The 115,343-nt window shown below is 51.4% G+C and carries 107 protein-coding genes, 1 pseudogene, 1 CRISPR repeat array and 1 other annotated feature (1 of these 110 only partly in view); of the genes and pseudogenes, 18 read left to right on the plus strand and 90 right to left on the minus strand.

The window, feature by feature from the left end:
* Positions 1–597: 597 nt before the first annotated feature.
* The 13 genes from ACI1P2_RS03865 to ACI1P2_RS03925 form a co-directional block, all read right to left on the minus strand.
* On the minus strand, positions 598–819 hold the full coding sequence (locus ACI1P2_RS03865) for a hypothetical protein (RefSeq protein WP_355317020.1): 222 nt from the start codon (positions 817–819) through the stop codon (positions 598–600).
* A 348-nt stretch (positions 820–1,167) separates the two neighbouring features.
* Positions 1,168–1,674, minus strand: coding sequence for a hypothetical protein (locus tag ACI1P2_RS03870; protein ID WP_355317022.1), 507 nt, complete (start codon positions 1,672–1,674; stop codon positions 1,168–1,170).
* A gap of 150 nt (positions 1,675–1,824) precedes the next feature.
* A complete protein-coding gene (locus tag ACI1P2_RS03875; protein WP_355317023.1) occupies positions 1,825–1,980 on the minus strand; it encodes a hypothetical protein in 156 nt (51 codons plus the stop codon).
* A gap of 139 nt (positions 1,981–2,119) precedes the next feature.
* Positions 2,120–3,955: a DUF2264 domain-containing protein gene (locus ACI1P2_RS03880; protein WP_355317025.1), complete on the minus strand. Its 1,836-nt coding sequence runs from the start codon at positions 3,953–3,955 to the stop codon at positions 2,120–2,122.
* Between the two features lie 51 nt (positions 3,956–4,006).
* Positions 4,007–5,143: a YyaL domain-containing protein gene (locus tag ACI1P2_RS03885; protein ID WP_355317027.1), complete on the minus strand. Its 1,137-nt coding sequence runs from the start codon at positions 5,141–5,143 to the stop codon at positions 4,007–4,009.
* Between the two features lie 11 nt (positions 5,144–5,154).
* Positions 5,155–6,996 carry a heparinase II/III family protein gene (locus ACI1P2_RS03890; protein WP_355317029.1) on the minus strand — a complete coding sequence of 614 codons (1,842 nt, stop codon included), beginning with the start codon at positions 6,994–6,996 and terminating at the stop codon, positions 5,155–5,157.
* 33 nt (positions 6,997–7,029) lie between these two features.
* Positions 7,030–8,634: a response regulator transcription factor gene (locus tag ACI1P2_RS03895; protein ID WP_355317030.1), complete on the minus strand. Its 1,605-nt coding sequence runs from the start codon at positions 8,632–8,634 to the stop codon at positions 7,030–7,032.
* Positions 8,627–10,453, minus strand: coding sequence for a cache domain-containing sensor histidine kinase (locus ACI1P2_RS03900; protein ID WP_355317032.1), 1,827 nt, complete (start codon positions 10,451–10,453; stop codon positions 8,627–8,629). Before ACI1P2_RS03900 ends, ACI1P2_RS03895 begins: the two co-directional genes overlap by 8 nt.
* A gap of 324 nt (positions 10,454–10,777) precedes the next feature.
* Complete coding sequence (locus ACI1P2_RS03905; RefSeq protein WP_355317034.1) at positions 10,778–12,136, minus strand: ABC transporter substrate-binding protein; 1,359 nt, start codon at positions 12,134–12,136, stop codon at positions 10,778–10,780.
* A gap of 124 nt (positions 12,137–12,260) precedes the next feature.
* Positions 12,261–13,103 carry a carbohydrate ABC transporter permease gene (locus ACI1P2_RS03910; RefSeq protein WP_355317036.1) on the minus strand — a complete coding sequence of 281 codons (843 nt, stop codon included), beginning with the start codon at positions 13,101–13,103 and terminating at the stop codon, positions 12,261–12,263.
* Positions 13,104–13,120: 17 nt separating this feature from the next.
* Positions 13,121–14,056 carry a carbohydrate ABC transporter permease gene (locus ACI1P2_RS03915; protein ID WP_355317038.1) on the minus strand — a complete coding sequence of 312 codons (936 nt, stop codon included), beginning with the start codon at positions 14,054–14,056 and terminating at the stop codon, positions 13,121–13,123.
* Between the two features lie 218 nt (positions 14,057–14,274).
* Positions 14,275–14,646: a MerR family transcriptional regulator gene (locus ACI1P2_RS03920; protein ID WP_355317040.1), complete on the minus strand. Its 372-nt coding sequence runs from the start codon at positions 14,644–14,646 to the stop codon at positions 14,275–14,277.
* Positions 14,647–14,756: 110 nt separating this feature from the next.
* Entirely contained in the window at positions 14,757–15,143 is a 387-nt protein-coding gene (locus tag ACI1P2_RS03925; protein WP_408976127.1) for a sensor histidine kinase, read from the minus strand.
* Positions 15,144–15,150: 7 nt separating this feature from the next.
* Between ACI1P2_RS03925 and ACI1P2_RS03930 the strand changes: the two genes are divergently transcribed.
* Positions 15,151–15,405, plus strand: coding sequence for a hypothetical protein (locus ACI1P2_RS03930; RefSeq protein WP_355317042.1), 255 nt, complete (start codon positions 15,151–15,153; stop codon positions 15,403–15,405).
* Positions 15,406–15,613: 208 nt separating this feature from the next.
* Here ACI1P2_RS03930 and ACI1P2_RS03935 read toward each other — a convergent pair whose 3' ends face one another.
* Positions 15,614–16,429 (minus strand): oxidoreductase, encoded by an 816-nt coding sequence (locus ACI1P2_RS03935; RefSeq protein WP_355317044.1) that lies wholly within the window; start codon positions 16,427–16,429, stop codon positions 15,614–15,616.
* Positions 16,430–16,596: 167 nt separating this feature from the next.
* Here ACI1P2_RS03935 and ACI1P2_RS03940 point away from each other — a divergent pair, with 167 nt between their 5' ends.
* Positions 16,597–17,256 carry a TetR/AcrR family transcriptional regulator gene (locus ACI1P2_RS03940; RefSeq protein WP_355317046.1) on the plus strand — a complete coding sequence of 220 codons (660 nt, stop codon included), beginning with the start codon at positions 16,597–16,599 and terminating at the stop codon, positions 17,254–17,256.
* 144 nt (positions 17,257–17,400) lie between these two features.
* Here the strand turns inward: ACI1P2_RS03940 and ACI1P2_RS03945 are convergent, their stop codons facing one another.
* The 6 genes from ACI1P2_RS03945 to zwf form a co-directional block, all read right to left on the minus strand.
* Positions 17,401–18,474 carry a lactonase family protein gene (locus ACI1P2_RS03945; protein ID WP_355317048.1) on the minus strand — a complete coding sequence of 358 codons (1,074 nt, stop codon included), beginning with the start codon at positions 18,472–18,474 and terminating at the stop codon, positions 17,401–17,403.
* A gap of 50 nt (positions 18,475–18,524) precedes the next feature.
* Positions 18,525–18,971: an OsmC family protein gene (locus tag ACI1P2_RS03950; protein ID WP_355317050.1), complete on the minus strand. Its 447-nt coding sequence runs from the start codon at positions 18,969–18,971 to the stop codon at positions 18,525–18,527.
* 15 nt (positions 18,972–18,986) lie between these two features.
* Positions 18,987–20,204, minus strand: a complete 1,218-nt coding sequence (locus ACI1P2_RS03955; protein ID WP_355317052.1) for an MFS transporter — start codon at positions 20,202–20,204, stop codon at positions 18,987–18,989.
* 589 nt (positions 20,205–20,793) lie between these two features.
* Complete coding sequence (locus tag ACI1P2_RS03960) at positions 20,794–21,468, minus strand: SOS response-associated peptidase (protein WP_355317054.1); 675 nt, start codon at positions 21,466–21,468, stop codon at positions 20,794–20,796.
* Positions 21,469–21,581: 113 nt separating this feature from the next.
* Positions 21,582–22,475 carry a phosphogluconate dehydrogenase (NAD(+)-dependent, decarboxylating) gene (gene gnd, locus ACI1P2_RS03965; RefSeq protein WP_355317056.1) on the minus strand — a complete coding sequence of 298 codons (894 nt, stop codon included), beginning with the start codon at positions 22,473–22,475 and terminating at the stop codon, positions 21,582–21,584.
* Positions 22,476–22,549: 74 nt separating this feature from the next.
* Positions 22,550–24,046: a glucose-6-phosphate dehydrogenase gene (gene zwf / locus ACI1P2_RS03970; RefSeq protein WP_355317058.1), complete on the minus strand. Its 1,497-nt coding sequence runs from the start codon at positions 24,044–24,046 to the stop codon at positions 22,550–22,552.
* Positions 24,047–24,322: 276 nt separating this feature from the next.
* Here zwf and ACI1P2_RS03975 point away from each other — a divergent pair, with 276 nt between their 5' ends.
* On the plus strand, positions 24,323–24,640 hold the full coding sequence (locus tag ACI1P2_RS03975; RefSeq protein ID WP_355317060.1) for a winged helix-turn-helix transcriptional regulator: 318 nt from the start codon (positions 24,323–24,325) through the stop codon (positions 24,638–24,640).
* 86 nt (positions 24,641–24,726) lie between these two features.
* On the opposite strand, the gene ACI1P2_RS03980 is transcribed toward ACI1P2_RS03975, so the two are convergent.
* From ACI1P2_RS03980 to ACI1P2_RS04010, 7 genes are all read right to left on the minus strand, one after another.
* The gene (locus ACI1P2_RS03980; protein WP_355317062.1) at positions 24,727–26,301 is read right to left on the minus strand and encodes a helix-turn-helix domain-containing protein; all 1,575 of its coding nucleotides are present in this window, start codon (positions 26,299–26,301) and stop codon (positions 24,727–24,729) included.
* Positions 26,282–28,063 carry a cache domain-containing sensor histidine kinase gene (locus ACI1P2_RS03985; protein WP_355317064.1) on the minus strand — a complete coding sequence of 594 codons (1,782 nt, stop codon included), beginning with the start codon at positions 28,061–28,063 and terminating at the stop codon, positions 26,282–26,284. The genes ACI1P2_RS03980 and ACI1P2_RS03985 overlap by 20 nt, the downstream gene beginning before the upstream one ends.
* 295 nt (positions 28,064–28,358) lie before the next feature.
* The gene (locus tag ACI1P2_RS03990; protein ID WP_355317066.1) at positions 28,359–29,240 is read right to left on the minus strand and encodes a carbohydrate ABC transporter permease; all 882 of its coding nucleotides are present in this window, start codon (positions 29,238–29,240) and stop codon (positions 28,359–28,361) included.
* Positions 29,241–29,263: 23 nt separating this feature from the next.
* On the minus strand, positions 29,264–30,145 hold the full coding sequence (locus tag ACI1P2_RS03995) for a carbohydrate ABC transporter permease (RefSeq protein ID WP_355317068.1): 882 nt from the start codon (positions 30,143–30,145) through the stop codon (positions 29,264–29,266).
* A 71-nt stretch (positions 30,146–30,216) separates the two neighbouring features.
* A complete protein-coding gene (locus tag ACI1P2_RS04000) occupies positions 30,217–31,542 on the minus strand; it encodes an extracellular solute-binding protein (RefSeq protein ID WP_355317070.1) in 1,326 nt (441 codons plus the stop codon).
* A 672-nt stretch (positions 31,543–32,214) separates the two neighbouring features.
* A complete protein-coding gene (locus ACI1P2_RS04005; protein WP_355317072.1) occupies positions 32,215–32,556 on the minus strand; it encodes a cupin domain-containing protein in 342 nt (113 codons plus the stop codon).
* A gap of 195 nt (positions 32,557–32,751) precedes the next feature.
* Positions 32,752–33,108, minus strand: a complete 357-nt coding sequence (locus ACI1P2_RS04010) for a hypothetical protein (protein WP_355317074.1) — start codon at positions 33,106–33,108, stop codon at positions 32,752–32,754.
* A gap of 121 nt (positions 33,109–33,229) precedes the next feature.
* On the opposite strand from ACI1P2_RS04010, the gene ACI1P2_RS04015 reads away from it, so the two are divergent.
* Both ACI1P2_RS04015 and ACI1P2_RS04020 read left to right on the plus strand, forming a co-directional pair.
* Positions 33,230–33,532, plus strand: a complete 303-nt coding sequence (locus tag ACI1P2_RS04015) for a hypothetical protein (protein ID WP_355317076.1) — start codon at positions 33,230–33,232, stop codon at positions 33,530–33,532.
* A 132-nt stretch (positions 33,533–33,664) separates the two neighbouring features.
* The gene (locus ACI1P2_RS04020) at positions 33,665–34,009 is read left to right on the plus strand and encodes a DUF3243 domain-containing protein (RefSeq protein WP_355317078.1); all 345 of its coding nucleotides are present in this window, start codon (positions 33,665–33,667) and stop codon (positions 34,007–34,009) included.
* A 55-nt stretch (positions 34,010–34,064) separates the two neighbouring features.
* Here the strand turns inward: ACI1P2_RS04020 and ACI1P2_RS04025 are convergent, their stop codons facing one another.
* On the minus strand, positions 34,065–34,997 hold the full coding sequence (locus tag ACI1P2_RS04025) for an NAD(P)/FAD-dependent oxidoreductase (protein WP_355317080.1): 933 nt from the start codon (positions 34,995–34,997) through the stop codon (positions 34,065–34,067).
* Between the two features lie 252 nt (positions 34,998–35,249).
* On the opposite strand from ACI1P2_RS04025, the gene metE reads away from it, so the two are divergent.
* Positions 35,250–37,541 carry a 5-methyltetrahydropteroyltriglutamate--homocysteine S-methyltransferase gene (metE, locus tag ACI1P2_RS04030; RefSeq protein WP_355317082.1) on the plus strand — a complete coding sequence of 764 codons (2,292 nt, stop codon included), beginning with the start codon at positions 35,250–35,252 and terminating at the stop codon, positions 37,539–37,541.
* Between the two features lie 94 nt (positions 37,542–37,635).
* Here the strand turns inward: metE and ACI1P2_RS04035 are convergent, their stop codons facing one another.
* From ACI1P2_RS04035 to ACI1P2_RS04050, 4 genes are all read right to left on the minus strand, one after another.
* Positions 37,636–37,854: a hypothetical protein gene (locus ACI1P2_RS04035; protein WP_355317084.1), complete on the minus strand. Its 219-nt coding sequence runs from the start codon at positions 37,852–37,854 to the stop codon at positions 37,636–37,638.
* Positions 37,855–37,941: 87 nt separating this feature from the next.
* Positions 37,942–38,412 carry a DUF6376 family protein gene (locus ACI1P2_RS04040; RefSeq protein WP_355317086.1) on the minus strand — a complete coding sequence of 157 codons (471 nt, stop codon included), beginning with the start codon at positions 38,410–38,412 and terminating at the stop codon, positions 37,942–37,944.
* Between the two features lie 121 nt (positions 38,413–38,533).
* Positions 38,534–39,034, minus strand: a complete 501-nt coding sequence (locus ACI1P2_RS04045; protein ID WP_355317088.1) for a metallophosphoesterase family protein — start codon at positions 39,032–39,034, stop codon at positions 38,534–38,536.
* A gap of 6 nt (positions 39,035–39,040) precedes the next feature.
* On the minus strand, positions 39,041–39,418 hold the full coding sequence (locus ACI1P2_RS04050) for a DivIVA domain-containing protein (protein WP_355317089.1): 378 nt from the start codon (positions 39,416–39,418) through the stop codon (positions 39,041–39,043).
* Positions 39,419–39,608: 190 nt separating this feature from the next.
* Here ACI1P2_RS04050 and ACI1P2_RS04055 point away from each other — a divergent pair, with 190 nt between their 5' ends.
* Entirely contained in the window at positions 39,609–40,175 is a 567-nt protein-coding gene (locus ACI1P2_RS04055) for a TraR/DksA C4-type zinc finger protein (RefSeq protein WP_355317090.1), read from the plus strand.
* 60 nt (positions 40,176–40,235) lie between these two features.
* Here ACI1P2_RS04055 and ACI1P2_RS04060 read toward each other — a convergent pair whose 3' ends face one another.
* The 7 genes from ACI1P2_RS04060 to hrpB form a co-directional block, all read right to left on the minus strand.
* On the minus strand, positions 40,236–40,415 hold the full coding sequence (locus ACI1P2_RS04060; RefSeq protein ID WP_355317092.1) for a hypothetical protein: 180 nt from the start codon (positions 40,413–40,415) through the stop codon (positions 40,236–40,238).
* Positions 40,416–40,442: 27 nt separating this feature from the next.
* Positions 40,443–41,447, minus strand: a complete 1,005-nt coding sequence (locus ACI1P2_RS04065) for a Gfo/Idh/MocA family protein (RefSeq protein WP_355317093.1) — start codon at positions 41,445–41,447, stop codon at positions 40,443–40,445.
* Positions 41,448–41,471: 24 nt separating this feature from the next.
* Entirely contained in the window at positions 41,472–41,831 is a 360-nt protein-coding gene (locus ACI1P2_RS04070; protein ID WP_355317095.1) for a Replication termination protein, read from the minus strand.
* A 303-nt stretch (positions 41,832–42,134) separates the two neighbouring features.
* A complete protein-coding gene (locus ACI1P2_RS04075) occupies positions 42,135–42,557 on the minus strand; it encodes a VOC family protein (RefSeq protein WP_355317096.1) in 423 nt (140 codons plus the stop codon).
* 175 nt (positions 42,558–42,732) lie between these two features.
* Positions 42,733–43,917: an acyltransferase gene (locus ACI1P2_RS04080; RefSeq protein ID WP_355317097.1), complete on the minus strand. Its 1,185-nt coding sequence runs from the start codon at positions 43,915–43,917 to the stop codon at positions 42,733–42,735.
* Between the two features lie 376 nt (positions 43,918–44,293).
* Complete coding sequence (locus ACI1P2_RS04085) at positions 44,294–44,845, minus strand: general stress protein (protein WP_355317099.1); 552 nt, start codon at positions 44,843–44,845, stop codon at positions 44,294–44,296.
* 122 nt (positions 44,846–44,967) lie between these two features.
* The gene (gene hrpB, locus ACI1P2_RS04090) at positions 44,968–47,472 is read right to left on the minus strand and encodes an ATP-dependent helicase HrpB (protein WP_355317100.1); all 2,505 of its coding nucleotides are present in this window, start codon (positions 47,470–47,472) and stop codon (positions 44,968–44,970) included.
* 209 nt (positions 47,473–47,681) lie between these two features.
* Here hrpB and gluQRS point away from each other — a divergent pair, with 209 nt between their 5' ends.
* Positions 47,682–48,677: a tRNA glutamyl-Q(34) synthetase GluQRS gene (gene gluQRS, locus ACI1P2_RS04095; RefSeq protein ID WP_355317102.1), complete on the plus strand. Its 996-nt coding sequence runs from the start codon at positions 47,682–47,684 to the stop codon at positions 48,675–48,677.
* Between the two features lie 13 nt (positions 48,678–48,690).
* On the opposite strand, the gene ACI1P2_RS04100 is transcribed toward gluQRS, so the two are convergent.
* The 11 genes from ACI1P2_RS04100 to ACI1P2_RS04150 all read right to left on the minus strand — a co-directional run bounded on the left by ACI1P2_RS04100 (position 48,691) and on the right by ACI1P2_RS04150 (position 60,730).
* Positions 48,691–49,059: a DnaJ family domain-containing protein gene (locus ACI1P2_RS04100; protein WP_355317103.1), complete on the minus strand. Its 369-nt coding sequence runs from the start codon at positions 49,057–49,059 to the stop codon at positions 48,691–48,693.
* Positions 49,060–49,085: 26 nt separating this feature from the next.
* Positions 49,086–49,895, minus strand: coding sequence for an SDR family oxidoreductase (locus ACI1P2_RS04105; protein WP_355317105.1), 810 nt, complete (start codon positions 49,893–49,895; stop codon positions 49,086–49,088).
* A gap of 293 nt (positions 49,896–50,188) precedes the next feature.
* Positions 50,189–50,557: a winged helix-turn-helix transcriptional regulator gene (locus ACI1P2_RS04110; protein WP_355317107.1), complete on the minus strand. Its 369-nt coding sequence runs from the start codon at positions 50,555–50,557 to the stop codon at positions 50,189–50,191.
* A 128-nt stretch (positions 50,558–50,685) separates the two neighbouring features.
* Positions 50,686–51,525 (minus strand): hypothetical protein, encoded by an 840-nt coding sequence (locus ACI1P2_RS04115; protein ID WP_355317108.1) that lies wholly within the window; start codon positions 51,523–51,525, stop codon positions 50,686–50,688.
* Positions 51,526–51,537: 12 nt separating this feature from the next.
* Positions 51,538–52,290 carry a vWA domain-containing protein gene (locus tag ACI1P2_RS04120; RefSeq protein ID WP_355317109.1) on the minus strand — a complete coding sequence of 251 codons (753 nt, stop codon included), beginning with the start codon at positions 52,288–52,290 and terminating at the stop codon, positions 51,538–51,540.
* Between the two features lie 29 nt (positions 52,291–52,319).
* Positions 52,320–54,323 (minus strand): serine/threonine-protein kinase, encoded by a 2,004-nt coding sequence (locus ACI1P2_RS04125; RefSeq protein WP_355317111.1) that lies wholly within the window; start codon positions 54,321–54,323, stop codon positions 52,320–52,322.
* A 177-nt stretch (positions 54,324–54,500) separates the two neighbouring features.
* Positions 54,501–54,776 (minus strand): WXG100 family type VII secretion target, encoded by a 276-nt coding sequence (locus ACI1P2_RS04130; RefSeq protein ID WP_355317112.1) that lies wholly within the window; start codon positions 54,774–54,776, stop codon positions 54,501–54,503.
* 181 nt (positions 54,777–54,957) lie between these two features.
* Positions 54,958–55,491: a WXG100 family type VII secretion target gene (locus ACI1P2_RS04135; protein WP_408976128.1), complete on the minus strand. Its 534-nt coding sequence runs from the start codon at positions 55,489–55,491 to the stop codon at positions 54,958–54,960.
* 5 nt (positions 55,492–55,496) lie between these two features.
* The gene (locus ACI1P2_RS04140) at positions 55,497–56,327 is read right to left on the minus strand and encodes a hypothetical protein (RefSeq protein ID WP_355317115.1); all 831 of its coding nucleotides are present in this window, start codon (positions 56,325–56,327) and stop codon (positions 55,497–55,499) included.
* A gap of 16 nt (positions 56,328–56,343) precedes the next feature.
* The gene (essC, locus tag ACI1P2_RS04145; protein ID WP_355317117.1) at positions 56,344–60,333 is read right to left on the minus strand and encodes a type VII secretion protein EssC; all 3,990 of its coding nucleotides are present in this window, start codon (positions 60,331–60,333) and stop codon (positions 56,344–56,346) included.
* Between the two features lie 76 nt (positions 60,334–60,409).
* Positions 60,410–60,730: a hypothetical protein gene (locus tag ACI1P2_RS04150; protein WP_355317119.1), complete on the minus strand. Its 321-nt coding sequence runs from the start codon at positions 60,728–60,730 to the stop codon at positions 60,410–60,412.
* 347 nt (positions 60,731–61,077) lie between these two features.
* Here ACI1P2_RS04150 and ACI1P2_RS04155 point away from each other — a divergent pair, with 347 nt between their 5' ends.
* Positions 61,078–61,317, plus strand: a complete 240-nt coding sequence (locus ACI1P2_RS04155) for a hypothetical protein (protein ID WP_355317121.1) — start codon at positions 61,078–61,080, stop codon at positions 61,315–61,317.
* 92 nt (positions 61,318–61,409) lie between these two features.
* On the opposite strand, the gene ACI1P2_RS04160 is transcribed toward ACI1P2_RS04155, so the two are convergent.
* From ACI1P2_RS04160 to ACI1P2_RS04175, 4 genes are all read right to left on the minus strand, one after another.
* Positions 61,410–61,562, minus strand: coding sequence for a hypothetical protein (locus tag ACI1P2_RS04160; protein WP_355317122.1), 153 nt, complete (start codon positions 61,560–61,562; stop codon positions 61,410–61,412).
* Between the two features lie 112 nt (positions 61,563–61,674).
* Entirely contained in the window at positions 61,675–62,013 is a 339-nt protein-coding gene (locus ACI1P2_RS04165; protein WP_355317124.1) for a L,D-transpeptidase, read from the minus strand.
* 49 nt (positions 62,014–62,062) lie between these two features.
* Positions 62,063–63,145, minus strand: coding sequence for a ribosome small subunit-dependent GTPase A (rsgA, locus tag ACI1P2_RS04170; protein WP_355317126.1), 1,083 nt, complete (start codon positions 63,143–63,145; stop codon positions 62,063–62,065).
* Positions 63,146–63,530: 385 nt separating this feature from the next.
* Positions 63,531–64,127, minus strand: coding sequence for a DUF2087 domain-containing protein (locus ACI1P2_RS04175; protein ID WP_355317128.1), 597 nt, complete (start codon positions 64,125–64,127; stop codon positions 63,531–63,533).
* 197 nt (positions 64,128–64,324) lie between these two features.
* Here ACI1P2_RS04175 and ACI1P2_RS04180 point away from each other — a divergent pair, with 197 nt between their 5' ends.
* From ACI1P2_RS04180 to ACI1P2_RS04190, 3 genes are all read left to right on the plus strand, one after another.
* On the plus strand, positions 64,325–65,320 hold the full coding sequence (locus ACI1P2_RS04180) for a YpdA family putative bacillithiol disulfide reductase (RefSeq protein ID WP_355317129.1): 996 nt from the start codon (positions 64,325–64,327) through the stop codon (positions 65,318–65,320).
* A 25-nt stretch (positions 65,321–65,345) separates the two neighbouring features.
* Positions 65,346–65,789, plus strand: coding sequence for a DUF441 domain-containing protein (locus ACI1P2_RS04185; RefSeq protein WP_355317131.1), 444 nt, complete (start codon positions 65,346–65,348; stop codon positions 65,787–65,789).
* Between the two features lie 245 nt (positions 65,790–66,034).
* The gene (locus tag ACI1P2_RS04190) at positions 66,035–66,541 is read left to right on the plus strand and encodes an ADP-heptose synthase (protein WP_355317133.1); all 507 of its coding nucleotides are present in this window, start codon (positions 66,035–66,037) and stop codon (positions 66,539–66,541) included.
* Positions 66,542–66,634: 93 nt separating this feature from the next.
* Here the strand turns inward: ACI1P2_RS04190 and ACI1P2_RS04195 are convergent, their stop codons facing one another.
* Positions 66,635–66,928, minus strand: coding sequence for a HesB/YadR/YfhF family protein (locus tag ACI1P2_RS04195; RefSeq protein WP_355317135.1), 294 nt, complete (start codon positions 66,926–66,928; stop codon positions 66,635–66,637).
* A 497-nt stretch (positions 66,929–67,425) separates the two neighbouring features.
* On the opposite strand from ACI1P2_RS04195, the gene ACI1P2_RS04200 reads away from it, so the two are divergent.
* The 4 genes from ACI1P2_RS04200 (at position 67,426) to ACI1P2_RS04215 (ending at position 73,985) form a co-directional block, all read left to right on the plus strand.
* Positions 67,426–69,183, plus strand: coding sequence for an ABC transporter ATP-binding protein (locus tag ACI1P2_RS04200; RefSeq protein WP_355317137.1), 1,758 nt, complete (start codon positions 67,426–67,428; stop codon positions 69,181–69,183).
* The gene (locus tag ACI1P2_RS04205; RefSeq protein WP_355317139.1) at positions 69,184–71,292 is read left to right on the plus strand and encodes an ABC transporter ATP-binding protein; all 2,109 of its coding nucleotides are present in this window, start codon (positions 69,184–69,186) and stop codon (positions 71,290–71,292) included.
* A 565-nt stretch (positions 71,293–71,857) separates the two neighbouring features.
* Positions 71,858–73,399, plus strand: coding sequence for a phytoene desaturase family protein (locus tag ACI1P2_RS04210; protein ID WP_355317141.1), 1,542 nt, complete (start codon positions 71,858–71,860; stop codon positions 73,397–73,399).
* Positions 73,371–73,985, plus strand: a complete 615-nt coding sequence (locus ACI1P2_RS04215) for a TetR/AcrR family transcriptional regulator (RefSeq protein ID WP_355317143.1) — start codon at positions 73,371–73,373, stop codon at positions 73,983–73,985. The genes ACI1P2_RS04210 and ACI1P2_RS04215 overlap by 29 nt, the downstream gene beginning before the upstream one ends.
* A 396-nt stretch (positions 73,986–74,381) precedes the next feature.
* Here the strand turns inward: ACI1P2_RS04215 and ACI1P2_RS04220 are convergent, their stop codons facing one another.
* From ACI1P2_RS04220 to ACI1P2_RS04255, 8 genes are all read right to left on the minus strand, one after another.
* Positions 74,382–75,371 carry a protease complex subunit PrcB family protein gene (locus ACI1P2_RS04220; protein WP_355317145.1) on the minus strand — a complete coding sequence of 330 codons (990 nt, stop codon included), beginning with the start codon at positions 75,369–75,371 and terminating at the stop codon, positions 74,382–74,384.
* A gap of 104 nt (positions 75,372–75,475) precedes the next feature.
* A complete protein-coding gene (gene argS / locus ACI1P2_RS04225) occupies positions 75,476–77,215 on the minus strand; it encodes an arginine--tRNA ligase (RefSeq protein WP_355317147.1) in 1,740 nt (579 codons plus the stop codon).
* Positions 77,216–77,276: 61 nt separating this feature from the next.
* Positions 77,277–77,508 (minus strand) — a binding site (T-box leader).
* Between the two features lie 435 nt (positions 77,509–77,943).
* Positions 77,944–78,300, minus strand: a complete 357-nt coding sequence (locus tag ACI1P2_RS04230) for a nucleotidyltransferase domain-containing protein (protein ID WP_355317149.1) — start codon at positions 78,298–78,300, stop codon at positions 77,944–77,946.
* Positions 78,301–78,939: 639 nt separating this feature from the next.
* The gene (locus tag ACI1P2_RS04235) at positions 78,940–80,355 is read right to left on the minus strand and encodes a glycoside hydrolase family 32 protein (protein WP_355317151.1); all 1,416 of its coding nucleotides are present in this window, start codon (positions 80,353–80,355) and stop codon (positions 78,940–78,942) included.
* An 84-nt stretch (positions 80,356–80,439) separates the two neighbouring features.
* Positions 80,440–81,267, minus strand: coding sequence for a carbohydrate ABC transporter permease (locus ACI1P2_RS04240; RefSeq protein ID WP_355317153.1), 828 nt, complete (start codon positions 81,265–81,267; stop codon positions 80,440–80,442).
* Complete coding sequence (locus ACI1P2_RS04245; RefSeq protein WP_355317155.1) at positions 81,267–82,151, minus strand: carbohydrate ABC transporter permease; 885 nt, start codon at positions 82,149–82,151, stop codon at positions 81,267–81,269. Before ACI1P2_RS04245 ends, ACI1P2_RS04240 begins: the two co-directional genes overlap by 1 nt.
* A gap of 58 nt (positions 82,152–82,209) precedes the next feature.
* On the minus strand, positions 82,210–83,538 hold the full coding sequence (locus tag ACI1P2_RS04250) for an ABC transporter substrate-binding protein (protein WP_355317156.1): 1,329 nt from the start codon (positions 83,536–83,538) through the stop codon (positions 82,210–82,212).
* A 395-nt stretch (positions 83,539–83,933) separates the two neighbouring features.
* On the minus strand, positions 83,934–84,911 hold the full coding sequence (locus ACI1P2_RS04255; protein ID WP_355317158.1) for a LacI family DNA-binding transcriptional regulator: 978 nt from the start codon (positions 84,909–84,911) through the stop codon (positions 83,934–83,936).
* Positions 84,912–85,160: 249 nt separating this feature from the next.
* Here ACI1P2_RS04255 and ACI1P2_RS04260 point away from each other — a divergent pair, with 249 nt between their 5' ends.
* Positions 85,161–86,072: an SDR family oxidoreductase gene (locus ACI1P2_RS04260; RefSeq protein WP_355317160.1), complete on the plus strand. Its 912-nt coding sequence runs from the start codon at positions 85,161–85,163 to the stop codon at positions 86,070–86,072.
* 173 nt (positions 86,073–86,245) lie between these two features.
* Positions 86,246–87,223: direct repeats of the CRISPR family, unit length 32 nt; unit sequence CTTTCAATCCATACTCCCGTGCAGGGAGTAAC.
* Between the two features lie 233 nt (positions 87,224–87,456).
* On the opposite strand, the gene ACI1P2_RS04265 is transcribed toward ACI1P2_RS04260, so the two are convergent.
* Positions 87,457–87,786: a four-helix bundle copper-binding protein gene (locus ACI1P2_RS04265; protein ID WP_355317162.1), complete on the minus strand. Its 330-nt coding sequence runs from the start codon at positions 87,784–87,786 to the stop codon at positions 87,457–87,459.
* 95 nt (positions 87,787–87,881) lie between these two features.
* On the minus strand, positions 87,882–88,916 hold the full coding sequence (locus ACI1P2_RS04270) for a CobW family GTP-binding protein (protein ID WP_355317164.1): 1,035 nt from the start codon (positions 88,914–88,916) through the stop codon (positions 87,882–87,884).
* A 197-nt stretch (positions 88,917–89,113) separates the two neighbouring features.
* On the opposite strand from ACI1P2_RS04270, the gene ACI1P2_RS04275 reads away from it, so the two are divergent.
* Positions 89,114–89,629, plus strand: a complete 516-nt coding sequence (locus ACI1P2_RS04275; RefSeq protein WP_355317166.1) for a MogA/MoaB family molybdenum cofactor biosynthesis protein — start codon at positions 89,114–89,116, stop codon at positions 89,627–89,629.
* 186 nt (positions 89,630–89,815) lie between these two features.
* Here ACI1P2_RS04275 and ACI1P2_RS04280 read toward each other — a convergent pair.
* The 25 genes and pseudogenes from ACI1P2_RS04280 to ACI1P2_RS04400 form a co-directional block, all read right to left on the minus strand.
* Positions 89,816–90,359, minus strand: a pseudogene (locus tag ACI1P2_RS04280) (AAA family ATPase).
* 171 nt (positions 90,360–90,530) lie between these two features.
* Entirely contained in the window at positions 90,531–91,991 is a 1,461-nt protein-coding gene (locus ACI1P2_RS04285) for a nicotinate phosphoribosyltransferase (protein WP_355317168.1), read from the minus strand.
* Positions 91,992–92,052: 61 nt separating this feature from the next.
* Complete coding sequence (locus ACI1P2_RS04290; protein WP_355317170.1) at positions 92,053–92,613, minus strand: cysteine hydrolase family protein; 561 nt, start codon at positions 92,611–92,613, stop codon at positions 92,053–92,055.
* 24 nt (positions 92,614–92,637) lie between these two features.
* Positions 92,638–93,429, minus strand: coding sequence for an NUDIX domain-containing protein (locus ACI1P2_RS04295; RefSeq protein ID WP_355317172.1), 792 nt, complete (start codon positions 93,427–93,429; stop codon positions 92,638–92,640).
* A gap of 67 nt (positions 93,430–93,496) precedes the next feature.
* A complete protein-coding gene (locus tag ACI1P2_RS04300; protein ID WP_355317174.1) occupies positions 93,497–93,907 on the minus strand; it encodes a PaaI family thioesterase in 411 nt (136 codons plus the stop codon).
* Between the two features lie 77 nt (positions 93,908–93,984).
* Positions 93,985–94,437, minus strand: coding sequence for a RicAFT regulatory complex protein RicA family protein (locus ACI1P2_RS04305; RefSeq protein WP_408976129.1), 453 nt, complete (start codon positions 94,435–94,437; stop codon positions 93,985–93,987).
* A 26-nt stretch (positions 94,438–94,463) separates the two neighbouring features.
* Positions 94,464–96,017 carry a tRNA (N6-isopentenyl adenosine(37)-C2)-methylthiotransferase MiaB gene (gene miaB / locus ACI1P2_RS04310; protein ID WP_355317176.1) on the minus strand — a complete coding sequence of 518 codons (1,554 nt, stop codon included), beginning with the start codon at positions 96,015–96,017 and terminating at the stop codon, positions 94,464–94,466.
* Between the two features lie 211 nt (positions 96,018–96,228).
* Positions 96,229–96,801: a phosphate propanoyltransferase gene (pduL, locus tag ACI1P2_RS04315; RefSeq protein WP_355317178.1), complete on the minus strand. Its 573-nt coding sequence runs from the start codon at positions 96,799–96,801 to the stop codon at positions 96,229–96,231.
* Between the two features lie 161 nt (positions 96,802–96,962).
* The gene (locus ACI1P2_RS04320; protein WP_355317180.1) at positions 96,963–97,934 is read right to left on the minus strand and encodes a dipeptidase; all 972 of its coding nucleotides are present in this window, start codon (positions 97,932–97,934) and stop codon (positions 96,963–96,965) included.
* A 99-nt stretch (positions 97,935–98,033) separates the two neighbouring features.
* Positions 98,034–98,294: a stage V sporulation protein S gene (locus ACI1P2_RS04325; protein ID WP_019005392.1), complete on the minus strand. Its 261-nt coding sequence runs from the start codon at positions 98,292–98,294 to the stop codon at positions 98,034–98,036.
* 119 nt (positions 98,295–98,413) lie between these two features.
* Complete coding sequence (locus ACI1P2_RS04330; RefSeq protein WP_355317455.1) at positions 98,414–99,208, minus strand: TIGR00282 family metallophosphoesterase; 795 nt, start codon at positions 99,206–99,208, stop codon at positions 98,414–98,416.
* An 89-nt stretch (positions 99,209–99,297) separates the two neighbouring features.
* Positions 99,298–100,839, minus strand: a complete 1,542-nt coding sequence (gene rny, locus ACI1P2_RS04335) for a ribonuclease Y (RefSeq protein ID WP_355317183.1) — start codon at positions 100,837–100,839, stop codon at positions 99,298–99,300.
* 299 nt (positions 100,840–101,138) lie between these two features.
* On the minus strand, positions 101,139–101,879 hold the full coding sequence (locus tag ACI1P2_RS04340) for a regulatory protein RecX (protein WP_355317185.1): 741 nt from the start codon (positions 101,877–101,879) through the stop codon (positions 101,139–101,141).
* 96 nt (positions 101,880–101,975) lie between these two features.
* Positions 101,976–103,037, minus strand: a complete 1,062-nt coding sequence (gene recA / locus ACI1P2_RS04345) for a recombinase RecA (protein WP_355317187.1) — start codon at positions 103,035–103,037, stop codon at positions 101,976–101,978.
* 237 nt (positions 103,038–103,274) lie between these two features.
* Complete coding sequence (locus ACI1P2_RS04350; protein WP_355317189.1) at positions 103,275–104,540, minus strand: competence/damage-inducible protein A; 1,266 nt, start codon at positions 104,538–104,540, stop codon at positions 103,275–103,277.
* A gap of 106 nt (positions 104,541–104,646) precedes the next feature.
* Positions 104,647–105,234, minus strand: coding sequence for a CDP-diacylglycerol--glycerol-3-phosphate 3-phosphatidyltransferase (gene pgsA, locus ACI1P2_RS04355; protein ID WP_355317191.1), 588 nt, complete (start codon positions 105,232–105,234; stop codon positions 104,647–104,649).
* Between the two features lie 195 nt (positions 105,235–105,429).
* Positions 105,430–105,921 carry a YajQ family cyclic di-GMP-binding protein gene (locus ACI1P2_RS04360; RefSeq protein ID WP_355317193.1) on the minus strand — a complete coding sequence of 164 codons (492 nt, stop codon included), beginning with the start codon at positions 105,919–105,921 and terminating at the stop codon, positions 105,430–105,432.
* 158 nt (positions 105,922–106,079) lie between these two features.
* Positions 106,080–107,132 (minus strand): RodZ family helix-turn-helix domain-containing protein, encoded by a 1,053-nt coding sequence (locus ACI1P2_RS04365; RefSeq protein ID WP_355317195.1) that lies wholly within the window; start codon positions 107,130–107,132, stop codon positions 106,080–106,082.
* Positions 107,133–107,162: 30 nt separating this feature from the next.
* On the minus strand, positions 107,163–107,909 hold the full coding sequence (locus ACI1P2_RS04370; protein ID WP_355317197.1) for a DUF3388 domain-containing protein: 747 nt from the start codon (positions 107,907–107,909) through the stop codon (positions 107,163–107,165).
* Between the two features lie 221 nt (positions 107,910–108,130).
* Positions 108,131–108,388: a DUF3243 domain-containing protein gene (locus ACI1P2_RS04375; RefSeq protein ID WP_355317199.1), complete on the minus strand. Its 258-nt coding sequence runs from the start codon at positions 108,386–108,388 to the stop codon at positions 108,131–108,133.
* A 112-nt stretch (positions 108,389–108,500) separates the two neighbouring features.
* Positions 108,501–109,271: an elongation factor P 5-aminopentanone reductase gene (gene ymfI / locus ACI1P2_RS04380; RefSeq protein ID WP_355317201.1), complete on the minus strand. Its 771-nt coding sequence runs from the start codon at positions 109,269–109,271 to the stop codon at positions 108,501–108,503.
* A 1-nt stretch (position 109,272) separates the two neighbouring features.
* Positions 109,273–110,553 (minus strand): EF-P 5-aminopentanol modification-associated protein YfmH, encoded by a 1,281-nt coding sequence (gene yfmH / locus ACI1P2_RS04385; RefSeq protein ID WP_355317203.1) that lies wholly within the window; start codon positions 110,551–110,553, stop codon positions 109,273–109,275.
* A gap of 2 nt (positions 110,554–110,555) precedes the next feature.
* Entirely contained in the window at positions 110,556–111,782 is a 1,227-nt protein-coding gene (gene yfmF, locus ACI1P2_RS04390; protein WP_408976130.1) for an EF-P 5-aminopentanol modification-associated protein YfmF, read from the minus strand.
* 294 nt (positions 111,783–112,076) lie between these two features.
* Positions 112,077–112,949, minus strand: coding sequence for a spore cortex-lytic enzyme (gene sleB / locus ACI1P2_RS04395; RefSeq protein ID WP_355317457.1), 873 nt, complete (start codon positions 112,947–112,949; stop codon positions 112,077–112,079).
* A gap of 157 nt (positions 112,950–113,106) precedes the next feature.
* On the minus strand, positions 113,107–115,343 hold the 3' portion of the coding sequence (locus ACI1P2_RS04400) for an FtsK/SpoIIIE family DNA translocase (RefSeq protein ID WP_355317207.1). The gene runs 382 nt beyond the window's last position; 2,237 of the gene's 2,619 nt are visible here — the last part of the coding sequence; its start codon lies off the right edge, out of view; it ends in the stop codon at positions 113,107–113,109.

The raw sequence follows: 115,343 nt of genomic DNA on the forward strand, positions 1-115,343 counted from the left end.
CTTTGATAAACCGGCTTCAATCAGGCGGCCACAAGCCAGCCACTCTTCAGCTAGAGACGCGTTGAAACAGTTTGTCAACTCATTTGATCGAAATCGACAAAAGCTTTAGAAGACTTTGATCATGAATTCAAAAACTGCTCATGCTACAATACCCGCATGAGCAGTTTTTATTACCCGAAGCGACCGTAACGGTCTATTGGCACAAGTGGTTTATGAAAGAAGTCCAAATTTCTGAAATTGACGGATCTTTTCCACTGAATTTCACTCAACTTGTCTTACCTGCGTGTTTGTTTCTCCTGCTAAAATAGCTCCATATCGTTTGTATTACTTCTTTGTCGAAAATTTATAACCCGTATCCCATACTCTTCACCAAATTGTAAATCCTGATCTGCTGTAACAAGTACTAAGTTATGTACTATAGCAGTTGCTTAAATTAAAGCATCGGGAGTCTTCAACCTACGACCGATTAACTCTTTTTGTTGACGTCTTACTCTTCCGGCTTTGGTCGCAATCTCAAAATCAACAGTTAAAGGAGTTTCTTGCAGGAATGGAATATCAAGCTCTTCTTCTAATCCTATACCAGCCAGAAGTTCAGTTTCAATCGGCCCTCCCCTCCTCTACACTTTCACGAAGCTTCTTAACCTGTTCAGAACTGAGAGAACCATAGGAAGCGAGTGCTGCCTTTAAACCGCTTGGTTTATCCTGAAACTCAATGGTTTCACTTATAGGATCAATGATAACCTTCTGGTGAATTCCAGCCTTCTTTAAGAGAGAGAATAAAGATTTATATTCCTCCGCGTTTAACAGATTCTTAGTCATTACCTAACCTCCTCGTATAAAATGTATCCAACGTGTCAGCTTAAACCTCTTATGGCTAAAGCACAAGATTCTTGGGTAATCCTTTCTACTGAACAGAATTGGTTTCTTCACATTCATCTTAGCAAAAACAATACAAACTATACACAATTAATTGCCCAACATGTCAGGACGCTCAAACACGAATGGAGTACAAAGCCCATCTGAAATTCTTACATGACAAAAAGGCCCTATCATAAATTAAAAAACTGCTCATGCTACAATACCCGCATGAGCAGTTTTTATTACCCGAAGCGACCCAACGCAGAAATAGGAAAGTTTAGGGCAACAAGTTGTACTCCAGCCTTCTATTTAAGGAATATACTGCTGCACGATTTTCACGATCTTGCCGTCCTTTATCGTAATATGATAAGGAAAGACCGTCATATCAAGGACATCCGAGCGGCTGAATGCTTTTTCCAGCGTCCCCAGTGAAACTTGCTCGTTCCAGTTAATCTCGGTGTCTTCCATCCGTCCGGTTTTATCATACAGTTGAAGAGCAACTTCGGCATTATCGGCAACTTGCACTTCTTCGGTATCTGTTTCATCGTTTACGATATAATAACCGTCCGGAGCCTCGGTCATTTCCGGATCACCTTCCCGTTCGCGGAAGATCTTGTTGGCCGCTTCTCCTTCATACCACTGAATGGGATCGATTTCCACATACACCGAATCGCCCACATCCATGCGGTTGATAAATACAGTTTCCTGGATTTCTGGAGAGGACACAGGTTCATATCCCTTGGCGATGGCTCCGCCTGCAGTTCCGGTTACCAAAATAAATGTGAGCAGAAAAAGTTTGGCAGCTGTTTTTATCATATCAGATCTCCCCTTGCAAACTGGGCTGTCGACAGTCCTTTATACGATTCATTACCCTTCTGCTCATATCTTAAACGATGTGCTGTCCAAAAAAGTATCAGATTGTCTATAAAACAGTTACATTTTTTTAAGACTTGGTACTAAATTTTATTATTTAAGCAAATTCAGCTTGTGCGCCTGCTCTTCAGTCAGAATAAATTCTTCATTTTCCCACAGCTCGTCATCCTTCGAGACACCAAACATCAGCATAATTTCATCCCAGATCTGCCGTTCCATGGCTTCCTTTTGTGTAATGATGACCTTCACGATGCCTTCCTCCTTTTGAGTTCCTGTAAGATAGATTACCCTATGTATACCCTGGAATACAAAAGAAATGCGCGGATAAAAGACCGCTATCGAATTTTTTTCGACAGCGGCCCCGCCTCCTATGAGAATACGGCAAATTTCACATAAATGGCAGCACAACGATCTCTCCTTCGCTTGTCTCGACGCAAATCGCATTGTTTTCAATCGTCACGCTGCAGACGTCATCCAAGTCCACAGGCAGGCCACCTGCCCCCGGTCGGCCGTAAATGGCCGAGGCCAGCAAGTGGGTTCCCGGTGTGAGCGATGCTCTTAATGTCGGAATGACCGTCCGGGGGTGAAGCAGATTGGTGTTTGCGTGAGGATAGACGATTTCAGCATGATCAAAACCGAGCTTTCCAATCACAGCCGCGCAGCCGTGTTCGCTGACAGCCGTGGCTGACAGCCCCTGCGCAGACGCCTCCGTTCCAGCCCCGATGCCCAGCGCAAAACCGCCCTCCGCCGCGTCAAGCGAACGGGCGGATGTTATGCGGTGAATTCGGATATGCCATGGAAGCCCGGCGACGACCCACGTTTGCACTTCAACATCGTGCCAAGGCCTCCATTTGGCAAGCAGCACATTGCCGCGGATTTCCGCTGCTTCGTTTTTCCTTCTTACCCGATACAGGTTATCCCCTTCGCTCAGCGCCAGCATGGAATCAAACGCCCCTTGGGACAAGCCCCATTCCGCCCGGGGAACACTGAAGGCAAATCCCGTGGAATAGACGAATTTCTCATACTTCGCCGACGTATGCGTATGTTCATTCGAGCCGGGATGTCCTGCATTAAAAGCGGCGACATGGCCCGCATCCGGATCGCGGCAGACCACCAGATGGGCAGGCTGCTGCACGGATACAACCGGCAAAGGCGGGAGCGGCTGTTCCTCCTCCGTCCAGAACGGATGCTCCTCGGGAAGAGCCAAGGGAAGAAACGCTTTAAGCGCCCAGTACGGGGAGCCCGGCGAATTATAATTTTCGGCCATAATCAGGTTAGGATAGGCGTAACCGACGGTTAGCAGACTGCTTGCATCAAAAATGGGCTTACTGAACCACCAGCGCAAATTGCGCATGATCAGCCCTTTCAGTACACCTGGCGGGAACGTATCGACACCGGCATAGGCCATCGCGCCCCAAAAAGCCGACTGCGCGAAACGGTAGGCAAGACTTCTTCCATAAGGAAGCGCTGCCCCATCGTCCGCGAACCAGCAGATGAACTGTCCCGCAAACTCAGCCGCTCTATCCTTATACAGGCGTGACCGCTCCGGATCTTCCTTTTCCATAACCTGCGCATAGATTAAGCCGTAAAAATGCAGGGCAAACGGGCCGTAATAATCGCTATGCCCGCCAATTCCGTCGGCGTACCACCCCTCTGCCAGATAAAAATCGTCAATTCTGCGCAGATTGGCCTCCACTTGCTCCCGTGCATAAGGCAGCCCGACCTTGCGGAAGCCGAGATTGACGAGCACCTGAAAAAAGAGCCAGTTGCAATCGTACAAGGGATGCCCGTTGATCTGGTTCAACCAATTGTACAAATTGCTGCGTGCGGTTTCGGACAGCGGCTCCCATACCCGTTCCGGTATAAGCAGCAGTGCGAAGCCCAATGCCGCCATCTCGACGAGCCGTTGGTCATAATCGCGGACCTCGCCCCAATATTCCTCATGATCGGGATTTGTTCCGCTCTCCAGCCCGCACAGACAGATATCCCACAGCTCCGATTCCCCGCCCCCGGCAAGCAGCGGCACCATGCCCCACAAGACACGGGAGAAGCCTTCCATCTCGGCTATGGCCGGATCATATGCAGCACCGGCCGCCCCGAGGCGCAGCCTTGCTGCGCCCTTGCTGTAAAATCGCTTGAGCGGAGCGGCAAGCTGTTCGAGCGCCCGCTGCAGATCTTGCCTCGTATCAAGCGGATTATCCGCGATATCGGCTGATTGGATCATGCCGATCTCCTCCTTACGTTGGTAGAATGAATAGCCGGTTCCTTCCAACGGCTATTCCCAGAATATCGTCCGCCCTCCACGCAGGCGGGCAAGGCCTTCCACAAAGAAATAATCGCCATAAATAAGCGGAACGTCTATGTTTTTACCTTCCGGATAATGGCTCGTGCCATGCCTGATCAGCCCTTCCTCCCCGGGATCATCCCAGGCCCCATAATTGCGGTAAAGGGATTTCAGGATGCTCACACCAGCCTCACGGTACGCACCGGCCTCAAGCTCGCCGACCTTATCCGCCAGCAGCAGCAGGCCGTTCGCCGCACATGCCCCGGCAGAGGAATCCCGGTACTTCGTTACCTCCAGCGGTATGCGGAAATCCCAATACGGCACGGAATCCTCCGGCAGCTGTGCGAGGAAGTAATGCGCCACACGTTTCGCTGCATCGATGTATTTGCGCTCTCCGGCATGATGATAGGCCAGCGTCAAGCCATACAGCGCCCAGGCCGTGCCCCGCGACCAGGCGGATTCCGGCGCATATCCCTGACCGCCGAGTTTGCCCGTACATTCTCCGGTGAAGGCGTCGAACTGCACAATATGATAGACCGACCCGTCAGGACGGATAAAATGCTCCAGCACCGTCTCCATATGAGCCTCGGCGATGTGCCTGTAACGCGGATCGCCGCTCGTGCTTGAAGCCCAATAGAGCAGCGGCAGATTCATGCAGCAGTCGATGATGGCTATGCCCGCGTTGTCTTCCCCTTCCCTCCACGGATTCCAGGCTCGGATATACCGTCCTTGCAGATTAAAGCGGGCTGCCAAATAATTGGCCGCTTGCAGCGCCCGCCGCCGCGATTCGGCGGATTGGGTCAGCTTATAGGAAGCGATGCTCGTCAGCGTCCACATAAACCCGAGATCATGATCCAGACGGGTATAGTCATGCAGCACCGGATCAAGCTGCGCCTCGCACTGCTCCGCCAATCCACGTAAATTCGCGTCACCGCTTTCCTCATACACCAGCCAGAGCAGCCCTGGCCAGAAGCCTGCCGTCCACCAGTGCGGCGCCTCCAGCACATAGGTGCCGCCCACACTTGCATGCGGAAAACCTGCGCCGATCCGCCCGCTGATTTGCACCGTTTTGCGGACGGTGTTCGCCCAGGCTTCGTCCAGCCACTCCGGCGTCTTTCTTTCCAACAATGTAATCACTCCTATTCCAAAGTTATCAATTCAATGTTCATTTCCACCCGGATAAACAGATCCAAACGCCGAAGTTCAAAATCCACCGTATACCAAGGCGTTTCTTTGCCAAAATGATTCCGGTATACCCGTTCCGTTACGATTGCTTTTACCTGCTCTGGATCGTATATGACTCTTGCCGCATGACGGCTATCGCTTCCCCGCAGCAGCAGACTTCCGGAAAGCTCTCTCCCCCCTGTTTCCTCCTCTTCCCGGATCTCTGGCGGGCACATGGTCACTATCCGTTCGACGACGCTTCCCGGCACAGACGCAAAAGTAAATTCGTCCGTCAGCTTCAGGGATGGAGGGCCGGACTTGTGCCATACAAGCTCGCGCACCAGCGAGGATAACCGTGGAGCGGAATAAGCCGCCGTGATGTCCAGACGAAAGCGGACTTCGCTGTCACAAACAGCTGCTTCCAGTACCCTCGCCTTGCTGCCTGGGCCGCTTTGTTGATAACAGCCGTCCACAATCGGAACGGAGTGTCCCTGGGATCCGTTGCAGTCGTAGCTGTAGCGTTTCTCTCCGAAGTAAGCCGACGTGTATTCTCCTGGCCCCAATTCGGCCGCAAGCGGAATTCCGTCGACATGAAGGATAAAGCCGCCAATGTCATTATGATTATGCGGCTCGTCATTTGATCCGCCCTTGGCGGCGAAGCCGAAGTTCCCGTGCTCCGTGGAATAACGTGAAATGATCCACTCTGCATCCGGCAAACGATAATCCGCATCCCGCCAGAAGCTGTCCCGCTTCTCCGGGTCGAACCAGACGATATTGCGGAAGGCAGGCGCCCACCTGCTGCAGTGATCATCCGTATAGGAAGCCCGTATCGAAGCAGGCGGCAGCTCCATTTCCGGGTAAAGACGCGCTAAATAATGCGTCAGCCCGATCTGCACCGGGACGCGACCAAGCGAGTCCGAGAAATTCACCGTGGAATCGGCATACAAATAGCATTTTTGCTGAAACAAAGCGATTTGACTGACCTTCGGATGCTCAAACAGGTTCATGCGGCCTTCGGTACGGTGCTTAAGGATATCCGCAAAATAAACAAAATAACCAAAGCCGTAATTCCAATAGCCAACGCCCTCCAGACAGGCGCCGTCATCCCCGAAGCCGTCCAAATAGCAGGACATCGAGCCGAGCGCTTTAGCAATGATAGTGGTCAGCCTCTCGGAGGGCTCGAGCAGCAGCAGCGCCGCGGCGCCGACTGATCCGGCGCAGACGGCCGCCCAATTATGGGTGGCTGTCTCCCATTCGAATGGACCGCCTTTCAAATAAGGCTCGATGAGGCGTGCCTCCACCTCCTCCCTGATCCGCACGCGCAGCAATACGGGCAGCCTGTCTCCCAAAAGCAGCAGCAGCTCACTCAGCGTAAAGCCGGTTTCCGCCGCAAACAGGTCGATGGCTCCGCGCACCTTCGTGCTCTGGACATGTGCAGGAAGACACCAGGTGTATTCATTGCATATGGACCAAACCGTATCATGCAGTTCGCGGGCAAAGATCTCGTTGTCCGGCTCCAGCAGGGATAGAAGCGCATATGTATTCAAGCGGCGCCGACGCTCGAAGTATACGCTTTCATATTCCAGCCGCGAGCCCTGTTTTTCGAATATGGTGAATAGGCCAAATGTTAGCTCCGGTATCGGCAAATCCGCAAGTCTCTTCCCTTCCCGGCGGATTTCAGCAGCAATCCCTTCGTATTCCTCCGCAACGCCGACCCTTTGCCAAAACTCCTCCCGGCTGCATCCCCCATAATAAAAATCTGGGCTTACCGGAGCCAACTGTTCCATAATCACACGAACTTCTTCAGTGCCGAGCATGATTGTCACTTCCTTTCCCTTAATACCCGCCTCTCATCCCCGGTACTCGGCGGGAGTCGCTCCGGAATGGGCCTTGAATGTCTTGATAAAATAGCTTTGATTGTCATAACCGAGCAGCTCGCAAATTTCCCCGACCGTATGCCCTGTATGGTCGAGCAGCTCTTTGGCCCGCTCCACCTTCAAACGCGTCACGTATTCGATAAAGGTCATGCCCATCTCCTTTTTGAACAGCCTGCTGAAATAGCTGGCATTCAGATGAAGATGTTCAGCCACCTCATCCAAGCAGATCCGGCGGCCGATATGCAGCGCCACGTACTTGCACGCCTCCGCAATCTCCGTCCGCTTGCTGGCTGAAGCGCTTCCCGTTCTGGCCGAGACGAATGCGCACAGATGGTCCGCCAGCCAGTCGCCGAGTTGGTCGAGCGAATCCAGTTCGGCAATCTCCCGGTGCAGCGTATCGGCCGTATGGCTGGAACGGACGGGCTGAAGCGTATGAAGCTTCAGCTTCAGATCCAGCAGCAGCTTGAGCGTCCAATCCTTCACCATTTCGGACGGATATTTCCGAACGCGGATGAATTCAATCCATTGCTGTGAGGCATGTCTGGCTTCCTGCACGCTCTTCCCCAACAGCACCGCCCGCAGCTGCTGGTTCACTGCATCGTAGTGCTCAAACAAATCCTGATTTGACTGGAGGGCGGCAGAGGAACGTTTGGCACAATCGCCTTCTCCCAAATAAAACCGCTGCTCTTCGCTGCCCAGAAGCTCAGCCAGGCTTACCTTCATCAGCTCCGGCGTGCCCGCGGAGGAACCGATGAGAAAAGACATGCGGATTTTCAGCACCTGCAGCAGCGTGTTCTGAATTTGGCGCAGCGACTCCTTGAGCTGATCCATGACGTTCACCTTCAACGTAGGTTTATAGGCAAACAGCAGCAGGGAACGCTTGACATCGTAGCCGATGTGCAGCCCGCGCAGCTCCCCTGCCTGCAGCACTTCATCCATCACATTGCCTACCGCAAACAGCAGCGTTTGATCGGACGCAAAACGATGCTTTACCAGCCGGTAGTTGTCGACAAAGCCAATCACAGGCAGGCATTGCTCGCCACTTAAAAGCAAGCCGTAGCTCTCGGCCTCCCGCCTCCACGCTTCCGGCGACAGCAAGGGCTGATGAATGAAATTTTTGATTGCCTTCTCCCGGCGCAGCTCTTTTGTCTCGTTCAGCAGCCTGTGCAGCCGTTCCTGCTCCCAGTTCATCCGCCGTTCTTCATCCAGCCCCTCCTTCAACCGCACCAGCAGCCGCGACAAATCCTCGGGATCAAGCGCATCCTTCAGGAAATACTCCTGCACGTTCAGCCGCATTGCCTGCCGTGCTAACTGAAACTCGCTGTGACAGGAAAGGATGACGATCCTCACTCCCGCCCTGCGCTCGCTTATGCGTGCCGCCAGCTCCAGTCCGTCCAGTTTTGGCATCCCGATATCCGTAATGAGCACATCAGGCATCTGCCGCTCGGCCTGCTCCCATGCGCTCAGCCCGTTCTCATGTGTCCCCATCAGCCGATAGCCGAGCCGTTCCCACTCAATCGTCTCGCTCAGCAGTTCAATTACCGGATAATCGTCATCTGCCAGCATAACGTTATACATCAGGCGCCTCCCCCTTCTTCGGAATTCGCATTCTGATCTCTGTTCCTATTCCCGGCTCGCTTCGCACGTCCATGCGGAAACCGTCTCCGAATACCATTCGCATCCGCTCCACGACATTGGGCAGCCCGATGCCGGAAAAACCTTTATGCTGTCCTTCCCGCCCGCGCATCGTTCCGTCAGGCTCGATTTGAATGCTTCTTCGAAGCTGTTCCAGCTCTTCTTTGTTCATTCCGTCTCCGTCATCCGCCACGGATAATTCAATGGCTCCATCGTCGCACATTTCGGCACGGATAACGATCGTCCCTTTCCGTTGACCCAGTCCGTGGATAATGGCATTCTCCACAATCGGCTGCAGGAAAAAGCGGGGCACCTGAAGCATGAACGCTTCGGAAGCGATATCGAGCCGCAGCTGCACCTCTTCTTTTTGCCGCAGATTCATAAGCTCCACATAACAGGTGATCAGGTCCATTTCCTCATGCAAATGAATGTCATCCTTTTCGCTCGTAATCGTCATCCGCAGCAGTCTGGAGAGTGAGCCGATCATCTTCGCGCTATCCCGGTCCCCGCCCCGCATCGCCTTCATCCGAATCGAGTTAAGGACGTTGAACAGAAAATGCGGATTGATCTGCGCCTGCAGCATCCGCAGCTCCGCCCTGCGCTTGCGCGCCTGTGTCTCAGATACCTCTACCAGCATCTGCTTCACCCGGTCGAGCATCTGGTCAAACAGGAGGCCAAGCCGCCCGATCTCATCCTGTCCCCGAATGCCCGAGCGGACGTCCAGATTGCCCTGCTGGACCGCGGCCGTCACCCTGCCAAGCTTGACGAGCGGCTTCGTAAACGCCCGCAGCAGCGCAATAAGCAACAGCAGAAAAAAGAAAAAAGAGACAAGCTGAAACAGAAATACACGCTTAAATAGCGAGCTGATGTTGGCCGCCGCCTGCTTGTAAGGCTGCACAGAGAGCAGCCGCCAGTCGTTAAAGGAGATAGACTGCCCAGCTACCAAATACCGCTCTTCCCCCGTCTGTACAACCGTTGAGCCTGCAGGCGCTCCGGCCTCCTTTAGGCCTAAGTCCAGCTCCTGCCCGATCCGCTTCCGGTCTTTATGGGAAAGGATGCGGCCGGAGCCGTCAACCAGCATGACCTCCTGGCCCGCGATCAGCCGGTCAAAGATGGCGTTGACCTGATTTTCCATAACAGTAACGATGATGTAGCCGTAGATTTCCCCGTTTTCAAGCCGCAGCGTGCGGGCTACGGAAATCTGATAAGGGTTGTCAAGCTTCTCCATGCTGAACACGGTGGGTCTCGTCGCCACCCAATAGGACTGGAAACCCCACAGTTTGTCGAGCTCCCCGAACCAGGGCTCATGCTTCAGATTAGCGGGATTGTAATCGCTGGTCGAATAGTTGGTGTAGCTTTTTCCGTTGGTCAGCAGTACGGTCACATAACTCTTGTCACCGATGACCGTTAGGCTTTCCAGCTGTTCGAGAATGTTATTTTCCCGGATAAAAGCCTCATAAGGCTTCGCGGAAAGCTCGCCACCGGCATTGACGATCTTAAAGTAGGAGTTCATATCCGCATTGACCTGTATATAATTAGCGATGTTCAGCATGCTCTTGAACAAGCCTGTGACGGAGCCGTTCACAAGCTGGAGAGAATCCTGTGCATTGGACACCGCCTGCCGCTGAACCGCCTCCTGCGTCAAGGCGTTGTACGTCAGCAGCGTAATGGCCGTCGGCAGCAGCACGCAAGCAATGGCGGTCAAAAGCAGCTTATTGCGGATCGATTGCGACAAGAGTTGTTTCCGTAATCTGCCAAGCATTTCATGATGCCCCCTTATAGAGGTAGTTCAAAAAGTCATCTTTTGATCACGAAGGAAATCAGGAAGCGGGTTCGACATCGAATCTTGAATTCAGCCGGGCCTAAGCGGGTGCTTCCGAAGCATGTTTCCTGCGGAAACATTTCAGGTGCTCACGTACCCCATGTACGCTCCGCTCCTCAGTCCCTGGCTTCATTCAACTCAAGCGTTTTGAAAAAACGCACTTCGGAAGCATAAGCTTCGGTGCTGAAAACCTGACTTTTTGAACACTCACTTATATATAGAAAAAAAGGGGCGTTTGTGACGCCCCTGAACAGGGTCAATATCTTATTTTTTGTTGGAATCAATAATCTCCTGGGTGCGCTCCTGGCTGTTCTTGACGGTGGTACCGATATCCTGATTGCCGAGAATCAGCTTCTCGTATTCCTCGTTGATCACCTTGTAGACTTCTGCCTGATAGGAAGCGGGCGGAACAAGCTCGGACGCCTTCGAGGCGAGGAGCGTGTTCACCAGCGATTGTTTGTCAACAAGCTCGGGATTTTTCGTGCCGGCCAGTATTTTCTCGATGATCTTGGTCACTTCCTCCTCCTTCACCTGGTTCCAGGCCGGGACATTCTTGTTTTGCACAATTTGCCCTTCCGTCGTATACCAGCGGACAAAGTTATACGCCTCCTGCTTATGCTTGGAGCTTGCCGCTACCGAGACGTAATCCGTCGTTACCGGCGAGTAGCCGATGGGATCAGCCTTGTCGTTCTTCGGAAATGGAGCCACAGCCACATGGAACGTCAGAGGCACCTTGTCTGTACCGCCGATTTCTGTGTTCATCCAGCTTCCAATCGTAATCATGCTCGCCGACTGGTTAAAAAACTGAGTCCGATAATTCAACTTTTGCGAGATCATGTCCGAGTAAGGGACGGAGGACTGATCCCCCTTCTCCATCTTCACCCGCAGCTCCAGCGTACGCTTGAAATTCGGGTTGTCCAGGTTGGAGGAGCCGTCCGGTTTCAAGAAATCGGAGCCGTCCGGCTGATTGATCATCATCAGCTTGACAAATTCCAGCCAGCCGCCGCCCTGCGGGCCGTGGAAGTAGGTGCCGTACCTTTTGGAAGCGCCTTCACCTTTGGTCAGCTTTTTGGCATATTCCGCATATTCATCCCATGTCCAGTCTGTTGGCACTGGCAGTCCCGCCTCATCCAGCTGATCCTTGTTCAGTAGCACATACCATGGATTGAACTTTCCCGGAAGCGCATACACTTTGCCGTTCAGGCGAGTGTCTATTTTATAGTCTTCCTCCACCTTGTAGCCGTCCTTGGTGATATAATCGTCAAGCGGCTCTGCCATGCCAAGCGCTACCCGCTGTGCGTATCCGGCGGCATCACTGAACATCAGAATATCCATCGGCTCGCCGGAAGCGGCGGCCAAATCCAGCTTCTTGGAGGCTTCCGCCGTATCGCCTTTCTCGCTCAGATTGACTACCTCCACGGTAACGCCTGGAGTCGCCTTCTCATAAGCGGCAATGGTTTCCTTCCAGTTGTAGGCCTCCTCCGTTCCGTACGTGTACAACCGCAGATTCACCCCTGCTTCATTCGAACTGCTTTCCGTAGCAGTGCCGCTGCCTCCGCATCCCGTAAGCAGCCCCACCATCATAGCCGCGGCCAGGGAGCCGGCGATCCATTTCCTTTTCATCTGCAAGACCCTCCTTATTGAAGTATAGCTGTATTCCACCCCATTGTAACCGGGGGAATTCGGCGGCTCATGAAACAATTTTTACTTCTTCCGAACTATTTTGACTAATTTGAATACGCTTACATCATCCTTTAACGCCACCTAGCGCAATACCGCTAATGACGCTTCTTTGTCCGATGATAAAGACAATCAGCAGCGGAAAGATAGCCGATACGGCCGCCGCCATGATCAGGGAGTAGAACTCTCCGCTCAAAGAGGTGAATTTCTGCATGGCAAGCTGAATCGTGAACAAATGGTCGGAGCGCAGAAAGATTAGTGGATTCTGATAGTCATTCCAGGTCCAGATAAAGCGCAGTATCGCATAGGTCGCAACGGCTGGCTTCACGAGCGGCAGCCCGATCGACCAGAAGATTCTCCCATGGTGGGCCCCGTCAATTTTGGCGGATTCAATAAATTCCTGGTGCACCCCCATAAAAAACTGGCGCAGCATGAAGGTGCCGAGCACGCTGAAGCTGCCAAGCAAAATCAAACCCAGATGGCTGTCGAACAGTCCGATATTACGGTACAAAATAAACTGCGGAATGAGCGTTGCCTGCCCGGGCACCATATACGTCGCGAGGACGATCATGAACAGCCATTTGCCGGCCTTGAAATTCACCTTCGAGAAGCCGTACGCCGCCAGGCTCGATACCAGACAGGAAATGCAGGTCGTCAACACGCTGACCTTGATGGAATTCCAATAGTACAGATAAAACGGATACTCCCCGAACCACACCTCCTTGTAATTCTCAATTGCATTCCATTCCCGCGGGATCCATTGAATGGGATAGACGAATACATCCTTCTCCACCTTGAAGGAGGTGATCAGCATCCAGAAAAAAGGAAGCAGAAACAGCAGGCTGATCACGAACATGATTGCGGTAATGATGGTTTTGCGCCAATCCCATTTGGCTGGGGCTGTGTTCATTCGTTCCTCTCCTTTCGCTAGTAATTGACCCATTTTTTCTGGGCTGCCCATTGTCCGAACGTAATCAGCAGCACAAAGAGCAGCAGCACCACGGACACCGACGAAGCATAACCGACCTTCAGGTTCACGAAGGCTTGCTCGTACAAATACCAGACCATCATGCTGGTGGAGCCGATGGGTCCCCCTTGCGTCATCACCGCTATGACATCAAACACCTTGAACGTCGAAATCATGCCGGTGACGAGCAAAAAGAACGATGTTGGGGACAGCAGCGGAAATGTAATGCGGGTAAACTTCACCCATGCGCCCGCTCCGTCAATTTCAGCAGCCTCGTACAAATCTTCCGGAATGGACTGCAGACCGGCGATGTAGATGATCATATTGAAGCCGATCGACGTCCAGACGGAGATCATCATGATGGAAATGAGGGCAAAGTTGGGGTCCGCAATCCACTTCGGCGGATTGGCGATGCCGATTGCTTTCAGGAACTCGTTAATCGGGCCGTACGATGGCTGAAACAACACCTGCCAGACAACAGCCACAGCCACAATACTGGAAATATACGGCATGAAGTAAGCAACCTTGAAGTACCCTTTCCAATACACATTTTTGTTGATCACGACGGCCAGCACCATCGAAATCAGCATATAGACAGGCACCGTAAGCAGAAAAACAATATTGTTGCGCACCGATTTGATAAAAGCATCATCCTTGAGCAGTGTTTCGAAATTGCCGAGGCCGACCCACTTGATGCCATTCCAGCCTGCGACAAAATTCCAATCGGCAAAGCTGAGCACAATGGTGGCGATGATCGGCAGCAGTACCAGAATGGTGACGCCAAGCAGCATGGGGCCGACGAACAGCAGACCCGCCAATGTCTCACCTCGCTGCAGGGAACCCCTTTTATTCCTGACCAGGGCTTTGCCGGCCAGAGCGCGGGAAGGTTGCGCCATTTTTAACACCTCGCTTAATGTCTTGTTTTGAATTTACTTTCCTCTATCTTAAAAAAATAATCGCCTTTGCTTTGACGGTATTTTGATCATCTTCACGCTCATTTTGACTTTTTCCTCGAAACATCCAATAAATGAAAAAATAGCGGTACAAGGGAAGTATCCTTGCACCGCCATTTTTTTGCTCCCGGTCTGTTTTTCCGGATTTCAGTTAAAAAGAATTATCCGTTCTTAACCAACCGCTTGTTTGTCATATTGTGGATTTGCTCCTCAAGGCGTTGTTTAACCACTTCCAGGGAACTGATCTGATCGTTAATTTTATTCAGCTTCTCCTGGTATTTCCCCAGCATTTCTTCACAGAATTCATAATCTGACGGAGCGCTGTTCTCGCCGCTAAGAATCTCTTCAATTTGCTCGGTGGTCAGCCCCAAACCAAGGTAGAGCTGAATATTTCCGATACGTTCAATGACGGACTCATCAAATTCTCTATAGCCATTTTCCAGACGTCTTGCCTGAATGATGTTTTTCTTTTCATAATGCCGGATCGACCTTACGCTGGCGCCGGTTCTTTGGGACAATTCACTGATTTTCATTTTATTAGGGCAGCCCCCTTTTTATAGAGTCCTCTCCATCATAAAATGGTCTGATCGTTTGGGCAATCTCTTCATGGATGAGTACGCCTCGTCGACACGTATTTCATAGGTTATGGCAGGGGAATTTCAACGGTGAAGATACTTCCTTGCCCTGGAGCACTCGCAACTTTTATCGTGCCCTGGTGCGCTTCGGCAATCCATTTGGCGATGGACAAGCCGAGGCCATGTCCCCCCAATTCCCGTGACCGCGATTTGTCTACCCGGTAGAAACGGTCAAAAATATGCTTCTGCTCCTCTGCTGCGATTCCGATGCCCGTGTCCTGCACTTGGATGACCAGCTTTTTGTTTTTCATATGGGGCTGAGACAGCTGCAAGCCGACGCGTCCTCCGTCAGGTGTGTATTTGATGGCATTATCGAGCAAAATGACAAGCAGCTGCGTCAGACACTCCTCATCCCCGCTCACCGGAATCGGCGAAGGGGCGTCAAGCTGCAACAAAATTCCCTTGGACTCACACAACGGCCGCAGCTCTGATCTCATGAAGCAGCTTGGCAAAAAAGTGTGGCGCGCCATCCACTACCTTGCTCTTCCAGCCTATCTCCTCGCCCTCGTTCATGGGGTGATGCCGGGAACGGACAGCAACGCCACTTTGGTCCAAGTGATCTATATTGTGACAGGATTGATGGTGGCTGCACTGGTAGTACGCAGAATTTATTGCGCCCGCCGGCGACAGAAGGGAAAACCGATTATCGTGAAGTGAGCATGAAGCAGACAAAAGGCTATATCTATGCTAAAAAAGGCGGCTGATAATCCCTGTCAGCCGCCTGGTTCGTTTTCGTTGAATGCAGATGGGTAGATGGTCATATCTTTGATCAGGAGTTCCGTAAAGAACATTAAAGAAGCTACATCGGAATTTAATATTTGACGTGACGTTTCGTCAATTTAAGATCGTGCCTTTTTGCAAATTATCAAATCCTAAACATGCGATAGAGAGCACGATCAAACATTTTATCTGACAGGATTTTTCGCATGAATAAAGCTGGTCTGGCATTGCCCGCCACATATCTTGTCCTCGGTTTTTTAGATCGGATAGCCTTTGAAACCAATAGCGCTATCTGATCAGGAGAATAAGCAGAACCCGAATTTTTAAACGTTTTTATAAAAGCATCGGCCATTTTACTGTATGCTGTATTCCCTGATGTTTGCTGCACATGTTCAAATGCAACCTCTAACCATTCACTTTCAGTAGGCCCTGGCTCAATAATAATGACGTCAATACCAAATGGCTTGACTTCCAGGCGCAGACAATCGGAGAATCCTTCCAGCGCATGTTTTGCAGCATGATACCAAGCACCGAGCAGAGTATATATTTTGCCGCCTGCAGATGAATTATTGATAATCTTCCCCGATTTTTGCTTTCTCATATAAGGAAGAACCAATTGTGTCAGACGGCTTAATCCAAAAAGGTTCACTTCAAATTGGCGTCTTGCTTCCTCCATCGGCATATCTTCGACCGCACCGTAGGAGCCATATCCCGCATTATTGAATAGAACATCGATTCTGCCCTGTTCCTTTATGATCCGATTCACGCCATTTACCATAGACGTTTCATCCGTCACATCCATGGCCATAATATATGCGCCTTTAGATTCAATATCCCTCATGTTTTCCACTCGCCTGGCGGCTCCATATACAATAAACCCTTCTTGTAAAAGCAGTTCCACTGCAGCTTTACCTATACCTGCCGATGCCCCTGTGACCAAAACAACCTTTTGCTTGTTCATTTTTACGCTCATCCCCTCTGGCTTCTTTGTAATTGACAGAGCCGGAATAATTAATGATTGTGACCAAAATGACGTGACGTCGCGTTACTTAAAACTTATTATAGATTGATCCTTATGGTTACGCAAGACGTATATGTTATAATTTTTTTCGAAAGGAGACTTGGAAGATGGAATTTGATCGAGTCAGAAATGAGGAGCAACGAAAAATCAGAGTGGAGCAAATAAAAAATGCAGCTATTAAGCTTTTTGATACCGAGCAATTTCACGAAATCGACTTAACCAAGATTGCCAATGAAACCAGCTTTACACGAGGCAACTTATATAAATATATTTCTTCCAAAGAAGAAATTTATCTTCTTGTTACACTGGATGAAATCAATAATTGGATTAGCGATTTAAAAAAAACCTTCACCTTTGACATGACTCATGAGATCAAGGATTTTTCACATAAATGGGCACAAGTTTTATATCGGCATCAACGGTTTTTGAAGCTTGTTTCCATGCTCTTTACAACGATTGAGAGAAATGTTTCTCTTGAAAGGCTTGTAGATTTTAAAAAGCAATTTTTTATTGCCATGTCCGAGTTAAACAGCCTACTTAACATTGTTTTCCCTGCATGGGATGATAAAACCATCGATAAATTCCTTCAGCTGCAATCACATTATGTGATCGGATTGTTCCCGTATACATCACCGACACCGATCCAAAAACAGGCCATGGAGCTAGCTGGAATGAATTATGAATCTCTTAATTTTGTTAACGATTTTGCTGAGTTCATTTCCTATACCGTAAATTATTTAAATAGTAATTTGGCTAATCAAAGTTAGTACTTGAGTTAACAGACCTGTTCAAGAGCAGCAACAAGCAATTAAAACAGGGGCTGCCCATTCATTGGGCAGCCCCCTTTCTTCTGTTCGCATAAATCCACAACATAGCGATATCCTATATCGCTGTGTTGTCTGCTTCATTTTTTACACTTCAAAATAGAATGGCTGAACGCACACCGGCTTGGATACGGAAACGCTGAGGCCGGTATATTCCAGGCGTCCGCTGGCCTTGTCCACCCGGAAAGTAACGATATTGTTGGTATCGCGGTTGGCGGCAATCAGATAATTGCCTCCTGGGGTCAGCGCAAAGTGGCGCGGATGCTGCCCCTGCACGGGAACATGCTCCACGAGGCTCAGCTTGCCCGTATTCACGTCAACGGCATACACCACAATGCTGTCATGGCCGCGATTCGAGCCGTATACATAGGCGCCGTCCTCGGACACGACGATTTCCGCGGTTGTATTTTCACCCTCGAAGCCTTCCGGCAGCGTAGGCACCGTTTCAATTTCGGTCAGCGTGCCTGCTTCGGCATCGTATGCAAAAGATGTAACGGTCGAATCCACTTCATTGATCACAAAGGCAAACTTGCCATTCGGATGGAACGCCAGATGGCGCGGTCCGGCTCCCGGATGGGTCGCAGCTTCGCTGTGGAGCTTGAACTTGTCACCGTCCAGAGAATAAGCACGAATCCGGTCCAGACCGAGATCCTGCACGAACAGAAGCTTTCCGTCCGGGCTGTAGAAGGTGGAGTGAGGATGCGGCCGGTCCTGACGCTCCGGATGCACGCTTTTGCCTTCATGCTGAACGACGTCCAGCAGCTCGCCGATTCTGCCGTCTTCCTCTATCGACAACAGCCCAATCATACCGCCGTGATAGCTTGGTACTGTCAGACGGTCGCCGGCAGCGTTACGCTGGATATGGCAAGTCGGTCCAACTGTCTCTGCACGATTCAGCAGCTTGATCGTGCCTGCCGCAGGGTCGATGTCAAACGCAGCTGCTTCTCCGACCTTCGCTCCGGAGGAAGATACGGTTTCCCCGATCGCATACAACTTGCGGGCCGCAGGATCAACGTTCAGGAAGGTCGGGTTTTTAAGGCCCGCGAATTCATCGAGAAGGCTCAGCTCCCCTGTGTTTTCATTTAAAGAATACACATATACTCCGCTTCCCTCAGCCTCGGCATAAGAGCCTGCAAAAACGAGCAATCGTTGTTCTGACATAAATCATTTCCTCCTCATATTTTCAATAGTATTAGCATGATGAATAGATGTTATATTGCCCGCTCAATCAGAGGCTCGGTCGAAAGCTCCACATTCCCGGCCACAGCACGCGAAATCATGCAGGAGCTTTCTGCTTTTTCGGCGAGAAGCGCCGCTTTGTTCAAATCGTCTTCAGATGCTTCCTGAGCCAAAATCACCCGCGGCCGGTGAATGATGCGACGGTAGGTAAAGATGTTATTTGTTACATCTACGATGCCTTCCGAATCCAGCGTCAAGGACTGAACGCTTAATCCCGAACGCTCCATCATGGCCGCCAGTGTAATTAAGTAGCAGGTGGATGCAGCACCCAGCAGCATTTCATCGGGATTGGTACCCACCCCGGGCCCGCCCATTTCGGCAGGAATGGAAATCTGAGTCCGCAAATTCCCTGCTTCAATCCTGCCATCGCTGTTGCGTCCCCCGTTCCAGGTGGCTTTTAGCAGAAAGCTATGCTCCATTGAAGGTCGCCTCCTTTAGACTTCTTCCAATAACTCTTGTCCTTTCGTCTCTTTCCCCAGCACAAGCACTGCCGCCGCCCCGATGATGATCGCAATGAAGAAAATGACAAAGACGGTTGTGATACCTGTTCCCTGCGCCAGCAGCATGCCGACCAGGAAAGGTCCGATGACACCGCCAATCCGCCCGAAGGAGGCAGCCATGCCAACCCCTGTTGAACGAACGGCTGTTGGATATAACTCCGGCGTATAAGCATACATGCCACCCCACGCCCCCAGATTAAAGAAGGACAGACAGATGCCTGCTGCCAGCAGCACGCCCGCGCTTTGCGCAGTGCCGAACCAGATGGCCGACACCGCCGTCAGCAGCAGATACACGACAAGCACGAACTTGCGGCCAAGCTTCTCGATCAAATAAGCAGCGGTGAAATATCCCGGCAGCTGTGCAAGCGTCATGATCAGCACGTATTCGAAACTTTTCACCAGCGAAAATCCTTTTATAACCATGACGCTTGGCAGCCACAAAAACATGCCGTAATAAGAGAATACCACAGTGAACCAAAGAACCCACAGCATAATCGTCGATTTGCGGTTGGGACCCGACCAGATTGAAGCGATTCGTTCACCGAGCGGAAGCCTGTCAGCCTGTCTGCTTATGTAGCGCGGCGGGTCCTGGATCGCTCTGCGCAGGTAAAGAGCATAAAGCGCAGGAATAGCGCCGATCACAAATGCCATCTGCCAGCCGAAGGATGGGATGACGAAATACCCTACGAGCGCGGAGACGATCCAGCCAGCAGCCCAGAAGCTTTCCAGCAGCACTACCATGCGGCCGCGCTCACGGGCCGGCACCGACTCCGAAACGAGTGTAGAGGCCACCGGCAGCTCGCCGCCCAGGCCAATTCCTGCCACAAAGCGCAGGACTAACAGAATAGCATATCCCGTCGCCAGGGCAGACAGCCCTGTTGCGATGGAAAAAACAAGCAGTGTCCAGACAAGCACGGCCTTGCGGCCAAACCGGTCGGCCAGTATGCCTGCAAGCGCTGCTCCAACAGCCATCCCGATGGAATTTGCCGCGGTGATCATGCCCATCTGGCCGGTTCCGAGCTGCCACTTTTGCGCAATATCCGCTAAAATAAAAGACAGCAGCCCCACGTCCATGGCATCGAACATCCAGCTCAAGCCTGCGCTGAACAGAAGCTTGCGTTTCTGAGCCGGTGCTAAAACAGATTCACTCATAGTTAACTCTCCCTCAGTTCTCTATTTAAGAGGTAGTTCAAAAAGTCATCTTTTGATCACGAAGGAAGTCAGGAAGCAGACTCGACATCGAATCTTGAATTCAGCCGGGCCTTCCGGTGCTCACGTACCCAAAAGTACGCTCCGCTCCTCAGTCCCTAGCTTCATTCAACCTTCTCGGTGCTGAAAACCTGACTTTTTGAACTCGCACTTTAGATATGTAGGGCATTACCCGCCCGGATCTGTTTCCGCAGCGCCATTCTTTCACAGATCTTGTGTTGTATGTCCCTGCTGCTGTCCTTTATTGTAGCGTAAATTCAGGTGACAAGACACCCCAAAATAAAAAAAGAAGAATGCCCTGCAAAGGCATTCTCCCGTCCTACGGAACCCACGGCTTACCGGTTGGAAACCAAACCGATGATCATCACGATGAGCACCAGCAGTTGGATGAGCGTGTCTGTACTCAACTCCAATCGCCTCCATCTCATAAGATGTTCCTTCGGCCGTTTCCCCTCTCCCCGGATGAGACCCGGTTCCCCGCTACATCTATATGCGCGCAAGAATACCGTTATGCTGATATATTTCAAATAGCCTAAGATTTGACCCAGGCCAGCTTAAGGTCCATCTCCCGAATGCACTCCTCATGGTCGTGACCGTCATTGCCCACCAGCGGCGTGACGGGATAAGCCTGCATTTCCTCTTCGTCAAAGGTTTGGACCATGTCCTGAAGCTCGTTCAGGTCCTTTATTTCCGGATCCAGCCAGCGGCCCGCTTGTTCCATGCTTAGAATGGCCGGCATCTGGGAGCTGAATTCGCCAATCGTTCCGTTGGAAGGAGCCATGACCATCGTGCATGTCCGCATGGGCTCCTTGCGGGTATCCTGCCAGATTTCATACAGCCCGGCAATGGCGAACATTTGCTGCTCGGGCAGAATGACCCGAACGGCATGGCTTTTTTTGCCCATATTGCGCCAATAGTAAAACCCGTTGCAGGGGATAATGCAGCGCTGAGTTTCCACAAGCTTCCGGTATGCCGGATTAATGCTGAACGTATTCAAATCCGCATTGACACAGTCCTTACCCCAATAAGGAACCATCCCCCAGCGGAATTCATCCAGTACCTTCTCACCATCATGATGCAGAACAATCGACATATGCTGTGTCGGGCTGATATTGTAACGGGTCTTGTAATAATACATAACCCTGTTGATACCAAAAAAATCCCTTACATCATCCAAATCGGCGGATAAAGAAAATCTGTTGCACATATTGCCATCTCCTTTGCGCTATTGTTCTAACAGTGTGCGAAAAGAGATGGCCTATTATTCCTGAATTATGTAAATCCCCCGCGGCCGAAATTCGGCTTTGGGGGATTGTTGACTTATTTCTTCTCTACAGCATGGCCTCCGAATTCACTGCGCAGCGCAGCAACCACTTTGCCTGTAAACGTGTCAGCTTCCAGGGAACGATAACGCATAAGAAGCGAAAGTGCAATAACCGGTGTTGCAGCCTGCAGGTCCAGAGCTTCTTCAATGGTCCATTTCCCTTCGCCGGAAGAATGCATAACCCCTTTGATTTCGTCGAGATTGGCATCCTTGGAGAAGGCGCGCTCTGTAAGGCCCATCAGCCAGGAACGGATAACGGAGCCATGGTTCCACACACGTGCCACCTGCTCATAATCGAAATCGAAGTTGCTTTTTTCCAATACTTCAAAGCCTTCGCCGATCGCTGCCATCATGCCGTACTCAATGCCGTTGTGCACCATTTTCAAGAAGTGGCCGCTGCCGGCCTTGCCTGCATAAAGGTAGCCGTTCTCGACAGCCGTATCGCGGAAAATCGGCTCAACAACTTCCCATGCCTCAGGGTCGCCGCCGATCATATAACAAGCACCATTGCGTGCGCCTTCCATACCGCCGGAGGTGCCAGCGTCCATAAACCGGATGCCGCTCTCCTTCAGGCGCTCATATCTTGCAATCGATTCCTTGTAGTGCGAGTTGCCGCCTTCGATAACGATGTCTCCTTCAGACAGCAGCGGCTGCAGCTGATCCAGTACGGAATCCACAATGGTGTGCGGGACCATCACCCAGATGACTCTTGGTGCTTTGGTCGACTGTACAAGCTCTTCAATGGAAGAAACGCCTGCAGCGCCATACTCCTTCATTTCCGTTACGGCCGCCGGATTCACGTCGAAAGCGACCAGTTCGTGCTTGTGATCAATCAGATTTCTACCCAGATTCAAACCCATTTTTCCAAGACCAATAAGACCGACTTGCATAAATAATTGCCTCCCAGCTTAGTTTCATGTGGTGCGTGTTTGGGCTGTAAGATTACCGGATCGAAAACTTGCGATTAACGTGCAGTTACCGACACCGGCTGCTCCAATGCATCATCCAGCCACCAGGTAAATCCGTTCTCGGCAAGCAGCTTTGCCGATTCCTCTGGACCGTACGAGCCTGCTGCATACGTATGAAGCGGCACTGTGCCAGCCTGGAATGCATCCAATACAGGTTGTACCCATTCCCAGGAAAGCTCAACCTCATCCCAGTGAGCAAAGAACGTGGAGTCACCGCGCAGCGCGTCGTAAATCAGACGTTCGTACGCTTCAGGAACCTCTTTATTCTGTTCATTAAAGGTTAACTGTACGGTTTCAAGCTTGCCAGTCACCGGATTTTTGCTGTTGATGCTAAGAGTAACCCCTTCCTGCGGGTTTACGCTGATCACGAGCAGATTCGGTGCGGCAGGCTGTCCCTGAGAAGCATAAGGGTCCGCGGCATCACGTTTGAATTCAACAACGATTCGTGTGGATTTTTCAGCCATTCGCTTTCCTGTACGGATGTAAAATGGTACTCCGGCCCACTTCTCATTGTCAATCCAGACACGTGCGGCGATAAAGGTATCGTTTTGCGAATCAAGTCCGATGTCAGGCTCTTCCTTATAACCCGGCAATGCTTTGCCGTTAAGTTCGCCGCGTCCGTATTGGGCGCGCACAATCTCGGTCTGAACCTGATCTGCCGTCAGCGGGCGAAGAGCTTCAATCACTTTTCGTTTCTCGGCCCGAATGTCCGATGCCGCTACCTGCGCAGGCTTGTCCATGGCAGTCATCATCAGCATTTGCAGCATATGATTTTGTACCATATCACGGATGGCCCCGGAGTGATCGTAATATCCTGCGCGCTCTTCAACGCCTACCGTCTCGGCAGCCGTAATTTGCACATTTGCAATATGTTTGTTGTTCCACGCCCCTTGCAGGAGCGGGTTGGCAAATTTAATGGCTTCGAGATTCTGAACCATCGGTTTGCCCAGGTAATGGTCGATGCGGTAAATTTCATCCTCGGCAAACGCTTTGCTCAACTTCTCATTCAGCTCGCGTGCTGACTCAAGATCATGACCGAAAGGCTTCTCAATAATCAGACGTTTCCAGCCCTCTGTATTGCCAAGTCCGCCGCTTTGGATATTCAGTGCAATCACATCGAAAAATTCCGGCGCTACCGACAGATAAAACAGACGGTTCGACTTGATCCCGAGCTCCGACTCACGCTGTTCTGCAAGCTGCAGCAGCTTCTTGTAGTCTTCAGGATGGTTAACGTTAAGGGAGCAGTAACGGAAAGAGCTCAGGAACTGCTGCATCTGTGCGCTGTCCTGCGGCTTGCGTCTCGAGAACGTCTGCACGGCTTGTTCTACATTGCTCTGAAATTGGGCATCCGGCACTTCGCGCCGCCCGAGTCCGATCACGGAGAAAGAGGCCGGGAATTTGCTATCTTCAAAAAGATTATATAATGCAGGGTAAATCTTGCGCTTGGCCAGGTCACCTGTAGCTCCAAACAAGATAAAAGTCATTGATTCCATGGATATTCCTTCTTCCTAACATGTGTTAAGGTTATTAAAAGTTACCCGTTAAATTAACGTAACCATGATACACCCATTAAAACATGTAGTCAACGAAAATTTGTCTATTTTGTGAATTTTATAACAAGCCTTGAATGATTGCGCTTTCTTTGATAAATTGTCTGTAACACCTTCAATTTCTTGTCATATTTATCATAGTTTAAGCAAAAACTTGAGGTTACTATTTGTACCCTAGGAATGTATAATAACCTAAATCAAATAAAGGGGACCAACACGATGGACGGTCAAAAGCCGAAATTGTTATGCGGCAAAGTGGAACAGTCCTATCAAATGATCAGCAAAAAATGGGCTGCTCTCATCATTCACACGTTAATGGAACATCCTAAAAGGTTCAGCGAGATCCAGGCCTTCATTCCCGATCTCAGCAAACGCATGCTGACGGAACGCATCAAGGAGCTTGAAGAATCGGGAATCGTCATCCGTAATGTGATCGCTGGCAGACCTGTTCGAATCGAGTACACTTTAACACGCAAAGGGAAAGAATTGGGATATGCATTGAATTACATCGAAGCCTGGGCCGAGAAATGGCTATAACAGCAAGAAGCAGGGAGACCTTATTCAGCAATAGGGTCTCCCTGCTTGTACTGTGATATGCATTCTCTATCCTGCATTGCTTGCTGCTAAGTATTGCCGGCAGGCTGCCCGGGCACGGTGTCCCGATACACACTTGGCGTCATGCCCGTATGCTTTTTGAACAGCTTGCTGAAGTATTTTACATCCTCAAAGCCGACACGAACGGCCACCTCACCGACCTTTATTGGTGAAGAAGCCAGCAGATGCATGGCATGCCGAATTTTGCAGCCGGTTACAAAATCCCCAAAGGTCATCCCGGTTTCTTTTCTGAATATTTCGCTCAAATAGTGGGGATGCACGTGAATATGGCCCGCTACCGTCTGCAGGCTGATGCCTTCCCCTACATGCTCGGTGATATAGGCCATGGCCCTGCGTACATGGCTTTCCTGTCCTTCTGCAGCCATCTCATGGTACTGCTCCATAATGGTGTACAACTGTCGAAACAGTTGGTCCTTGGATTGTGGAACCTGCTGCACCATGTCGGGAAGCACGAGCCCTTTATCCTGTTCAAAGCCAAGATCGGACGTAACGCTGCGCAGCCAGCGGCAGGCAGCCAGAACAGCCGACCTTACGGAAGCCTCCAATGTATCCACCGTTGTGCCCGAATCCGCCAGCCTCGCCTCCACAAAACCGGCAACCCAAGACTGCAGGCTGCCAGCATTGCGGGTCAACAGAATAGTGGACAGGCTGCGCTCTTCTTCCGCCGTACAGATGGACAGTCCACCCTTGCGCCGATTCATCTCATCCCAGCTCCAGGCGTTCCCTCTCAACCAATTCCGACAGCGTAAGGTATGCTTGGCCATGCGATAAGAAGCGGGCAATTCATCCGGCCGATCCACTGTGCCCCCCTGTGCCAGATACAGCCGGCATTTCAGCATTTGTTCCGTTTTGTCCAGTTCAAGCCGGTATGACGGGACTGCCGCTTGTCCCTCTTCCCCTTCCACAGCTTCTTCTGCCATGATGAAGACAATTTGCTGCCCGTGCGTTAGCGTGATCCCGGGCAGCGACTCCCCAAGAAAGTTAGCGGCGGCGAACACCAGCAGTGATACTTCCTGCTTATTTTCTCCCCAACCTTCCGTCTCGATCAGACAGACGCGGTATTTACCGGCAAGGGGCAATCCAACATCATTCAATATCGCGGCGACGCCGTCCTCCTGCAGCTGCACATCCTCATAGGCAAGCCACTGCAGCAATTGGCGGTTTTGCTCCTTCTTCCTGTCAAAATGAAGCTGGCTGCTGAAATGCCGCTTTTGCCTGATCCTTTTTTTCGCCTCCAGAACGGTACGGATAATATCCTCTGTCCTGCTCGTTTTAAGCAGATAGTCGGATACCCTTTGTCTGATGGCCTGCCGGGTATACTGGAAGTCATCATAACCCGAGAGAATAATAACCTCTGTATCTGGATGAACACTGACAGCCTTCTCGGCAAGCTCCAGTCCGCTCATGTCATACATTCGGATATCCGTTAGAAGGATATCAGGACATTCCTGCCGGATGACCTCTATCGCTTCCTCAGCCGAGCCAGCAGGTGCCAGCAGCTCAAAGCCAAGCTCCTGCCACGGAATGACCTTGGACAGACCTGTACGTATAATGACCTCATCATCAACGATCAGAACCTTCATGTAAACAGCTCCTTGCATAGGGTATGCCAAAAGTCACCTTTGTTCCTACCCCTTCGTGGCTGGTGATGCTCAAGCTTGATTCCGGTCCGTAGTACAAAAGCAAACGTTCGTTTACATTGCGCAAGCCATAACCTGATAGCGCTTCCTTCTCTGTTTCCGCCAGGGGGTTACCGGAGCGCATGCCTGCAATCACTTCCGTAAGACGATCATCATTCATGCCCCTGCCGTTATCTTCAACCGTAAAGTGCAGAAATTCTCCCTGCTGATCTATTCTCAGCACGATCAATCCGTGCATTCCCTGATCCCGCAAGCCGTGCGTAATCGCATTCTCAACCAGGGGCTGCAGCAGCAGCTTGAGCATGTAATGGTTCAAGACGGAAGCATCAGCCAGTACCTCGATCCTGAAGCGGTCGGGAAAGCGGATGGATTGCACCTTGGCATAACTCCTGATATGAGCCAATTCCTGCTCCACACGGCAAAAGTCACGTCCCTTGTTCAGGCTAAAGCGCAGAAAATCGCTCAATGATTCCACCATATCCGCCATTTTATGTTCTCCTGACATCAAGGCAATCCAGTGAATGGAAGACAGGGTATTGTACAAAAAATGAGGGTTGATTTGATACTGCAGAGCACGGATATCCGCTTCCTTTTTACGTGTTTCCTGAAGAATAAGCTCTTCCTTCAGTCGGTCAATATGCCTTCCCAGCCGGTTGTAGCTGCCGCCAAGCCGGGCAATTTCGTCTTGCCCAATGACCGGGAAAGCCGGCAGCGGCCGCTCAGGATCCAGGTGTGACAACAGAAGCTCCAGCGAACGGAGCGGCCGGGTGATCCGCTGCACGACAAACCAGATAATTCCTGCACCAAGGCCAAAAGCCACCAGCACGGTTGCCAGCGTCAGCATCAAAATATAACGGTTCTCAGACAAATAATCCTCGCTATCGATCATCCCGACGAACGACCAGCCCGTGTTCTCATTCTGGTGATATAACAGCGTTTTGCGTCCGCCTTCAGCGTTCATTTCAGCTGTTCCGCTTACGGAAACCCACTCCATGGACGAGCTTCCAGGGTAGATCAGCTCGAGCGGCTGCGCCAGATGTGTCTCGGCAGTGGATGACAGGACGGTTCTGTTCCGGTCCACAAGCACCACATTCCCATCACTCCCCAGCCGCGGAGACGACCAGTACTTGGACAGCTCGCGCTCATTGAGACTGATGCATATCCAGCCCAGCAGCTTATAATCATGTACGCTCCGCAGCGGCCTTATGAAGGTAATGGCGTTTTGCACCTTGGCATAACCGCGGACATGATATACCCCTGTCCATGTCTTGGTTTTCACCGTCCCCAATCGCTGTACGGAAAGGTGCGGAGACGGCTCAATGCGGCCTGTGGACAATACCGGGATGGAACGCACTGGGACAATGGCAATATCAAGAATATAACGTTTTGATGCAGCAAGATTGGCCAGCATGCCGTTAACCTCACTGATCTTCTTCTCATCCTGTGCGGCAGAAGCCATATACTGCTGAATTTCCTGCTGGCCTGTCAAAAAAACTGACATATTCTCAACATCACCACTGATAAACCGCAGATTGGCGTCCATCTGCCGGAGCGCATCAAGACCGGCCAGCTTCATCTTGTCTTCTGTCGATCCTGCAGAAATCACATAGGCAAATATGCCAAGCAGAAGCAGCGGCACCAGAATGCAAACAGCCACCAGAAAAGAAAGCTTGCGGTGCAGGGAAGACCGGATCCAGCCCTTCATAGTTCAGCCTCCTGCACAAAAAATCTAATAGAGGTAGTTCAAAAAGTCATCTTTTGATCACGAAGTAAATCAGGAGGCGGACTCGACATCGAATCTTGAATTCAGCCGGGCCTAAGCGGATGCTTTCGAAGCATGTTTCCTTCGGAAACATTTCAGGTGCTCACGTACCCCACGTACGCTCCGCTCCTCAGTCCCGGATTCATCCAACTCAAGCGTTTTGAAAAAACGCTCTTCGGAAGCATACGCTTCGGTGCTGAAAACCTGACTTTTTGAACTCGCATTAATATAGGAATGTTCAGCCTTTCACCGCTCCGGCCGTCATGCCTTTCATGATCTGCTCCTGGAAGAGCAGATACATGATGACAGTCGGAATCACCGCTAGTGTCATGGCCGCCAGCGTCAAGCCGTAATCCGTCTGGTATCCGTCGGCAAAGTTGGCGATGCTAAGCGGAAGGGTTTTCATATCCGTCTTGCTGATGAACACCAGCGCAAACGAAAAATCATTCCAGGCATGCAGAAAGCTTAAAATCGTAACGGTTGCAAGCGCCGGGGTGGACATCGGCAGCATAATGCGCAGAAACAATCCCCACACTCCCGTTCCGTCCATAAATGCGGCCTCTTCGATATCGCGGGGGACCGAGACCAGATAGGCTGTCAAAATAAAAAGCGCCGTCGGCAGTGCAAATGCCGTATAAGGAAGAATCAAGGCCCAGTAGGTGTTAAGCAGCGACATTTGCTTCATCAAAATAAAAAGCGGCACAAGCGTGCTGTGAATCGGGATCAGCATGCCGACAACAAAGAAAGCCATCACCCACGCCTTGGCTTTAAAGCGAAAGCGGGCCAGCACGAATGAGGCCAGGGATGCAATAAACAGTGTCAGCAGCAGTGATCCTGCAGAAACAATAATGGAATTCATAAATGAACTGCCGAGGCGCGAGCTTTCCCAGGCGTTGATAAAATTATCAAATTGCCACTGAGCGGGAAGCGCAAAGGGGCGTTCATAGAACTCGGTGTTTGTTTTAAATGAGCTTATAACCAGCCAAAAAAACGGATACAACGTTAAAATACCATAAACCGTCAGCAGAGTCCAAAGAATGGCAGCCCCGTACCGGGGACGTGCCCGGCCAGCTCTGCGATGACCTGCTGGTGTCCCGAGCGGAGCGGCAGTGTCGCTCATTTGTACATCCTCCTTTCTCCAATTCAAATCAAGTCTTCTTTTTTGCGGCTTGCAAGCCACTGACTCGTTCCAATCAGCAGCAGGCTTACGATCACAATGGTGGTCGATATGGCGCTGCCGAATCCGTAGCGGTAGCTTGTAAAGGTGGAGTTATACATGTAGGTGGCCAGCAGCTCGGTTGCATGAGCAGGTCCGCCTTTCGTCATAATATAGACCAGATCAAACGATTTCAGGCTACCGGATATGCACAGAATGACGGCCACCTGCACGGTCGCGCGGATCATGGGCAGGGAGATGGACACCAGCTTGCGCAGTCCGGTGGCGCCGTCCAGCTTGGCGGCATCATGAATATCGCTTGATATGTTTTGCAGTGCAGATATAAATATAATGAGATACAGTCCTACAAAGCTCCAGATCAGCGGCGGAATGAGGGCATAGATGGCAATACCGGCATCGGACAGCCATTGCAGCTTCCAGCTCTGCAGTCCGAGCGTATCGAGCAGAAAGTTCAGAATACCGATCTGAGGGTGATAAATGTACTGCCATACCATTCCGATTACGACCGTGGACAGCACCATGGGCAGAAATATGGCGGAACGAAGAAATCGCTGGAGAAAGCTGCTCTTGTGCAGCAGCACGGCAAGCGCCAGAGCGATAGGGATCTGGCCGAAGACCGACGCCAGCACGAAAATAATATTGTTTTTCAACGCCCGCCAGAAAATCGGATCTTTTACAATCTCAGTATAATTTTGCAGGCCGATATACTTCGCCTCTCCGATCCCGGACCAGTTGAAAAAACCGTAATAAGCGGACCAGACGACAGGTACGAATACAAACAGCGCATAGATCAGGAGAGCGGGCAGCAGGCCGAGCGTAATAAATCTCCGGTTGCTTAATGCATTCATCTTTTCCACGTCCTTTATGAAGCGGCCCCCCGCCGAAGTCAGATTTCAAGCGGGAGGCGTTTTTGTTTTTATTACTGGGCCACTGCCGCGGCCTGTGTGTCCTGGATTTTCTGGGCAATCGCTTTAGGATCTCCGCCCATCAGCAGCTCCTGCAGCCCGTTGTTGGTCACCTCTACGGTCGCCGATGCAAGCTTCGAATCATACACAGGGACAATCTTGATGTCTTTCATCAGATTGTACAGCTCGACAAACAGCGGGTGCGCCTTGCTTTCATCCAGTGCAATATCGTAGCTGACAAGCGTGCTGCTGTTCAGAGTCACCTGCTGTCCTTCAGGACCCGACAGAGCGTACAGCAGCTTCATGGCCGCTTCCTTACGGGCGCCGGTAAGCTTTTTGCTTACACCCATCCCGGTTCCCACCACACCCGAAGTCGTCGCAGGTTCTCCCTTTCCGCCTTCAATCGGCGGGATGATAGTGATGTGGGTATTATCCAGCACCTCAGGCGGCGCGTTGTTCACCAGATTGGCCAAGGCCCATCCGCCGTTGATCACCATCGCGGCTTTGCCCTGGAAGTAGAGCTGCATCATTTGTGTTTCGTCAATGCTGTTGAAGCCTTCCTGGAACGCTTTCTCATTGCCCAGCTCCTGCAGCTTGGCCAGCGCTTCAATAAACTGCGGATCGGTGAAGCTCGCCCCGTCCTGGGCTACAGCCTTGAGAAACCAATCCGTTCCTGTAATCCGGTCGGCGATCGTACTGAACGTGGTCGATTGGGCTACCCAGTTGGTCTTGTTGCCCAAAGCAATAGGGATAACGTCTTTTTCATTGAAGGTGCGGACGGCTGTGAGCAGCTCATCCCAGGTCTCCGGCACCTTGACTCCATGCTGATCAAACAAAGCCTTGTTGTAGTAAATAAACGAGCTTGGCGCCAGATTCATCGGCACCGAATAAATATTCCCGTCCACGGTAAAACCGTCAAGAGCTCCGGGAATAAAACCGTTTTTCCATTCCGGGTTCTTGTCCAGCTCTTCATTGATGGGCTGGAGCAGATCACCTTTGACAAATTCCTTGGTCATTGCATCAGGAAACATGACGAACAAATCCGGCATTTCATCGGCAGCCGCCACGGTGCGCAGCCGGGTTCTCAGTCCGTCTGTCGGCAGCCCCTCCTCTTCGAGAATGATATCCGGATTATTGGTCTGGAAATCCTCAAGCTGCTTACGCATGGCTGTCGCCTTCGCATCCTGCCCTGTCCAGTTATGCCATACGGTCAGCGTTACCTTGCTGTCCGTACCGTTTTCGTCTTCGGCAGCCTGCCCGCCGCACCCGGCCAACAGGCTGATGGACAGGACGACACCGACGATTTGTATAAACCTTTTTCTGAAAATTGACGTTTTCATCATTTGACCCCCCTGATTTGGTAATTTTAATTATATTGACACCGCTTTCAATTTTTAAGGTGAAAAACTTCAAGCATAGGGTAGAAATACTTCAGCTCTTGTTGGGCGCTCCGAGAACGAAGCATTCCTCCAACCGCTGTTGTCCCTCCGGGCCAAAGGCGGACGCTGACGCTTTATCCGGAATTGCTTCGTTCTCTCCGCTGCTGCGTGCTTGTCCATACCTAAAAAATAGGCCAACCATAGGTTTCTGGCTAGCCTAATAAAACGAAGAACACAACTTCTCCCATCATATGCCCAAAAAAATAACAGTGGCAATCTATGAATGAAAACAAAATCCTAAGCTCGGCGCTGTTTTATTAATCTTTCAAAATTTCAGCAGAGAATGCCCATGGCTTCAGGCATGGGATGAATCGGCTTCGGTCAAAAGCTGTCTGTTGACAGGTGGATTGACGTAAACTGTTAAGACTGTTGCGATCCAATCCGCCCTTGAATATTTTGAGAAGCCGGCGGTCCTATGACTACCGTCTGATTGATGGGCTTGAGCACTTCCGCCATCTGGGACGCATTCACACCATATATTTTCTGGAATACTTCAGGAGGGGTCCTTCTCAGGACATCAGACCCGAACACCACCTGTGCTGCACTATCATCAAAAATAGCCAGCAGATGCGTCTAGTCCCTCGTTGCGATTTCCCAATGCCACCATCCCATTGGAATGTACACAGTTTGCGGCGGTTTGACGCGGTAACTGAGTATCTGCAGGGTGAAAGGGTTGAGAACGGAGATATCAGCTTCCCCTTGTATAACATATACAAGTTCGGCTGCGTTCGGGTGCCAATGGGCTTCCACACTGTGTCCTTTACTCAGATAGATGTCAAGCAGGCTAAGGTTTTGCATCACAGGCAGCTGTTCGGCGAACTGCTGAAGAATGAAGTTTTGCGGATTTTGCACGAAAAACGGCTTTGCTCTCAAATCAAAAGACAGATTCAAAGAAGGAGATTGAAGGGCTGTCATAACACTGTCAGACCGCACGCTATCCCGCCTTTCTGGGTTGGATGATAGGATAAATATATTCATGTGCCTAGAAAGACGTGCGGTAGTTTTGTTTTATCTGATGATTGTTTATCTGAGTTCCGCAGCCTTCAACTTGACCTGCTGAACAGACTGTACACGAGCGTTGCTCCGCATGCCAATGCCAACACCTCGAAATTAAGTCCCAGAAGAAAAGAATACCGGATCATTTGCCAAATAAGGATAATAAATAAGGGCAGGACCACGCAGGCAAGAAAGCCCCAGTTTATTTTCATCTTCAGGGATTTGACAAAAATCAACCCGATATAACCTCCCCAAATGACATAAAGTCCGACAATGATCCATCTGAATACTAAAAGAAAGGTCATTTTTAATTGATTCTCGAACTCCTCTTCCAAGCGACCCATAAGCACATTCATCGCCACAAAGCCCACGACCCAAAGCAAATAAAGGAGATACTTCGATTTTAATTTTTCCATATTCGCCCCCATTTCTTTTAACGAGCTTTTCGCATTCCAAAAAAATGTATTCCAAAAAATGTATACGGGAAAACAAACGCCAGGTTGCGCTTGCTTGCGGCTGCATGCTAGGATAAATTGTTGGTTTTTATCGCAGAAACGGACGACCTCACGCTTTGAAAGGATGAATTCGACATATGGCTTTCGGGATAAACCGCAGGGAGCTCAATGAATGGAAGCAGGCTGTCAGCCGCGGTGAAATTGCTTTTCTCACCCACTACTGGCAGGACCCCCGTTTTCCGGAAATCCGAACCGTTACCAAGGTGGGCTGCTCGGATGAAAAGCGGCTCCGTGCATGGTGCAGGGAGAACGGCTTGAATCCACACTATATTCATAAACGCGCAAGCTTTCCCCATTTCGATCTTCTCGGACAAAAGCAGCTCGAAATCCTCCGCAAATGCGGATTACACGACCATATCAGCAGATTCCATTTATCTTGATAGAAGAACAGAGAGCCGGAACAACCTGCCTCCCCTTTCCTCTGTACAGCAATCGGGATTCAGAACAGCTTACATGGTTAACATATAACTACAGGACCAATATTTTTTACATCCCGAGAGGAGGAAAAAAAGATGAGTGAGAAGACGCATGTAGTCACCAAAGAAGGCGAGCTCAAGCTGGATCATGTGGACGAGACGCTGGACCGGATGGACCCCGAACATAAGGATGAAATTTTGCAAAGCTTCGACACCTTCAAGGCCTATCTGAAAAAAAGAATCAAGCTGGGCCAAAGCATCGGTCTCAATGAGGAGCAAATGGCTCTCGTTGCCCAGCATGTGGCCGATTATCTGGCTGCGACAGAGGAGCCGCGCAATCGTGAGGAAAAGCTGCTGCAGGAACTGTGGAAGGCCGGCAACGAGGATCAGCGTCACAAGCTGGCCCACATGCTGGTCAAGCTGGCTCAAACGGCGGGTTGAACCGAAAAATAACCGTCCGCATTGTATGGATGCGCGAACGGTTATTTTTTGCTGCTTACAGGGATGCGGCGGCGGATTTTTGCTTTATTTTTACAAGCGCTTTATGAATCCAGATTGCGGACAGCAATCCCTCCCCCATTGCCACTGCCGCCTGCTCGGAATGGGCACCAAGATCACCTGCCACCCACACATTTTCGATATTGGTCATTTTGCTGCGGGCATCTGTTTCCACGTGCCGGTTATGGATTAGCTTTACCCCCAATTGTTCGGCAAGCCCGGAATGAACATGATTTCCGCCAAAGGCGATAAAACCCCGCTCTGCTTCAATCATTTCTCCGTTCTCCAGCTTGATGCCGGACAATTGTCCTTCACTTGGACAAACGACTTCGGCTGCGGCGGCTTCAATATAACGAATCCCTTTACTCTGCAGCTTGTCCAGCAGGACTGCAGGCACCTCTGTCATTTCGTGGTTAATGTAAATCAATCTATCCGTCCGATCTGACAACACCAGGGCCATATCCGCACCTGCTTTCCCCGCCCCCAATACAACGGTAAGGCGGTCCTGGACTTCATAGCCGTCACAATCAGGGCATATATAAATGCTGCTGCCCAGACAAGGGACCAGCCCTGGCAGATCGGGAAAACGGTCCGTCACCCCTGTTGCCAGCAGAAGTGTGGGTGCTTGATAGACCTCTCCTCCTCCCACCGTGATTTGAAATTCATCGCCTTGGTTGGAAGCTTTAACAGCACTGCCCCGCAAAAATTCAATGCCCAGGCCCGATGCCGTTTCTTGTCCTCTTTGTCGTAATTCCTCACCTGATATGCCGTCAGGAAAGCCGAGCAGGTTATGATAATTCCGGCATAACGTGGACCTGCCATAACCCGAATCAATGACCAGGGTGTGAATGGTGGAATACCGGCCTAACTGGATGGCGGCCTGCAAGCCGGCAATGCCCCCTCCTACAATGATCGTGTCATATGATTTCATTTCTTCCCTTCCTCCTCTGCAAAACCACATTCTTCTCCAAACCATCCTGTAATGGTTATGTACACCGCTCATGCATTTTCAAACTTATTTTCACCTATCCGGACATGAAATAACCGCAAAAAGAAAGGCGTGCGTTCTCACTATAGCCTCCGGCTATAATCGGCTATAGTTATTTGGAGTTACGGGTTGAATTTCAAGATATGCTATCTTTCTCTTAGAAGTCGAACAAGGAAAACAGAGGAGCGAGCGTATATGAAAAGCGGTAACTTGGGCTATCCCCGCATTGGACGGGAACGGGAATGGAAAAAGGTGCTGGAGGCCTTTTGGGCAGGACGCCTTGAGGAAGAGGAACTGCATTCGGAGCTGAAAGCGATCCGTTTGCGGGGGCTGCAGACCCAGAAGGAAAAGGGAGTCGACGCCATCCCTGTCGGCGATTTCACCTATTATGATCATGTGCTGGATACGGCTGTCATGTTCGGCCTTATTCCCGAACGCTTCGGCTATGCCGGAGGCGAGCCGGATTTATCCGTATATTTTGCCATGGCTCGCGGTACCCGCGAGGCGACAGCGTGTGAGATGACGAAATGGTTTAATACAAATTATCACTATATCGTGCCTGAGCTGGCGGACATCGAGCCAAGACTGACCGGGAACAAACCGCTCGATGCCTATCTTGAGGCGAAGGCGGAGCTCGGCATTGAGGGCCGGCCGGTTCTTGTCGGGCTGTACACCTTTCTAAAGCTGTCCAAAGGTTACGCAGCAGAGCAGCTCAAGAGCTGGATCGACCGGCTGTTGCCGCTGTACGGGCAGGTGCTGTGCGAACTGGAAGCGGCGGGAGCGGAATGGGTGCAGATTGACGAGCCGATCCTGTCCACGACGCTCGATGCGGAGGAACTGCAGCATGTTTCGTATATTTACGACAAGCTGAGCGTGGCTGCGCCCGGTATCAAGCTGATGCTGCAGACGTACTTCGAAGCGGCCGATCATTACGAAGCGGTTACCGCGCTGCCGGTGCACGGCATCGGCCTGGACTTCGTGCACGATGGCGGGCGCAATCTGCGGGCGATCAGCGAACACGGCTTCCCTGCCGGTAAGCTGCTTGGCGCGGGCCTGATCGACGGACGCGGCATTTGGCGGGCGGACCTGGAGAGCAAGCTGGGGACACTGACGGCGCTGACCGGCATCGTTGCCGCTGACCGCATCATCGTGCAGCCATCCTGCAGCTTGCTGCATGTGCCCGTCAGCGCCGCACAGGAGCTGGCGCTTGAGCCTGAGCTGCGCGAGGCGCTTGCTTTTGCCGACGAGAAGCTGGAGGAACTGGCATTGCTGGCAGAGGCAGGCCGTTTGGGCCCGGAAGCGATCCGCTCCGAGCTGGAAGCGGCCAAACGGAGCCGCAGCGCGCTGCAGCAGTCCCCTTCCCGCAACAGCAAGCGGGTGAATGAGCGAATCGCCGGGCTGGCCTCGCAGCCTTCATCCCGTGCGGAGAGCTTCGAAGAGCGGCGTAAGGCGCAGCAGGAACGCTGGAATCTGCCCTTGCTGCCAACGACGACGATCGGCAGCTTTCCGCAGACGCCCGAAATTCGCAGCGCCCGGCGGAAATGGCGTAAAGGGGAATGGAGCGATACGCAGTATGACGGTTTTATCAAAGCGGAAATCAAGACCTGGATCGGGCTGCAGTCGGAGCTCGGGCTGGACGTGTTCGTGCACGGCGAATTCGAGCGCAACGACATGGTGGAGTTTTTCGGCGAGAAGCTGTCCGGCTTTGCATTTACGGCGAACGGCTGGGTACAATCCTACGGCTCACGCTGCGTGAAGCCTCCGGTCATATATGGCGATGTCGAGCTTACGGAGCCGATGACAGTGGCGGAGACTGTGTATGCCCAATCGTTGACGGATGCGCCGGTAAAGGGAATGCTGACCGGTCCGGTTACCATCTTAAACTGGTCGTTCGTACGCGATGACAAGCCGCGTGAGGAAGTTGCTTACCAGATTGCGCTAGCGCTGCGCGAAGAAGTAGAGGCGCTGGAGGCGGCGGGCATCGGTATGATCCAGGTGGATGAGCCGGCGCTGCGCGAAGGGTTGCCGCTCAAGCGGGAGCATTGGCCGGCCTATCTGGATTGGGCTGTGCGTGCGTTCCGGGTGTCCACCTCGACCGTGAAGCCGGAAACGCAAATTCATACACATATGTGTTACAGCGAATTTCACGACATTATCGAAGCGATAGACGCCCTGGACGCTGACGTCATCTCCATCGAGACCTCACGCAGCCACGGGGAGCTGATCGAAAGCTTCGAGAAGCATACGTACGATAAGGGCATCGGCCTCGGTGTATATGACATTCACAGCCCACGCGTTCCGGAACCTGAGGAAATGACGGTGATGATCGACCGTGCCCTGCGGGTGCTGTCCCCTGATCAGTTCTGGATCAATCCGGACTGCGGACTAAAGACGAGAAAGGAAGAGGAAACGATCGCTGCGCTGCGCAATATGGTGCAAGCCACCAAACAAGCCCGCGAGAAATATACCGCAAATGTAAACAGCTGAGTGGTAATTTGGGTAATTATCTAAAGTTCAAATAGAATGAGACCGCCCATCAAAGGCGGTCTCATTCTGCTTCATAGACAATTTTTTCTGAACATCACTTATATTTGTTCTCACTGGAGGATTGATGCTTTGTTTCCCCATGGCGGTTTTCTTCCTGCTGTTCCAGCGTCAGGTCTTCCATCGGAATCGGGTCCACATTTTGTTCGCTTTCAAACAGGTCGAACAGGCTTGGCTGATCGGTCGGATACTGCTCAGGATGATCGCGGTTACCTGCCTGCTGCAGCTTTTCCGCTTTTTTTTCGGATTGGGACATCGTCTTTGCCTCCCTGGTATCGTGATGGTGATGCAAATACACGCTCTTTATATTTTTACCTGTTCCAGGGAAATTCTAAACAATGTCTCAACCACCCAACTGATTAATCTGGTCCTTCAGCTCTGTAATTTGCTGAATCAGCTGCGCAATCTCGGTTTGCTGCCAGGCTTCGATGGTAAACCCCTGCTGCTCCATTCGCTGCAGGAAAGAATCTGCCGCTTCACTCAGGGATTGGGCATAACCGCTGATCTCTCCATGGATCGATTGTGCATATGCAGGCGCCTCTGTCTGTGTAAACTGCTGTGCCTCGTCACGCAATGCCTGCAGCTGATTCTTCAGGTCTGCAAGCGCCTGCGGATCGGATACGGCCTGCTCCGCCAGACGCTGCAGCTCCGTGCCAGCCGAGCTGATGTCGGTAACAAATCCGGTTGCTTCATTCGCGTAATCCAGGGATTGATTGACACTGTCAACGGCTCCGCAGCCAGCAGCCAGCGCCAGACTGATACCCATGACGATCGCTGCAGCCGCCTGTCCAATTTTCCTCTTTCGGATTTTCATAAGCAAGCACTCCTCTGCATCATAGCTTTACGAATGCTTACGCTCAGGATCCCTGAACGTTTCAAATACATTTCGAGGCTCCAGGAAAGTACCTGCTGCTTGTAATGCGGCCAAGTAAGGATCAGCTTTTGTCGGAATAAAAGATGTGCTTTGCCTCAAAGCTGCCGTTATTCAGGTTCAATACTGCGAAAGAATACTGCACCTGTCTCCGCTTATCGGTAGGCGAGCCCGGATTCAGCACCAATACGCCGTTAATTGTTCTTACTGTCGGGATGTGGGAGTGGCCGTAAATAATACAATCGACCTGGCGGCCGGCAAAAGCGGCAATGGCCCGCTCCTCCGTCGTGCCGCGAAAGCCGTCTCCATGCACGATGCCGATTCGCTTGCCTCCGACCTCCACGATCCGCTCGTAACCAAGCCGCTGTACGATATCCGGTCCGTCATTATTGCCTGCAACCCCTTCCACAGGAGCGAAAGCAGACAGCTTCTCATATACGCTCCAATCCGTCCAGTCTCCTGCGTGAAGAATCAGATCCGCGCCCGGAAGTTCCTTCAGCAGAGCCGAAGGCAGCCCGCGCGCTGCCGACGAAATATGTGTATCGGAAATTACGATGATTTTCATGTCTCTTCACTCCGGGAAGTAGTCATTTTCCGGCCGCAAACGCACCTTCAGCAGCCGCAGGCTGTTTTCCATTTGCTTAACAACCTCTTCAAGCTGCCTGCGGTCAATCGTGCTGAAATCGGAAGCCGGTTTGGGAGCGCTTTTCAATTCCTTGATCAAAGCCTGCTGCTCCTGCCATTTATCCATCAAATCCGCAACATTGGCGTAAAAACGTTCATAGTCCTTAATGATTTCATCCAAAAAGGCATCGACCTCATCCGGATCATAACCGCGCATCTTGGTTTTAAACTGCTTCTGGTGAATGGAAAGCGCGTCTAATTGTATGCCAAGCTGCTTAAACAGCTGCTTTTGCTTTTCCAGCCTGCGTTTCATATATTCATCCATCAGTACGACCTCCTTCTCTCCTTTTATTTTTATAACATATTTCGACACGGAGATAAAACCCGTTCCTCTCTCTGGCGACGCCTTGGCCTTACTGATTTCAATTCACCCTCACCGGGTAAAAGAACATTACAGGCCTCATTCCGTAACAGGCCATCAAATCAGGTCCATGAAACAGAAGGGAGTTGTGATCATGAACCACTTAACGCCTCAACAAATTACAAAATTGAAACACATGCTCCTGGAGCAGAAAAAAGAGCTGGAAGATCATTTTAAATTTAACGGCCAGGAAAATTCAAGTCTTGGCGACTCCTTGAAGGTGTCCACCGGAGAATTGACTTCATACGATAACCATCCGGCCGATCTCGGTACAGAAACGTTCGAGCGCAGCCGCGACATGGCCATCAACGGGACGCTCCACAGCGAGTTTGATCAGATTAACGCCGCATTGCAGCGGATGAAGGATGGAACCTACGGCATTTGCATCGTATCAGGCAAAGAAATCCCGTTCGAGCGTCTGCAGGCTATTCCCTATACGGACCACCATATGGATTACACCCCTGACCGCGAGGTTTCGGGCAGCCGCCCGGTGGAGGAGCAGGTTATGACTCTGCCTCCCAGAGGCGCAGGGGAGGTTAGACAGCGCAATGCAGGCAAATTCGATGATGCCGATGCATGGGAGGCCGTGGAAGATTTCGGGACCTCCAACACGCCTGCCATGGCCGCCAAGCGGGATGTGAAAGATTATGACGATATGTAATCTCAAATAATGATTGTGCAAATCAGGCTGTCCAGCGGACAGCCTGTTTAAGTTCGTTTATTATTGCTCTTCATCCTCTAATTTATCTGATACAACAATAAGAAAAGTGGCAATCGGGCCCAACAATAAAGATATAAAGAACCAATTCACCCGGCTTCTATTTTTAGTCTGTGCTAATCCTGCGTTGATCAGAGCCAGCGTGAACCATGGAAAAGAATAGGATTGAACATCTTCAGCCAACGGATCACTCCTTACTTATTCGGCAGATCAGCCCACAACAACTCTCTTACGGCTTCTGGCCGATTCCAGGCAGGCGTCAACCACCTTCATATTCAAAATGGAATCCTCCGGCTCATAAGGCAGCGGCGCTCCATCCAGCACGGCTGCCGCGAACGCTTCGGCCTGCAGCTTGAAGGAGTTATGACCCTTCAGCCTTTCCTCGCGGGTCATTGTTCCCACATGGACGAAGATTTGTGGAACGACAGACGTCTTCTCCCAGCCGAACATCTTGGGCATGGCGATCGTGCCTTTTGTCCCCAGGATTTCCATATTGGAACGGCTTGCGGCCCACATGCCGCAATCAAAGGTAAGGGTGATGTCTCCGGGAAACTCCACCAGGCCTGAAGCCATCATATCAACGCCGCCGTGCTTCTCGGAATAGAGCGCACGCACACTCACGGCCTCAGGCTCGCTTTTTAAATACATACGTGCTGCTGAAAGCGGATAGACCCCGACATCGTAAATAGAACCGCCGCCCATCTCCTTGTTAAAGCGCACGTTATTCTCCTGGTCGGAGCTGTTGAAGGTGAACGTGCAGTGGATGCTGCGAATTTCGCCAATCTCGCCGCTGGCGATAATATCCTTAATGCGCTGATGCTTCGGATGATAACGGTACATGAAAGCTTCCGCGAAGAGCACACCCGCCTTTTTACAGGCATCCACCATCTCGGCAGTGTCGACGGAGCTCAGAGAGGAAGGCTTCTCGCACAATACATGCTTGCCGGCCTGGGCCGAGCGGATTGTCCACTCCTTATGCAAATGATTGGGAAGCGGGACATAGACGGCTTCCACCTCAGGGTCCTGCAGCAGCTCCTCATAGCTTCCGTACGATCTTGCTATGTTATACTGCTTGGACATCTCCAGCGCTTTATCCGCATTCCGGGACGCAATGGCGACGACCTCTCCCCGCTCCGATTCCTGTATGGCCGGAATTACGGCTGTTCTTGCAATATCCGCTGTACTGATAACTCCCCACTTCAATTTCCGGGTCATCTTCCTCATCCTTCCCGTATTGGTTTAGTAGTTGTCCTGTTCAGCTTTGTGCAATATACCGAGACATCTGTCCAAGTCCGCCTTGATCTGCTTCTTGTACAATTTGGCCTTCTCGGCTCCCCCGTCCGTAAAATGGTAGAGGACGATCTCCTGAAAGTCCACGCGCGGGTCGGAGCCCTTCAGCTTTTTCGTACGATAAAAGATCCCCTCCTGAACCAATTCATGCAGAGCCCTGTACACTTCACTCTGCGGAGGGACATAACCGAAGCTCTTAAACTCGCCCTTCATCGTCTCCAGCATCTGATACCCGTATTCCCGGTGCTTTTCTACCATTGTAATCAGGTACAGCTTGATAAATGCCCGCTGCGAAATCATGAACGCCATTCCTCGTCCTCCCTCCCATCTCTTGTTTGGACCATTCCCTTCCTCCATTATATAGTAATTTCCACATTGCCACTATTCTAATTTTTCATAGAGTGTTTTCGCTTTTGGCTTTTAATAGAGTTGAGCGGGCGGCGACGTGGCTTTTCGGAATAAAGGGAGAGCGGTGGGAAAGTGTTTCTATTTCGAATTTTTCATATATTGAATTTTTTAATTGTAACCGAGATTTATGGCTTCAAAATTGAAACAACGACAGCCTTGAACTAAAAATCAGTCCTGACTGCCGCTGTTTTATTCCTAAAAAGACTATTTTATTCTTGCAGAAATCACGTGGTCTTTATTTAACTCCAGCAAATCCCACAGATTCCCGTATAAATCTTTAAAAACGGCAACCGTGCCATAAGGCTGTTCAATGGGTTCACGAATAAATTCGATTCCCTTTGCTCGCATGTCCTCATAATCTCTCCAGAAATTATCGGTGTTTAAGAATAGAAAGACACGGCCACCTGTCTGGTTTCCTATAAACTCCTCTTCTTCCGGAGCGGACGCTTTTGCAAGCAATAATGTGGTGCCTACTGAACCTGGTGGTGACACTACAACCCATCTTTTATCTTGTTCGGGTTGATATGTATCTTCCACTAAAGTAAAGTTCAGCTTCTTTGTATAAAATTCGATGGCTTCATCATAATCCTTTACGACAATAGCGACATGGACAATGGATTGAATCATGCTGTGGCCCCTTCCATAAGAGAGATGATATACGCTCATCATACTATACTTCTAAATGAGCCTCATAGCTACTTATGTGAATTTTTCATATATTGAATTAGGCATCCGAAAAACAAAAAACAACCGCTCCTGCAAAGGAGCGGTCGCGCGTCGTGCCGCCGGCCGGCATCAACAGTTAAGCTTGCCCCGGCAAACCTGTGGGCTTGCTGGCCGTTGTGGATGGCCGCCGCGTCTGCTGCCCCACCGTCCAGCGCCCCAGGGGCAGCCTGGACAGCAGCCAGGCGCATCCCACTGAGAGCAGAGTGCAGAACACAAAGGAAATCATCACCCTGACCGTCACATTCCAGCCAGCAAACCACTGCTGGTCAGGCAGGTAGCTAAGCCTCAGCATTAACGGATGCATCAGATATGCACCATAAGAAACCGTGCCCAGCCAAGAAATCCAGCGCACGACACTAGAGCCTGTGGCAGTGATGGCCATGGCCGTCCGGTATGCCGCAAAAATCAAAACGATACAGTACACCGCCATCAACGGACGCAGTAGCGATACCGAATTAAACCGGATGAGCAGCCCTTCATCGGTTTGAAAGCTTCCGACAAGCCTGAACAACAGAATGCCGGTCAACAGTACAAAGAGGCTCCAGTATACCCACCCAATTTTACGGACCCACTTGTTCCAACGGTTTATGTTCATCCCTGCGGACGCGCCGAGAAAGAAATAAAACAGGAAATACAGGACGTTCCGGTCAGCATAAACGGTAAACATCGATGTCAGCACCGGGATATCCGCCGTCTCGAAGAGACGGGAAACCGGGCCAATGCAGAACATAAGTCCCGTGTACAGCAGACCCGCGGCGATGATGGCCGACGGACCCATTCTAGCCGGAATGGCGGTTGCAATAGCACGAAACGCTTTCCGCAGCAGCGGAAACAGCAGATAACATTGAATAATCATGATGATATACCAAAAATGGTAGCTTGTTTTGCCGGTCAGCAGCTTTTGTCCATACAGCAGCAGCGCATCCCAACTCAATACTCCCCCTGCAGACAGCAGGTTTACGGCCTCAAAAACCGCAGACCAGATGATATACGGCACCACAATATCTTTAAAACGCTTGGCAAGAAATGTTCCGTAGGAAAATCTGCCGTCGTAGTTGTAGAACAGCACCAGTCCGGTAATAAAAATAAACACAGGCACCGCAAATTTCGCCGCTAGGAGCAAAATTGCCATCAGCACCCCATCTGCCAGGGTCACCCCCGGCACAATGGAATAATGCGCTATGGAATGCTGCAGCACCACGGCTGCAAACGCAAGGCCGCGCAAAACTCCGATTTCCGGCACTCTCTCCTTTTTGCTCATCGTTTCCCCCAACCCTCTCGATGTCTCCCCATCCATTATAATCGCTGTTTGTATTCCGTAAATGGTAAAAGCATCGGAAAGAGCACAAAACATTTTCCATGTTACAAATTAACTAATCAGTTTAAAATAACTAAGACTCTTTTGGTGAAAATGAGGTGACCGAGATGACTGCTTCAGAGGCCAAGGCAGAAGAAAATAATTATCTGCTCATTCTGATGACCGTGATCGGAGCGTTGCTGGCTGTTATGATGTATGTGCTGCTGGGGAAACAGGGACCATGAGCTTATCCGGCAAAAAAGGGCCGTCCCCGTCATTGGCATGACCATGGGACGACCCCTTTTGAAAGCTATGATTTATTAAATTGAGTCGCCGGGCATTACATCTTCCGTGACAGATCTGTACGGGCGCTATTCGTAACATCATCACGCAGCGTATAACGGTCCGCATTCAGCGAACGGTTCGTGCGAAAAATATCGTAGACCTGATTGCTTCTGCTGTCCGAGTCCACCAGCACCAGAATTTTGCCCTGATCCACATAGCTCTCATATTCGCGAGCCTCATCCTCGGGAATCCCCAGGCCCACCAGTCCGCCGACGAGACCGCCTGCACCTGCGCCGACCGCAGCTCCGGTCAGGGTTGCGGCAATGGGACCTGCGGCCAGAATCGGCCCGATGCCAGGAATGGCCAATGCCCCGATACCGGCCAACAAACCGGCCACGCCGCCCAACAATCCGCCTGTGGCGGCCCCGGTTGCAACCCCCTGCGGCGCCTTGGTGCCAGTCTCTTCACTGATGGCATTCAGATCATCGCGGTCCTTGGTAATGACCGAAATTTCATCCCTTGGAATTCCCTGAAGCTTCAGATCTTCAATCGCCCGCGAAGCTTCTCTTTCCGTATCAAAAACACCGACAATTCTCTTCGTTTCCATGACAGATACCTCCTCATTTTTTTGAAGTGGTTCGTCATTGTATTACCCTGCGCGGCAGACGGCGAAACGAGCTTCCCTGCAGCCATTCTTCGCGAGCATGCAAGTAATTCAAGGGATCTGGGCTATTTTCCCGGTCTGACCCTGTTGGTCGGAACGGCCTGCAGAGGATCATCCGGCCAGTAGTGCTTCGGATATCTGCCCTTCAGATCTTTTTTCACTTCAAAATAAGCTTCTTTCCAGAAGCTTGCAAGGTCTGAGGTTACCTGCACGGGGCGCTGCGCAGGGGACAGCAGGTGCAGAACAACCGGCACACGCCCTCTGCCGAGCCGGGGGGTTGCGCTCATGCCGAACAGCCCCTGCAGCCGGACAGAGAGCGCCGGGGCATCCGGATTGCTGTAATCCACGGGGATGTTGGAGCCGCTTGGCACACGGATATGGGTCGGAGCCTCACGGTCAAGCTCCTGCCGCCGCTCCCAGCTGAGCATGCCGAGCAGCAGGCCTTCCACATGCAGCTTCTTTAGATCGGACAAGCTCCGCACCCCTTGCGCATATGGCAGCAGCCAGTCCTCCAGATTAGCCAGCAGATCGGCATCTTCCGCTGGAGGCCAGTCGTCCAGCTTGCGATGCATAAAAATGAGGCGCTGCTGCAGCTGCCGTGCCGATTTGGTCCAGGACAGCAGCTCAAGTCCGCGGTCCCGCAGCCCGTCCATCCAGGCTGCAGCAATTTGGTCCTGCGGGGGATTTTCGTACGCCAGCTCTTTCAGAACAATAGCGCCAAGCCGGATGGTTTTCCGAGCCCGCACGCTTCCCGCGGCAGAGTCCCAATACACCGCCGTCTCCTCGCCGATCAGCCCTGGCTGATGCTTCGTCAGCTCCCGCTCCTCGACAGGCGCAGCAAGCCTGATGGTCCCATCGGCGCCCGCATCCTCGACCGAAGCGGCTACCAGATACTCCGACCTGGACAGCAGTTCTTCACCGGCAAGCCTGACTCCACGACCACTGCTTAGCAGATACCTGCCCCCGCTGCGGGAACGTCCGATCCGGTCGGGATAAGCAAAGGACAGCAGCAGCCCGCAGGAAGCAGGCTTCAGATCCTGGCTCCGCTCACCTATAACAGATGTAAGCCCGGACAACAAATGGCGGCTGTTTTGCACAATCCGGCCCAGCAGCTCCCGGTCAACGGAAGCACTGGCCTCCGGTTTGCGTAGGTTGTCTGCAAGGCTGTTCCAAATCCTCTCCATGCGGGGACGCAGATCGGCCCCGGATTTAAACGGATCGCGCTCCTGCAGCAAAGCCGCCAGGCAGCACGCCTGTCCCGCATATCCCAGCTCTGCGGCCTTGAGCAGCATGTGGCCCAGCCGGGGATGAGCCGCTATGGCCGCTACACTTTTTCCATGCTCCGTGACTTTCCCTTCACGAAGACATCCCAGCCGTTCCAGCAGCTCCCCGGCCTGTCTGAGCGCAGGCGCGGGAGGGGGATCGATCCAATCGAGCTCGGATGCATCCTCTACTCCCCACAGCGCTGCTTCGAGCACGAGGGGAGCCAGATCAGCCGACAAAATTTCCGGCCGTCCGGCGTCGGCAAGCCCCCCGTGCTCCTCCATGCTCCACAGCCGGTAGCATGTTCCGGGGCCCAACCGTCCGGCTCTCCCCCGGCGCTGATCCGCCGAAGCCTTGGACACCTTGACCGTTTCGAGCCGGTTCATGCCTGTGCGCGGGGAAAATACAGGCTCCCGCCGCATTCCGCTGTCGACGACAACCGTCACGCCTTCGATCGTAAGGCTGGATTCGGCAATGGAGGTGGCGAGCACGATTTTGCGCTGTCCTACCGGTGAAGGGCGCACCGCCTGATCCTGCTCTCTCAGCGAAAGAGCCCCATACAGCTTGCACACATAAGTACCGGACGGCAAACCGCGGGCCATTAGCTCGGCTTCAGTACGGTGAATCTCTCGTGCTCCTGGCAGAAATACAAGCAGATCTCCTTCATGCCTGGGAAGCAGCCTCGTTATCTGCTCCGCCACAAAGCTTTCCAAAGGGGCTGCCTTCGACTTCGGGACGTAGACCGTCTCCACCGGATAGGTCCGGCCTGAACTCTGCAGCAGAGGGGCTCCGCCGAGCAGGCGGCTTACCGGCTCCGCCTCGAGCGTAGCCGACATGACCAGCAGGCGCATATCCGGCCGCAGCAGACTTTGCGTCTGCAGGGCCAGGGCAAGACCGAGATCAGCATGCAGGCTGCGTTCGTGGAATTCATCAAATATGACGGCCCCTGCTTCTTCCAGCGCCGGATCTCCCTGCAGCATCCGGGTCAGAATGCCCTCGGTGACGACCTCGATTCGTGTGGACGGGCCAATCTTCGTATCCAGGTGCACCCTGTAGCCGACCGTTTCCCCGACTTTTTCTCCCAGTGCGTCAGCCATGCGGGCCGCAGCTGAGCGGGCGGCCAGCCGCCGCGGCTCAAGCATAATGATTTTTCTGCCTGCAAGCCAGGTCTCTTCAAGCAGTGCCAGAGGAACCACGGTCGTTTTGCCGGCGCCCGGCTCGGCGACCAGCACGGCAGAGGACCCGTTCCGTAGTGTATCCTTTATTTCAGGCAGTATATGATAAATGGGGAGTTCTTTTTTCAACATCATTTTATGATACCTCTTTAAATGGTCTTCTTCTTTCTGTCTATTATATCGAAATCCATAACATGGAGCACCCTGAAGCTGTATGCGTCCCGGGTAGAGCCTTGTTTAGGCTCAGTTCAGGCTTCCTTCCTGTCCTGTCCGCATGCAATCCGGAGGCGCTCACTTTATAATAGGGCTATGTAGTTCACATTTTGAAACGGGGTATACAAATGTATGATTGCAAGAATACGATCAGGGGCCGCTTCGCTCCCACGCCGTCTGGACTGATGCATTTTGGCAACGCACGGACGGCTCTGCTCTCCTGGCTGCAGATTCGCGCCGCAGGAGGCACCTATGTCATGCGGATTGAAGATATCGATATGACCCGCTCGCGCAGTCATCTGGTCAAGGCCATCCTGGAGGATTTGCAATGGCTGGGCCTGGACTGGGACGAAGGGCCGGATAAAGGGGGGCCTTACGGGCCGTATACGCAAAGTGAAAGGCTGGAACGCTATGAGGCGGCCCTGAAGGAGCTGCGTGAGCAAGGGCTGCTGTATCCCTGCTTTTGCAGCCGGGCGGACATTCTGGGGGCGGCCAGCGCGCCCCATGGGCTTGCCGGAGAAGGCCCCGCATATCCCGGGACCTGCCGCTGTCTCAGCGAGAAGGAAAAAAAAGAAAAAGAGCGTCATAAAACGCCCTCTCTGCGGATGAAAGTCCCGGATAACCCGGAAAGTGTCATAACCTTTCACGATCAGGCGGCCGGCAGCGTATCCGTTCCTGCCTCGGCAGGCGGTGATTTTATTGTGAAGCGCGCGGACGGCATGTTCTCCTATCAGCTTGCCGTAGTGGTGGATGACTCAGAGATGAAGATTACCCATGTCCTGAGGGGGAGCGATCTGCTGGATTCCACACCGCGCCAGCTGCTGCTGTATGAAGCGCTCGGGTACACCCCGCCCAGCTTTGCGCACGTCCCCCTCGTCTATGGCCCGGATGGCCGCCGCCTCGCCAAACGGCATGGAGGCATCGCCCTGCAGGCCATGCGCGAGCGCGGCGTTCGTCCCGAGACGGTTGTCGGCTGGCTTGCCTTCATGAGCGGTCTTACTCCCAGGCCTGTTCCCGTTACAGCTGCAGAGCTGGTGCCGCTCTTCGATATGAGCAGGCTGCCTGCAGAGCCGGTAAGGCTGACCGAGGAGGACATGATGTCGCTGCAGGTGTATACGGTATGAGTGCAGCGGTAGGCTATTCTTCCAGCTTCTCCCTTACAGCCTGCTCATACTCGCGAAATACGGCGGAGGAGTCGAGCCCCCGCTGCTCCAGAAGCATGCGCAGCCTGAGCGATTTTTCGGTCAGCCTCCTGCTGATCTCGCTCTTCTCGCCTTCCGACCGGCAGGCATAAAGCAGATCCCTGAGCTGAACACATTCCTTTTGCAGCTGCAGCTCCTCCGGCAGCACACCGGCATTTTTCAGCAGCTTGTAGGACATTCGCAAATCCTCTGGCACCATGGACAAATCTTCTATGATGAGCGGCTTGCCGGCTCCCGGCAGGTTGTCCAGCTCGCCTCTTGCCACCGCCTTGGCAATTTTTTCTTCAGCTATTCGTGAAAACATCTCCGTACCCCCTCTTTAAACAACGGCTAAAACAACAGCGACTCCGCCCCGTCGATGACAATCTGCGCCCCCGTAATATGACTGGATTGCCTCGATGCCAGGAAGCACACCAGATCAGCCACCTGCTCCGGCTGGCCCGGGCCACCCGCCAAAGGCTGCCCTCCCTCCGGAAACTCAACAGGAATGATGATTTCTTTCAGCCCTTCTGTCTTCATCGTGGAATCATCGATATTGGTGGAAATCGCCCCCGGACAAATCACGTTAACCCGGATGCGGAATTTCGCCAATTCCAAAGCCGCCATTTTGGCAAAAGCGGATTGCGCAGCCTTGGATGTACTGTATGCGGACATGCCAAAGCTTGTGAAGCGTGTATTTCCGTTAATCGAGCTCGTAATAATGATGCTGCCCCCGCCCTGCTTTTTCAAATGGGGCACCGTGTATTTCATCGTCAGGAACGTCCCGTCCAGATTGGTAGCCAGCGTCCTGCGCCAATCCTCGATGCTGATCTCTTCAATAGGGGCGACCACACCGTTAATGCCTGCGTTGGCAAAGACAATATCCAGCCCTCCAAAGAGCTCAACAGCTTCGAGCACCGCTTTTTCCACCCGGATTGGATCGGAAATGTCCACTTCAAAAGCACGTGCGGCACCTGTGCGGATACTGTTAATCTCCATTTCGGCTGTCTTGGTGCGGTCATGGTCCAGGTCAAACAGGGCGACATTGGCTCCTTCTTTTGCCAGCCGCAGCGCAGCGGCCTTGCCAATACCCGAAGCCGCACCGGTCACGATGGCCGTCTTTCCTTCAAACGCGGCTCCATCTGCCACAGAGTAGCTCATATGTACACGCTCCTTTTAGAGGTAGTTCAAAAAGTCATCTTTTGATCACGAAGGAAGTCAGGAAGCGGACTCGACATCGAATCTTGAATTCAGCCGGGCCTTCCGGGGCTCACGTACCCCAAGTACGCTCCGCTCCTCAGTCCCTAGCTTCATTCAATCTTCTCGGTGCTGAAAACCTGACTTTTTGAACACGCATTTTAAATATAATGCTGAGAACAGCGGTATTCTCAAGATTACCCAAAAAGAACCCTTATATAAACTCTCCTGAGCCTGTTTGAATGAAACATAGGCGGTTATACAGTTTTGTCCTCCGTGAATTTTCGCGGTTTCATTTTCTCATACTGCGTTCCCCACTCTTGCATGAGCATGATAATCGGCTTTAATGTCAATCCGAATTCGGTCAGTGAATACTCCACCTTGGGCGGGACGACAGGATATACTTCCCTGTGTACAACCCCGTCCTCCTCAAGCTCGCGCAGCTGCAGTGTCAGCATTCGCTGCGTCAAGCCTGGCATTAACCGTCGGAATTCATTAAATCTCTTCGTGCCACTCATCAGATGGTATAAAATAATTCCCTTCCATTTGCCGCCGATCACATCGAGCGTAGACTCCACCGGACAACCGGCAGGACAAGATCCATAGCCGCCTTTTCGATTTCGCATACCTCTCCTCCTTCTCCATACAGAATTTTTTCGTTACTAAGTATAAAAAGTATACTACAATACATGAACTTTGAGCAAAAAAACGCCGGCAGCGAATTCATGCTGCCGGCGTTCGAGCTCATATCAGGTTATTCATTCCACTGCAGCTCAAGAAAAGCCGCGTCATCATCCAGACCGTCCGTGTGACTGGAATCAAGCAGGATTTGAATCTGGTCATCAGGAAGCTGCTCCCGGATCGGGTCGAGATCGGCCAGGCCGTCCGTATACAGCTGCAGTCTCATCTGTTCTCCCACCGACAGCCTGGTCTCATACCAGTGCGGCTGGCCGCCTACTGGCCCGCGGGCCGTCGACCAACGCTCGGAAGTCCGGAATGTATTCCCGAAAATATCTCCCGCTTCTTCAGGACCCTTCCACAGCCTGATCCGGGAGTCCCCCTGCCAGGCAAGCGTCATTTTTCCTTTCTTTCCGCGGAACGGGAGCTCGATTCTGCCGCATATATACATCGTCTGGCTGCCCTGCCTGCGCTTCTCTTCAAGCACGTTGCGAAGCAGTCCCGACCTATGGGGGATCGGCTCCTTCTCCAGCTCTTCCGCCGCAGAGGCTGCCCACAGCTGAAGACGCTCATTCAGGCATGCCGGATTTAACACCGCATCGTCATTCAGCCATGCCAGCAGGGACTGTCCAAGATAACGGGCCGCGAACTCTCCCCGGTAGCTCATTCCCACTCCGTCGCACAGCACAAATGTGCATACGTGACCATCGATATGGAGGGCGGCAAAGTCCTGCCCGCTTTCTCCGGCATTCGCAGAGTCAGACGAGCGGCCATAGCCGTACCGGCAGCGGAATCTGCTTTCATAACTGCTGAGCGGCTGTTCCGAGGTTTGGGAGCTTATATAAGTAAAGTAATCGCGCTTTGTTGTATTCCCTCTTTTTTTGACCATGGAGAGCAGGGACAGCAGTGGCTTCATGCCTTAACCTCCTTACCTTACGGGTGTGGCTGCCGACATCTGGAATCCGATGGACACCAGTTCGGCACACGTCCCCGGCAGCATCATCATTGCGCCTTCGCCCAGCTGGTAGTCGGCTTCAAACAGCATTTCCCGGTAGCTTTCAGGCAGGACGGAAGACATGTTTCTCAGCTTCTTCGCATGCTCATCCTGCAGCACCGTATTGGCTGTAATGCCTTTCCAGCGGCGCGGCTCCACAATCGGGGCATCAAGAAGTTTGTCGGAAATAAAAATATTTTCCACAAGCACATTCCCGTCAGGCACGCTCATATTCATAATTCTTTTGGCAATCGGCTCCGGATCATCACCGGTGGATACACCATCCGTCATATGACATACCAAGGGTGCAGGACAATCCTGCATGTGGGGGATCTCAGCCTGCAAAATGCGTTCTGCCTGCAAAAACGCCTTGGCGGAATCCGAGAACCGCTTCGGTGTCAAATCAGGCAGCGAGCCGACGGCGGCAATCTCATCAATGCCTTTAATTCCGTTCAGCAAATCATAAACGTCATCACTGTAAGCCAAAAGCGCGATCCGGTACCTTGGCGTTAGCCTGTTGCCCTTGGTGGACCGGAAAACCATCTGGCGTATCGCCAGAGAAAGCGCCTCATAAACGACGTCCATACGCCGCTTGCCATCCATAAGCATATTCATGGAGGCGCTGATGTCTATCAAATAAATAATTAAGGCAGGGGTGCGTTGGGATGCCTGAATACTGTAGTTCATACGACTATTGTCACCTCGGTCAAGCGTTGCTAGATTTTCGGCAGCCTGAAATCACTGTCGCTTAAATATTTATAAACGGATGAGACTCTGTACCCTATTTCCCCAACAGAATGAAGATAGGAAGAATCGGTTTCGTACAGCTTGGCGAATTGGGCGGCGAAGCCGCGCGCTTTATCCTCTCTTCCGCCCTCCTGTGAGTTGTATGCTTTGTTATACAGGGAAATGAGGTTCAGCACTTTCTCTTTGCGTTCAGCCGCTACCTTGGCTGCAGCCTGTTTTGCTTTGGCGGCCGCCGCAGTCTCCGCGGCTTTTCTTTTCTCTTCAGCAGCGGCTTCGGCAGCCAGACGCTCGTCACGATCTTTCTTCCAGGCAAGATATTGCTCATACTTGGCCTGCCGGTCATACTTGGCCTGAAGCTCCTGCTTGGCGGCATCCTGCTGCTGCTTCTCCTGTGCTGCGAGTTCAGCTTCATTTTTGGCCTGCTTGGCGGCAGCGGCCTCCTGCTGCGCCTTTTCTTCCGCGGCTTTCTTCTCGGCAAGCGCAAGCGCTTCGGCTTCCTTGGCCTTCCGTTCTTCCTCCGCCTTCTGCCTTGCTGCCCCCTCCGCCTGCCGCTGGGCCTCCTGTTTCTTCTGTTCCTCGGCGAGTCTGGCCGCTTCATGCTGTTTCGTGTTCGCCCGATCGGCCAAAATTTGTACCGTCGGAATGGTGCCGGCCAATATAACCACAGCTGCCGCTGCAGATATCATGACTTTCTTGGAGCGGTACCAGACCGGCTTGGCAGGCTCAGCCGGATGCGGCGGCTCAAGCAGCTGCTCCAGACCCTGAATGGCAGCCTGCACTTCAACCTGAAGCGGGCTCCCCTCCTCGGTAAAATGATACAATGAGCGATATACCTCTAAGGCCGCTTCCGGCTTATCGGCTTCCTCCAGCTCCCGGGCCTCGCGGAACAAACGATCCATAATCGCTTTATCTCCGCGCGCGCCTTCCGCGACAGCGGCCGTAACCGCAGGCTGGGAAACCACGGCGACCGGCGAGGCTGCTGCCACAGGTGCCTCCTCCTCCGGTTCAGGCTCGGCAGGCATGGCTGGAGGGATCTGCTCATGCGAAAGCGACTTTAGGACGACAAACCATTCACCAAAGGTAGGGCAGCTGCTGAGATCCTGGCTTTCCCACGCTCTGACGAACAGCTCGGACAAGCGGCTGCCCCAGCGGGATTCAAGAGATTTGCGCAATATGTAATATCGCTCGCTCGGGGTCTGCATTTCGTGCTGATCGAAATAGCTTTCACCCCAGGCTCTGTCGACCACGGCTTGATCCGACCAGCCCAGCATTTCAGCAATGATAACGGCGCCTGCAAAGCGGTCCGCATATGAGCTCCACAAGCCGCTGTGCACCGTCCTGTGCGCGGCATATCCAGGCGAGCCTGCGAGCAGCGTGTCCGGACGGTCCATTTTCGTGCTGTACATCTGCTCGACATCCACCAGTTCAACGGGAGATACTCCTTCAGGCAGTTCGACTTCAGAAAAAAACGGAATCATCACGTTGGGTGCGGACAAATCACAATGCGCCACCCCTTTCTGCTCCATGGCGGAGCCAATGGCAGCAAGTGATCTGGCCAGCGCCAGACTGTCTGACGGTTCAAGCCGGCTTTGCTCAGTGAGGCAGTCAAACCAGGTTTTCCCGTAGACCCATGGCATTAACACCGCATACAGCAGGTCCGGCTGTTCTGCTATTAAATCTCCGTTTCTTTCTGGAGTGAGCACGTCACGTTTACAGACCTGCAAGCCTGGAATATCACCGTAGGATTCCATATGCTCCGATTGGTACACCATGGCAGGAATCCGGAATTTCGGAAAAAACACCTTTAAAGCTTTGGCCTTGTACGGCGCTCCGCTTTTATCCAGAAGCTGATAAACTATGCCCTGTCTGCCGGCCTGCGCATACGCAAGACCGGGTGCCGCCGGGTGGCTGCCGACAACATAGACCTCATCATTTATGATCAGTTCGTCTCCCGGATTGGGTTGAAAAGACATGCGACATCCCTCTCTTTGAATGAATCAATTCATGCTGAAGCGAGATTATTTTCTCCTGATGGCAAGAAAACCGGGTGTCCTAGGAGCGCCCGGTTTTCTTGCAAAACTTCATTACTAGCATTATATAATGAAACTGTGATATCTTCAAAGTTTCTCTTGCAAGCCGAGAAACAATAATTATTTCGCTTGGTCCACCGAACGGAATTTGTTGGCGATGGCTGTCAGCTCTTGACTGATGCTGTTCAAGGTTTGAACAAAAGCCTGCATCTGCTTGCTGGCTTCCTGGAACTCCTGGAAGAAGCGCTGCTTCGTCATACCTTCCCATTGACCCTCCATGCCTTGAATGGATTGAGTCAGGCTGGAAACGATTTGCTGGCTTTGTTCACCGCTTTGTTTAAATTGGTTTGCCACCTGATCGACCTGCTCCGGGGTAATTAAAATGCGTCCTGCCATGTTATGAGTCCTCCTTAAAAATCAAAAAGATGTTTTGGTAATGTCTGGATTTAATTGTACTATGCGTCCTCACATGTCACAAATGGCGAAGGACCTAATCCATTTTACCCCATTAGCAGGACCATTCCCGAGACTTTTGTCGTTATTTTTCACCAGCTACGCTTAATAACTCTTCTCTCTATCAGACCGAAGCGGCAGGCTCGTTCCTGTTATAGGCTGGATCAGCAAAATGCCAGTCCTGCGGCTGCTGCAGTGAAGCCAGCTTAAGAATGCTGTCGCTCACTTGCGCATCCGATTCGGCTTCCTTTCCTCCAATTGCACTGATCACGGACTGCGGATCTGAGATGCGGCCAGCATCCTGATCCGATTCAGACAGAATGGAAGGGCTGCTGCTGATGGTCTGCAGAAAAAGAGTGGTCGGCCGGCCCAGATTCACGCTGTCCAAAATCGTATTATAGCTTTGATCTGCCGCCTGAAACTGATCCGCCTTGCTGCTCAGCTGCGAACCGAGTGTGCGCAGGCAAACATGAATTTGCTCGGACAACCTTTTGCCCTGTCTCCATTGGTCCATGACTGCCTCGCGTGCAGACACTTCCCATTCCAAGGACTGCAGCGCCTGCTCCAGCCCGCTTGTAATCTGTTGAATCTGCTCCGCCGCGTTCTGTAGCTGGCCACTCAGCGTCCGAAGCACATCCGGCTCCACTCGAATGCGCATGTCCATCACCTTTCCTCTTCACCTGCAGACTGTCTTAACCAATTCAGAAGCAAATCCACAAACTGGGCACGTGTCGTTAAAGTAGCAATCAGCCAATCCCCGTTACCACCCGAACTCATTCGGAACAGCCAGCTCATGGATTCGCTCACGGCAAAAGCAGCCCGTTGCGCTTCCCATTCCCGTCCATTCCAGACCAGCAGTTGCAGCTCTCCGTCCGAAACCCTCGAATTCAGCGTTTCCGCCAGTTTCAACGAGCCTTCGGAATCGCCGCTTGCTTCCGTAAAGCTTGAAGCGAGAAATTGTATATCTTCTTTTCCGGCATGATCATAGATCTCACGGAATTTTTTTTGGGAGAACATAAGGGCAGGCACTTCTTCCTGGGCCTGTTCACGCCATCCCATTTTATCCGTCAGTGTGTCACAAGCCGCTGTTACGTCTCCAAGATCGCTGAGCCGGTATTCGTCGTCACTTTCCTCGGATGGTGACAATTCAACCACTCTTTCGTTGGTGCAATGAAGGTATCCTTCAAACTGTGCGCCATCCTTTGAATATCTGTACCGGCATGCTCTGCTGGACAATCCCGCAATAGCAACTCTGGAAAAGACCGTTGGAGGGATGGCAAGCTCTCCCCCGCTCTCTACCTGACGAAGGTAGCCTTTATCCATCAGGGAAGCTTTCACCAAGTCCCACTCGGCCGTCAATTCTTCCGCAAGAAATCCTTGAAAGGGATCTTCAACGCCAAGCAGTCTGTTGGAGCCCAATACACCGGCCAGAAAAAACAACTCTTTGGACTTCAGCGTAATCAGTTTCTGTTGGGAAACTTGAAACGTTAACATTATGTGCCACCTCCCTTCAAACTACAACATGCCATCGGTCACGAATTTTGACGATCCAATCCTCGCAGCTATACCCTTCATCAAAAGGAATTGCCCCTTTAATCCTGCTGAATTTGCGTCTGATGTAATATCCCTGCCCCGGAGGTAGGACTTTCAACCCTCCCGAGCCGTTATTGGACTCTGAATAAGGGATACGGAAGAAGGACAAATCGTTGGGATCCAGAGTTCCAAAAAGAAGCCCGCTCTGGCTTGCCTTCACATCGCTGAACCAATCCACGCCAAACGTCGGAAAGTCCTGAGGCACTCCGGAAAGCACCACATGTACATTGCGGTCCCGTCCCAATCGGACGATCGAGGTAAGCTGATCCTTGACCGTGAAATCATTTAACTGTTTGCTGAGCATGTCCGCATCATCAATGATGAGCAGCAGTTCGGGATCATTCCCGTCCTTCGTCCTGCGCTGAACAGCTTCATACAGCATGGCCGCCAGAGGAGCCAGCTCCTCTTCGCTTTCCGCGGCCGCCTTCACATGCGGGAGATGCCGGAGCCTGGACACCCCCCCGCCTCCATACCTTGTGTCCACCGTATATATCTCAAGCTTGTCCGGCGAATTATAATAAGCCAGCGACAGCATCCACGTAAGCAGAAATGACGTTTTCCCGCCCTCCATTGGACTTCCTACAATAAAATGCGGGCCTTCCTTCAAATTCAGAAGAAATGGCTCAAGATCATCTGTCTGTATCGCAACAGGCACCTGGAACGGAAATTCCCTCTCCATTTCCTCGGTGCGCTTCCATGAACGGATAAGTCCGGACAACGGAACCTTGTCGGGCAGAGGAAGAATGGCAGGCGCCCTATCTCCCACCCAGGTTTGTCCCGATTGCGCAATGCTCCGTCGCAGCTCGGCTGAACGCCTGGCTTCGTCTTCTCCCGACGCAGGCAGCGCCGTCTGGAACTCCAGCGGCGGCACCTGCCCCTTGATAAGCCCCCTGCCGGGAGTAAGTGGTCCCGGTGTTTTGGCAGGCCTGCCGACAGCATAATAATAATCGCTCGGATCCGCCAGCTCATAGCTTACAGCATTCGGAATGTTGCTGCGGAATTTCTCGAACAGGTCCGTGATCCGGTTGGCCGTAATAACAAATGTAATGCCCAGGCTTCCCCCTTCGCGGAGAATAGCCTCCAGAAGCTCATTTTCATCCGGGTACGCATTCCTGAAACTCAAATAGCCGTCAATGACAACCACAATTTGCGGCACTGTGCCTACGGCGGCACGGCGATATGCGTTTATTGTTTTGACGCCGGCCTCAGCGATAAGTTCCTTGCGCTGTGCGGACAATTTGAACAAGAAGCGGAACAGCCGCTTGATACGGTCCTCCTCCTCGCCCATCATGACCCCGCCAACGTGCGGTAAATCCGCAAAATCGCGCATCATGCGTCCCATATCGATAATATAGCCGTTCCATTGGTCCGGGGTATAAGTGCGTGCCATGGATACAAGCAGGGTCTGCACAAATGTCGTCTTGCCCATTCCGGGCATTCCGTATACCGCCCAATGACCCTGATCCATCGCAATATGTAGCGGCTCCTGCCGCTGGTTGGGCAGATCGTCCACAAGACCCACGACCGGACGCAGCTCTGCCTGCCCGTACAGGCCGGAGTCAGCAGCCTGCGCAGGCAACACCGTTAGATCGAGCACCTCCGGCAGGGGCGGCAGCCATGGTCCCTGCAAGCGTTCGATACCCGCCGCCGCGGCCTGGGCAGCGATATAGTCGATAAATATCTGGAGCTGCTTAGGTGGTTCACCGCCCTGCAAAGCCGTTGCTGCCCGCTCACCGGTTAACAGCGGCTCACGTTTGCCGTTCAGGCGCACCTCATTTACTGGCAGCACCTTAGAGCTGCCGTCATCGACCCGGTAGGGCGCGCCGCTCCAGGCAAACTGCAGCTCCTCAAACACCTCGTCGCTGCCCACCTGAAAATAACCTCTGCCCGGCTTCGTAATCCAGGCGGCATTCGGAATTTTGATCATATCGCGACTGTCGCCTTCACTCTGAACGCGCAGACAGATGCGAAAACGCGAGTTGCTCCATATTTTATCATCGACCACGCCTGCCGGCTTTTGCGTTGCCAGGATAAGGTGTACTCCCAAAGTCCGGCCGATGGTCGCAATGCTGATCAATTCATCCATAAATTCAGGCTGGTCTTTTTTGAGCTGCGCAAATTCATCTATGATAATGACCAGATGCGGGAGAGGCTGGGCATGACGCTGGCGCAAAAGCCTGTAATACTCGTCGATATGCTGCAGGTTGCCTGCCTCGTTCAGTATTTTTTGTCTGCGCACGAGCTCTGCCCTCAATGAAATCTTCGCCCGCTCGATCAGATTGCTGTCCAGATTCGTGATCGTCCCTACAACATGCGGAAGATCAATGAACGTGTTGGACATGCCGCCCCCCTTATAATCGATAAGCATGAAAGCCAGATCATGGGGGTGAAACTCGGCAGCAAGGGATGCGACGATGGACTGCAGCACCTCGCTTTTGCCTGAGCCGGTGGTCCCGGCAAGCAGACCGTGCGGACCATGTCCCTGCCTTTCAATCTTGTCGTGCAGATTAATCATAATCTTCTTGCCGCCAGCGCGAACCCCCATGGGAACAGGCAGTGTATCCGGATGTCTCGTTTCCTGCCATCTGGACAGCACTTTCAACTCTTCGACCTGTTCTACTCCCATCATGTCAAACAGCGGAAGTACCGGCGGGATATCGGAAGCGGAGGAGCGCTTGAGCCGGATGGGTGCCATATATCTGGCCAGAACGTCGGCTTCCTCCACAGTAAGCCAGTCCATGCGGAAGCTTTTTTGTGTAATATTCGACGATTCCGTTTTCAGGGTATACTCCCCTTTTTCCGGTCCAGCTTCGACAATCAGCTGACACTGCATCGGCAAGGCCTCCTTGCGCGAGGCCAGCACGATGGTGCAGGTGTCCACATACGCTCCGTCTTCAAGCAGCAGAGGCAGCAGCGGCTCCTCCTCAATCAGCTGCGCGTCCGAGAGCACGACGACATAACACGGAATTTCTATATTTCTGCCTACACGCTCCTTGCGGTTTCTGCGGCGGTTTAACCGTGAAAACAGATAATCGGCCAGCTGGTGTGCGCTGCTGTCCCGGTCTGACATCATGCGCGTGGAGCGGTCATCGTCCCACACATGAGGCAGCCAGCGCATCCAGCCCCATTCCTGCTGCTCGCGCTCATGATAAAATGCCGCCACCTTCACCTCATCGGGCGAATGCCTGACAGCAATCTGGGACATGATGACCCGCAGCGCAGCCAGCGTATTTGTACGCTCGCCAACAACGCCTATGACTTTGGATTGAAACAGCGGAAGGGCGATTGAGGCATCTTCAACCGTCTGAAAGTCCTCTGCCAATTCATGTGCTGCTTCCAGCAGCGGTTCGCGTTCATAACCTTCCGCACGGGGAACCTGCAGCTTGATGTGAAAAGGAACCTCCCCCGTTCCGATCCGCACCTGCAAAAAATCGTCATCCTCAGGTGAACGTTCCCAAAGCGAGCTGCTGCGGCTTTTCACAATCTGTGTACAGCCTTGCGGATCGCCGTGAATTTCATATAAAATGCGGACTTGCTCCTTCTTCTTCTCTTCCAGCTCCTCCCGGTGCTTCTGCAGCTGCTGTCTGTACATGCGGTCCCGCTCCGCAAGCTTGAGCCGGTATTCTTTTTTATTATGCAGATATACGAAAAACGGAATGGTATAAGAGGAAACCATCATGAAGAGCGTCAGGATCTGAAACATAAAATAATTGCTGTTGCCCATTTTCCCGGTTCTGCTCATATATATATAAAAACCGACTGTAACCAGGGTCATTATTAAAGGAATAATGAGGGATACTATGGAAAAAGTAGGCTTGCCCGGTTCGGCCGGGGGCCGTAAAATTTCCAGCTTCTCATCGTACAGAGCGGGGCGGATGCGCGGGGATCGTTGATACAAAGCGTTCACGTCAAAAGTCCCCTTCCATTATCAGGTTCTTGAAATTGATCTGTAATGCCTAGTTTTAGTTTTAACTCCAGTGATATTACCCATTTTGCGTATTTTGAAACAGCGATCTGCGTCCAAATACCGGGGCCTCTTCCTCTGTTGTCGAGAAAGCGCGCTGTATGCGGATTATGCAGCCCTCCCGCAGGCCCGCTCCTGTCAGATGCTGGTGATCCTCTACCAGAAACCACAACCCCTCGGGAAATTTGGCTTCCATAATATATTGTACTCCCTCTCCGGGCGCTTCTCCAAATATGCGCAGACCAAGCATCAGCTTCAAGTGCTGCACAGAATACATATCATCCACTTCTATATCGAACCAATCGGTTTCCTGTCGTCCCGCAAGCACGGTCAGGATCATAAAAATTCCCCTCCCGTCATCCTTAAGAAAAAAGTCGTTCCAAAGCAAAAAAAAGACCCGATTAAAACTATTAATGTAACTTTACATGACCGCTTTCATTCTGTCAATTTGTTACAAACTACCCACTTAAGCATAAATTTTATGACTAATAGCACATATTTCAATATCAGTAGAGACTAAAGTTTTATTTATCATTCTCTTTTTGTAAAAAGCGCTGAATTCCATTGAAATGTGAACACTTTGTAAAATTTTCTGACCTTTATGTTTTTATAAGGTATTTTTAAGGTAATTTTAAGCAAGGGAATCTACAATCAGTAACATGAGATAACTCTAGTGAGGTGATTTCTATGAGAACACTAATAACCTTTCAAAACAAACGAATTCCTGTGTATATTAATCAAGAAAACAAACAGCCTGTCCAAAAGACATTGAGATTGCTATCGAGCACGCTGGAAAACAAAATTGCGACAGGCAAGCGCGCGCTGCAAAAGTGCCTGAACTCTCTGATCAGCATTGAAATCGTTGGCTGCGAAGCCATCCTGCACAGCGTCAGCGAGAACGACTCGCTGGCTCTGTCTCTCTACTAAAATTATATCACACACAAAAGGGGAGAATCCGTCCGGATTCTCCCTGTCTATTTCCCGCATATCCAATGCTTCTGTACCGCTTCCAAAAATCCTTATATGATCTTTTTAATCCGCTTGACGATTCCTGCTCTTTCAGCCTTCTGTGCGTTTTCGATTCGGATTCTGAACAGCTGCAGCAGATTATCTCTTGTATGTGTGTCCCGGCAGTTGTCCAATTTTTTAATAATAAAACGGTCAATGGACATATCTTTCAGGCTCCTTTATACCATACTGCCCGGATCGGGAATTTTTTCCTTCTCCGTTATCTCTTAATTAACCTCCCTTATGAAGCCCTAAACAGGCAGGCTGTCCGCTCTGTTACGGACGGATCGTTACGGGGGTGCCCACGCTCACCATTCCGGCCAGCTCCAATACATCGCTGTTCTGCATACGGATGCAGCCGTGGGACACCGATTGTCCGATGCTCCACGGCGCATTAGTGCCGTGTATGCCATAATGGGGAGCCGAAAGCCCCATCCAGAAGGCACCAAACGCGCCTCCCGGATTTTTCTGTTTGCTCACAATGGTAAATCGCCCATGAGGGGTCTGTGTAGCTATTTTGCCAATGCCAACCGGGTAACTTCGAACAACCCGGCCTCCGTCCATCAGATATAAGCGGTGATCCGACAGGTCTACAGTAATGCTGTAATTCGGCATGGTCTTACCTCCTTCTGCCTTATCCTATGACGGACCACCGCAAATGTCCTTACCACTCCATGTCGTGCCGCCAGCCTGTTGAGCCATAGGAACGGGATGTTTTTCCCGCTTTGACTTTACGGGCTTTCTCCTTCTCTTTACGGTTCTGATATTCCAGTTCCCGCTTCATCTTTCTGTAGCTGTCCAGCCTCGGTGCGGAGAGCGCTCCACTGCTGACCGCTTCCTTGACGGCACAACCTTCCTCACGCATATGCTGGCAGTCCGCAAACCTGCATTGCGACGCCAGGCTCTCGATATCGGCAAACGTGGCTTCCGTACCGCTCTCATCACTCCACAGGCTGAGCTCCCGCATCCCCGGCGTATCAACCAGAACGGCATCATGCAGCAGCGGGAACAGCTGCCGGTGTGTCGTCGTATGCCGGCCTCTGCTGTCGTCCTCCCTTATGCCCTGAGTTGCCTGAAGCTCTTCCCCTGACAACCAGTTTACGATGGTCGATTTTCCACAGCCCGATGAGCCGGTTAATGCTACCGTCCGCCCCTTCCGCAAATACGCTTCGAGCTGATCTCTTCCTCTTCCGTCCCAGGCTGATACGATCAGCACCGGAACTCCCGGCGCTGCCATTTCCATCTGCGCCGCATATCCATCCGGGTCGGGACAAAGGTCGCTTTTGCTCAGCACGATGACCGGATTAACGCCGCTATTCCAGGCCATCACGAGATAACGCTCCATTCTCCGCACATTAAAATCCCCGTTCAGCGCCTGCACCAAAAACAGCGTATCCACATTGGCTGCGATAATCTGTTCCTTCGTCTCAAATCCCGCAGCCTGCCTCGATATGCGGCTCTTGCGCGGGAGCACGGCATGAATAACGGCATCGTCCGTCTCAGCCGAATAAGCGGCCGCCACCCAATCCCCGACTGCCGGCAGTTCAGCGGCTTCCGGTGTTTCATGGCGCAGTTTTCCGGAAGGTGCCGCCCAGCGTTCACCTTCACTTGTCATAATTTTCATTTTTTGTCCAAAGTCGGCGGTTACTCTGGCAGGCTTTAGTTCAGTGCCCCGAGCTGCCACAGCCGCAAGCTGCTCCCACTGCTGCTGCCATTTTTCCGACCAGCCGTATTTCTCTATATGCATGTTTGTCCTCCGATCATTTTTGCTTTCCAGCTTCGTGCTGCTGTTCAATTTCCTTCTCCTGCTATCGTCTCCCTAACTTCGCGGACAAGCACAAAAAAACCGCAGGAATGCTCCTGCGGCTGCATAAAAGGCCTGATAGGCCCGTAAACAGGCATAAAGATGCCCGGTAAATGCAAAAACCGCAGGGAACTGCTCCCTGCGGATGTCCGGTCATGATAACCGGCGGGCAGACCGCTACCGCGGTCTTACCCGAGTGTGTCCGTTAGGGAGACGACGTTACGACGCAAAACCAATCCAATGATGTGCTTGCTCATTTAACATCGCCTCCTTCAAAATTTCCTTGATTATACGTTTTCCAGACTTTACTTGTCAATGCTGATTTTATTTATCTGACATCCTCCCAGCGGGTCCACATCTCCCGCGGGTTCAGTTCGTAAACATCATTTTCCCTGTACATAAACTGATGCATGATCAGCTCACGGCGCAGTGTTGCAAAATCATCATGAACATTTTGAATCCAATCGCTCAATTCACGCTCACTGTATTTCCGTCCCGGTTCAAGCTGTTCGGCCAGGTGCTGCAGCACGATCAGCTTCTTCTTGTACTGGGCCGGGATTTGGCGCAGCCTTCCGTCCTTGGCAAAAAAATTCCTCATAACGGAAGCAGCCAGCGATTCTTGAACCCCTTCTTTCTCCATTTCCCTGCCTCCTTTGCCGAATATGAAGTTTACGGAAGCTTCCGCATTTTGTCTGATAAAATCCTCATTCAGGGTAAAATATACCGTGTTCTTGTCTCTGCGCTCCTTGACGAGCGCCGCCTCGCGCAGCTTCGCCGCATGATGCGTGACGGTCGGCTGGGACAGATTCAATTTCTCCGCCAGCGCCTGCCCGTTCATCTCCCCTCCGGCCAGCAGCAGCAGAATGCGCATTCTTGTCGGATCGGCCAGAGCCTTGTGGTAATTCACGATTTTATCCAGCTGCATTATTTTCACGTTCCTTTAATTAGATATATATCTAATGATATGGCGTCATTTGTTCATTGTCAATCCATTTTAGCGGTGGATACCGCAAATCGGCTGGTATTTGCTTTATGAATGCGGTAGGATAAAATTGCTTGCTGATTGCGGGCAATTTTTCTTTATTTTATTGGAGGCAATTTTGTTTTATTGGAGGTAATACTATGGAAGACATTATTATTATCGGTGGCGGCCCCTGCGGTCTGTCTGCGGCCATAGAATGCGGACGGCGCGGGTTGAAGACGCTTATCATCGAAAAGCACAATATAGTGCAATCCATTTATCTTTATCCGACCAATATGCAGTTTTTCAGCACAGCCGAGCTGCTCGAAATCGGAGGCATCCCTTTCAGCTCTCCCAATGACAAGCCCTTCCGGCACGAGGCCCTTACATACTACCGCAGGGTAGCGGCGCATTACGGGCTCGACATTCATCCTTATGAGGAAGCTGGCTCCATCGTCAAGGAAGCGGACGGAAGCTTCATTGTGCATACGGCGGACAAAAGCGGGCAGTCCCGCCAATACCGGACCCGCCATGTCGTCGTGGCCACGGGTTATTTTGACCATCCGAATGTTCTCGGCATTCCCGGGGAGGATATGGACAAGGTGACCCACTATTTCAGGGAAGCACACCCATATACAGGCACCCGTGTTGCCATTATTGGCGGCAGCAATTCCGCAGTGGATGCAGCCATGGAACTGACCAAGGCAGGTGCGCATATCGATATGGTATACAGGGGCGTTGTTTTATCCGAGCATATCAAACCATGGGTCAGACCTCTGTTTGAAAGCCTGGTCAACAAAGGAAAGATCACCCTCCACCTGGGCTCTCGCGTAACAGAAATCAGCCCGCACGATATTACCGTCACCGTCAATGACGGCAGCCAGTTCAAGCTGGACAACGACTTTGTGCTTGCCATGACCGGCTACCGCCCGGACCGCAAGCTGCTGGAATCGGTCGGCGTGCAGTTGGCCGAGGATTTGGATAAACCTGTCTTTAACCCGGACACGATGGAGACGAACGTACCCGGCGTTTATGTCGCGGGCGTAATCGCATCCGGCCGGAACGCCAATGAAGTGTTCATTGAATCCGGGCGGTGGCACGGCAAGCTTATTGCCGAGCATATTGTACAGACAAATGCCGGTCATGAGCACCCGTAAGCAGGCCGGAAAAGGAGTTGCTGCCATGGATTACACTTCTCTGCTGCTGCTCGTGCTTGCAGGCCTCGGCATTTTCAGCGGCAACTCAAGCGTAACGATCGCCATGGTTGTCCTGCTGCTGCTGAGGGTGATGAATTTGCACCAAACCTTCCCCTGGCTGGAGAAATATGGCCTGACGGTCGGCATCGTGCTGCTCACGATTGGCGTCATGGCCCCTTTGGCGAGCGGACGCATTACCGTGCAGGAGGTATTAGCATCATTCCTCCACTGGAAATCACTGCTGGCCATTGGGGTTGGCGTTCTGGTCGCCTATCTGGGAGGGCGCGGAGTGACTCTGATGTCCTCCCAGCCAGCTGTTGTCAACGGACTGCTGATCGGCACCGTTCTTGGCGTCGCCTTTTTTAAAGGTGTCCCGGTCGGTCCTTTGATTGCTGCAGGAATTCTTTCACTCTTGATTGGCAAGTCCTAGGCACAGGGGTGCAAGCAAGAAAGTATATGTTGTATAAAAGGTGCTTCATGGCGGCTCCGGCCATCTGGAGTGCTTTTTTTCATGGATATGAGGTCCGATGTATTTCGCTTAAGAAGCGGGGCTTTTATGCATTTTGATGTTTCATAAATAGGAATAGCCTGCTGCCATGCTGTTTTTGGGACAGCATTATGGTATACTCAATTCGATTTAACACCGCATATTTGCGCATCGCAGGAGGAAAGCCGATGTCCCGACAGTTTGTAACCGAAGCCGTCATGGTAGCGATTTACGGCCAGCTGCTGGCTCCGGCGGCAGCGGTAGAATATATTGTGCCCTACACCACCATATTGGAATTGTACGAGTTTCGTTCCAGCGATGAGCCGCTTATGGACAATCCGGCCGAAGACAAGCATGTGAAAGAAAAAGTGGCCGAGCTGATCGAATATTTGGAGGAGCCCCTGAACAAGAAGAAAATCAACCGGGCGCTTCAGGTTCCGTGGGCCAAAAGCCTGCCCATATTGTTCGGCAATTCCGTGGCGTTTACCATCATCAACGGGGTGGATAACGCCCAGTACGGAGAGTTTTTCGACCCGATTGAAACCGAGCTTCTGTTGACCGCACAGCGGGAAAACTTGCCGATTCTGACGGACCAGACGGACTGGATCGAACGCATTGTTGAAGCTTCCGTGCCTGTACAGGTCTATGATATCGAGGACTTTGATTTTGCTGTAGAAGGCATTTATTTACCATGACGCACAAAACGGCGGACTGCCGGTCACGGCGCGGTTTGTACCCCGCCTGCGGCCGGCAGCTCCGCCGTTTAGAATTTCTGCAGCTAAGCTTGTTTATTCGGGACTGTACTCATAAATGATATCGTCATGCTCCGGCAGGTATTTCACCTCGATTTTATACCCTTTCAAATACCATTCATCCTGTTCTTCCATGAAAAAAACAACACCGCCAGACTCCGTGCGCAGCGCCGGATGCTGAGGAGGCTCAACGGCGATGCCAAGCGAAAAACCGGGATGAAGCCCCCCACCCGAGCTGTAGCGCGCAAAAAAACGGACATGGTCCCCGGATTTTAAGCCAAGCTCTTTTTTATACCATTCGGCAGCGGGTTCTGATACATATATACTCATGGATCCTGCTCAACTCCTTAACCAAGTGCATATTCTTCAGCCTTAATCATATCCTATCATAGCATCTTCGCCAAAGCACACCAAACCCGTCCCATTTCCCTGCTGAAGCATGCAAATTTGAAAAAGGTTTGACATTTCGCAAAACCTGATGGTAAGATGCAACCATACGAGATCAAAACTTGAAAATACTTACAACGATCAAGAAAGGGTGATTCCGGTGTTGGATAAAGCAATTGTATTGAATCAAACCAAATATTCAACTTCATACCGGAGAAGCCACATCTGCCGCGTACGGGCTGGTCAGACTTTCTGACCCTGCTATAGCCGCGTACCTGTATACAATGCAGCAGGACTTGTGCGTTTCCCGCCAAGTTTACCTGCGCATGCCATATGATGTCGAACACTGGACATATCGTTTGCGGACGGTATGTCCTTTTTGCTGTCTTCAGCAGTTCGCAGCATGCGGCAGAGACTTGATGACGAGAGGAAGGGATACTTTGTTTACGGTTTTAAAAGATTTGGGCTGGTTCTTTCACCGGGAACGGAAACGCTACACCATCGGGCTCGCCATGCTGATCCTGGTCGGCTTCCTGGAGCTTGTGCCTCCTCGCCTGCTGGGGGACTCGATTGATCAGATTGTCACCGGCTCCGTGACCTGGGATTCACTGATGCGGACCATCCTGTACATCCTCGCAATGTTGGTGCTTATCTACTATATCACCTACATATGGATGCATCGGCTGTTCGGCGGTGCCAACCTCGTGGAACGGCTGCTCCGCTCCCGCTTTATGCGGCATCTGCTGAGCATGACGCCGCCTTTCTTTGAGCGCAACCGTACAGGCGACCTGATGGCCCGTGCCACGAACGATCTTCGTTCCGTCGCGGCCACGGCAGGCTTCGGCATGCTTACCCTGACGGATTCAACGATATATCTTGCCGTCGTGCTGGGCGCGATGGGTTTTCTGATCAGCTGGAAATTAACGCTGGCGGCAATCATTCCGCTGCCTTTTATTGCGCTGGCCATGAGTATATACGGCAAAGCAGTGCATCAGCGCTATACGCTGGCACAGGACGCTTTTGGCGATATGAACGACCAAGTGCTGGAGTCAGTCGCGGGCATTCGGGTCATCCGTGCTTATGTCCAGGAGCGTCTGGATGAAAAACGGTTCGCGGATATTACAGATGACGTCTACCGCAAAAATCTGGCGGTCGCGCGTATGGACGCTCTCTTTGAGCCTACCATTCGTCTCTTCGTTGGTTTAAGCTACGTGATCGGTCTTGGCTACGGCATGATTCTGGTGTTCCGCAATGAAATCACCCTGGGGGATCTCGTATCGTTCAATATGTACCTGGGGATGATGATCTGGCCGATGTTTGCCATCGGCGAGCTGATCAACATCATGCAGCGCGGAAGCGCCTCGCTCGACCGTGTCAATGAGACGCTGTCCTCCCCGCAGGATGTTCAGGATATCGAGCATCCCGAAGCGGTCACGGCTGCCGAGTCGATCGTGATGAAGGACGTCACATTCAGATATCCGACCTCGCAGACGGATAATCTGCAGCATATTCATCTCAGCCTGCGGCGTGGTGAAACCTTGGGCGTCGTTGGCCGTACCGGCAGCGGCAAGTCTACCCTGCTGAAGCAGCTGCTGCGGGAATACCCGTCAGGCAGCGGTGATATTTTCATCTCGGGCACACCCATTGAGCATATTGCGGCGGAGCGGCTGCACAGCTGGATCGGGTATGTGCCGCAGGAGCAGATTCTGTTCTCCAAATCAGTGCGCGAAAACATCCGCTTTGGCAAGCCGGATGCTACGGATACCGACATTATGGGGGCCATCCGCACCGCCGCTTTCGATAATGATCTGGGCACACTCTCCGATGGTCTTGAAACCATCGTTGGTGAAAAGGGCATTGCCCTGTCGGGCGGACAGAAGCAGCGGGTGTCTCTTGCTCGCGCATTCATCGGCGATCCTGACATTTTAATACTGGACGATGCGCTCTCCGCCGTGGACGCCAGAACGGAAGCGCGCATTATTGACAACATCCGGAGCAAGCGCTCCGGCAAAACGACCCTGATCTCCACCCACCGCCTCTCCGCCGTCGAGCATGCGGACCGGATTGTCGTGCTGGAGCAGGGAAGGATTATCGAGGAGGGCACGCACAGCGAGCTGCTGCAGCAGGACGGCTGGTACCGTCAGCAGTATGAGCGGCAGCAGCTGGAATCGGGTCTCTCCTCCGGGGAGGTTAGCTGATTGAAACCGAACATTGGCAAACGGCTGTTCCAGTATGCCATGACAGCCAAATATACATTTATCGTTGCGCTGATCGCTCTTGCCATCGGAGTGGCCGCCGAGCTGGCCGGTCCCTTCATCGCCAAGCAGATGATTGATGGACATATGCTGGCCATTGAACGGCCTTATTATCAAACGAATGATCCGGCGGGTGCCGCCGAGTACAACAATGAGCTGTTCAAGAAACAGGACCGCTTTGCGGCCGGGGAAGCCAGAGGGCGCGAGGTGCGCATTCTGCAAGCGGGAACGTCGTTTTACTTCGTGGACGCTCCCGTGGCCGAAGCAGGCGGCAAACGCAGCTACCAGGACGGAATGCTAACCATTACACGCGGCGGGGAGACCGCCTCTTATCCGGCGCAGCCCTTAAGTTCAGATGAGCTGTACGGCTTCTATAAGCCGGAACTGCCCGGCATAACGCAATTAATTGGCTTGTACTTCGTTTTTCTGTTCATCTCGATTATTGCGGAATTTGGCAAAACCTACTGGCTGCAGTCGTCGGCCAACCGGGTGATTCAGCGGCTGCGGCTGGACCTGTATGCCCAGATTCAGCGGCTGCCAGTCTATTTTTTCGATAATCTGCCTGCAGGCAAGGTCGTCTCCCGGGTAACCAATGATACGGAGGCAGTAAAGGATCTGTTCGTCGCCGTGCTGTCCAATTTCTGTTCAGGCATCGTTACCATTACCGGGGTATATGTCGCCCTCTTCCTGCTGGATGTCCGGCTTGGGCTGATCTGCCTGTTCCTGGTTCCTGCCCTCATTCTGTGGATCATTTTATACCGCAAGGTGGCGACCCGCTATAATACGATCATTCGTTCACGCTTGAGCGAGATTAACGCCATTATCAACGAATCGATCCAGGGTATGTCCATTATCCGCATTTTCCGCCGTCAGCAAAAAACGATGCAGGAATTTGAGGATCTGAACGATGATTACATGAAGCATCAGAATAAAATGCTGAACCTGAACGCCCTGACCTCCCATAATCTGGTCAATGTGCTCAGAAATCTGTCCTTTGCCGTGGTGCTCTGGTATTTCGGCGCAGGTTCTCTCACCGGGTCCACCGCCATTTCGCTTGGCGTGCTGTACGCCTTTGTCGATGTGCTGAGCAGGCTCTTCCAGCCTGTCACCGGCATGGTCAACCAGCTTGCCGCGCTGGATACGTCGATTGTGTCCGCCGGACGTGTCTTTCAGCTAATGGATGAAACTGGAGAGCCGGTGACGGACGGTGATATGCCCCGTTACAAAGGCAACGTTGAATTTAAAAACGTATCGTTTGCGTACAAGAAGGATTTCGTGTTAAAGGATATCTCCTTCTCTGCCAAGCAAGGACAGACCGTCGCGCTGGTCGGTCATACCGGCTCAGGCAAAAGCTCCATCATCAACCTGCTGTTCCGCTTCTATGATCCGCAGCAGGGAACGATTACGATTGACGGCCAGAACGTCAGGGAGCTGCCGAAGCAGTGGATTCGCCGCCATATGGGCATCGTGCTGCAGGACCCTTATCTGTTTACAGGCACGATTGCGGGCAACGTCAGTCTCGGGGACAGCCGGATCTCCCGTGAGCAGGTGGAAAAGGCATTGCGGGATGTAGGAGCAGACCAACTGCTCTCCCACCTGCCGCAAGGTTTTGATGAGCCTGTCATCGAGAAAGGCAGCACCCTGTCCGCCGGACAGCGGCAGCTTATCTCCTTCGCCCGTGCGCTGGCGTTTGATCCGGCCATTCTCATTCTGGATGAGGCAACCGCCAACATTGATACGGAGACGGAAGCCTTGATACAATCCGCGCTGGAGGTGCTCAAGAAAGGGCGTACCACCTTCATTATCGCCCATCGCCTCTCCACGATCCGCAGTGCTGATCAAATTCTGGTGCTGCACCGCGGGCAAATCGTCGAAAAAGGCAATCACGAAGAGCTCATGCAGCTCCGCGGCCGTTATTATCAGATGTACCAGCTTCAGCAGGGCTCTGGGGCGGCAGCGGACCAAACCACAGCTTCCGAAAAGGAGCTTCCCGTGACGGCCGGTGCAGCCGGAATTTCCGGAAAAGTGTCTTTTCCGGGGAACCAAGCATAACCTTACGAAGCTGCAGTAATCGCAGGAATGAAATAAAGTGAACAACCGCTAAAATATGCGCTCTTTGGAGTGATACATGAATGCAACCAGCCAGGTTCCTCATGTCTCCCCAAGGGCGCTTTTTCCATGTCATTAGAAAAAACGGCTCAAAACCGAAATCAGTGCTTGACCAGGGGAATAGGTGCGAGTACGTATAAAAGCGCGAAAACCTTAACGGTTGTGGGAGACGCTATTTGAGTAAAAATGGGTGGTTAAAAAGTGTAACGGTTACCCGCGAGCTTATTTCTTGTTTTTCCACGGGTAAAGGGCTGTTTCGTCTGGATAAGCGCGCATACGATCGTTAGAAAAGAAACCTCCATTATTTCGGACGAATAAGCGCTGTGACAACCGTTGCAAAGAAGTGTACCGAATAGATCGATCATTCGAGGTGAACCCGTTGGCCAAGCCCCGATTTCTAGTTGAGCCAAAAAACAGGGCTTTTCTTTTCACGGAATATGGACTATAATTCAATCAACTTAACACCGTTAATTTATATAACAACGTTAATTTAAAGGAGAGAACATGGATGAGGAAATTTGATGTCATCATCATTGGCGCAGGCCTCGGAGGCTTGTCCTGTGCTGCAAGATTGTCCAGGCTCGGCTACCGGACGGCTGTGTTTGAGAGCCACAATCTGCCTGGTGGTTATGCAACGGAATTCCGCAGGAAGGGGTATCTGTTTGACGTGGCCTTGCACGGAGTCGGCGGGCTGGGAGAGGGCAGCTTTGGCCAAATGCTGCAAGCATGCGGAGCAGACAAAGGCATCGTGCCTTTGCGCAAAAAGCACCCCTACTCCATCCGCTGGGAAGGACAAATCGTTGATATCCCGTCCGATGCCGATGAATACGTGCTGCTTCTTAAAAAGATGTTCCCGGCCGAACAGGAAGCCATCGACAAGCTGTTTACAGGTATTCGCAGTTTTGCCGAAGGCTTCTCCGCCTTCTCCTCTCCCTTGCCTGCCTGGCGGAAGGCAACCGCGATGCTTAAAGCAGGCACCTTCATCCGCTGGACGCAAATGACAACGTGGGAGGCTGTACGGCAGTTTGGACTGTCCGAGAGCTTCACGGAATTTTTCACTGCCCTTTGGCCCTATTATGGTCTGCCTCCGAAGCGGCTGGCGGCATTGTACTTTTTCATTCCATGGCTTGGTTATCATCTTGAGGGCACCTATTATATTCAGGGCGGGGGCCAGGCACTGTCCAACGCTTTGGTTGACGTCATCCAATCTGCCGGCGGGGAGGTTCATCTGCGCAGCGAGGTGTCGGAGATCCTATACAAGGGCAGCAAAGCAACCGGTATAAGATTGAAAAAAGGCGAAGTCTGCGAGGCCAACTGGATTGTGTCCGGCATCAGCCCGCTGCTGACCTATGGCCGTCTGCTGCAGAACCATCCTGCCGCCCAGCATGAACTGGAGAAAATTACGGAGCTTGAGATCGGGACTTCGCTGACCCAGCTGTATTTGGGGCTGACCTGCGAACCGCATGAGCTTGGCATTATGCAGGAGGATTTGCTTCTGCACAATGAGCCGGACTCTGAAATGGATTACGCGGCAGCCATGCGCGGTGAATATGCAAAATGCAACTGGGGCATTACCAATTACAACGCCATGGACCCATCGCTCAATGAACCGGGGAAAGGGTGTATTGCCGTTACTTTTATAGATCGTTTAGAAAACTGGCCTGCAGACCGTGCCGAATACAAAGCTAAAAAATCTGCCGTAACACGCTTCATACTGGATGAACTGGAAAAGCATTATCCGGGGCTGACAGACAAAGTGGCGGTTGCTGAATTGGGCACACCCCGCACGATGCAGCGTTATACCGCTAACCCTGCAGGCGCCGTATACGGCTTCGCGCAAACCGTCCGCCAGTCCGGCATCAAGCGTCTGAAACGGACATCGCCGGTGCACCACCTGTCCCTGGTCGGCGCCTGGACGCAGCCGGGGGGCGGTTTTCAAGGGGCCATAGGCTCGGGTATAATGGAAGCTGATCGCATCGCAGCCAAATTGGGGCAGACAGAAAGGGAACATCATATTACTCATGAAGCATATCAAACGCCGAGAACGTGAAAGTGACGAAATCCGCCGTAAAATTATCGAGGCCGCCCGCTCGCTCTTTCTGAGCCAGGGTTATGCCGAGGTATCCATGCGCAAAATTGCGGATCGGATTGAATACTCACCAACGACCATTTATCATTATTTCGAAAATAAGGAAGCCGTCGTAAGCGAGCTGCTGAAGGAGGGTTATGCATTGTTCCTGCAGGCCCTCCGGCAGCGGGAGCAGGAAGCCAGCGCGGAGGGATTAAATTCCTTTGAAGTGTTGAAAACCGTATGCGAGTCTTATGTCCGTTTTGGACTTGAGCATCCGGAGTATTACAATGTCCTCTTCATTACCAACCTGGAAGGTGCCAGCTCGATCCTCATGGATGAAAATGATCGGTTACAAGGTTTTGAGATGCTGGAAGGCGGAATCAGGAACGCTGTCCATGATGGCTACATCATGACCGCTGATGAGCTGCTGACCGCAAGAAGCATCTGGAGCATGCTGCACGGCCTGACTTCGCTGCTGCTGAGCTTTGATACTCAGCTTGCAGACTCCAGGGATGAGCTGATTTCCTTCACCATTGACACGTTTTTCCGGGGTCTGAGCCGGTAAGACGCCTTCTTCCGAATATGTGAACACGTGAAAAAATGAAGTGCTCCAAGATGCCGACTGACCTGGGGCACTTCTTTTTCATGTCCTGAGACGCTCCGAGAAAAAACCATTCCTCCAATCACTGTTGACCTCCGGGCCAAAGGTGTGAACGCTCCGCTTTTCCGGAATTGCTTCTTCCTCTCCGCTGCCGCGTAAAAGGGTGGGAATTAGAGCAAATTCCCGTTGTTTTCGGCTTTGCGCCCTTCATGGACGGTGCCCTATATAGCAGAAAAAGCGAGTATTGGTGGAAATTTCGACCACCGATACTCGCTCTTTTAAATCCAATATTATTTCTTCGAGACTGCTTGCTACAGTCTGCCTCCTTAAGGACATGCCTTTCAGATTTAAAGACTCGCCTTATTGGGCCAAATGAAAGACGGATGCATCCGCGCTGCTGTCCGCAGGCTTGATGCTGACCTTTTCATACTTGCTATCCAGTTCCACGCTTGTCTGGGTGTCCGTAATCACCTGGATGTTCATTTCACCTGGCTTCGGACTAGTCAGTTTGTAATAGATGACAGCTTCCGAATCACTGACATAATCCACACGGTCTACAGCGATGCCATAGCCCGGATTCGGCGCTTCATGACGGGTCAAGGTGACTTTGTTCTTGGCGCTGCTGACTGGTTCGATGGACATCGTCACCTGATCCTGTACGTTATCCGACTGGTCCGGTTGGTCAGGCTGCTCTGGTTGCTCCGGCGTAGGCAATGGTTCTGCCGATTGAATGGCCTTCATTTCTTCTACATATTTGACGGCATTATATACCATTTCCGCCGCCTCAATCCGAGTAATTTCCCGGTTCGGATAGAAATTTCTCTGCTCATCCAGACTTGTGATCTTCGTCAACAGCAGAAATTGGATTGCCCATAGAGAGTCCGCTTCAAAGTCCTTCTCATCTGCAACTGAAATGTACAACTTGATGACCGGATACTGCCCAGTCGTGTTGATCGCTTCATAGAGCATGTCCGCAAATTGTTCTCTCGTCATTGGCGAAGCGGGTTTTATATCCCCGGAAACAGGCAGCCCGTTCTCGGCAGCGATCTGGAATGCCTGTGCATACCAGGCATCAGCCGGGATGTTGGCGTAAGATGCGTCTGTCACATCCGGTTTGGCTTCAAGACCCATCGATTTCACCGCCAGTTGTACTCCTTCCGCTACGGTCAGTGTGCGTGACGGAGCAAATTTGTCCGCAGATACTCCGTTTACAATCCCTTTGGATTTAAGTGCTTCCACCTGCTGGAGCTGTGTACCGGATAAGTCGCCAAAAGCAAAAGCAGACGATGCTGCCGCGAGCGAGCAGGCAACTGCAATAAAGCTGATCACTTTCTTTTTATGTTTCTTCACAATCTGCACCTCCAAAATGACTTGACTTCTGTATTCTCAGACGGCCTGTTATGTGAAAAGGTTTCACCTTATGGAAAAAAACATCTTTTTGCATAAACTGGCCCTTACATCTGGTTCGGGGCATGAAGGCCAAGCAGACGCAACGACCGTGCCAGAAGCTCTGCCGTTAGCTCAGTAATCAGCAGCCGCAAGGGCCCGCCATCCTCGATTCTTTCATGATGGTAAAAGCGGTTAAAGGACTGGGCCGTATCCAGGGCAAAACGGGCCATGACCCACGGCTCCAGCCGATTCACCGCGCGTTCCAGCGCCTCCGGGTAACGGCTGAGCTGTTTGAGCAGGGACCATCCGGCCTCACCGAGCTGGCCCGTGTGTCCTACCGAAATTTGTTGTTCAGTATTCGGACCAGTATTTAGTCCAGCCTTAAGTCCGGTATTCAGATCGGCTTCGCCACCTGCATGCTGCCCCTTTAACCGGTTCAATACACTTTTAATCCGGGCATGCGTGTATTGAACATATGGTCCCGTTTCCCCGTCAAAGCGCAGCGCATCCTCAAGCGAAAAATCGACCTCGTTGATCCGGTTGTTTTTCAAATCGCCAAAAATGACCGCTCCGATTCCGACCTGCTCGGCGACAGTTTGTTTGTCGAACAGATCAGGGTTCTTTTCCTGGATGACGGCCATGGCGCGGGACACCGCTTCATCCAGCACCTCGTTTAACATGATGACCTTGCCGCGCCGGGTGGACATTTTCTTCCCTTCAAAGCGCATCAGCCCGAAGGGAACATGCTCGCATTGCACAGCCCAAGCGGCTCCCATTTTACCCAGGACGGCAAACACCTGCTGGAAATGCAGCTTCTGCTCAGCCCCTACCACATACAGAAGGCGGTCAGCCTTCATTTCTTTTCTGCGGTAAATGGCCGTTGCGAGATCACGGGTCGGGTAAATGGTGGTACCGTCCGTTTTCAGGATCAGGCATGGAGGCATGCCCTCGTCATCCAGTCTTACCACCATAGCTCCTTCGCTTTCTTCTAGGAGCCCCAGGCTGCTCAGCTCTTCGACGACCGGTCTCATTTTGTCGTTATAAAAGCTTTCACCCAGCACATGATCAAACGTAACGCCAAGGCGCTTATACATCCGGTTAAATTCCTGCATGCTGATGTCCACAAAATAACGCCACAGCCGGTGCGCCTCGGAATCGCCTTCCTCCAGTCTGCGGAACCAGTCGCGTGCTTCCGTCTCAAGGGAAGGGTCCTGCTCTGCTTCATCATGGAACCGGACATATAGCTTCAGCGATTCGCCGATCGGGTCTTTGGCCAGTTCCTCGTCCTTACCCCAGCGCTTGTAGGCTGTAATTTGTTTGCCGAATTGCGTCCCCCAATCGCCTAAATGATTAACACTTATTGTCTCATAGCCTGCTTCCCTCAACAGACGGTACAGGGCAGCGCCGATCACCGTGGAGCGCAGATGGCCGATTCCGAACGGCTTGGCAATATTGGGGGAGGACATGTCAATCGCTACCCGCTTGCCCTGTCCCAGGTCAAGTTTGCCAAAGCCATCTGCGCCGATCTGCTCCAGCAGCGCCGGGGCGTAAACGGCCGGATCAAGCTTCAAATTCACATAAGGTCCAGCTGCTTCCGCGCTCACACCGTGGGTTTGATCCAGGGCCACGGCGAGCTCAGCCGCTACGTTTTGCGGGGACATCCGGCGTGATTTTGCGAATACAAAGCAAGGCAGCGCGGCATCCCCCCACTCGGGATTCGGGGGCTGCTCCAGCAACTGCAGCAGTTCATGCTCAGACAGGCCTGTAGGCCCGCTCAGCACCTGGGCGGCAATGTTCATAATCATGGACGAACACATCCTTTTTCTGAAATATATTAGCTGAAAATCAAAAAAGCCTTCGCCTCATAAAAGAGACGAAAGCTATGCTGCCGCGGTACCACTCTTCGTGAAGAGCCCTTGTTCGGACTCTTCCCCTCGATACTGATAACGGCAGTAAGCCGGACAGATCTGCCTACGGTCTCCCGTACTGGACCTGCCATCTCCAGGGTGCGCTTCACCGTGTGCCCCATGCCGGCTCCCACCACCCCGGCTCGCTGCTATGAGACTTGTACGGTTACTCTCCCGTTCGCGGACGTTAAATTTACATTATTATACTGATTCTGCGGCTTCGACACAAGCTTATATTTCCTCTTCTAACGTTAAATATTGATGAATTCGATGAAATGAAGTCTACGATTGCTTTCCATCCTTACACACGCACGTTGAGGAACTCATCCATCTCCACTGGGATGGGCTTACACGGTCACATTTCAAGTTACTCCCGCACGGGGAGTAACGACATCGAGGCACACAACGAACGCAGCCGCGCTATCTTTCAATCCATACTCCCGCACGGGGAGTAACATCAACCTGGCGTTTACCTGCAGGCATTGGGAACTTTCAAACCATACTCCCGCACGGGGAGTAACTTTTTGTGGTTATAATAAAATACAATTAGATGAAGCGCTTTCAATCCCAAAGCAGCTGAATATTTCCCCTTAGCCCTTTTCAGGAACGATTTGACCGCCTCATCTTTAAATGACAATCTGAACACCATCCTTCAAAATGTTACTTTTAAAAGTAGGCAGTACTTTTCCTGAGTCCCAGTCATCTTTGTTAAAGTACGTTACGCTTATAGGCGGCTCGTAGTACGGATTTATATCAAAAAGCATATCCGACAAATAGTGTCTATTCTCAGGACGATCCTCTAAATCTGTCAGAACCAACAAATCTATGTCACTTCCCGATTCAAAATCCCCCCGAGCTTTTGATCCAAAGAGAATGGCTTGTCTAACTTTGAAAGGATCTTTAATTTTGTGTAACACTTCTGTTAAGACCAGTTTTTCCTTCTCTACAAGGAAGTTCAGACTAGATATTTCTGAGCTGCGCATAAGTCTCACACCACCTTATCTTATTCCTGTGCAGGGAGTAACATTTGCGATGTAAAAATAAGCAATCGTATCCCGCTTTCAATCCATACTCCCGTGCAGGGAGTAACCGATGCGCCCGTTCCGGATGCGATGCCTGCTGCACCTCTTTCAATCCATACTTCCGTGCAGGGAGTAACGCGGGCTGTTTTGGCCCTTGTCCCGTAAGGGTTTGGAGGCTTAAAAGTGCGAACCCCCTAATCGAGTATCATTTTGAGCAATACATTTTGTATGAAAAACCTTGAAAAACCGCATAAAACCTGGTGGTGCGAATCTCCCGGGAATTTCATGTGCGCTTGGGGTTCGCACTCACGGTCGTCCACCAGACAATCTGCCACTCTTCCATTTATAATAGCATAATTTATACCAAACTAAGTAACATTAAACCTGTACTTGGATGCCGCCTTTTTGTTAGCAATGAAAACTGGTATACACCGAATCCCAATTCGGAGAGTTATTTGAAAAGCCATTTAATATTTGAATATTGTAAGTTCTGGTCTCCTTCTTGCGGTTTTCATTCAGATGGAAACAGTCTCTTATCCGAACTTCTAAAACCGAAAAAAAGGAGCCTCGGCAACCAGCCGGACTCCTTCTATCATCACCCTATATACAAATATCCCACTTCCTGAACGAGACAAGCGAGCAAGTTCCTTCGGCAAAAGCCTGAATGCCCAGCGATTCCGGGCCGGGATAAATGCGGCCGGTAAGGACATACTCGCCATCGCCGATAAACACCTCTACTGAGCTTTTGTCCACGAAAATGCGCAGCTCCAAACGTCCCTCTTGCAAACCGAGGTGTACTCGCCTCTCGCCCCCCGGTCCGATCCCTGAACGGTCACGGTTGAAACGGAACAGACCGTCGTTAGGACGGTACGACAGCACCGTCTCCTCGCCGCTGCCTACCCGTATCTTCAAACCGAATTCTTCAGTTATACCTGCTTCAAATTGAAATACAGCCTGCAGCTCATAGCTGTCTCCACCTGTCTCCAAGGTCTGCTCGCCTGTCAGCACCGTAACCGGCTGCTCGAACAGATTGGAACGGTATTTCTCCGTCTCTTCCAGCGGGCGGAACAGCAGCCTGCCGCCGTCGATGACCGCCTCCCGTGGCAGACTCATCGCGCCGGCCCAATGATGCCCTTGCTGGGTCGGCATCTCCGACTCCCACATATCCATCCAGCCGATGATGATACGCCGTCCCTTATCATCCACCGTCGACTGCGGGGCGTAGAAATCGAAACCATGATCCACGGGCGCATACCGCTCTGCTGTAAAGGTCCCCGCAACCGGATCAAAATCACCGATACCATACATGGTCGAATGCAGATTCCGGTACGCTTCTCCCTGGGCTGGCATGCGCTGCGGGGAGAGCATAAAGACATCCCTGCCGCCAAGCGGGAACAGGTCTGGACATTCCCAATTGTCACCGAAGCGTCCGTCACTCTTGGCAAGCACATTGACATACGTCCAGCTGCGCAGATCATTGGAGCGGTACAGCAGCACAAGCCCGTTCCCCTTGGCGTCATTGGAACCAAGAACAGCGTAATACTGATCGCCGTGCCTGAATACTTTAGGGTCGCGGAAATCTTTGCGGCTAACCGTGTCCGGGACAGCATCATAACCGATAACCGGGTTGCCCTCCCATTTTTCGAATGTCACCCCGTCTTCCGACACGGCGATGCCCTGTGACTGCTTGTAATCCTGATCTTTGTCCGGTCCAGTTACGACATGTCCCGTGTACATGAGGACAAGCTTGCCGTCCTGCTCAATGGCGCTGCCGGAAAAGCAGCCATCCCGGTCGAGCACACCGTCTGGAGCCAACGCAACCGGCAGGTAATCCCACTTCATAAGATCACGGCTGACGGCATGCCCCCAGTGCATCGGTCCCCACACCGGCTCGTAGGGGTAATGCTGGTAGAACAAGTGATACTGTCCATTATAGTGAATAAATCCATTCGGATCGTTCATCCAGCCGAACTCGGCCATCAAATGATAGTTCAACCTGTAGTCCGGACGAAGCATATGCTTCGATTGGGAAATAAATTGATCAGCCTGCTCTCTCGTATACTTTCTAGTCTGTTTGATAAGGCATCCTACCCTTTTAAGTTATTTAATCGAACCTTGCATAACACCCCGAATAATATACTTCTGGGCGAACAGATAGATGATAATGACGGGAAAAATGGTCAGTACCAGACTTGCCATTAGCGGACCGTAATCCACGGTATAGGTTCCGTAAAAGTTATAAGTGGACAGCGGCAGCGTCCTTTGCTCCGGATCGACCAAAATGAGCGAAGGCAGCAGAAAGTCGTTCCAGATCCACAGCACATTCAGAATGGAAATGGTTGCTGTCGTTGGCATCAGTACCGGAAACACGATGCGGAAGAAGGTCTGAACCCGTGTGCAGCCATCAATCAGGGCCGCTTCTTCCAGCTCCTTCGGTACCCCTTTTACAAATCCATGATAAATGAATACAGCCAGCGAGCTGCCAAAACCGATATACATGTAAATCAGCGACCACTTGCTGTTCAGCAAATCCAGTGAGCCGTATATTTTCACCAATGGAATCATGATGGCCTGGAACGGAATGATCATGGAAGCCACCATCAGCAGAAATGTATATTGATTGAATCTGGTATTGTTTCTGACAAAATAATGTGCCGTCATGGCCGCGAACAGCGAGATACACATGACACCCAACACCGTGATGATCAATGAGTTGGCAAAAGCATCGATATAATTCATTTTTTCGAACGCATACGTATAATTGGCCAGTTTAAAGCTGTCGGGAAGCGCTAACGGATTGGAGGTAATGGCCACGTTCTCCTTGAACGAGTTGATCAGCAGAAAAACGAACGGTACGATAAACAAAATAAGCACGACGGTCAGCACAATAAATTTGAACACAGCGGAAGCAGCTTTTTTGCCTGTCATTATGCTTCCACCTCCAGCTTCTTGCTGAAATAAACCTGCAGCAGGGTAATAAGCGCAACCATCAGGAAAAGCACGAATGCTTCAGCCTGGCCCACACCATAATCACGGGAAAGGAATGCTTTTTCATATACATGCATCGACACCATTTGCGTGCTGTCGAACGGTCCGCCTTTCGTGAGCGCCAGGTTCAGATCATAGACCATAAAGCCGCGCTGCAGGGACAAAAATATACATACGATAAAAGAAGGCACCATCAGGGGCAGCACCATTTTCCGCAATCTGACCCAGCTGTTTGCCCCATCAATGCTGGCGGCCTCCATAATATCATTCGGCACACCAGTCAATCCCGCAATGTAAATGACCATCATGTAACCCGCGTTTTGCCATACCGTTACGATGACAAGTGCCCAGAACGCTTTATCAGGATCGGCCAGCCAGGTCGCGGCGAGCGACTGGATGCCGGCATTTTGCCCCAAATAAACAAGCACATAGTTGAAAATAAATTGCCAGATAAAACCGAGCACAATACCGCCGACCAGGTTGGGCAGGAAAAATCCTGCCCGGAAAATACTCTGTCCTTTTAACCCCTTGGTCAGCACGTATGCCAGCATAAAGGCGATGACATTGATCAGGACGACGGTATAAAACACATATTTCAGCGTCAAGCCGAATGATTTCCAAAACTCAGCATCCCGGAAAACAGCCAGATAGTTTTGCATGCCTACCAGCGATTGTGTTGTCGAAATACCGTCCCAGTTCGTAAACGTCAGGTAGATGCCGTACAAAAACGGAATGATCATTACCGTCGTAAAGGCAAACAAGGTAGGCCCGGTAAACAGCAGCCGCAACCGCAGCCGATTCAACACTCCTTTTTCCGCAATCATGGTGATCCCTCTCTTTATTCCGGTTTTCTCTCCTGTTCAATGCGCTTGAAAAAAAATCTTATTTCACGGTTTTCCAGTAGTCTTCGATCTCTTTAGCCAATGTTGCGCGGTCGCTCTGTTTTGCCAAATATTTTTGCATGGACGCTCCCGTCTTGGCCCAATGGTCGGCAGGCAGCATGCTCATCGACGGCTCTGACTTGCCTCTTGCAATGTAATCCTGAATAGACTTGCCGAGCGGGTCGGCCGCAGGCAGTGTAATATTTTTGAACGCCGGGATAATGTTCGCTTTATTCACAAGGAAATCCTGGCCTTTGTCTTCATAGACGATCCAGTTCAGGAACTTCTTCGCTGCCTCCTGCTGCTCCGGTGTGGCTTTCTCCTTGTCAATGACAATACGTTTGGATACGGCGGACGAAATTTCCTGATTGCCGTAATCATCGGCATTATTGCTGATCGGTACAGGCAGGAAACCGTATTCTTTGTTAGCGGTATCAAAACTGCTGATTTGCGGCCACGCCCAGTTCCCCATGAACCAGAGGCCTACTTCTCCCTTGCCAAGCAGCTCCGGCCCGCGTTCATACGCTCCTGCCAGTGGGGAAGCCTGGTCGATGTTGTGCTTCATCATCATGTCGAATGTATCCATAAGTCCGTTGAATACCGAGTTGTTGGCTAGGTTAGCCTGACCTGCTTTCAAAGAAGCCATGAATTTGTCCACTTCAGCCATGTCTTTGCTTTGACCGGCATAAGCCAGAGGCAAGTAATGAGCGCCCAGCGACCAGTCCATCGGCGAGATCACCAATGATTTTTTCCCGGATGCCTCAATTTGCTGGAACAGCTTTTCAAGATCGTTTCTGGTTTTGATTGTGGCAGGATCAAAGCTTCCACCAACGGCTTTGTCAACGACGGCTTTGTTGTAAATAAATCCGTAGCCTTCAATTGCGAATGGGAACGCATAGTTTTTACCGTCAAATGTTGTTGCTGTCGTAGCGTTGTCAACCGTATCCGCATTCCATTTCTCCCCGCTCAGATCGAGGATGCGGTCCTTGAATTTCTCGACATCGGCTGTATCCAGCATGATCATGGTCGGCGGGTTGCCTGATGCGTATAATGCGGAGGCACGCTCAAAAGGAGAGCCGCCCGCAGGAACCGGCTGAATTTCCACCGTAATGCCCGGATGATCTTCCTGGAATGCTTTGACGGCATCCTCAAGCTGTGACAGAATTTCACCTTTGGAGTTCAGCAGCGTAATTTTCACATCTCCCGAACCCCCTGTCCCTCCCCCGGACGCCGAATTACTTTCTCCTCCGGAGCCTCCGCAAGCAGACACCACCATTACCAAAAGAAGCAGCATGACCATCCATTGAAACCTTTTGAATTTCGTCGTCATTTGTTATCCCCCTGTTCTTACAATATCAGAGCTCTCATGAAGCGCTTACAACCGAATTATATGTCAAAGGTTTAACCTATGTCAATCGTTTGACATATCAAACCTTTGACATCCCTAAAAAAAATTAAAACAGGGGCGGCTTTTCCCCTGTCTTAACCCTTTACCTCTTCAGGAAACGCGAGAGGTTCTTTTGATTGACGCTGCTTCTTCCTATTTTTAAGTATGGATATGCACAAAGCAACGGAGAGGACGAAGCAATTCCGGAAAAGCGGAGCGTTCGCCTTTGGCCCGAAGGGTCAACAGCGATTGTAGGTATGCTTCGTTCTCGGAGTGCCTTAGAACACCAACAAGGAACTCTCCAGATCAACGAACCTTCTGAGATTCCCCCCATCTCCTTAGGTGGTAGCACGCTCAATAAGCTCAACCGGCAGCAGATTCACAGGCTCTACAGCCTCTCCCTCCGCCTGTTTGCGAATCAGCTCAACAGCCAATTTGCCGATCTCCGCGATCGGTTGTCTTATGGATGTCAACTCTGGTGTTACCCAGGATGCAACGCTTACATCATCGAAGCCTACAATGCGCACATCCCCCGGCACACGTCTGCCTGCGCGCATAAATTCTTTCATGGCAACAGCGGCAATAATATCACTCGTTGCAAAGACTCCGTCAACATCCGGATGTTCGTGAACAAGCTGATGGATGATCCGTTCGTATTCCTTCTGGGCGAACACGTTCAAATCCGTTTCCACAATTACATGCTGTACACCATGCCTGTCCACGACATCCCGGAACGCATCAGTCCGCTTATTGGACAGCATGTTCAGCTCCAGATTTCCGCATATATGGGCAATTTTCCGGCATCCTTTGCGAATAAGCAGCTCCGTAGCCAGTTCACCGCCGTGGTAATTGTCTGAAGATATGTACGGAATATGCGGATCAATCTGCCTGTCAAACGTCACAATCGGAGAGTTCAGATGACGGTACTCATCCACTTCCAGCGTATGGCTGCCCATAATGATGCCATCTACCCGGTTGCGCTTCAGCATGTCGATATACACTTTTTCCTTAACAGGGTCCATATGTGAATTGCACAGCAGAACCTTGCAATCATGCTGATAAGCGTAATACTCCACCTGATTGGCAAGCTCACTAAAGAAAGGATGTGCGACATTCGGAATAATCAGGCCGATAATATTGGACTGCTTGCGCAGCAGTGAACGTGCTATTTCATTCGGCTGGTAATTAAGCTCAGCCATTGCGTCAAATACTTTTTTGCGGGTCGCTTCACTGAGATATCCCCGGTTATTCATGACACGGGATACGGTGGTGACAGACACACCCGCTTTTATAGCCACATCGTGAATTGTTGCCATATTAACCTCTTTCCGCCCAAAATAAAATACATACAAAACTATACTCTCTCCACTCCGCTTATACAACCTTACTTATCATTACTTACACAGAACGGTTGCTTTTTCCTGCAATTTTATTACTCCGGGAGACAGATAACATGGCAGCGCCTCGGCTTTGGTTTCAGGACTTAGAGGGGTATATTAATATGACATAAGGTGACATCATTAAGGGTTATCATTGAAGGCAGATCAACGAAAGGAGTCACAGTTATGAAACCTTTACATGGAAAAGTAGCTTTGGTGGCTGGCGCAACACGCGGTGCCGGCAGAGGAATAGCCATCGAATTAGGAGCAGCGGGAGCCACGGTATATGTGACAGGACGAACCACGCGAGCACAGCGCTCCGAGTATAACCGCCCCGAAACGATTGAAGAAACGGCCGAGCTGGTAAATAGTGCAGGCGGCAGGGGAATAGCCGTTCAAGTAGATCATCTGCAGCCTGATCAGGTTCAGGCTCTGATCGAAAGAATTGAGAAAGAACAAGGAAGACTGGATATCCTGGTCAATGATGTGTGGGGTGCCGAATATTTGGCACAATGGAATGTGCCCCTGTGGGAGCACTCGCTTGAACGGGGGCAGCGCATGCTTCGGCTCGCCGTGGACACGCATATTATTACGAGCCACTTTGCCCTGCCTTTGTTAATCCGCAGCAAGAATGGGCTGGTTGTTGAAATGACTGACGGCACGGCAGAGTACAATGATCAAAATTATCGCATATCGCTGTTCTACGATCTTGCCAAGTCCACTGTTATTCGAATGGCCAAGGCTTTAGCCCATGAGCTTGCGCCATTTAACTGCACCGCGGTAGCATTGACCCCGGGTTGGATGCGTTCTGAAATCATGCTTGAGCATTTTGGTGTTACAGAAGAAAACTGGCGTGACGTTATTGTGAAGGAACCGCATTTCGCCATATCAGAAACACCCCGTTACGTGGGACGCGCCGTAGCTGCGTTAGCTGGAGACCCGGATGCAGCACGGTGGAACGGCCACTCTGTCTCAAGCGGCCAGCTCGCACAGGTGTATGGTTTTTATGATCTAGATGGCTCACAGCCGGACTGCTGGCGTTATCTCGTAGAAGTACAGGATGCAGGCAAACCAGCGAATACTGCGGGTTATCGCTAATTTTACAAGTGATCGAAAAGAAATTTCTTACAGGTGTCTTGAGAAGGGAAAAGTTGTTTCCAACTGTAATTATCTCTGGTATGGTTAATAAAGTGCATGAATACTATTGGCGGCCGAATTCGGCCGCCATTTGCATTAGAATATCATATCTCGAGGTAAGTATGACCTTAATGCTTTCAATCCTTACTCCTGTGCAGGGAGTAACAGGGCTAAACCATATGTCACATTCTACGAGCTTCCCTTTCAATCCATACTCCCGTGTAGGGAGTAACACCGGACTTGAAGGGGTTATATCCGACATTCAATATCTTTCAATCCATACTCCCGTGCAGGGAGTAACACCGGACTTGAAGGGGTTATATCCGACATTCAATATCTTTCAATCCATACTCCCGTGCAGGGAGTAACACCGGACTTGAAGGGGTTATATCCGACATTCAATATCTTTCAATCCATACTCCCGTGCAGGGAGTAACATGACAAACGCGTGGCCTTCCTGCAGGAGCTGGAGCTTTCAATCCATACTCCCGTGCAGGGAGTAACTCGTGTTCAACGGTCATGTACCGCTCTTCGATCAGCTTTCAATCCATACTCCCGTGCAGGGAGTAACCACGCTTCAGCAGTTTGCTTGAAAGTCACTATCGGAATCTTTCAATCCATACTCCCGTGCAGGGAGTAACTAGAGACACAATTGCATATTTCTACATCGCCAATCTTTCAATCCATACTCCCGTGCAGGGAGTAACTATGGAATCTAACAGTTGTGTCGTAAGGTATGCACTTTCAATCCATACTCCCGTGCAGGGAGTAACTTCAAGACTGGAAGATAAAATTCGGTAGGAGTCATCTTTCAATCCATACTCCCGTGCAGGGAGTAACCGTTTCCATGGGTAATTCTTGTTTCAGGAGCGAACCCTTTCAATCCATACTCCCGTGCAGGGAGTAACACGGCTTCCGGTTTGCGATTAAATAATGGGATGCTACTTTCAATCCATACTCCCGTGCAGGGAGTAACATCAAAAAAGTCTCAGACAAGTACAGCATTCCGGGATTCTTTCAATCCATACTCCCGTGCAGGGAGTAACGGGGACAGTCATTCTCCAAGCGGGAATGTGGATTCTTTCAATCCATACTCCCGTGCAGGGAGTAACAGCGGGCTGTTTTAGCCCTTGTTCCATAAGGGTTTTGGGGCTTAAAAGTGCGAACCCCGAATTTGATAGCATGTAGAAGAAGGCCATTTTTAAGAAAAGCCGCGAGAAAGTCGCTTAAAACCTGGCGGTGCGAATCTCCCGGGGATTTCATGTGGGCTTGGGGTTCGCACCCAGCCTTCTATAGACTGGATCCCTAGCAGGCGTTTTTTCTATTTCCCAGTTAAGCTTCCAACTCAGGCAACGGCCATAATACGGCATGCTTCGGCACAGCGGCGGCACGCTTCCGCACACTGCTGGCAATGCTCGTGCTGGTGCTTGCCACATTCGGCTGCGCAAGCTTCGCAGATTCGGGCACACAAGGCGCAAATTTCCGCCGCAAATTCTGTTCCGCGTCCCAGCGCTTGTGCTGTATAGGAGCAGATTTCCGCGCATTCACGATCCAAACGGATGCATTCCCGCAGCATTTCCAATTCATATTCCTTCAAGCTCGCTACATAACATACGTTGCAGGCGTTCATGCATTCAAGACATGCTTCGATGCACTTCTCTATGGAATGGTTCATGCTCTGGTACCTCCCGATTGTTAAATTGACCTTGTTTTTTCTTTACCCGTTCAAGCGGAGCGCTAATCAATATAGTTTTTTTCGGCAAGCAAGTATCAATTCACCGGCGAAGCCTCCAAAGCGGACAATCTCTGCCTCATTTCTTCCTTGTCAAAATGCTCTCCGATAAATACGGCCACATCCTGCACTTCGCCCTGCGGGCTGATTTTCATAAAATCCGATTCCCGGTAGGCATACTGGAACAGGAATCTGCCGCTCGTATCATTGAATGTCAAAATCCCTTTGGCACGGTACACATCACGTGGCAGCTCCCGCAGCAGCTTTTCAAATTCCACACTGTTGACTGGCCCTGCAAAATAGTGGGTGTACGCCATCACATGTGCATGTGAATCATGGTGCTCATGCTTGGTTTGCTCCTGGCTGTCACTGCAGCTGCAGGACTGCCCGTGGTCATGTCCGCAGGACTTGGCATGATGGTGCTGCGCCTGACTCCTCTGCGCTTCCCTCAGCTCAATGCCAGCTTTATCTGCATTCAGCAGGCTCTCCAAAGAGACATCACATTGAACCGCCTCCAATACCGACACATAAGCGTTCCATTGGCGCAGCAGTTCGTTTAGCTTGGCGCGGGCCTCTTCACCCACCCGGTCTGTTTTGTTCAAAATCAAAAGCGATGCGCACCGGATTTGCTCCTGCATCAGCCGGTAGGTTTTGCCCCGCTGCTCCTGATACAGGTCATATAAATGTAGGGCATCCACGACCGTAATCAACTCGCGCAGCTCCAGCCGGACATACAGCGAAGTTTCGGACACCCCTTCCAGAATATCCATCGGATCGGCTGCTCCAGTGGCCTCAATGATAATGACGTCCGGAGCCTCCTTTTGCACCAGCTCAGCCAATTGAAGACTGAGGTCTCCCCTGATGGAGCAGCAGATACAACCTCCAAGCAGCTCTGCCGTCGGGACCTGGGAATCCAGCAGCTGGCCGTCCAAATTCACCTCTCCCAGTTCATTCATGACGACCGCCGGGCGTTTGCCCTCAGCGCGAAAAGCGGCCAGCATCCGCTGCAGCAATGTCGTTTTTCCGCTTCCCAAAAAGCCTGATAGTATGTAAACGGGTACTGACTGTTCCATAACAACCTCCTGTGAAGCTAAATCTGTATATCGAGCTCTCAAATATTTGATGAAAAGTTAATGTAACGAGTGTACTATAACCGAAAGCCGGGAACAAGCTGCGCTCCTCTGCTGCAGCCTAAGTTGATATCGAGGGCGGCAACTCCTATTATTGTAATGAGTGCAAATGTTCACTGAGCTTACAAGGAGGTATATTCATGAATTCAACCGTCGAGGAACACCGCCGTGAAGCGCCGGATGAAGTGGCTTGCATGGTCGTTACCGTATCCGATACCCGAACGGAAGAGACAGATACAGGAGGCCAACTGTTAAAGCAGCTGCTGACGGAAAACGGATATAACGTGGTCAAGTACGTAATTGTAAAGGACGATTACGAAGGCATCCGCCAATTGGTGTTTGAGGCGTCAACATCCCATGAAATTGAAGCGGTGCTGCTGACAGGCGGGACAGGCATTTCACCGCGGGACACCACCTATGAAGCCGTTGCTTCACTGCTGAATAAGGAGCTGCCTGGCTTTGGGGAAATTTTTCGCTATTTAAGCTATACGGAGGATATCGGGCCTGCGGCCATTTTGAGCAGAGCGATTGCTGGCACAGTAGGACGAACCGTTGTTTTCTCCATGCCGGGATCTCCCAAGGCCGTCAAGCTTGCCATGGAACGCATCATTATCCCGGAGCTGCGCCATGTCATGCGGGAAATCTACAAAGCCTGATGCTTCCGTGCTTGTTGATTGCGGCGGATTCTTTAGGCGGACTAAGCAGCTAATCTCAGTTCGCCTTTCACGCGCTGTAAGTAGTATTCCCTTACATATCATTTGTGAGAAGAAACAGCTGCAGCAGAGAACATAATGTCCCGGACTGCTTCTACTTTTACTTGGACTATCCTATCCTTTGATCCTTTATGATAGCAATGCCTCATTTTGCAATCTCGCCATAATTTCGTTAACGGTTTCTTCAGGGGGTCAATTCAGACGAGTCTAACCAAAGTCCAATGCGGGGTGTTTCATTGCGCAGTACATTGTCCAGCCCTTCAACACTCCAAGCACCGTAGCCTTTTTTTACACGACCGGCCTCCCTTAATGCAACAGCTTCAGGGTTTGGACAAAGCACCACGGCATAAAAAGGGCTGTTCTTGATATAAGATACAAAATCGTTCAGCACGGAGCCAACGACGACATCCTGTACTACAACGGTAAACCCTGCTTGAACATACATCTCTGCGGCTTGTGCAGCCAGCCTGTACCGCAGCCGCAGCTGATCCAGTTCATCAGTCCCCGCGTCCGGCTGAATTTCTTTGCGATCATTTACAATCATTCTTCGAAAAATATCTCCCCGCAGGTGCACCGATTTCCCGAACCGTTCGGATAGCATCTGCGCTACGGTTGATTTCCCGCTTGCCATGATCCCGGTAATTAATATAATACTGGGGTATTCTGTCGGCATACAATTATCGCTCCTTTCTTGTCCCCCATATTATACAAATAAAAACAGCTGATTTAATGACGAACTTGGAAATTTTTTTACCGTACCGCTTTCCTGTCTTATGACAGCTGGCGAAAAAGCTAAAAGGCACCTGACCCATATCGGGCAGATGCCTTTAAATATAATTGCGTATTATTCGTCATGCTCTGGTTCTGCAGCCATATAGCTGTCAATCATCTTTTGCTTCAGCTCCCATGCCTTCTGGCTGATATTCACGCGGTAAATCTCCGGATTCAGCTTGCGCAAATATTGCGGCCAGAACAGAGCGAGCTGCTCGCGGTGGTAGCTGCGGATATCATCAAGCGACGGCAGATCGTAGACCTGCTCCCCATCCACGAAGATCGGCTCCAGCATCGGGATGGCGTCATAATTGGCGACATACTTTTTCAGATAAGGATGCACAGGATTGAACAGCTTCAGCTTTTTGCCGTTACGCGGACGATCTTCGTCCGGGAATGAAATATAATCGGCCACGGCCTTTTTGGTCTTCTGATCGACGATCCGGTAGACATCCTTTTTACCAGGGGTGGACACTTTCTCCGGATTGGCGGAAATTTTGATCGTCGGCACCATTTCCCCGTCCTGTTCCCGCTCCACCAGCTTGTAAACGCCGCCCAGGGAAGGCTGGTCCGAAGCGGTGATCAGCTGGGTGCCTACTCCCCAGGTGTTAATGCGTGCACCTTCCGCTTTAAGGTTGAAGATCGTGTTCTCGTCCAGATCGTTGGAAGCAACAATCTGGACGTATTCCAGCCCCGCTTCATCCAGCATGTGGCGCGCCTGAATGGACAGATAAGCCAGATCTCCGCTGTCGAGACGGATGGCTTTCATGCGTTTCCCCTGCGCCTCCAGCATTTTGGCCGTTTTAATGGCATGGGGCAAGCCGCTCTCCAATGTATCAAACGTATCCACCAGCAGCGTAACCTGATCCGGCAGCACCTTCGCATAGGCGTCAAACGCCTCCTGCTCGGACATAAAGCTCTGCACCCAGGAGTGGGCGTGCGTGCCTGCCGTCGGAATTCCGAACCGTTCACCGGCCAACATATTGGAGGTGGCGTGGAATCCCGCCACATATGCGGCACGTGCGCCCCATACGGCGGCATCCGCTTCCTGGGCGCGTCGGGTGCCGAACTCAAGCAGCATGTCCCCATCGGCCACCTGTTTGATCCGTGAGGCCTTGGTCGCAATCAGCGTCTGGTAGTTCATAAAATTAAGCAAGGCCGTTTCAACCAGCTGTGCTTCCATAATCGTGCCTTCCACTCTTACCAGGGGCTCATTAGGAAATACAAGAGCCCCTTCCTTCATGGAATGGATCGTTCCGTGGAATTTGAATTGGCGCAGCTCCTCCAGGAAGCGTTCATCATACTGCTCCTCCTGCTTCGCCAGATAACGGATATCCTCTTCGGTGAACTTTAGGCTGGAAACGTAATTTACAATCCGTTCCAGACCGGCGAATACCGCATAACCGTTTCCGAATGGAAGCTTGCGGAAATAAGCCTCAAACACTGCACGGCGCTGGTGTGTGCCATTAGCCCAATGAGCGTACATCATGTTAATCTGATATTTGTCCGTATGTAAAGCAAGACTGGTCTGCATCGTTCTTCATCCTTTCTCCTATCCCCGGCTGCTGTGTTCACTCTCTGCTGAGTAATACCGCTCAGCGCTTCAGAAGATCTTCTTCCGCCGATACGACGCGCGCGCCAAGGCTGCCGCTGAAATGTCCCAAGGCCCATTCATGGCCTGCCTGGTTAAAACTTGCCACCGCATCTTTATAAACCGTAATATCAAAGCCTTTATTATAAGCGTCCACTGCCGTATGAAGCACACAAATATCGGTGCATACTCCGATCAGATGAACCTCGGTTATGCCCCGTTCCCGCAGCTTTGGCTCCAGTGGCGTACCGCAGAATGCGCTGTAACGGGTTTTATCCATCCAGAAAACCGATTCCTGATTGCGTTCATACACCTGCTGCAGCTTGCCGTACAGCAGACGGCCTGACGTGCCCCGGATATTATGGGGCGGAAAAAGCTTCGTCTCAGGATGGTGCGGGTCCCCTTCCTCGTGAAGGTCCACAGCCATGACCACGAAATCACCCTGATCGAGGAAGCGCTGTGTAATATCAGCGATCCGCTCATCCAAATCTATCGCAGGCTGGCCAACAGGCAGGCTTCCGTCCACAAAATCATTCGTATAATCAATAACAATCAATGCTTTCATAGCTCCCACTCCCCATGATTGATTTCATGTGTATATGGACAACCGCGGAATCGTTCTGTCGCTGAATCTGTACAGCTGCGCAGGCCGCTGTGAATACTGATTGGAGCTGAGCGGATTGCCCTGCTCATCCCTCACCTCTTCCAGAATGCCCTGTCTGCTGCGGGTGGACGTAATTTTGCGGATAAAGTTGGGCTCTTCAAAATCCGGCACAACACTCTGAATGACCTGATACAGCTCCCCGAGCGTAAAATGAGGCGGCAAAAACTGCTTTGCTATCGTCGTTTGCAGCATTTGCAGCTGAATCTGGCGGTAAGCATCCTGAATGATCTCTTTATGGTCAAAAGCCAGCTCCAGCTCCTCAAGCGCCTCCTGAATGGTGAACAGACCGACTTCGGAAGCATCGTCCGCCGCCTGCCGCTCCTCCAGCATCCATTCCTCCACCAGCGCAAAAAACGCATGGGATATAATCCAACCCCGCGGATCACGGCCAGGCTTGCTGTATACACCCAAATATTCCAGATGCCCACCATCGACGCCCGTTTCTTCCATCAGCTCGCGTTTGGCCGCTCCTTCAATCGACTCGTTTTCCCGGCAAAATCCGCCCGGCAGCGCCCAGCGTCCCTCGAACGGCCAGCGGCGGCGTTTGATCAGCATGACCTTCAGCTCGCGGATCGGCAGCGTTTTGGTTACAGTCTTCCGTTCCCGCTTCGTCAGAGTAAACATAACGATGTCTGCGGGGGCTCCGTCCGGAGTTCTGTATTTCTTCACATCATAGCCGGCTTCTTGCCCCAATTCCTGATCGTTATTTGCACTCATCGTCATCACCATATTATATCATTTTGATATTTTCATTATGAAGTAATAATGTGAAATGTCAAGCCTGTTATTTTGAAGAGCTGCTGCGCAGCACCCGGAAGGTGGCAGTAGCCATACAGCCTAGCGTGCCCTGTTCGTCATGGATATCCGCTTCCGTTGTGATCGTCCGGCCTGCTTCGTGGATGACCCGTGCTCTTACCTCCAGCTTTCCTTTATGCATGGCAGACAGAAAATGCACATTCAAATTCGTTGTTACACATGCATCCTGAGCGCGCACTGAAGTTGCAGCCATGCCCATCGCCTGGTCCATCAGGGAAGTGAGCACACCGCCATGAATGATGCCCATGGAATTCGTATGCTGCTCTCTCGCCTCGAGGCCGATCCGAATCTCCCCGTTCTCGGCACTCAGAAAGCGGCAGCCCAGAAAACCCCAAAATGTATTCTCCCCTTCTTCAATCATCTTACGCAGTACGTCCATGCTGTTTCTCTCCTTGTCTAAAAAATGCAAATGGCAAAAAAGGCACGGAAGCATATGCTTCCGCACCTGATATCAGGTTAGTCACTGCAGCTGGAGGAAGGTGAATCCTTGCCTGTCTCCACACTCACTTTTTCCGATACGGTGTCGCGGATGGCCCCCATGATCATCTGAAGCAGTTCGTTGATCTCCACCTGGCTCTGCTGAAATTCAGTCACGACAGGGATGCCGTCAAGCTCTGCCTGAAGCTGTTCGATCTCCTGTTCAATTTTCGACACCATTGCTGTATTTTTAAGCGATTCGAAAGCTACGATTTCCTTCTGCTTTTTCTTCATGGCAGCAATCAGCTGCTGTATGCGCTGATGGTTTTTGACCTTGTCTTCCGCCTTCCGGAAATGCTGCACTTCCTCGCTGTTCTGAAGCAACTGGGCCAGCTCTTGCGTTTTATGCAAAATATCCTGGCGAAAGACCGGATATTCCTGATCGTTCTTCGCCGGATTCAGCACATCTTCCTGCACTCGATCTTCCCTCACAGTCTATCGCTCCAATCTGTTGATCTTTAGGATTCCACAGCTACCGGTTCGGCAACCATTTCACCTTTGATATACCAGGTCATTACATCCGTGATTTTAACATGCACGAAAGTGCCGATGAGATCCGGCGTACCGGTAAAATGAACGAGCTTGTTGGTTCGGGTACGACCCGCAAGCACCTTGTCGTTGTTTTTGCTTTCACCCTCAACGAGCACTTCCACGATCTGCCCGCGCAGCTTCTCGTTAGCGTCGCGGCTGTATTCGGCAATCGTGTCGTTCAGACGCTGCAGACGCTGCTTTTTAGCCTCCATGGGCACATTATCTTCCATAACGGCCGCAGGTGTTCCTTCACGTGGAGAGTAAATAAATGTATAGGCTGAATCAAAACCAACCTCCCGCACAAGCGACAGCGTATCTTCAAACTGCTCATCCGTTTCACCCGGGAAGCCAACGATAATGTCTGTTGTAAGCACCACATCCGGGATAGCCTGTTTGATTTTCCCCACCAGTTCAAGGTAATGCTCACGGCTATATTTACGGCTCATTTTCTTCAGCACTGCACTGTTTCCGGATTGTACCGGCAGATGGATATGCTCCACCAGATTGCCTCTTTTCGCCAGCGCTTCAATCAGGCGGTCGTCAAAGTCCCGCGGATGCGAAGTGGTGAAACGAATGCGGGGAATATCGATTTTGTTGATATCGTCCATCAGATCACCGAAGCCGTATTGGATATCCGTAAAATCTTTACCGTACGCGTTAACATTCTGCCCCAGCAGCGTAATTTCTTTAAAGCCTTGACGGGCAAGCTCCCGCACCTCGGCAATGACGTCATCCGGACGGCGGCTCCGTTCTTTGCCGCGGGTAAACGGCACGATGCAATAGGTGCAGAACTTGTCACAGCCGTACATAATGTTCACCCATGCCCGCATGCCTTCACGCTTCTTGGGCAGGTTTTCGATAATGTCGCCTTCCTTGGACCATACCTCAACGACCATCTCTTTGCTGAACAGCGCTTCCTTGATCAAATGAGGCAGTCGGTGGATGTTATGGGTGCCGAAAATCATATCCACAAAGCCGTGTTTCTGCAGGATACGATTGACAACCGCCTCCTCCTGCGACATGCAGCCGCAGACCCCAAGCAGCATATCGGGCTTTTCAGTTTTGAGATGCTTCAGATGGCCGAGCTCGCCGAACACCTTGTCCTCCGCATTCTCCCGAATTGCGCAGGTGTTCAGCAAAATCAGATCCGCCTCTTTCCGGTCTTCTGTTGAAGAGTAGCCCATCTGTTCAAGCATACCCTTGATTGTCTCTGTATCATGCTCATTCATTTGGCAGCCATAGGTGTAGACGATATACTTTTTCCCTTTGCCAAGATGTTTGAGCTCTTCGGGCACGGCATGTTCATAAAGCACATTGATGTTTTCCTTGCCGCGCTGTTTCTCCTGACGATGGTTCGGCTCCGATAGGATATTGATTTCCCGACCGCGGATGCGTATCTTTTTGCCATTCTCATCCTCTGAAATGACTTTTGCGTCAGAAAAATCAAAATATTTCGAGTAGTCTTTCGTTTCTTTGGCCATACGGCGGATCACTCCTAATCCGATCTATTCCACGCTTACAGCGCTTATATTATACAAATAGGCATTACGCTATATTATAACATGAGTTGAACGGCTTAGCCATGGCAGGCGGACACAGCGGCTGCAGGCCAACCTCGCGGGGACGCACATCCTCAAAACCAACTAAAAAAGATCCAGCCCGAAGGCTGAATCTCTTATCGAAAGCTAGCTATTATTCAACGATTTCCGCAGAATCGCCATTCTTCACGCCGGCTGCGTTCGCTTCATCCGTATCAATATGCATGTCCAGCGCAAAGGAATCGGATACACGGGCCAGCACGTTTTCGAACACCAGGCCGCGTTCGCCGCCTACACGCACTTTCAGCAGCTGCTTGTCCTGAATGCCCCATTTCTCGGCATCCGACGTATGGAAGTGAATATGGCGGGCAGCCACGATCACACCTTTGTCCAGTTCAAGCTCACCTGCCGGTCCTTTGACCGTAATGCCAGGCGTGCCATCGATTTTGCCGGATTCGCGCACAGGCGCTTTTACACCCAGAGCGAAAGAATCGGTACGGGAAATTTCAAGCTGGGACTCAGGACGTGCCGGGCCCAGAATACGAACAGTTTCAAACGTGCCTTTAGGGCCGATGACCGCAACGGTTTCATTGGCAGCGAACTGTCCAGGCTGGGACAGGGGCTTGAATTCAGTCAATTGATAACCTGCTCCGAACAGAGCCTCAATGTGTTCTTGTGTCAGGTGAATGTGGCGCCCGGAAACGCCTACAGATACGATTTTACTCATCGTGTGTCACTCCTTTTTCTCTATAACAATCCATGCAAACCTATGCCATTATACTCCTTTTTGCAAAAGAAAGAAAACCGGATTGCACAAATGTTCTCTAAACTGTCGCTTTTGCCAGCCAGTGCTTGGAAGCCTATTTGCGCATTCCGGTGTTTTAGCTGCTAATTTCGTTGTTTCGGGAGATTTTCCTGTAAGTAGGATACAGCGCTGCCGCACAACCACCTTTTCACCAGCTCTTCTGGGAAGTGTTTCAGCAGCAGCTCTGTCAAAGCTGGATAGCAGCCTGGATGCTCCAGTCCGATAACATGCTCCTTAATGCCGTCAAAGTCCGAACCGAACATGATATGCTGCGCCCCTCCCAAAGCACAGATATGCTCCAGATGGTTAAGCAAGCGGTTCATAGGAGGGCTGCCCTTCTCCTGCAAAAACATCGGCACAAAGGTTAACCCGATCCTTCCGTTTCGGATGATCAGCGCTTTGATTTGTTCATCGTTTAAATTTCTTGGATGTGGAAAAACAGCCGCGGCGTTGGAGTGCGATGCAATCGGCGGCCGTGCGCTTTGCTCCATGACCTCCCAAAAGCCTTTTTCACTTAAATGCGATACATCCAGCAGCAGGCCCAGCTCATTGCAGCGCTGCACCAGTTCTCTTCCCTTGTTGGTCAGCGCTGCGTTTCTCCGCTCCATTACACCGTCCGCAGCCCAATTGGCAAAGTTCCAGGTTAATCCGATAAACCGGACTCCCAGCGCAAAGCATAAATCGGCATAAAACGGATTGCCTTCGAGTCCGTCCACTCCTTCCAAGGAGAGCAGTCCCCATATATCCCGGCGGTCAGACTGCGCAATTTGTTCCGCTTCCTCACGCCAAAGCAGCGCCTTTAGCTCTCCCTCCGGACCGGCTATTTTTTCCCTGAAGATTTGAATCTGCCGGGCAACATGGTCTATTCCCGGGTTTCCCGCCCCGGCAGGTATATAGATTGCAAACGTCTGCAGCTTCACTCCCCCCGCTTGCAGTCTCTTGTGTGTCACATCCAGCTCCGGATGATTGAAATCGAGCGCGGAGTTTAGCATCATCTTACTCAATACGTCACAATGAAAATCGGCTACCTGCCACGGTTGATGAAAGGTTGTCATTACAAAAAATCTCCTTTCCCTGAGCTCAAATCAGAAAACAAATAAAAAAGCCTGTTTACAGATCAAAGATCGTAAACAGGCTTATAAGCAATCCCTCGATTATCTTGGTTCCACAATAAGTTTGATTGCGGTGCGGTCTTCTCCATCGATCACAATATCTGTAAATGCAGGAATACAAATCAAATCCACCCCGCTAGGCGCTACAAATCCCCGGGCAATGGCTACTGCTTTGATTGCTTGGTTGAGTGCACCCGCTCCAATCGCCTGCAACTCAGCATTACCGCGCTCACGCAGGACTCCAGCCAATGCGCCGGCAACGGAATTGGGATTGGACTTTGCTGATACTTTTAATACTTCCATAGTAAGTACCTCCCCTGGGAATATGATGATGGTTTGATTCCACTAGTAGATGATATTCGAGGGGCTGCAAAAAATTCCTGCTTTCTGGAAATATATTTTAACGGCAGTGCGCTTGTGGGTCAGTCCATACGCCACTCATCTTCCTTTAGCCGTATTTTTTCAATCCTACGAGCTTTGCCGTCTTCATCATTCAGCTCCACACATACAGCATGAAAATGCCATTTGCCATTATCGACCTGAAAGCGGACGGGCAGTTGGGTTTTGAACTTGCGTAGAACAGCTTCCCTCTCCATACCAAGGATGCCTTCCCACGGCCCAACCATGCCCACATCCGTCTGGTAGGCCGTTCCCTGCGGCAGAATCGTATCATCATTGCTCTGTACATGTGTATGCGTGCCAACCACGATTGAAGCCCGTCCATCAAGATGCCAGCCCATGGCGATTTTTTCCGAGGTCGCTTCCGCGTGGAAATCAACAAGAATATGCTTGTGCTTCCGCCGCAGTTCGTCTACAATCTCATCCGCAGCCCGGAACGGGCAATCGATGGCCGGCAAAAAGGTCCGTCCCTGCAGGTTGACAAGAGCCAGCTCTTTCCCGCCTGAACGCACAACTGTATATCCCAGGCCAGGTGTTCCCGGCGGAAAATTCGCCGGTCTGATCATTCTCGGTTCATCATCGATAAACTCGAAGATCTCCTTGTTATCCCACGTGTGATTTCCCATCGTAATGCCATGAACGCCCCAGTCGAAAAACTCTCTGGCAATGGCTCCGGTGATCCCCCTTCCGGCGGCCGCATTTTCTCCATTAACAATAATAAAGTGGGGCTTGTATTTTTCCTTCAGAAAGGGAAGATTCTCCTTCAATGCTTTTCTGCCGACGTTTCCTACAATATCTCCTATGAATAGTACGTTGATTTCAATTCCTCCTAACCAGATTCACATATCCTATATCTATATTTTAACACATGAAAAGTGGCCCACACGGGGCCACTTCATCATTTTATCTATTTGGCATATTCAACCGCACGGGTTTCCCGAATGACGGTTACTTTAATATGCCCAGGATAGTCAAGCTCATTTTCGATCGTTTTGGTAATATCACGTGCCAGGCGGAACGCTTCGGCATCATCCACTTTTTCCGGCTGCACCATGACACGAACTTCACGTCCGGCCTGAATGGCATAGGATTTCTCTACACCTTCAAAGGATTCGGAGATGGCCTCCAGCTTCTCCAGACGACGGATATACGTTTCCAGCGTTTCTCTTCTTGCTCCCGGTCTTGCAGCGGACAAAGCGTCTGCCGCTCCTACCAGCATGGCGATAACGGAGGTTGCTTCCGCATCACCGTGATGGGAGGCAATACTGTTGATAACAACCGGATGCTCCTTGTACTTCTTCGCCAGTTCCACACCAATTTCGACATGGGACCCTTCCACTTCGTGATCCAGTGCTTTGCCGATGTCATGCAGAAGACCTGCACGTCTTGCCAGCACAACATCCTCACCTAATTCTCCGGCCATCAAGCCTGCCAAGTATGCCACTTCCATGGAGTGCTTAAGCACATTCTGGCCATAGCTTGTACGGAACTTCAGACGTCCGAGAATTTTGATCAAATCCGGATGCAGGCTGTGAACTCCCACTTCGAATGTAGCCTGTTCACCGTATTCTCTAATTCGTTCATCAACTTCCCGACGGGATTTTTCCACCATTTCTTCGATACGGGCCGGATGGATTCGTCCGTCTGCGACGAGCTTCTCCAGTGCGGTCCGTGCAATTTCACGGCGGATCGGATCAAATCCGGACAAGATTACAGCCTCCGGCGTATCATCGATAATGAGGTCAATGCCCGTAAGGGTCTCAAGCGCACGGATATTACGTCCTTCACGTCCGATAATGCGCCCTTTCATTTCTTCATTCGGCAGAGTTACAACGGATACCGTCGTCTCGGCCACATGATCCGCTGCACAGCGTTGAATCGCCAATGTAATGATTTCACGGGATTTCTTATCCGCTTCTTCTTTGGCCTGCTGCTCAATTTCCTTGATCATCTGAGCCGTTTCATGACGAACCTCTTGCTCTACGTTAGACAATATGATGCTTCTCGCATCCTCCATCGTAAGGTTGGAGATCCGTTCCAGTTCTGTCACCTGGCTTTTGTAAATCAGCTCAATTTGCTGCTGGGTTTCATCAATTCTTTTCTCTTTGTTAGCCACTTGTTCTTCTTTTCGTTCCAGCGATTCTATTTTTTTATCCAGCGACTCTTCCTTTTGCAGCAGTCTTCGTTCCTGCCGTTGAATTTCATTCCGACGTTCACGAGTTTCTTTTTCAGCTTCGTTACGGATGCGATGGACCTCGTCCTTCGCCTCCAGTACCGTCTCTTTCTTCAGTGCTTCTGCCTCTTTCTTTGCGTTCTCCACAATTTGTACGGCAGCTTGCTCCGCACTGGAAATTTTAGCTTCTGCAATAGATCTGCGAATAAAATAACCAATCCCGAACCCAAAGAATAACGCGGCTGCAACGAGAATGATCGAGATTCCAGGACTCATACTGTTCACCTCCTCGTTGGTTCCTCCAAGGCATTCCTTGGGACTTGTTCAGTTGTTCATTACGCTTCATCAATGTGAACATGCTTCCACATGTACAATACCGCCCGGAGGGCGGCTTCACTTGTTATGGGCGATGAGAATCAGTCCCAGACGTCCCCTTTTTTGGAAGGAAAAAGAGGGCCATTTGAGCACGGATTCATGTCCATTTTATTACTTGACAATCAGCATTGTCAAGAGAATGCAAACTTACATACGTCTCTCTGCCGCCAGCTCCAGGAAGGCTTACATCTACGCTGCAGCTAATCCCAAAGCAGTTCATCATGCTCTTCTGCTTCCAGTCCTGCCTGGTCACTGCGCAGCAATGACTGAAGCACTCTTCTGGTTATCCCGCCCGAATAGCCCCGCCTCATTAAAAATGAATAGGTTTTGCGCTTTTTTTCGCTTACTTCACCGCGAGTCTGATTCCATTTCTTCTGTCCTGCCAGCAATGCGCTCTCCCATTCTTCCGCTTCACTGATATCACCAAGCGCCTCGGCAATGATCGATCTGTCCACTCCTTTTTGCTGCAGCTCCTGCTTGATCCATAATTTTCCTTTCTTCTGGCCGGATATGCGCTGCTGCGCCCACTGCCTGGCATACAGCTCGTCGTTCACCAGCTTCTCCTTCTCCAGACGTAGCAAGGTTTCGTGTACGACTGCCGGTTCCAGTTCCCTCTCCAGCAAACGCCTTGACAGCTCCTGGCGTGTACGGGGCTTGCGCGCCAAATACTGCAGTGACATCACATATGCCTGCTGTCTCTCATCTGCCATGACAATGTCCGATAGCTCACTTTTATTGAAAAATGAACCTTTGGTCATGCGGTATTTGATCATGACATCCTCAAGAACAGACAGCGAATACGGTCCGAAATGTATAATATATCTGCCCCGCATGCCGCGCTTCCCCTGCTCCACCCTGGTAATTTCGAGTTCCTCACCGGCCGGGAAATGTTCTATGCCCTGCTGAATTTTATGCTCTTCTTCCATCGGCTCATGCTTCATTCCTGAAAGACCCTCTCTTAGCTTTCCTTTTTTAAGACGTATAAATGAAAACGCCCTGCTCATCGAGCAGGGCGCCATTGTAATCCAATATAATGATTATTCAAGCTCAAGCAGCTCTTGCTCTTCTTTGGCTTCCTTCGCAAGATCCTCAGCGCTCGGAGCCGCAACCGTTGTAACGAGATTGCTTGCAGCGCGGATTTTCTGTTCAATGGTATTCGCCAGGTTCGAATTTTCTTTCAGGAACTGCTTGGCGTTCTCACGGCCTTGACCAAGACGTTCTCCTTCATAGGAATACCAGGCGCCGCTCTTATCAACGATGTCAAGCTCGGTACCAATATCGAGCATGCTGCCTTCCCTGGAAATGCCTTCTCCGTACATAATATCCACTTCGGCTTGTTTGAAAGGAGGAGCCACTTTATTTTTAACAACTTTAATCCGGGTGCGGTTGCCCACAACGTCGTTGCCCATTTTCAAGCTTTCAATACGGCGCACATCCAGCCGGACTGTGGAGTAAAACTTAAGAGCACGGCCGCCAGGCGTCGTTTCCGGGTTGCCGAACATAACGCCGACTTTCTCACGCAGCTGGTTGATGAAGATCGCAATGGTTTTCGATTTGTTGATGGCACCGGAGAGCTTGCGCAGAGCCTGGGACATCAGACGCGCTTGCAGACCCACATGCGAATCTCCCATTTCACCTTCGATTTCAGCCTTCGGCACGAGAGCCGCTACCGAGTCAATAACAATGATATCTACTGCGCCGCTGCGCACAAGCGCTTCGGCAATCTCCAACGCCTGCTCACCTGTGTCCGGCTGTGAAAGCAACAGCTCGTCAATGTTAACGCCCAGTTTATTGGCATAAGAAGGATCCAGGGCATGCTCCGCATCAATGAAGGCAGCCTGTCCGCCTGTTTTCTGTACTTCAGCAATCGCGTGCAGCGCTACTGTCGTTTTACCTGAAGATTCCGGTCCGTATATTTCAATAATACGGCCTCTCGGAAAGCCGCCAGTTCCTAGTGCAATATCCAGAGCAATCGATCCACTGGGAATTGTTTCCACTTGCATATGAGTCGATTCTCCCAGCTTCATGATTGAACCTTTACCAAATTGCTTTTCTATTTGACGGAGCGCCATATCCAGCGCAGCACGACGATCTGACAATTAGCTCACATCCTTCATTGTTTATAATATTATAATACCTTGTTTGGACACGTTTGCCAAGCATTTTTTCGAACATACATTCGTTTTTTTTGCGCAGTCTGATAACATCCGACATTTGTGGAGCAACCCTAGGATATCATTTTTAAATAGAGAAAAAGAAGACGGATCACTTCTTCTGACAAAAAAAGAACCGTTGGCAATTTGGTTGCCACGGTTCTTCCGTATGATCGAATTATATCATTCTTTTTCAATTTCAACAAGCCGGCGCCACAGTCGGTACAAAATGGCCTTGGTCGAGCGGATGCGGATCGTTTCCCGGTTGCCGTTCAGGCGCAGCTCATGAACCACCGTCTTCTTGCCCCGCTCCGCGATCCCGATATAGACAAGTCCAACAGGCTTGAGCTCTGAATAACCGGGACCCGCCACGCCGGTAACCGACAGCCCGAAATCGCTGTCCATGACCATTCTGACCTGCTCCGCCAGCACCTGCGCCACTTCCGGGCTCACCGCTCCCGGGCTGTTCTCTCCCTCAAGATAATCATGGGGCACATTCAGCAGCTTCTGCTTGATCTCATTGGAGTAGCAAACGATACCGCCTTTGAAGATCGTGGCGCTGCCCGGTATGGATGTAAGCATCTCCATAACGAGACCGCCGGTGCAGCTTTCCGCTGCGCCAACCGTCAGCCCCAGTCTGCCCATCCATTCCACAATGACTTTCTCCAGCGGCACATCTTCACTGGCATACAGGTGCTCCGGCAGACGCTGCTGGATCTGAACCTCGGCCGCATTTAGCTTAACAAGCGCTTCTGCTTCGCTTGCCGCCTTCGTAGACACCCTGATCGTCACTTCCCCTTCCTTGGCGTAAGGGGCGATCGTCGGATCGCTCTGTCCCTCGATCAGATCGATGAGCTTCGTTTCAAGGGCAGATTCGCCGATGCCGGCAAACTTGAGCATTTTAGAATAGATCGCCATTTCACTGCCGCCCAATGCGTGCTGAAGAAGCCACGGCTTTGCCTCCTGTTCAAACATCGGCTTTAATTCCTTGGGGGGACCGGGCAGAATAACATAATATTTCCCCTCTTGCACAAGGGCATTGCCCACAGCCAGCCCGGTTTCATTCTTCAGCGGCGTGGCCCCGTCAATCGTCAAAGCCTGACGGCGGTTGTTCTCCGTCATTTCAACTCCGCGCTCCCTGAAGAAGCCTTCGATCTTATCCATTGACAGTCTGTCGATATGCAGATCGCGTCCCAACACGGCAGCGATGGCATCCTTGGTCAGATCATCCTGGGTCGGCCCCAGCCCGCCGGAAAACAGGATAATGTCCGCCCGGCTTTGCGCCGTTCTTACCGCCTCCTGAAGGCGTGTCATATTGTCTCCTACCACGGTTTGAAAATAGACATCAACCCCGATCGCCGCCAGCTCTTGGGATAAATATTGGGCGTTTGTGTTCACAATTTGCCCCAGCAGCAATTCGGTGCCTACTGCGATGATTTCCGCTTTCATATTATCGTCCCCCATATCAATTCATATCGTATCTTTTCCGCTGCTCCAAAAGAAAAAGCAATAGGCAGCCCTATTGCATTCATCTTCAAACACAGAAAATCTGTGCTCAAGCTTTGGAGGAACGAAGCAGGTGCTTATTCTTTACAAAATAATCATACCCTGAATAAATGGTAATGAAAGCAGCCGCCCAGATCGAAATTTGATCAAACGGAATTCCCATAAAGACAAAAGGGAAGTTGTTGATCAGCAAAGCCACGACGGCCACGATCTGTATGACCGTTTTCAGCTTGCCCCAATTGCTCGCAGCCACCACAGAGCCGTCAAGCAGCGCAATCTGCCGCAGTCCGGTAACGGCAAACTCCCGGCTTACGATCACTACGGCCACCCAGGAATCCAGCTTGCCCATCTCCACGAGGGAGATGAGCACCGCAGTGACAAGCAGCTTGTCCGCCAGCGGGTCAAGCAGCTTGCCTAGATTGGTCACCATGTTGTGCTTGCGGGCCAGGTATCCGTCGATACCGTCCGTACTTGCGGCCACAATGAAAATAAGTGCAGCAAGCAGCTGGTTGAAAGGCAGGCTGAATGATTCCCATTGCAGCGGACCGGGATAGAAGTCAAATTCCACCAGCAGACAGATCATCATAAGCGGAATAAGGCAAATCCGCGCCAGTGTAATTTTGTTGGGTAAATTCACAGCACACTCTCCCCTGACATTCTTATATGCATATGTAATTCGAAACGGCATTAGCACCGATGGCTTACCCGCATTATCGACTTCAAGTATAATATACGGCTGAAAGACGTGTCAAAACAGGCTGCGCCTGCATCTGCCGGAGAGCCGGAAAGCAAAAAAACTCTGGCGCAGCCGACGGTACACCAGAGAAAATCCTTACTTAAAGTTTGTGAACTGAAGGTCGATGGAAAGATCCGCCTTGCGCAGCATCTGAATGACATCCTGAAGATCGTTTTTACTCTTGCCTGTTACGCGGATTTGGTCTCCTTGAATCTGACTCTTCACCTTCAGCTTGGAATCACGGATCAGGATGTTGATCTTTTTCGCATTTTCCTGGTCGATTCCCTGCTTGAAGCTCAGTTTTTGCCGGACCGTTCCCATCGAAGCAGGCTCCAGCTTGCCGTATTCAATATTTTTGATGGCAAGCCCGCGTTTGATCATTTTCGATTTCAAAATGTCGATGACCGCGTTCAGCTTGTATTCGTCGTCCGACGTAATCGTCAAAGCGTCCTTTTCCAGCTTGAGGCTGCTTTTGCTGTCCTTGAAATCAAAGCGTGTCTCAATTTCACGCTCCGCCTGATCCACGGCATTCACAAGCTCCTGCATGTCCATCTTGGAAACGATGTCGAATGAATTTTCTGAAGCCATATCCATCACATTCCTTTCGGAAGAAAGTTCAAACATTAATTATATGGAAAAGCTATCCGGATGTCTAATTCTCCGCATGGAAAAAGGTGCTTTTCACGGGTATACCCGAAAAAAACACCCATCCAACAATACAGCTTAAAAACTGCTTGCGTCAGACGTTATTGCCCGGCCGAATCCGTTTCCGAATCCGTAGATGCAGAGTTCGAGCCTGCTGTACCGGTCGAGCCTGGAACAAGCCGGATCCGCGTTGTCGCCTTGCCGTCGGTCACCGGATGCCCGCCAACCGTAATCGAGGTTGCGGAAGCAGCACCCGATTTAATGTATAATCCCCGTTCATCAAAGTCGAAAGAATAATTTTGTCCAGCTTCGGTCATCCCGTACTGCAGCTTTTCACCGCTTGAATTTTCACCCCTGTATACCTCAAGCCAGCTTGTTCCGGTTGCTTGAATCTCCACTTTGACAGGACCGCCGCTTGCGCTGGACACGCTGAAAATGGTCGTTTTTCCGGCCTTGCCGTCTTCGGTTACCGCAACCCCTTCAGTGGTTCCTGTTCCTTCATCCGTTCCCGGCTGTTCCGTCCCGGTATTGTCCGGGGGAGTCTCTCCCTGCCCGTCAGTCAGGCCGCCCCCGCCGGTCTCGCCATTCGTCGTGCCGGTCTCACCCTGTGGCGGAGCAGAAGTATCGTTGCCTGTTCCACCCGCCGGAGGAGTCGTTCCCTGATTGCCGGTTTCCTGGCTCCCGGTTCCCTTGCCGCCCCCGGTGGCCGGAGGTGTCTGGCTTTGGTTATTGTTTTGGGCCACATCGTTTGGAGGAGTGGTACCATTATTTCTTGTCTCGATATATATATAAATCAAAACGAGAATCAAAATCGGAAACAGCCACATCAGCGCGCTCGACATCCATTTCATATTCCGTTCACCCGATGCGCGGGCAGCCCGTTTCTGAACAACCGGTTCCATCGTCGCTTCCTGCTCCTGCACAGGAACGTCCTTTTTATGGCCTTCAAGAAGTTCGTCTGCATTTAATCCTACCGTCTCAGCGTAGGTCTTAATAAATGCTCTGACGTAAAAAGTTCCTGGCAGCACCTTGTAGTCACCCGCTTCAATCGCTTCCAGGTACCTTTTGCGAATTTTCGTCATATCTTGGACATCGTCCAGGCTCAACCCTTTTTGCAGCCGGGCCTCTCTTAACTGCTGACCCAGTTCAGACATGCCATCATCTCCTCATTTCTCTCCACGTTATTAAATATCGTCTGTGTAACTGGTAGTGAATGTATCATATATAATTTCCTCGTTCGGATTGTTGCGCAGCTCAATGATAATATGGAAATCATCAAAACTGTAACCCGATTCGCGGACAAAAATATCCGGATGCTCAATCACCTTGGTGCTCGGCAAATTCATGATGTCCTGCAGCAAATTATAGTGTTTCTCATTGGAACGGATTGTACTCACAATGCCGTCAATAATAAAAACATTGTTGGGGTTCATTTCCTCATCGGAAAGCTGGCTGCGAACCGTTTGGCGCAGCAGCGTAGAGGAGACGAACGTCCATCTTTTCGCAGCACACACGCTGCTGGCTATAATGGACTCCGTTTTCCCGACCCGTGGCATTCCCCTCAGACCGATGACCTGATTTCCTTCCCTCTTAAATACTTCACCCAAAAAATCAACAAGTAACCCAAGCTCATCCCGTGTAAAGCGGAACGTCTTGCGGTCATCTGAATCACGGTCAATATAGCGGCCATGGCGGACTGCGAGAATATCAACCAGCTTGGGGGGACGGAACGCGGTGATGGTGATGTTGCTGGCCTTCTGCAGCATCTCGCCGAGAATGCGGATTTTATCATCATCATCCGTTTCAAGCAGCATGCCGCGCCGCTCGCCCTCTACCCCGTTAATCGTCAGAATATTGACTCCCAACATCCCAAGCATGGAAGCAATATCACCAAGCAGCCCGGGACGGTTGTTATGTATTTTGTATTCCATGTACCATTGTTTGGTTTCAGCCGTCACTTTGCCACCCTCTTCAAGCCTTTATTCTAGCACATTCGACATATTTCTATGATAATTCCGTTCATGTGCATTTAATTGACATCCGTTTTTGCAACCACGTTTATGATATATAAAATAGCTATGAATTACAAGAACAGGTCTGTAACTATTGCAGAAAAGCCCCCTCATGGGAGCTTTTCCGCGTCATTTACAGCTTAAGCATTGGCTTTGGCGAGCTTCACCATACATTTGGCAATGACGTGACGCTCATCCTTGTCCGCCACACCCCACAGCTCTTTCAGTGCACGGTTGGAGTGGTTTGCCGGATCGACCTTTTCATCCAAAAATTCCCCAATTTCGTAAGCCAGGTCCGCAATGGTTTCCTCGCTGATGCCCATTTTTTCCGCTTTAGCTACACGATCTCCAAGGAACTTTTTCCAGGTATCAAAATCTTTGAGCACTGTCGACGCCATGATTACATCCTCCTCGGTAAGGATTGAGATTTTTAAAAAATCTACAGATGTAATATGCGCCGCGTCATTCCCGGCTATGCTGGAGGTTTCCGCCAGAGCCGCCTTCTGCAGATCAGGTTACCCAGCCGCCATTGGGACTGATAATCTGGCCGTTGATATATCCGGATTCAGGCAGCGCCAGGAAATACACCAGCGAAGAAATTTCGTCAGGCTTCGCCAGTCTTCCCGCGGGGATCTCATCTTCCAGCTCAGCCAGTTCGCCAGGGTCAAGATGCTCCAGCATGGCCGTATCCACAGCTCCTGGTGCGACGGCATTAACCGTCACCCCCGAAAGTGCCGCCTCTTTGGCCAATGCCTTCGTAAAGGCATTTACAGCCCCCTTGGTTGAAGAATAAAGCACCTCGCACGAGGCGCCGGACAGTCCCCATACAGAGGATACGTTAATAATCCGGCCATAGCGCTGTGAAATCATATGCGGCAGAAAAGCCTGTGTGCACAGAAATGTACCCTTTACATTGACGGCCATGACATCGTCCCATTCTTCCTCGCTCACATCCGTCAGCAGGCCGTAGTGGGATATCCCCGCATTGTTTACGAGAATATCGGGCTTCAATCCGTGATTCTCCAGCTTTTCCTGCATGCGTAAAATTTGCTCCTTGCTGCGTAGATCCGCGGTAACCGTCATCACGGAACCGGCATCATTCATGCAGCGCCGGGCCACTTCGTTGGCCTCTTCGTGGGATTTCATGTAATGAATCACCACATTCATGCCAACTGAGGCGAAGCGCTCCGCAATAGCCGCACCGATGCCACGGCTTCCGCCGGTCACCAATACCGTCATTTCCCCCAATGCTTTATTAACCGCTCCGGTTTCCTTCTCCATTTTAAGGACTCACCACCAGCGAAACGGCCATCTGCTCCCAGTCTGTGTGCTCCCGCAAACGGCGGTTCACATCTTCAAGAGTGATGCTTTCATAAACCGGCAGCACCTCAAAGAAATCGCTTCCTCTGAAGCGGTGGCGTGTAAATTCATGGGCGATGTTTTCCGGCGAGTTGAGCATACGCAAATAACCGCCGATTCTTTTCTTGCGTGCCCGTTCGAAATGCTCCGCCGCAAATCCGCTTGCCTTGACGGCCTCGATTTCTTCACGGATGCGGGACAGCAGTCGGTCAGGGTCCTTGGTATCTCCGCCGATCGCCGAGAAGGCGTAACCATGCGAGCTGTTGTATTCATGGCCGAAGCTGTCTGAAATGAGCTCCTCATCGTATAACTTTTGATAAAGCTGTGTGCTGGAGCCAAGCAGCAGATCAAGCATCAGCTTGCTTTCCAGATCATGGCGCAGCAGCTCCGCTCCTGCAAGGCCCGTCTTTTTCTCCTTGAAGCCGAACAGGCATTTAGGAAGGGATACCGCCAGCCTTGCTTCCCGTCTTTTTTGGGCTACCCCAACCGGCTCCTGCTCAAATATGCGCTCGATATTGCCCTGAGGCTTGTAGTCCTTGCGATTTTGGCTCTCACGCACAAGGTCGAATACCTTTTGCGGCTCCACCCCTCCTACCACGAAAAGCAGCATATTGCTGGGATGATAAAAAGCGTTATAGCACGTATAGAGCGTTTCTTTTGTAATCGTGCTTATTGACTCCACCGTACCCGCGATATCAATATGTACCGGATGTTTGGAATACAACGCCTCGATCAGGCCAAAATAGCTTCTCCAATCGGGGTTATCCTGGTACATGTTAATTTCCTGGCCAATAATGCCTTTTTCTTTTTCCACACTCTGATCCGTAAAATACGGAGCCTGCACAAAATCGATCAATGTCTCCAGATTATCGTAAATATGCTCGGTTGCCGAGAAGAGATAAACCGTCTGCTCAAAGCTGGTGAATGCGTTGGCAGATGCCCCGTTGGAGGAAAACTTCGTAAATACGTCTCCGTCCTCTTTTTCAAACATTTTATGCTCAAGAAAGTGGGCGATCCCGTCCGGAACCTTGATCGCTTCTTCCCCTTCCACCTTGAAGTGGTTATCAATGGAGCCGTATTTTGTGGCAAACGTGGCGAACGTTTTCTGAAATCCCGGTTTGGGAAGCACATACACGTGCAGGCCATTATCCATTACCTCGAAATACAGTGTCTCCTGTAAATGATCATATGTTATGTTCTGCACGGCTACCCCTCCTTCTGATCTCTCAAAAAATAAATGGTGGCCAGATTAAAAGTCTGAGCCGCCTCCTGCACATCTTTGACGGATACCGCTTCTACCTGCTCAAGCAGTTGCTCGACCGTTCTTTCCTTGCCGGAAAGCTGTCTGTTAAAGTCAAAAGCAATCATTTCGAAGGCGGAATCCTGCATCTCTTTGAGCAGATTGCGGATCATGGCTTTTGTCTGGCTCATTTCCAGCTCACTGATGCTGCCCTTGCGCATATCGTCAAGCTGCTGACGGATAATGCTTACGGCTTTTTCGTAATTGGGAATTTCAATTCCGGACTGAATGGTGGCAATGCCTTTATGCCCGTCGTAACGGGAAGAAGCATAATAAGCAAGGCTCGCTTTTTCCCTTACGTTCACAAACAGCTTGGAATGAGGGTAACCGCCAAGAATTCCATTATACATCAGCGCGGAGGCATATTGATCGTCGCTATAGGTAATCGATGTTCTGAAGCCCATATTCAGCTTCCCTTGATTTACATCGAGGCGCTCAACAACGGTCTGAACATCACCAGACTGTGCAGATACATCAGCCCTTCTGTACTGTGCCGAAGAAGAGCGGTCAAGGCTGAAATAACGGTCTACAAGCCCCTCCACCTCTTCCAGAGACGTGTCCCCTACCACATACAGATCCATGCTGGCGTTTTCGAGCCAATCTCCATAAGCCTTGTACAGGCTGTTCGGGCTGATCGAATCAAGATCGGAGCGCTGCCCGAGCGGGTGAAGGCGGAAAGGCTCGTTTTTGAACATTTCCTCTATACAGCGTTCGCCTGCATAACGGATTTTGTCATTGACGATCGCTTCCAGTTTTTTGCGCACATTTTCCCTTTCTTGCTGCACATAAGTCCCGCGGAAAGCGCCATTTTCCATGACCGGACGTGTCAGCACCTCCCCGAGAAACGAAAAAGACCTGTCAAGCAGACTGTCCGGGCTGCTTACGAAGCCGTCATTAATGGTATCCATCCGAAACTGGACGATTTGGTAATCTCCTCTTTTATATATATCGAACCCGAAGCCGGCCCCATACATCTGCTCAAGCTGCTCCCTGAATTGAACGGTTTCGGGATAGGAAGCCGTCCCGCGTCTTAATACAAAAGGGGTTAAAGCCACGCTTGAAACGGTGGTTTCCTGCAAAGGAATTCCAGCGTAAAGTGATATCGCATACGTCTTAAAGCGTTTGGTCGGCATCACGTGAATACGCAGCTGCCGCCGGCTGCCGCGCTCAAATTCTGTTTTTATCAAGTCCAAAACTCCTTTGCGACGTCATTTTAATTCCTTAACGAACGAAATCTGTACCAATTTTTAAGATTCCAGAAAGTATAAATTTCTTGGAATTATCTTCTTGGAATCGCAAGAAAAACTACTGCTAAACGCGGTCTGGCTTCTGTGAATGTACGTCGATAGACGTTTTTCTTATTGTAACGATCAAAAAGGCAAGAAGCAACCGGAGACAAGCCCCGGTTGCCGGTTTCTAATTGCGGGCTACATACAGAAAATGTGCTCCCCAATCGTCTTTACTTGTGGACGGGACCAAATCCATTTGGAGGTCGCCGTCTTCGGATTGAAATAATAGAGGCAGCCTCCCGTCGGGTCCCAGCCATTAAGTGCCTGTTGAACAGCCTTACGGGCTTGCGGATTCGGCGTCAGCCAGATTTGCCCGTCAGCAACCGCTGTAAATGCACCGGGTTGAAAGATTACACCTGACGGTGTATTGGGAAAACTGGGTGATTTCACACGGTTCAGAATAACCGCGGCGACGGCAACTTGTCCTTCAAACGGCTCGCCGCGCGCCTCTCCGTAAACGGCGTTAGCCATCATTTTCAGCTCGTTTTCAGATAGGCCGTTCGCTCTGCCGGGGCTCAGCGAAGCATCTTCATCTGTCGAGGCAGCCTTTTCGGCTGTTTCTGCCCCTGTACCCGTCCCCGCATTGTTCGGCGTCTGCTGGTTAGCGCCCTGCTTGTGCAGAGGCGTTTCCGTCGGTTTCCAATCCTTGGTGGCATTCACCAGCTTCAACTTCGTTTTGGGACCAACAACACCGTCGGCATCGATACCGAATTCGTCTTGAAACCATTTAACTGATCCTAAAGTCTTGCTTCCAAATTGGCTGTCTACCTTTCCGTAATAAAAACCAAGCAATTTCAAACGGCTTTGCAATTCATAGACATCCTGACCGTAAGAGCCTTGGACAATCGGCTTGCTGCTGAAGACCTCTTCAGCAGGTTCAGTTTCATGAGTCTCGGCTTGTTGGGGAAGCGGATTGCTGCTCCGTTTGTCGTCGGGCTCAAGGAAGGCTGCATATATTACGGCCGTAACCGCCAATACACCCGTACATATCCATAGGGCTGTCTTTTTCATCATTCGCTCTACCTTTCTTTGTGGGATGAACAGGATGGCTACGCTTATTATGACAAGGAAGAAGCCTGACTATTCACTCCACCGGGTAAGCCTGCAAGGTTTTGAGCGACAAAAAAACCGTTCAAGCGCTTAGCTTGAACGGCTGACAATGTTCCCGTCAGGAACTGATTTTATTTTGCTGATACTGCTCCAGAGACATCAAAACCTCCCGCGGCTTGCTTCCCTCATAAGGGCCGATCACACCGCGCGCTTCCATGGAATCGATCAGGCGAGCGGCTCTGGTATAGCCGATGCGCATGCGACGCTGGAGCAGGGATACGGACGCCTGCTTCGCCTCAAGAATGATACTCACAGCCTGGTCGTACAGTTCATCCAGCATATCATCCGCTTCCGCTGCCGTCTCCTCGACTTCCGGCACCAGCGTATCGTCATACTGGGCTTCTCCCTGATCGCGGACATAGCTCACGACGTTCTCCACTTCCTGGTCGCTCAGAAACGCCCCCTGCACACGAACTGGCTTGGAAGCCCCCATCGGCATAAACAGCATATCCCCGCGTCCCAGCAGCTTCTCCGCCCCGCCCATATCCAGAATGGTACGGGAGTCAACCTGGGATGAGACGCCAAACGCAATCCGCGAAGGAATATTGGCCTTGATCACACCCGTGATGACGTCAACCGACGGGCGCTGCGTTGCAATGATTAGATGAATGCCGGCGGCGCGGGCCATTTGCGCCAAACGGGCAATAGCGTCTTCCACATCTCCGGCGGCCACCATCATCAGGTCGGCAAGCTCGTCCACAATGACTACAATATATGGAAGTACAGCAGCCGGATTATCTTTCATCAGCAGATTATAACCTTCGATGTTCCTCGTTCCCGATTTGGAGAAGAGGTCATACCGCTTCTCCATCTCCACGACGATTTTCTTTAAGGCCAGCGATGCCCGCTTCGGATCGGTCACGACAGGTGCCAGCAGATGAGGAATGCCATTATAGACATTCAGCTCCACCATTTTGGGGTCAACCATCAAAAATTTAACTTCATTGGGTTTCGCTTTATACAAAACACTGGTAATAATACCGTTGATACATACCGATTTACCCGAACCGGTAGCTCCTGCTACAAGCAAATGGGGCATTTTCGCCAGATTTCCGACAATGGTCTGTCCCGCAATATCCCTGCCGAACGCAATGGACAGCTTGGCCTCCGACTCCTGAAATACCGGAGTTTCCATAACCTCGCGCATGGTTACCACCGATACCTCGTTGTTCGGAACCTCAATTCCGATCGCCGACTTGCCGGGAATCGGCGCCTCCATCCGGATATCCTTGGCTGCCAGAGCCAATGCTATATCATCTGTCAGGCTTACAATCCGGCTTACCTTAACGCCGATGTCCGGCTGGATTTCGTAACGGGTTACGGCAGGGCCACGAACAACCTCAAGCACCTTGGCACGCACCCCGAAGCTTTCCAGTGTAGCCTCGAGCTTGCGCGCAGTCTGCATATAGTCCTTCTGTCCGCCTCCCTTGCCTGCGCCTTGCGGTTTGGACAGGAGCTTGAACGGAGGCAACTTGTAAGGCTTCGGAGGAGGCGGAGCCGGTGCCTGAGGGGCTGTTTCGCCGCCCGGCAGTCCTTCTCCGGCCGCTTGTTCGCTGGTCGCCTGCGTCTCGTCCGTATGCCCCTTCTCTTCTACTGCTTCCAGTCCGGTAGTAGGCAGCATATCCGCACCAGCATCCGCATGCGGAGACAGGCCGCTCTCCTCTTCCTTGTCGTAAAGCTCCGCGTTTTCTTCCGTACGAACCTGCTCGAGGAAATCCCTGATAATTGGCGAGCTTCTCGTCTCGGCAGCTTCAGGTTCGGCAGCCATAAAAGGTGATGAGTGCACGTCTCCTTCCACGTCATCATACCGGTCATACGCCAATGAATTAAATGCCGCTTCTCCTTCCGCCTGATCCTCCGTCAAATGAGCATCAACCGGCGCTTTGCGGGAGCCGAACAGCTGAAAGAACAACGGCTGCTTCCGCTTGGGCAGCGACGGCTGCTCTTCGTAATCTTCTTCCAGCTCCTCCTCCTCTTCCGGAACAGGCACAGGCTTGCCTTTTCTGCTTCTGCCGCCTTCCGCAACAGGGATCGGGGATTTTCTTCCCTCCCACTTGCGCTGCAGGATGCTGCCTGTTTTCAGCACTTTGGTGCGCAGAATGCGTCCCAAATCCACATAGGACAACTGTGTAACAAGCATAAAGCTGATCACAAACATGACGAGCATAATGAGCTTGGCTCCCATCAGCCCGAACAGCCAGAGCAGGATCATCAGCTCTACGGCTCCGACATATCCGCCGCTGATTTCCTTATTCAGCATGGAATGCTGATCTCCATCCGCGGCAAACAGCTCGT

Origin of the sequence: Paenibacillus jiangxiensis (genome assembly GCF_046098255.1) — a bacterium.
GTDB classification, from domain to species: Bacteria; Bacillota; Bacilli; order Paenibacillales; family Paenibacillaceae; genus Paenibacillus; species Paenibacillus jiagnxiensis.

Coding starts and splice junctions, on each gene's coding strand:
- ACI1P2_RS04075 (WP_355317096.1), bottom strand. CDS start 42,557: ATGATTCAATCCATTGTCCATGTCGCTATTGTCGTAAAGGATTATGAT.
- ACI1P2_RS03920 (WP_355317040.1), bottom strand. CDS start 14,646: ATGAAAATCAGTGAATTGTCCCAAAGAACCGGCGCCAGCGTAAGGTCG.
- ACI1P2_RS03910 (WP_355317036.1), bottom strand. CDS start 13,103: ATGAACACAGCCCCAGCCAAATGGGATTGGCGCAAAACCATCATTACC.
- ACI1P2_RS04100 (WP_355317103.1), bottom strand. CDS start 49,059: ATGTTTTCACGAATAGCTGAAGAAAAAATTGCCAAGGCGGTGGCAAGA.
- ACI1P2_RS04130 (WP_355317112.1), bottom strand. CDS start 54,776: ATGGCAGGACGCATTTTAATTACCCCGGAGCAGGTCGATCAGGTGGCA.
- ACI1P2_RS04190 (WP_355317133.1), top strand. CDS start 66,035: ATGTCCCGACAGTTTGTAACCGAAGCCGTCATGGTAGCGATTTACGGC.
- ACI1P2_RS03945 (WP_355317048.1), bottom strand. CDS start 18,474: ATGTCAGAACAACGATTGCTCGTTTTTGCAGGCTCTTATGCCGAGGCT.
- ACI1P2_RS04055 (WP_355317090.1), top strand. CDS start 39,609: ATGAACCACTTAACGCCTCAACAAATTACAAAATTGAAACACATGCTC.
- zwf (WP_355317058.1), bottom strand. CDS start 24,046: ATGGAATCAATGACTTTTATCTTGTTTGGAGCTACAGGTGACCTGGCC.
- ACI1P2_RS04050 (WP_355317089.1), bottom strand. CDS start 39,418: ATGGATGAATATATGAAACGCAGGCTGGAAAAGCAAAAGCAGCTGTTT.
- ACI1P2_RS04025 (WP_355317080.1), bottom strand. CDS start 34,997: ATGAAATCATATGACACGATCATTGTAGGAGGGGGCATTGCCGGCTTG.
- ACI1P2_RS04085 (WP_355317099.1), bottom strand. CDS start 44,845: ATGGAAACGAAGAGAATTGTCGGTGTTTTTGATACGGAAAGAGAAGCT.
- ACI1P2_RS04255 (WP_355317158.1), bottom strand. CDS start 84,911: ATGGCAACAATTCACGATGTGGCTATAAAAGCGGGTGTGTCTGTCACC.
- ACI1P2_RS03980 (WP_355317062.1), bottom strand. CDS start 26,301: ATGAAGGTTCTGATCGTTGATGATGAGGTCATTATACGTACAGGTCTG.
- ACI1P2_RS04065 (WP_355317093.1), bottom strand. CDS start 41,447: ATGACCCGGAAATTGAAGTGGGGAGTTATCAGTACAGCGGATATTGCA.
- ACI1P2_RS03960 (WP_355317054.1), bottom strand. CDS start 21,468: ATGTGCAACAGATTTTCTTTATCCGCCGATTTGGATGATGTAAGGGAT.
- ACI1P2_RS04110 (WP_355317107.1), bottom strand. CDS start 50,557: ATGCGAAATCGAAAAGGCGGCTATGGATCTTGTCCTGCCGGTTGTCCG.
- argS (WP_355317147.1), bottom strand. CDS start 77,215: ATGATTATGAACATTGCCGCCCAGGTGCTGAGCGGGCCTACAGGCCTG.
- ACI1P2_RS03915 (WP_355317038.1), bottom strand. CDS start 14,056: ATGGCGCAACCTTCCCGCGCTCTGGCCGGCAAAGCCCTGGTCAGGAAT.
- ACI1P2_RS03990 (WP_355317066.1), bottom strand. CDS start 29,240: ATGAGCGACACTGCCGCTCCGCTCGGGACACCAGCAGGTCATCGCAGA.
- ACI1P2_RS04080 (WP_355317097.1), bottom strand. CDS start 43,917: ATGAGCAAAAAGGAGAGAGTGCCGGAAATCGGAGTTTTGCGCGGCCTT.
- ACI1P2_RS04000 (WP_355317070.1), bottom strand. CDS start 31,542: ATGAAAACGTCAATTTTCAGAAAAAGGTTTATACAAATCGTCGGTGTC.
- ACI1P2_RS04240 (WP_355317153.1), bottom strand. CDS start 81,267: ATGACAGGCAAAAAAGCTGCTTCCGCTGTGTTCAAATTTATTGTGCTG.
- ACI1P2_RS04125 (WP_355317111.1), bottom strand. CDS start 54,323: ATGTCTTTTCAACCCAATCCGGGAGACGAACTGATCATAAATGATGAG.
- ACI1P2_RS04295 (WP_355317172.1), bottom strand. CDS start 93,429: ATGAGTGCAAATAACGATCAGGAATTGGGGCAAGAAGCCGGCTATGAT.
- gnd (WP_355317056.1), bottom strand. CDS start 22,475: ATGCAAGTCGGTCTTATTGGTCTTGGAAAAATGGGTTTGAATCTGGGT.
- ACI1P2_RS04115 (WP_355317108.1), bottom strand. CDS start 51,525: ATGAAGCCACTGCTGTCCCTGCTCTCCATGGTCAAAAAAAGAGGGAAT.
- ACI1P2_RS03865 (WP_355317020.1), bottom strand. CDS start 819: ATGACTAAGAATCTGTTAAACGCGGAGGAATATAAATCTTTATTCTCT.
- ACI1P2_RS03935 (WP_355317044.1), bottom strand. CDS start 16,429: ATGAACAAGCAAAAGGTTGTTTTGGTCACAGGGGCATCGGCAGGTATA.
- ACI1P2_RS04140 (WP_355317115.1), bottom strand. CDS start 56,327: ATGTTAACGTTTCAAGTTTCCCAACAGAAACTGATTACGCTGAAGTCC.
- ACI1P2_RS03950 (WP_355317050.1), bottom strand. CDS start 18,971: ATGGAGCATAGCTTTCTGCTAAAAGCCACCTGGAACGGGGGACGCAAC.
- ACI1P2_RS04155 (WP_355317121.1), top strand. CDS start 61,078: ATGAGAACACTAATAACCTTTCAAAACAAACGAATTCCTGTGTATATT.
- ACI1P2_RS04285 (WP_355317168.1), bottom strand. CDS start 91,991: ATGCAGACCAGTCTTGCTTTACATACGGACAAATATCAGATTAACATG.
- ACI1P2_RS04175 (WP_355317128.1), bottom strand. CDS start 64,127: ATGCAGCTGGATAAAATCGTGAATTACCACAAGGCTCTGGCCGATCCG.
- ACI1P2_RS03940 (WP_355317046.1), top strand. CDS start 16,597: ATGGAATTTGATCGAGTCAGAAATGAGGAGCAACGAAAAATCAGAGTG.
- sleB (WP_355317457.1), bottom strand. CDS start 112,949: ATGAAAAAGACAGCCCTATGGATATGTACGGGTGTATTGGCGGTTACG.
- ACI1P2_RS04300 (WP_355317174.1), bottom strand. CDS start 93,907: ATGGACGTACTGCGTAAGATGATTGAAGAAGGGGAGAATACATTTTGG.
- ACI1P2_RS03905 (WP_355317034.1), bottom strand. CDS start 12,136: ATGAAAAGGAAATGGATCGCCGGCTCCCTGGCCGCGGCTATGATGGTG.
- ACI1P2_RS04180 (WP_355317129.1), top strand. CDS start 64,325: ATGGAAGACATTATTATTATCGGTGGCGGCCCCTGCGGTCTGTCTGCG.
- ACI1P2_RS04165 (WP_355317124.1), bottom strand. CDS start 62,013: ATGCCGAATTACAGCATTACTGTAGACCTGTCGGATCACCGCTTATAT.
- ACI1P2_RS04360 (WP_355317193.1), bottom strand. CDS start 105,921: ATGGCTTCAGAAAATTCATTCGACATCGTTTCCAAGATGGACATGCAG.
- ACI1P2_RS04235 (WP_355317151.1), bottom strand. CDS start 80,355: ATGCTTCGTCCGGACTACAGGTTGAACTATCATTTGATGGCCGAGTTC.
- rsgA (WP_355317126.1), bottom strand. CDS start 63,145: ATGCATATAGAGAAATACGGCTGGTCGGAAAAATGGCAGCAGCAGTGG.
- ACI1P2_RS04265 (WP_355317162.1), bottom strand. CDS start 87,786: ATGAACCATTCCATAGAGAAGTGCATCGAAGCATGTCTTGAATGCATG.
- miaB (WP_355317176.1), bottom strand. CDS start 96,017: ATGGCCAAAGAAACGAAAGACTACTCGAAATATTTTGATTTTTCTGAC.
- ACI1P2_RS04275 (WP_355317166.1), top strand. CDS start 89,114: ATGAATTCAACCGTCGAGGAACACCGCCGTGAAGCGCCGGATGAAGTG.
- ACI1P2_RS04135 (WP_408976128.1), bottom strand. CDS start 55,491: ATGCGCATTCGAGTGGAGCCGGATGTGCTTCGGACGCTGAGTGGCCAG.
- ymfI (WP_355317201.1), bottom strand. CDS start 109,271: ATGGAGAAGGAAACCGGAGCGGTTAATAAAGCATTGGGGGAAATGACG.
- ACI1P2_RS04370 (WP_355317197.1), bottom strand. CDS start 107,909: ATGGAATACAAAATACATAACAACCGTCCCGGGCTGCTTGGTGATATT.
- ACI1P2_RS04160 (WP_355317122.1), bottom strand. CDS start 61,562: ATGTCCATTGACCGTTTTATTATTAAAAAATTGGACAACTGCCGGGAC.
- ACI1P2_RS04365 (WP_355317195.1), bottom strand. CDS start 107,132: ATGTCTGAACTGGGTCAGCAGTTAAGAGAGGCCCGGCTGCAAAAAGGG.
- gluQRS (WP_355317102.1), top strand. CDS start 47,682: ATGTATGATTGCAAGAATACGATCAGGGGCCGCTTCGCTCCCACGCCG.
- metE (WP_355317082.1), top strand. CDS start 35,250: ATGAAAAGCGGTAACTTGGGCTATCCCCGCATTGGACGGGAACGGGAA.
- ACI1P2_RS04340 (WP_355317185.1), bottom strand. CDS start 101,879: ATGAAGCATGAGCCGATGGAAGAAGAGCATAAAATTCAGCAGGGCATA.
- yfmF (WP_408976130.1), bottom strand. CDS start 111,782: ATGCCGACCAAACGCTTTAAGACGTATGCGATATCACTTTACGCTGGA.
- ACI1P2_RS04270 (WP_355317164.1), bottom strand. CDS start 88,916: ATGGAACAGTCAGTACCCGTTTACATACTATCAGGCTTTTTGGGAAGC.
- ACI1P2_RS04260 (WP_355317160.1), top strand. CDS start 85,161: ATGAAACCTTTACATGGAAAAGTAGCTTTGGTGGCTGGCGCAACACGC.
- ACI1P2_RS04040 (WP_355317086.1), bottom strand. CDS start 38,412: ATGAAAATCCGAAAGAGGAAAATTGGACAGGCGGCTGCAGCGATCGTC.
- ACI1P2_RS04245 (WP_355317155.1), bottom strand. CDS start 82,151: ATGATTGCGGAAAAAGGAGTGTTGAATCGGCTGCGGTTGCGGCTGCTG.
- rny (WP_355317183.1), bottom strand. CDS start 100,839: ATGAGTCCTGGAATCTCGATCATTCTCGTTGCAGCCGCGTTATTCTTT.
- ACI1P2_RS04375 (WP_355317199.1), bottom strand. CDS start 108,388: ATGGCGTCGACAGTGCTCAAAGATTTTGATACCTGGAAAAAGTTCCTT.
- ACI1P2_RS04195 (WP_355317135.1), bottom strand. CDS start 66,928: ATGAGTATATATGTATCAGAACCCGCTGCCGAATGGTATAAAAAAGAG.
- ACI1P2_RS04120 (WP_355317109.1), bottom strand. CDS start 52,290: ATGAACTACAGTATTCAGGCATCCCAACGCACCCCTGCCTTAATTATT.
- ACI1P2_RS03900 (WP_355317032.1), bottom strand. CDS start 10,453: ATGCTTGGCAGATTACGGAAACAACTCTTGTCGCAATCGATCCGCAAT.
- ACI1P2_RS04250 (WP_355317156.1), bottom strand. CDS start 83,538: ATGACGACGAAATTCAAAAGGTTTCAATGGATGGTCATGCTGCTTCTT.
- ACI1P2_RS04210 (WP_355317141.1), top strand. CDS start 71,858: ATGAGGAAATTTGATGTCATCATCATTGGCGCAGGCCTCGGAGGCTTG.
- ACI1P2_RS04215 (WP_355317143.1), top strand. CDS start 73,371: ATGAAGCATATCAAACGCCGAGAACGTGAAAGTGACGAAATCCGCCGT.
- ACI1P2_RS03985 (WP_355317064.1), bottom strand. CDS start 28,063: ATGAAGGGCTGGATCCGGTCTTCCCTGCACCGCAAGCTTTCTTTTCTG.
- ACI1P2_RS04350 (WP_355317189.1), bottom strand. CDS start 104,540: ATGAAAGCGGAAATCATCGCAGTAGGCACCGAATTGCTGCTGGGGCAA.
- ACI1P2_RS04070 (WP_355317095.1), bottom strand. CDS start 41,831: ATGGCGTTCATGATTTCGCAGCGGGCATTTATCAAGCTGTACCTGATT.
- ACI1P2_RS04325 (WP_019005392.1), bottom strand. CDS start 98,294: ATGGAAGTATTAAAAGTATCAGCAAAGTCCAATCCCAATTCCGTTGCC.
- ACI1P2_RS03895 (WP_355317030.1), bottom strand. CDS start 8,634: ATGTATAACGTTATGCTGGCAGATGACGATTATCCGGTAATTGAACTG.
- ACI1P2_RS03880 (WP_355317025.1), bottom strand. CDS start 3,955: ATGATCCAATCAGCCGATATCGCGGATAATCCGCTTGATACGAGGCAA.
- ACI1P2_RS04045 (WP_355317088.1), bottom strand. CDS start 39,034: ATGAAAATCATCGTAATTTCCGATACACATATTTCGTCGGCAGCGCGC.
- ACI1P2_RS04005 (WP_355317072.1), bottom strand. CDS start 32,556: ATGACAGCCCTTCAATCTCCTTCTTTGAATCTGTCTTTTGATTTGAGA.
- hrpB (WP_355317100.1), bottom strand. CDS start 47,472: ATGTTGAAAAAAGAACTCCCCATTTATCATATACTGCCTGAAATAAAG.
- ACI1P2_RS04185 (WP_355317131.1), top strand. CDS start 65,346: ATGGATTACACTTCTCTGCTGCTGCTCGTGCTTGCAGGCCTCGGCATT.
- ACI1P2_RS04020 (WP_355317078.1), top strand. CDS start 33,665: ATGAGTGAGAAGACGCATGTAGTCACCAAAGAAGGCGAGCTCAAGCTG.
- ACI1P2_RS04105 (WP_355317105.1), bottom strand. CDS start 49,895: ATGAGCTACTCTGTGGCAGATGGAGCCGCGTTTGAAGGAAAGACGGCC.
- ACI1P2_RS04230 (WP_355317149.1), bottom strand. CDS start 78,300: ATGCGCAGCTCAGAAATATCTAGTCTGAACTTCCTTGTAGAGAAGGAA.
- ACI1P2_RS04290 (WP_355317170.1), bottom strand. CDS start 92,613: ATGAAAGCATTGATTGTTATTGATTATACGAATGATTTTGTGGACGGA.
- ACI1P2_RS04320 (WP_355317180.1), bottom strand. CDS start 97,934: ATGACAACCTTTCATCAACCGTGGCAGGTAGCCGATTTTCATTGTGAC.
- ACI1P2_RS03955 (WP_355317052.1), bottom strand. CDS start 20,204: ATGAGTGAATCTGTTTTAGCACCGGCTCAGAAACGCAAGCTTCTGTTC.
- pduL (WP_355317178.1), bottom strand. CDS start 96,801: ATGAGTAAAATCGTATCTGTAGGCGTTTCCGGGCGCCACATTCACCTG.
- ACI1P2_RS04015 (WP_355317076.1), top strand. CDS start 33,230: ATGGCTTTCGGGATAAACCGCAGGGAGCTCAATGAATGGAAGCAGGCT.
- ACI1P2_RS03870 (WP_355317022.1), bottom strand. CDS start 1,674: ATGATAAAAACAGCTGCCAAACTTTTTCTGCTCACATTTATTTTGGTA.
- ACI1P2_RS03995 (WP_355317068.1), bottom strand. CDS start 30,145: ATGAATGCATTAAGCAACCGGAGATTTATTACGCTCGGCCTGCTGCCC.
- ACI1P2_RS04150 (WP_355317119.1), bottom strand. CDS start 60,730: ATGATCCTGACCGTGCTTGCGGGACGACAGGAAACCGATTGGTTCGAT.
- ACI1P2_RS04035 (WP_355317084.1), bottom strand. CDS start 37,854: ATGTCCCAATCCGAAAAAAAAGCGGAAAAGCTGCAGCAGGCAGGTAAC.
- ACI1P2_RS03890 (WP_355317029.1), bottom strand. CDS start 6,996: ATGCTCGGCACTGAAGAAGTTCGTGTGATTATGGAACAGTTGGCTCCG.
- ACI1P2_RS03975 (WP_355317060.1), top strand. CDS start 24,323: ATGGACGGTCAAAAGCCGAAATTGTTATGCGGCAAAGTGGAACAGTCC.